This window comes from Burkholderia sp. AU33803 (assembly GCF_002223095.1).
GTDB lineage: Bacteria > Pseudomonadota > Gammaproteobacteria > Burkholderiales > Burkholderiaceae > Burkholderia.
Genome location: NZ_NKFJ01000004.1, coordinates 912,403 through 1,026,195, shown reverse-complemented (window position 1 = coordinate 1,026,195; position 113,793 = coordinate 912,403). Strand labels below are relative to the sequence as shown.

At 68.3% G+C, this 113,793-nt stretch carries 95 protein-coding genes, 1 tRNA gene and 6 pseudogenes (1 of these 102 only partly in view); 40 read left to right on the top strand and 62 right to left on the bottom strand.

The genetic code is table 11. From position 1 onward, the window contains the following. Together CFB41_RS07250 and CFB41_RS07245 are read right to left on the bottom strand one after the other, a co-directional pair. On the bottom strand, positions 1 to 472 hold the 5' portion of the coding sequence (locus CFB41_RS07250; protein ID WP_089456050.1) for an NUDIX domain-containing protein. 65 nt of this gene lie to the left of the window's left edge; the window shows 472 of its 537 coding nt (coding positions 1-472); the start codon lies at positions 470 to 472; its stop codon lies beyond the left edge, outside the window. A gap of 121 nt (positions 473 to 593) precedes the next feature. Next, on the bottom strand, positions 594 to 1,835 hold the full coding sequence (locus CFB41_RS07245; protein WP_089456049.1) for a YbfB/YjiJ family MFS transporter: 1,242 nt from the start codon (positions 1,833 to 1,835) through the stop codon (positions 594 to 596). Between the two features lie 123 nt (positions 1,836 to 1,958). On the opposite strand from CFB41_RS07245, the gene CFB41_RS07240 reads away from it, so the two are divergent. Continuing rightward, positions 1,959 to 2,873 (top strand): LysR family transcriptional regulator, encoded by a 915-nt coding sequence (locus tag CFB41_RS07240; protein WP_089456048.1) that lies wholly within the window; start codon positions 1,959 to 1,961, stop codon positions 2,871 to 2,873. Between the two features lie 128 nt (positions 2,874 to 3,001). Here CFB41_RS07240 and alaS read toward each other — a convergent pair whose 3' ends face one another. Beyond that, positions 3,002 to 5,626, bottom strand: a complete 2,625-nt coding sequence (gene alaS, locus CFB41_RS07235; protein ID WP_089456047.1) for an alanine--tRNA ligase — start codon at positions 5,624 to 5,626, stop codon at positions 3,002 to 3,004. Between the two features lie 249 nt (positions 5,627 to 5,875). Between alaS and CFB41_RS07230 the strand changes: the two genes are divergently transcribed. Further along, entirely contained in the window at positions 5,876 to 7,096 is a 1,221-nt protein-coding gene (locus CFB41_RS07230; protein ID WP_089456046.1) for a CaiB/BaiF CoA-transferase family protein, read from the top strand. A 94-nt stretch (positions 7,097 to 7,190) separates the two neighbouring features. On the opposite strand, the gene CFB41_RS07225 is transcribed toward CFB41_RS07230, so the two are convergent. Both CFB41_RS07225 and CFB41_RS07220 read right to left on the bottom strand, forming a co-directional pair. Continuing rightward, positions 7,191 to 7,745, bottom strand: a complete 555-nt coding sequence (locus tag CFB41_RS07225) for an alpha/beta hydrolase (RefSeq protein ID WP_089456045.1) — start codon at positions 7,743 to 7,745, stop codon at positions 7,191 to 7,193. A 182-nt stretch (positions 7,746 to 7,927) separates the two neighbouring features. Next, positions 7,928 to 8,137: an ornithine acetyltransferase gene (locus CFB41_RS07220; RefSeq protein WP_011351716.1), complete on the bottom strand. Its 210-nt coding sequence runs from the start codon at positions 8,135 to 8,137 to the stop codon at positions 7,928 to 7,930. Between the two features lie 248 nt (positions 8,138 to 8,385). Here CFB41_RS07220 and CFB41_RS07215 point away from each other — a divergent pair, with 248 nt between their 5' ends. Beyond that, the gene (locus CFB41_RS07215; protein ID WP_039347445.1) at positions 8,386 to 10,095 is read left to right on the top strand and encodes a glutamine--tRNA ligase/YqeY domain fusion protein; all 1,710 of its coding nucleotides are present in this window, start codon (positions 8,386 to 8,388) and stop codon (positions 10,093 to 10,095) included. Between the two features lie 138 nt (positions 10,096 to 10,233). Here CFB41_RS07215 and CFB41_RS07210 read toward each other — a convergent pair whose 3' ends face one another. From CFB41_RS07210 to CFB41_RS07200, 3 genes are all read right to left on the bottom strand, one after another. Next, positions 10,234 to 10,704 (bottom strand): NUDIX hydrolase, encoded by a 471-nt coding sequence (locus CFB41_RS07210; protein WP_089456583.1) that lies wholly within the window; start codon positions 10,702 to 10,704, stop codon positions 10,234 to 10,236. An 11-nt stretch (positions 10,705 to 10,715) separates the two neighbouring features. Continuing rightward, complete coding sequence (locus tag CFB41_RS07205; protein ID WP_089439824.1) at positions 10,716 to 11,102, bottom strand: hypothetical protein; 387 nt, start codon at positions 11,100 to 11,102, stop codon at positions 10,716 to 10,718. A gap of 126 nt (positions 11,103 to 11,228) precedes the next feature. Continuing rightward, positions 11,229 to 12,578, bottom strand: coding sequence for a cytochrome-c peroxidase (locus tag CFB41_RS07200; RefSeq protein WP_089456044.1), 1,350 nt, complete (start codon positions 12,576 to 12,578; stop codon positions 11,229 to 11,231). Between the two features lie 221 nt (positions 12,579 to 12,799). Between CFB41_RS07200 and CFB41_RS07195 the strand changes: the two genes are divergently transcribed. After that, complete coding sequence (locus tag CFB41_RS07195; RefSeq protein ID WP_089456043.1) at positions 12,800 to 14,386, top strand: acid phosphatase; 1,587 nt, start codon at positions 12,800 to 12,802, stop codon at positions 14,384 to 14,386. 165 nt (positions 14,387 to 14,551) lie between these two features. Here CFB41_RS07195 and CFB41_RS38545 read toward each other — a convergent pair. The 8 genes and pseudogenes from CFB41_RS38545 to CFB41_RS07160 form a co-directional block, all read right to left on the bottom strand. Beyond that, positions 14,552 to 14,815, bottom strand: a pseudogene (locus CFB41_RS38545) (DUF3331 domain-containing protein); the annotation flags it as partial. 39 nt (positions 14,816 to 14,854) lie between these two features. Continuing rightward, positions 14,855 to 14,974, bottom strand: a pseudogene (locus tag CFB41_RS38540) (hypothetical protein); the annotation flags it as partial. 93 nt (positions 14,975 to 15,067) lie between these two features. Continuing rightward, complete coding sequence (locus tag CFB41_RS07185; RefSeq protein WP_089456042.1) at positions 15,068 to 16,618, bottom strand: alginate export family protein; 1,551 nt, start codon at positions 16,616 to 16,618, stop codon at positions 15,068 to 15,070. Further along, positions 16,615 to 17,313, bottom strand: coding sequence for a YoaK family protein (locus CFB41_RS07180; protein ID WP_089439820.1), 699 nt, complete (start codon positions 17,311 to 17,313; stop codon positions 16,615 to 16,617). The genes CFB41_RS07185 and CFB41_RS07180 overlap by 4 nt, the downstream gene beginning before the upstream one ends. Next, positions 17,310 to 18,224 (bottom strand): VOC family protein, encoded by a 915-nt coding sequence (locus CFB41_RS07175; protein WP_089456041.1) that lies wholly within the window; start codon positions 18,222 to 18,224, stop codon positions 17,310 to 17,312. The genes CFB41_RS07180 and CFB41_RS07175 overlap by 4 nt, the downstream gene beginning before the upstream one ends. A gap of 40 nt (positions 18,225 to 18,264) precedes the next feature. Next, positions 18,265 to 18,720: a DoxX family protein gene (locus CFB41_RS07170; protein ID WP_089456040.1), complete on the bottom strand. Its 456-nt coding sequence runs from the start codon at positions 18,718 to 18,720 to the stop codon at positions 18,265 to 18,267. A 1-nt stretch (position 18,721) separates the two neighbouring features. Beyond that, on the bottom strand, positions 18,722 to 20,614 hold the full coding sequence (locus tag CFB41_RS07165; protein ID WP_089456039.1) for an amidohydrolase: 1,893 nt from the start codon (positions 20,612 to 20,614) through the stop codon (positions 18,722 to 18,724). Between the two features lie 19 nt (positions 20,615 to 20,633). Beyond that, positions 20,634 to 20,801: a DUF1427 family protein gene (locus CFB41_RS07160; RefSeq protein WP_089456038.1), complete on the bottom strand. Its 168-nt coding sequence runs from the start codon at positions 20,799 to 20,801 to the stop codon at positions 20,634 to 20,636. A gap of 98 nt (positions 20,802 to 20,899) precedes the next feature. Between CFB41_RS07160 and CFB41_RS07155 the strand changes: the two genes are divergently transcribed. Continuing rightward, positions 20,900 to 21,823 (top strand): LysR family transcriptional regulator, encoded by a 924-nt coding sequence (locus CFB41_RS07155; RefSeq protein ID WP_089456037.1) that lies wholly within the window; start codon positions 20,900 to 20,902, stop codon positions 21,821 to 21,823. 67 nt (positions 21,824 to 21,890) lie between these two features. Here the strand turns inward: CFB41_RS07155 and CFB41_RS07150 are convergent, their stop codons facing one another. Continuing rightward, positions 21,891 to 22,577 (bottom strand): hydrolase, encoded by a 687-nt coding sequence (locus CFB41_RS07150; protein WP_089439814.1) that lies wholly within the window; start codon positions 22,575 to 22,577, stop codon positions 21,891 to 21,893. 276 nt (positions 22,578 to 22,853) lie between these two features. Between CFB41_RS07150 and CFB41_RS07145 the strand changes: the two genes are divergently transcribed. From CFB41_RS07145 to CFB41_RS07130, 4 genes are read left to right on the top strand one after another with little or no spacing between them, the layout of a single operon-like run. Then, positions 22,854 to 23,114, top strand: coding sequence for a XapX domain-containing protein (locus tag CFB41_RS07145; protein ID WP_089440387.1), 261 nt, complete (start codon positions 22,854 to 22,856; stop codon positions 23,112 to 23,114). Between the two features lie 25 nt (positions 23,115 to 23,139). Further along, positions 23,140 to 24,720, top strand: a complete 1,581-nt coding sequence (locus CFB41_RS07140) for a sodium:proton antiporter (protein WP_089456036.1) — start codon at positions 23,140 to 23,142, stop codon at positions 24,718 to 24,720. Between the two features lie 46 nt (positions 24,721 to 24,766). Then, positions 24,767 to 25,159, top strand: coding sequence for an OsmC family protein (locus CFB41_RS07135; RefSeq protein ID WP_069247730.1), 393 nt, complete (start codon positions 24,767 to 24,769; stop codon positions 25,157 to 25,159). A gap of 31 nt (positions 25,160 to 25,190) precedes the next feature. Continuing rightward, on the top strand, positions 25,191 to 26,093 hold the full coding sequence (locus tag CFB41_RS07130; RefSeq protein ID WP_089456035.1) for a pirin family protein: 903 nt from the start codon (positions 25,191 to 25,193) through the stop codon (positions 26,091 to 26,093). A 59-nt stretch (positions 26,094 to 26,152) separates the two neighbouring features. On the opposite strand, the gene CFB41_RS07125 is transcribed toward CFB41_RS07130, so the two are convergent. From CFB41_RS07125 to bcsB, 9 genes are read right to left on the bottom strand one after another with little or no spacing between them, the layout of a single operon-like run. Continuing rightward, on the bottom strand, positions 26,153 to 26,350 hold the full coding sequence (locus tag CFB41_RS07125; protein WP_089456034.1) for a hypothetical protein: 198 nt from the start codon (positions 26,348 to 26,350) through the stop codon (positions 26,153 to 26,155). Continuing rightward, positions 26,332 to 27,888, bottom strand: coding sequence for a cellulose biosynthesis protein BcsG (gene bcsG / locus CFB41_RS07120; protein ID WP_089456033.1), 1,557 nt, complete (start codon positions 27,886 to 27,888; stop codon positions 26,332 to 26,334). Before bcsG ends, CFB41_RS07125 begins: the two co-directional genes overlap by 19 nt. Before the next feature lie 27 nt (positions 27,889 to 27,915). After that, positions 27,916 to 30,453 carry a UDP-forming cellulose synthase catalytic subunit gene (bcsA, locus tag CFB41_RS07115; RefSeq protein ID WP_089456582.1) on the bottom strand — a complete coding sequence of 846 codons (2,538 nt, stop codon included), beginning with the start codon at positions 30,451 to 30,453 and terminating at the stop codon, positions 27,916 to 27,918. Then, positions 30,450 to 31,229 carry a cellulose biosynthesis protein BcsQ gene (bcsQ, locus tag CFB41_RS07110; protein WP_089456032.1) on the bottom strand — a complete coding sequence of 260 codons (780 nt, stop codon included), beginning with the start codon at positions 31,227 to 31,229 and terminating at the stop codon, positions 30,450 to 30,452. The genes bcsA and bcsQ overlap by 4 nt, the downstream gene beginning before the upstream one ends. Next, positions 31,226 to 31,444 (bottom strand): hypothetical protein, encoded by a 219-nt coding sequence (locus CFB41_RS07105; RefSeq protein WP_089439809.1) that lies wholly within the window; start codon positions 31,442 to 31,444, stop codon positions 31,226 to 31,228. Before CFB41_RS07105 ends, bcsQ begins: the two co-directional genes overlap by 4 nt. Beyond that, complete coding sequence (gene bcsE, locus CFB41_RS07100; RefSeq protein WP_089456031.1) at positions 31,441 to 33,414, bottom strand: cellulose biosynthesis protein BcsE; 1,974 nt, start codon at positions 33,412 to 33,414, stop codon at positions 31,441 to 31,443. Before bcsE ends, CFB41_RS07105 begins: the two co-directional genes overlap by 4 nt. A 9-nt stretch (positions 33,415 to 33,423) precedes the next feature. Then, entirely contained in the window at positions 33,424 to 37,305 is a 3,882-nt protein-coding gene (locus CFB41_RS07095) for a cellulose synthase subunit BcsC-related outer membrane protein (RefSeq protein ID WP_089456030.1), read from the bottom strand. After that, a complete protein-coding gene (bcsZ, locus tag CFB41_RS07090; RefSeq protein ID WP_089456029.1) occupies positions 37,290 to 38,519 on the bottom strand; it encodes a cellulose synthase complex periplasmic endoglucanase BcsZ in 1,230 nt (409 codons plus the stop codon). Before bcsZ ends, CFB41_RS07095 begins: the two co-directional genes overlap by 16 nt. 3 nt (positions 38,520 to 38,522) lie before the next feature. Continuing rightward, positions 38,523 to 40,826: a cellulose biosynthesis cyclic di-GMP-binding regulatory protein BcsB gene (gene bcsB / locus CFB41_RS07085; protein WP_089456028.1), complete on the bottom strand. Its 2,304-nt coding sequence runs from the start codon at positions 40,824 to 40,826 to the stop codon at positions 38,523 to 38,525. A 485-nt stretch (positions 40,827 to 41,311) separates the two neighbouring features. Between bcsB and CFB41_RS07080 the strand changes: the two genes are divergently transcribed. Further along, on the top strand, positions 41,312 to 42,334 hold the full coding sequence (locus tag CFB41_RS07080) for a diguanylate cyclase domain-containing protein (protein WP_373453135.1): 1,023 nt from the start codon (positions 41,312 to 41,314) through the stop codon (positions 42,332 to 42,334). Positions 42,335 to 42,374: 40 nt separating this feature from the next. On the opposite strand, the gene CFB41_RS07075 is transcribed toward CFB41_RS07080, so the two are convergent. The 4 genes from CFB41_RS07075 to CFB41_RS07060 all read right to left on the bottom strand — a co-directional run bounded on the left by CFB41_RS07075 (position 42,375) and on the right by CFB41_RS07060 (position 46,728). Next, positions 42,375 to 42,827, bottom strand: a complete 453-nt coding sequence (locus CFB41_RS07075; protein WP_089456026.1) for a hypothetical protein — start codon at positions 42,825 to 42,827, stop codon at positions 42,375 to 42,377. Beyond that, a complete protein-coding gene (locus CFB41_RS07070) occupies positions 42,827 to 44,251 on the bottom strand; it encodes a phosphatase PAP2/dual specificity phosphatase family protein (protein WP_089456025.1) in 1,425 nt (474 codons plus the stop codon). The genes CFB41_RS07075 and CFB41_RS07070 overlap by 1 nt, the downstream gene beginning before the upstream one ends. Continuing rightward, positions 44,248 to 46,017: a bifunctional alpha/beta hydrolase/class I SAM-dependent methyltransferase gene (locus tag CFB41_RS07065; RefSeq protein WP_089456024.1), complete on the bottom strand. Its 1,770-nt coding sequence runs from the start codon at positions 46,015 to 46,017 to the stop codon at positions 44,248 to 44,250. Before CFB41_RS07065 ends, CFB41_RS07070 begins: the two co-directional genes overlap by 4 nt. A 105-nt stretch (positions 46,018 to 46,122) precedes the next feature. Further along, positions 46,123 to 46,728, bottom strand: coding sequence for a CDP-alcohol phosphatidyltransferase family protein (locus CFB41_RS07060; protein WP_089456023.1), 606 nt, complete (start codon positions 46,726 to 46,728; stop codon positions 46,123 to 46,125). A gap of 457 nt (positions 46,729 to 47,185) precedes the next feature. On the opposite strand from CFB41_RS07060, the gene CFB41_RS07050 reads away from it, so the two are divergent. Together CFB41_RS07050 and CFB41_RS07045 are read left to right on the top strand one after the other, a co-directional pair. Then, positions 47,186 to 47,818, top strand: a complete 633-nt coding sequence (locus CFB41_RS07050; protein WP_089456022.1) for a lysophospholipid acyltransferase family protein — start codon at positions 47,186 to 47,188, stop codon at positions 47,816 to 47,818. Positions 47,819 to 47,855: 37 nt separating this feature from the next. Continuing rightward, complete coding sequence (locus CFB41_RS07045) at positions 47,856 to 48,785, top strand: phosphatidate cytidylyltransferase (RefSeq protein ID WP_089456021.1); 930 nt, start codon at positions 47,856 to 47,858, stop codon at positions 48,783 to 48,785. 42 nt (positions 48,786 to 48,827) lie between these two features. On the opposite strand, the gene CFB41_RS07040 is transcribed toward CFB41_RS07045, so the two are convergent. Together CFB41_RS07040 and CFB41_RS07035 are read right to left on the bottom strand one after the other, a co-directional pair. Continuing rightward, the gene (locus CFB41_RS07040) at positions 48,828 to 49,643 is read right to left on the bottom strand and encodes a topoisomerase IV (protein ID WP_089456020.1); all 816 of its coding nucleotides are present in this window, start codon (positions 49,641 to 49,643) and stop codon (positions 48,828 to 48,830) included. Between the two features lie 56 nt (positions 49,644 to 49,699). After that, entirely contained in the window at positions 49,700 to 50,458 is a 759-nt protein-coding gene (locus tag CFB41_RS07035; protein WP_256940868.1) for a hypothetical protein, read from the bottom strand. Positions 50,459 to 50,564: 106 nt separating this feature from the next. Between CFB41_RS07035 and CFB41_RS07030 the strand changes: the two genes are divergently transcribed. Together CFB41_RS07030 and CFB41_RS07025 are read left to right on the top strand one after the other, a co-directional pair. Beyond that, complete coding sequence (locus CFB41_RS07030; protein WP_089456019.1) at positions 50,565 to 51,362, top strand: response regulator transcription factor; 798 nt, start codon at positions 50,565 to 50,567, stop codon at positions 51,360 to 51,362. Between the two features lie 159 nt (positions 51,363 to 51,521). Then, a complete protein-coding gene (locus tag CFB41_RS07025; RefSeq protein WP_089439796.1) occupies positions 51,522 to 52,343 on the top strand; it encodes a carbon-nitrogen hydrolase family protein in 822 nt (273 codons plus the stop codon). 30 nt (positions 52,344 to 52,373) lie between these two features. Here the strand turns inward: CFB41_RS07025 and CFB41_RS07020 are convergent, their stop codons facing one another. Genes CFB41_RS07020 through CFB41_RS07010 form a run of 3 tightly spaced genes read right to left on the bottom strand, consistent with a single transcriptional unit; the run spans position 52,374 to position 55,382 of the window. Further along, positions 52,374 to 52,685, bottom strand: a complete 312-nt coding sequence (locus tag CFB41_RS07020) for a hypothetical protein (protein ID WP_089456580.1) — start codon at positions 52,683 to 52,685, stop codon at positions 52,374 to 52,376. Next, positions 52,685 to 54,043, bottom strand: a complete 1,359-nt coding sequence (locus CFB41_RS07015) for an acyclic terpene utilization AtuA family protein (protein ID WP_089456018.1) — start codon at positions 54,041 to 54,043, stop codon at positions 52,685 to 52,687. The genes CFB41_RS07020 and CFB41_RS07015 overlap by 1 nt, the downstream gene beginning before the upstream one ends. 40 nt (positions 54,044 to 54,083) lie before the next feature. After that, on the bottom strand, positions 54,084 to 55,382 hold the full coding sequence (locus tag CFB41_RS07010; RefSeq protein WP_089456017.1) for a CitMHS family transporter: 1,299 nt from the start codon (positions 55,380 to 55,382) through the stop codon (positions 54,084 to 54,086). A gap of 97 nt (positions 55,383 to 55,479) precedes the next feature. On the opposite strand from CFB41_RS07010, the gene CFB41_RS07005 reads away from it, so the two are divergent. Beyond that, positions 55,480 to 56,376 (top strand): LysR family transcriptional regulator, encoded by an 897-nt coding sequence (locus tag CFB41_RS07005; RefSeq protein ID WP_089456016.1) that lies wholly within the window; start codon positions 55,480 to 55,482, stop codon positions 56,374 to 56,376. Positions 56,377 to 56,418: 42 nt separating this feature from the next. On the opposite strand, the gene CFB41_RS07000 is transcribed toward CFB41_RS07005, so the two are convergent. Together CFB41_RS07000 and CFB41_RS06995 are read right to left on the bottom strand one after the other, a co-directional pair. Beyond that, complete coding sequence (locus CFB41_RS07000; RefSeq protein WP_089456015.1) at positions 56,419 to 57,003, bottom strand: flavin reductase family protein; 585 nt, start codon at positions 57,001 to 57,003, stop codon at positions 56,419 to 56,421. 132 nt (positions 57,004 to 57,135) lie between these two features. Beyond that, entirely contained in the window at positions 57,136 to 57,561 is a 426-nt protein-coding gene (locus tag CFB41_RS06995) for a VOC family protein (RefSeq protein WP_011351673.1), read from the bottom strand. Positions 57,562 to 57,673: 112 nt separating this feature from the next. Here CFB41_RS06995 and CFB41_RS06990 point away from each other — a divergent pair, with 112 nt between their 5' ends. Beyond that, the gene (locus CFB41_RS06990) at positions 57,674 to 58,549 is read left to right on the top strand and encodes a LysR family transcriptional regulator (protein WP_089456014.1); all 876 of its coding nucleotides are present in this window, start codon (positions 57,674 to 57,676) and stop codon (positions 58,547 to 58,549) included. A 15-nt stretch (positions 58,550 to 58,564) separates the two neighbouring features. On the opposite strand, the gene CFB41_RS06985 is transcribed toward CFB41_RS06990, so the two are convergent. Genes CFB41_RS06985 through CFB41_RS06970 form a run of 4 tightly spaced genes read right to left on the bottom strand, consistent with a single transcriptional unit; the run spans position 58,565 to position 63,539 of the window. Then, a complete protein-coding gene (locus CFB41_RS06985; protein WP_089456013.1) occupies positions 58,565 to 59,344 on the bottom strand; it encodes a hypothetical protein in 780 nt (259 codons plus the stop codon). 55 nt (positions 59,345 to 59,399) lie between these two features. Further along, on the bottom strand, positions 59,400 to 61,985 hold the full coding sequence (locus CFB41_RS06980; RefSeq protein ID WP_089456012.1) for a TonB-dependent receptor: 2,586 nt from the start codon (positions 61,983 to 61,985) through the stop codon (positions 59,400 to 59,402). Between the two features lie 54 nt (positions 61,986 to 62,039). After that, entirely contained in the window at positions 62,040 to 63,026 is a 987-nt protein-coding gene (locus tag CFB41_RS06975; protein WP_089456011.1) for a FecR domain-containing protein, read from the bottom strand. Positions 63,027 to 63,029: 3 nt separating this feature from the next. Continuing rightward, a complete protein-coding gene (locus CFB41_RS06970) occupies positions 63,030 to 63,539 on the bottom strand; it encodes a sigma-70 family RNA polymerase sigma factor (RefSeq protein ID WP_089425105.1) in 510 nt (169 codons plus the stop codon). A gap of 562 nt (positions 63,540 to 64,101) precedes the next feature. On the opposite strand from CFB41_RS06970, the gene CFB41_RS06965 reads away from it, so the two are divergent. Both CFB41_RS06965 and CFB41_RS06960 read left to right on the top strand, forming a co-directional pair. After that, positions 64,102 to 65,262: a porin gene (locus CFB41_RS06965; protein WP_089456579.1), complete on the top strand. Its 1,161-nt coding sequence runs from the start codon at positions 64,102 to 64,104 to the stop codon at positions 65,260 to 65,262. Between the two features lie 412 nt (positions 65,263 to 65,674). Beyond that, the gene (locus tag CFB41_RS06960; protein ID WP_089456010.1) at positions 65,675 to 66,907 is read left to right on the top strand and encodes a transglycosylase SLT domain-containing protein; all 1,233 of its coding nucleotides are present in this window, start codon (positions 65,675 to 65,677) and stop codon (positions 66,905 to 66,907) included. A gap of 151 nt (positions 66,908 to 67,058) precedes the next feature. On the opposite strand, the gene CFB41_RS06955 is transcribed toward CFB41_RS06960, so the two are convergent. Then, positions 67,059 to 67,388 carry a hypothetical protein gene (locus CFB41_RS06955; protein WP_089439784.1) on the bottom strand — a complete coding sequence of 110 codons (330 nt, stop codon included), beginning with the start codon at positions 67,386 to 67,388 and terminating at the stop codon, positions 67,059 to 67,061. A 221-nt stretch (positions 67,389 to 67,609) separates the two neighbouring features. Next, positions 67,610 to 68,356 (bottom strand): MipA/OmpV family protein, encoded by a 747-nt coding sequence (locus CFB41_RS06950; protein WP_089425103.1) that lies wholly within the window; start codon positions 68,354 to 68,356, stop codon positions 67,610 to 67,612. A 246-nt stretch (positions 68,357 to 68,602) separates the two neighbouring features. Between CFB41_RS06950 and CFB41_RS06945 the strand changes: the two genes are divergently transcribed. After that, positions 68,603 to 69,322, top strand: coding sequence for a response regulator transcription factor (locus CFB41_RS06945; RefSeq protein ID WP_089456578.1), 720 nt, complete (start codon positions 68,603 to 68,605; stop codon positions 69,320 to 69,322). Beyond that, entirely contained in the window at positions 69,323 to 70,699 is a 1,377-nt protein-coding gene (locus CFB41_RS06940; RefSeq protein ID WP_089456009.1) for an ATP-binding protein, read from the top strand. Between the two features lie 50 nt (positions 70,700 to 70,749). On the opposite strand, the gene CFB41_RS06935 is transcribed toward CFB41_RS06940, so the two are convergent. The 6 genes from CFB41_RS06935 to CFB41_RS06910 form a co-directional block, all read right to left on the bottom strand. Beyond that, the gene (locus CFB41_RS06935; RefSeq protein WP_179249976.1) at positions 70,750 to 71,790 is read right to left on the bottom strand and encodes an iron ABC transporter permease; all 1,041 of its coding nucleotides are present in this window, start codon (positions 71,788 to 71,790) and stop codon (positions 70,750 to 70,752) included. Then, positions 71,787 to 72,812, bottom strand: a complete 1,026-nt coding sequence (locus tag CFB41_RS06930) for an ABC transporter substrate-binding protein (RefSeq protein WP_256940865.1) — start codon at positions 72,810 to 72,812, stop codon at positions 71,787 to 71,789. Before CFB41_RS06930 ends, CFB41_RS06935 begins: the two co-directional genes overlap by 4 nt. Continuing rightward, entirely contained in the window at positions 72,809 to 73,606 is a 798-nt protein-coding gene (locus tag CFB41_RS06925; RefSeq protein ID WP_089456007.1) for an ABC transporter ATP-binding protein, read from the bottom strand. The genes CFB41_RS06930 and CFB41_RS06925 overlap by 4 nt, the downstream gene beginning before the upstream one ends. Next, on the bottom strand, positions 73,606 to 75,696 hold the full coding sequence (locus CFB41_RS06920) for a TonB-dependent siderophore receptor (protein ID WP_089456006.1): 2,091 nt from the start codon (positions 75,694 to 75,696) through the stop codon (positions 73,606 to 73,608). Before CFB41_RS06920 ends, CFB41_RS06925 begins: the two co-directional genes overlap by 1 nt. 270 nt (positions 75,697 to 75,966) lie before the next feature. Next, positions 75,967 to 76,875 carry a transporter gene (locus CFB41_RS06915; protein WP_089456005.1) on the bottom strand — a complete coding sequence of 303 codons (909 nt, stop codon included), beginning with the start codon at positions 76,873 to 76,875 and terminating at the stop codon, positions 75,967 to 75,969. A gap of 162 nt (positions 76,876 to 77,037) precedes the next feature. Then, on the bottom strand, positions 77,038 to 77,961 hold the full coding sequence (locus CFB41_RS06910) for a LysR family transcriptional regulator (protein WP_011351653.1): 924 nt from the start codon (positions 77,959 to 77,961) through the stop codon (positions 77,038 to 77,040). 118 nt (positions 77,962 to 78,079) lie between these two features. Here CFB41_RS06910 and CFB41_RS06905 point away from each other — a divergent pair, with 118 nt between their 5' ends. Genes CFB41_RS06905 through CFB41_RS06885 form a run of 5 tightly spaced genes read left to right on the top strand, consistent with a single transcriptional unit; the run spans position 78,080 to position 83,143 of the window. Beyond that, positions 78,080 to 78,961, top strand: a complete 882-nt coding sequence (locus CFB41_RS06905) for an intradiol ring-cleavage dioxygenase (protein WP_089456004.1) — start codon at positions 78,080 to 78,082, stop codon at positions 78,959 to 78,961. Then, on the top strand, positions 78,958 to 79,260 hold the full coding sequence (locus tag CFB41_RS06900; protein WP_089456003.1) for a Dabb family protein: 303 nt from the start codon (positions 78,958 to 78,960) through the stop codon (positions 79,258 to 79,260). The genes CFB41_RS06905 and CFB41_RS06900 overlap by 4 nt, the downstream gene beginning before the upstream one ends. A gap of 7 nt (positions 79,261 to 79,267) precedes the next feature. Beyond that, on the top strand, positions 79,268 to 80,335 hold the full coding sequence (locus CFB41_RS06895) for a maleylacetate reductase (protein WP_089456002.1): 1,068 nt from the start codon (positions 79,268 to 79,270) through the stop codon (positions 80,333 to 80,335). A gap of 50 nt (positions 80,336 to 80,385) precedes the next feature. Next, complete coding sequence (locus CFB41_RS06890) at positions 80,386 to 82,053, top strand: bifunctional 3-(3-hydroxy-phenyl)propionate/3-hydroxycinnamic acid hydroxylase (RefSeq protein ID WP_089456001.1); 1,668 nt, start codon at positions 80,386 to 80,388, stop codon at positions 82,051 to 82,053. Between the two features lie 13 nt (positions 82,054 to 82,066). Next, positions 82,067 to 83,143, top strand: a complete 1,077-nt coding sequence (locus tag CFB41_RS06885; protein WP_089456000.1) for a S9 family peptidase — start codon at positions 82,067 to 82,069, stop codon at positions 83,141 to 83,143. Between the two features lie 48 nt (positions 83,144 to 83,191). Here the strand turns inward: CFB41_RS06885 and CFB41_RS06880 are convergent, their stop codons facing one another. Together CFB41_RS06880 and CFB41_RS06875 are read right to left on the bottom strand one after the other, a co-directional pair. Beyond that, on the bottom strand, positions 83,192 to 83,923 hold the full coding sequence (locus tag CFB41_RS06880) for a transporter substrate-binding domain-containing protein (RefSeq protein WP_089455999.1): 732 nt from the start codon (positions 83,921 to 83,923) through the stop codon (positions 83,192 to 83,194). Positions 83,924 to 83,979: 56 nt separating this feature from the next. Next, positions 83,980 to 85,140, bottom strand: coding sequence for a pyridoxal phosphate-dependent aminotransferase (locus tag CFB41_RS06875; protein ID WP_089455998.1), 1,161 nt, complete (start codon positions 85,138 to 85,140; stop codon positions 83,980 to 83,982). A 167-nt stretch (positions 85,141 to 85,307) separates the two neighbouring features. Here CFB41_RS06875 and CFB41_RS06870 point away from each other — a divergent pair, with 167 nt between their 5' ends. Next, entirely contained in the window at positions 85,308 to 86,741 is a 1,434-nt protein-coding gene (locus CFB41_RS06870; RefSeq protein WP_089455997.1) for a PLP-dependent aminotransferase family protein, read from the top strand. 32 nt (positions 86,742 to 86,773) lie between these two features. On the opposite strand, the gene CFB41_RS06865 is transcribed toward CFB41_RS06870, so the two are convergent. Together CFB41_RS06865 and CFB41_RS06860 are read right to left on the bottom strand one after the other, a co-directional pair. Beyond that, on the bottom strand, positions 86,774 to 87,214 hold the full coding sequence (locus CFB41_RS06865) for a nuclear transport factor 2 family protein (protein WP_089455996.1): 441 nt from the start codon (positions 87,212 to 87,214) through the stop codon (positions 86,774 to 86,776). 43 nt (positions 87,215 to 87,257) lie between these two features. Continuing rightward, positions 87,258 to 89,282, bottom strand: a complete 2,025-nt coding sequence (locus CFB41_RS06860) for an NADPH-dependent 2,4-dienoyl-CoA reductase (RefSeq protein WP_089455995.1) — start codon at positions 89,280 to 89,282, stop codon at positions 87,258 to 87,260. A 151-nt stretch (positions 89,283 to 89,433) separates the two neighbouring features. On the opposite strand from CFB41_RS06860, the gene CFB41_RS06855 reads away from it, so the two are divergent. Then, a complete protein-coding gene (locus CFB41_RS06855; protein WP_069247687.1) occupies positions 89,434 to 89,970 on the top strand; it encodes a PadR family transcriptional regulator in 537 nt (178 codons plus the stop codon). 22 nt (positions 89,971 to 89,992) lie between these two features. After that, a complete protein-coding gene (locus tag CFB41_RS06850) occupies positions 89,993 to 90,637 on the top strand; it encodes an SGNH/GDSL hydrolase family protein (RefSeq protein ID WP_089455993.1) in 645 nt (214 codons plus the stop codon). A gap of 70 nt (positions 90,638 to 90,707) precedes the next feature. Here the strand turns inward: CFB41_RS06850 and CFB41_RS06845 are convergent, their stop codons facing one another. From CFB41_RS06845 to CFB41_RS06825, 5 genes are all read right to left on the bottom strand, one after another. Next, positions 90,708 to 91,688, bottom strand: a complete 981-nt coding sequence (locus CFB41_RS06845) for an NADPH:quinone oxidoreductase family protein (RefSeq protein WP_089455992.1) — start codon at positions 91,686 to 91,688, stop codon at positions 90,708 to 90,710. Between the two features lie 148 nt (positions 91,689 to 91,836). Next, on the bottom strand, positions 91,837 to 93,666 hold the full coding sequence (locus tag CFB41_RS06840) for an acyl-CoA dehydrogenase (protein ID WP_089455991.1): 1,830 nt from the start codon (positions 93,664 to 93,666) through the stop codon (positions 91,837 to 91,839). A 107-nt stretch (positions 93,667 to 93,773) separates the two neighbouring features. After that, the gene (locus tag CFB41_RS06835; protein ID WP_089455990.1) at positions 93,774 to 94,541 is read right to left on the bottom strand and encodes a class II aldolase/adducin family protein; all 768 of its coding nucleotides are present in this window, start codon (positions 94,539 to 94,541) and stop codon (positions 93,774 to 93,776) included. Between the two features lie 72 nt (positions 94,542 to 94,613). Next, complete coding sequence (locus CFB41_RS06830; protein ID WP_089455989.1) at positions 94,614 to 96,938, bottom strand: xanthine dehydrogenase family protein molybdopterin-binding subunit; 2,325 nt, start codon at positions 96,936 to 96,938, stop codon at positions 94,614 to 94,616. Continuing rightward, on the bottom strand, positions 96,935 to 97,396 hold the full coding sequence (locus CFB41_RS06825; RefSeq protein WP_089455988.1) for a (2Fe-2S)-binding protein: 462 nt from the start codon (positions 97,394 to 97,396) through the stop codon (positions 96,935 to 96,937). Before CFB41_RS06825 ends, CFB41_RS06830 begins: the two co-directional genes overlap by 4 nt. A gap of 411 nt (positions 97,397 to 97,807) precedes the next feature. Between CFB41_RS06825 and CFB41_RS06820 the strand changes: the two are divergent. The 11 genes and pseudogenes from CFB41_RS06820 to CFB41_RS06770 form a co-directional block, all read left to right on the top strand. Then, positions 97,808 to 98,140, top strand: a pseudogene (locus tag CFB41_RS06820) (hypothetical protein); the annotation flags it as partial. 147 nt (positions 98,141 to 98,287) lie between these two features. Next, a pseudogene (gene glmS / locus CFB41_RS06815) lies at positions 98,288 to 100,004 on the top strand (glutamine--fructose-6-phosphate transaminase (isomerizing)). A 1,031-nt stretch (positions 100,005 to 101,035) separates the two neighbouring features. Continuing rightward, the gene (locus CFB41_RS06810; protein ID WP_089455987.1) at positions 101,036 to 102,391 is read left to right on the top strand and encodes a hypothetical protein; all 1,356 of its coding nucleotides are present in this window, start codon (positions 101,036 to 101,038) and stop codon (positions 102,389 to 102,391) included. Between the two features lie 13 nt (positions 102,392 to 102,404). Next, positions 102,405 to 103,655 carry a TIM barrel protein gene (locus CFB41_RS06805; protein ID WP_089455986.1) on the top strand — a complete coding sequence of 417 codons (1,251 nt, stop codon included), beginning with the start codon at positions 102,405 to 102,407 and terminating at the stop codon, positions 103,653 to 103,655. Then, on the top strand, positions 103,652 to 104,404 hold the full coding sequence (locus CFB41_RS06800) for an AzlC family ABC transporter permease (protein WP_089455985.1): 753 nt from the start codon (positions 103,652 to 103,654) through the stop codon (positions 104,402 to 104,404). Before CFB41_RS06805 ends, CFB41_RS06800 begins: the two co-directional genes overlap by 4 nt. Then, complete coding sequence (locus tag CFB41_RS06795) at positions 104,401 to 104,739, top strand: hypothetical protein (protein ID WP_089455984.1); 339 nt, start codon at positions 104,401 to 104,403, stop codon at positions 104,737 to 104,739. The genes CFB41_RS06800 and CFB41_RS06795 overlap by 4 nt, the downstream gene beginning before the upstream one ends. Positions 104,740 to 104,748: 9 nt before the next feature. Continuing rightward, a complete protein-coding gene (locus CFB41_RS06790; RefSeq protein ID WP_179249972.1) occupies positions 104,749 to 105,954 on the top strand; it encodes an ATP-grasp domain-containing protein in 1,206 nt (401 codons plus the stop codon). A gap of 91 nt (positions 105,955 to 106,045) precedes the next feature. Next, entirely contained in the window at positions 106,046 to 107,254 is a 1,209-nt protein-coding gene (locus CFB41_RS06785) for an acetyl-CoA carboxylase biotin carboxylase subunit family protein (protein ID WP_089455982.1), read from the top strand. 32 nt (positions 107,255 to 107,286) lie between these two features. Further along, positions 107,287 to 108,867 carry an FAD/NAD(P)-binding protein gene (locus CFB41_RS06780; protein ID WP_179249970.1) on the top strand — a complete coding sequence of 527 codons (1,581 nt, stop codon included), beginning with the start codon at positions 107,287 to 107,289 and terminating at the stop codon, positions 108,865 to 108,867. Between the two features lie 37 nt (positions 108,868 to 108,904). Then, positions 108,905 to 110,029: a M14-type cytosolic carboxypeptidase gene (locus CFB41_RS06775; RefSeq protein WP_089455980.1), complete on the top strand. Its 1,125-nt coding sequence runs from the start codon at positions 108,905 to 108,907 to the stop codon at positions 110,027 to 110,029. 256 nt (positions 110,030 to 110,285) lie between these two features. Next, positions 110,286 to 110,665 (top strand): annotated as a pseudogene (locus CFB41_RS06770) (transposase); the annotation flags it as partial. A gap of 128 nt (positions 110,666 to 110,793) precedes the next feature. Here CFB41_RS06770 and CFB41_RS38535 read toward each other — a convergent pair. Together CFB41_RS38535 and CFB41_RS37240 are read right to left on the bottom strand one after the other, a co-directional pair. After that, positions 110,794 to 110,988 (bottom strand): annotated as a pseudogene (locus tag CFB41_RS38535) (SOS response-associated peptidase family protein); the annotation flags it as partial. A 642-nt stretch (positions 110,989 to 111,630) separates the two neighbouring features. Continuing rightward, positions 111,631 to 112,038 carry a hypothetical protein gene (locus CFB41_RS37240; protein ID WP_144029908.1) on the bottom strand — a complete coding sequence of 136 codons (408 nt, stop codon included), beginning with the start codon at positions 112,036 to 112,038 and terminating at the stop codon, positions 111,631 to 111,633. A 118-nt stretch (positions 112,039 to 112,156) separates the two neighbouring features. On the opposite strand from CFB41_RS37240, the gene CFB41_RS37235 reads away from it, so the two are divergent. Then, the gene (locus CFB41_RS37235; RefSeq protein WP_144029907.1) at positions 112,157 to 112,441 is read left to right on the top strand and encodes a hypothetical protein; all 285 of its coding nucleotides are present in this window, start codon (positions 112,157 to 112,159) and stop codon (positions 112,439 to 112,441) included. Positions 112,442 to 112,583: 142 nt separating this feature from the next. Here the strand turns inward: CFB41_RS37235 and CFB41_RS06755 are convergent. Beyond that, positions 112,584 to 112,660, bottom strand: a tRNA-Arg gene (locus CFB41_RS06755). A gap of 168 nt (positions 112,661 to 112,828) precedes the next feature. Then, positions 112,829 to 113,659 (bottom strand): undecaprenyl-diphosphate phosphatase, encoded by an 831-nt coding sequence (locus tag CFB41_RS06750; protein ID WP_039347620.1) that lies wholly within the window; start codon positions 113,657 to 113,659, stop codon positions 112,829 to 112,831. Between the last annotated feature and the right edge of the window lie 134 nt (positions 113,660 to 113,793).

Genomic DNA, 113,793 nt, shown 5'->3' with positions numbered 1-113,793 from the left:
CGACGCCCGTGCCGGCGCGCCACGGGCGCAGCAGCGGCGGATCGACGAGCTTGTATTCGAGCAGTTCCGGCGACAACGCGACCGTGCCCGACGCCCGCACGTGGTACGCGATGATCAGCTCGTTCTTGCGGATGAATTCGTAGACGCCGACGAGCGACACGTGCTCGGCCTTCAGCGCCGTTTCCTCGAACACCTCGCGCGCGATGCCGTCCTCGGGCGTCTCGCCGTTCTCGAGGAAGCCGGTGATCAGCGCGAACATCCCTTCCGGCCAGGCCGCGTTGCGCGCGAGCAGGATCTTGCCGTCGAGCTCGACGATCGCCGCGACGACGGGCAGCGGGTTGTTCCAGTGCACATAGCCGCAGCTGTCGTCGGGGCAAGCCTGGCGAATGCGGCCGCCTTCATGATCGGGATCGGCGCGCTCGGTGAGCGGGCTCGCGCAGCGCGGGCAAAAGCGGTAATCGGCGGTGGTCATCGATGGGAATCTGGCAGGCGCCGGACGGCCGCCTGCCGGCTGCCCGCGCACCCGCTCGGCGCGGGAAAGGCTTCATTCTAGCGAGTTTGCCCGGGCCGCAGACGATCCGGCCCCGCCGACATCAGGGTTGCCGGCGCCCGCGTGCGGCGGTTGCCGCGAAGCCGGCGGCGCCCAGCAGCAGCGCGGCGACCGCAACCCACAGCGCGGGAGAAAACGACCCGAAGCGCGCGGCCAGCGGCGCCGCGACGAGCGGGCCGAGAATCTGCCCGACCCCGTACGACGCGGTCGCATAGCCCATCAGCCCGGCGGCCCGCTCGCCGTGCAAGCGCCGCGCCTCGCGCATCGCAAACAGCGTGATCGCGGTGAACGGCAGGCCGAGCAGCGCGCTGCCGACCGAGAAACCGGCCGCGTTCGGCCACACGATCCCGGCGGCAATGCCGAACGCCTGCATCGCGCAACCGGCGGCCAGCAGGAGCCGGTTGTCCCAGTGCCCGGGCAGCCGCGCGGCGGTGATCGCGCCGACGATCAACGCCGCGCCGAACATCGGCCAGAACAGGTCGGGCCACGGCGAACCGGCCGGCAGCGCGGCGCGCGCGATCACCGGCAGGAACGTCGCGGTGATGATGTAGCCGAAGCCCGGCATGCCGTACAGCACGACGAGCCAAGCGGCGTCCGCGCGATGGCGGCGCTGGTGCGCGCGGTGCGACGCAGTTGCGGCGGCCGCCTGCGGTGCGGCGCCGCCCGACGGCACGGCTTGCGCCGGGGTGGCCGCAAACGTGCGCCAGATCACGACCGACAGCACCGCGGACAGCGCGGCAAAACCGAGCCAGCCCGACGCCGCGCGCTGGCCGGCCAGCGCGCTGCCGATCAGCCCCGTCACGACGATGCCGACGCCGGGCCCCGCATAGATCACCCCGCTCCACTCGGGCGCGTGCAGGTCGGCCAGCCGGCGTAGCCCCCATTGCGACACGAACACGAACGTCCATGCGCTGACGACGCCCGCGACGAAGCGCACCGCGAGCCACACCGGCAGCAGATGGCCGACACCCATCGCGGCGGTGAGCAGCACGGTGGCTACGAGCCCGACGCGCACCATGCGCGCGGGCGTCACCCGCAGCGCAGCGCAACTGACCGCGCCGACGAAGTAGCCCGCGTAGTTCGCCGACGCGAGCCAGCCGCCGGCCTTCAGGCCGATCGAGCCGTCCGCGAGCATCAGCGGCAACAAGGGCGTGAACGCAAAGCGGCCGACGCCGAGCACGACCGCGAGGCCGACCATGCAGGCCAGCGCGGCCGTGCGGGCGCGGCGGTCGGCATCATCGACGAAAGGCGCGCCGGCGGCGGTCGGGGTATCGGAGCGGGACATGGCGGCAAGGGCCGGCGTTCAACGCGCCGGCCGGATCGGAAATCGGAATGCTTCCATCCTAGCTTGACCAAACGTTCTCGAAAAATGAATAATTGAGAATCCAATCATCGCTCGGAGAGAATCATGGACCTGGCGGCGCTGGCGATTTTCCGGGCCGTGGTGCGCGAGAACGGCGTGACGCGTGCGGCGGCCAAGCTCAATCGCGTGCAGTCGAACGTCACGACGCGCATCAAGCAGCTCGAGGAGGAACTCGGCGCGGCGCTGTTCGTGCGCGACGGCCGCCGGCTCGTGCTGACGCCGGCCGGCCATACGCTGCTGCCGTATGCGGAGCGCCTGCTCGCGCTCGCCGACGAGGCGCGCGACGCCATACGCGAGGACACGCCGCGCGGGCGGCTGCGGCTCGGCACGATGGAAAGCACGGCCGCGAGCCGCCTGCCGACCGTGCTCGCGCGCTATCACCATGCATGGCCCGACGTATCGCTCGAGCTGCTGACGGGCACGACGGGCTGGCTGATCGACCGCGTGCGCGACTTCGAGATCGACGCCGCGCTGTTCGCCCGCCCGCCCGCGCCGGAGACGCTCCCCGACACGTTCGAGACGGTGCCGGTCTTCCGCGAGGACCTGGTGCTGCTCACGCCGCGCGGCCACCCGCCGGTGCGCACGCCGCGCGACGTGATCCTGCCGACGCTGATCGCGTTCGAGCGCGGCTGCACGTATCGCAAGTACGTCGAGCAGTGGTACGCGGGGCATGGCGTCAAGCCGGCGCGCGTGCTCGAACTCGGGTCGTATCACGCGATCGTCGCGTGCGTCGCGGCCGGTGCCGGCATCGCAGTCGCGCCGCGTTCGGTGCTCGACCTGCAGCCCGAGACCGGCAACATCACCGCGCATGTGATCCCCGAACTGGAAGGCATCGATACGCTGCTCGCGTGGCGCCAGGGGTATGCGTCGGCCGCGTTGGCCGCGTTGCGCGATGCGCTCACCGAGGCCGCACGGCAGGCGGATGGTGCAGCGAAGCCGCCGGTCACCGTGCCGGCCTGAATCGTCGGGCGCGGCCGGCACGCATCGTTCCGGCGGAGCAACAAAAAGACCCGACCGGCGCATGCCGATCGGGTCTTTCTTATTTCAAGTGATGCCGTAACGAGACGGCATCACATCGGTCGCGACGATCAGAGCCGCTCTTCGACCCAGCCCTTCACGCCAGCCAGCGCGCCCGGCAGGTTCGCCGGCTCGGTGCCGCCTGCCTGCGCCATGTCCGGACGGCCGCCGCCCTTGCCGCCGACCTGCTGCGCGACGAAGTTCACGAGTTCGCCGGCCTTGACCTTCTTGCTCGCGTCGGGCGTGACACCCGCGATCAGGCTGACCTTGCCGCCTTCGACGGCCGCCAGCACGATCGCCGCGCTCTTCAGCTTGTCCTTCAGCTTGTCGACCGTTTCGCGCAGCGTCTTCGCGTCGGCGCCGTCGAGCGTCGCGGCCAGCACGAACACGCCGCCGATTTCGACCGCCTGCTGCGCGAGCTCGTCGCCCTGGCTCGACGCCAGCTTCGACTTCAGCGCGCCCAGCTCCTTCTCGAGCGACTTCACCTGGTCCTGCACCTGCGCGATCCGCTGCGTGAGTTCCGACGGCTGCGCCTTCAGCGCGGCCGCGGCTTCGTTCACGCGCGCGTCGAGTTCCTGCACGTAGCGCACCGCGTTGTCGCCGGTGATCGCCTCGACGCGGCGGATGCCGGCCGCGACGCCGCCTTCGACGACGATCTTGAACAAGCCGATGTCGCCGGTGCGGTGCACGTGCGTGCCGCCGCACAGTTCGCGCGAGAAGCCGAGGTCGAGCACGCGCACTTCATCGCCGTACTTCTCGCCGAACAGCGCCATCGCGCCGCCCTTCACCGCTTCGTCGTACGGCATCACGCGCACGATGCCCGGCGCGTTCGCGAGGATTTCGTTGTTGACGATCTGCTCGACGCGACGGATTTCGTCGTCGGTCATCGGTGCGTTGTGCGCGAAGTCGAAGCGGGTCTTTTCCGCGTCGACCAGCGAACCCTTCTGCTGCACGTGCGCGCCGAGCACCTCGCGCAGCGCCTTGTGCATCAGGTGGGTGGCCGAGTGGTTGCGCTGCGTGCGGGCGCGGCGATGCGCGTCGATTTCCGCGCGCAGCACGTCGCCGACCTTCAGCGTGCCCTGCTCCAGCGTGCCGTGGTGGCCGATCACGTCGGCCTGCACCTTCAGCGTGTCGGCCACCGCGAAGCGCGTCGCGGCGTTCGCGAGCACGCCCTGGTCGCCGACCTGGCCGCCCGATTCCGCGTAGAACGGCGTGTGGTCGAGCACGACGACCGCGTCCTGGCCCGCCTTCACTTCGTTGACCGACGAACCGTCGACGTACAGCGCGACGACCTTCGCGTCGTCGAACGCGATTTCTTCATAGCCGTGGAAGGTGGTCTTCGCGCCCGTGTATTCGAGGCCCTGCGCGGCCTTGAACTTGCCGGCCGCACGCGCCTGCTCGCGCTGGCGCGCCATCGCGTCGTCGAATGCCGGCTCGTCGACCGTCATCCCGCGCTCGCGGCACACGTCGGCCGTCAGATCCAGCGGGAAGCCGTAGGTGTCGTGCAGCTTGAATGCGAGCTCGCCGTCGAGCACCTTGCCGCCCTTCGCTTCGACGTCGGCCAGCGCGGCTTCGAGGATCGACATGCCGTGCTCGATCGTCTCGAAGAAGCGCTCTTCTTCCTGGCGCAGCACGTCGGTCACGCGCTGCTCGGCTTCCTTCAGCTCCGGATAGGCCGTGCCCATCTCGGCGACGAGGTCGGCCACCAGCTTGTGGAAGAACGAACCCTTGCGGCCGAGCTTGTAGCCGTGACGGATCGCGCGGCGCACGATCCGGCGCAGCACGTAGCCGCGGCCTTCGTTGCCGGGGATCACGCCGTCGACGATCAGGAACGAGCAGGCGCGGATGTGATCGGCGATCACCTTCAGCGAGTTGTTCGTGAGGTCGCTGATCTCGGTCACGCGCGCGGCGGCCTTGATCAGGTTCTGGAACAGATCGATCTCGTAGTTGCTGTGCACGTGCTGCAGCACCGCGGCGAGACGCTCGAGGCCCATGCCGGTGTCCACCGACTGCTTCGGCAGGCGCGTCATGTTGCCCTGCGCATCGCGGTTGAACTGCATGAACACGAGGTTCCAGATCTCGATGTAGCGGTCGCCGTCTTCTTCAGGCGATCCCGGCGGGCCGCCCCACACGTCCGGGCCGTGGTCGTAGAAGATTTCGGTACACGGGCCGCACGGGCCGGTGTCGCCCATCGTCCAGAAGTTGTCCGACGCGTAGCGCGCGCCCTTGTTGTCGCCGATGCGGATGATGCGCTCGGTCGGCACGCCGACTTCCTTCGCCCAGATGTCGTACGCCTCGTCGTCTTCCTGGTAGACCGTGACCCACAGCTTCTCCTTCGGCAGCTGGTAGACCGTGGTCAGCAGCTCCCACGCGAACTTGATCGCGTCGTGCTTGAAGTAGTCGCCGAACGAGAAGTTGCCGAGCATCTCGAAGAACGTGTGGTGGCGCGCCGTGTAGCCGACGTTCTCGAGGTCGTTGTGCTTGCCGCCCGCGCGCACGCTGCGCTGCGCCGTCGTGGCGCGCGAGTACGGACGCGGGTCCGTGCCGAGGAACACGTCCTTGAACTGGACCATGCCCGAGTTCGTGAACATCAGCGTGGGGTCGTTACCGGGCACGAGGCTCGACGAGCGGACGATCGTGTGGCCCTTCGATTCGAAGAATTTGAGGAATTTCTCGCGGATTTCGGCAGCTTTCATGGCGTGCGGGGACAGTCTGGCAAAGACGGCTTCAAACGCCGGCGCCCTTGTCGGGGCGCGCGGCGGCATGGATTCGGAAACGATCGATTATACGGGATCGGGGCCGGCTTCCGGGCAAAGCGCCGGAAAGCGGCTCGGCCCTCGCGCCGGGCCGGGTGGGCCACTCGCGCAGCCGATTCGCCTTAAGATGCTCGGCATGCCAACCGGCCCTGCCCGACCAGGCGAGCCATGAAAGGAGACGATTCGACGATGGGTGCCCTGAGCCATATCCGCGTGCTGGACCTCACCCGCGTGCTCGCGGGCCCGTGGTGCGCGCAGACGCTTGCCGATTTCGGCGCGGACGTGATCAAGGTCGAGCGCCCGGGCGCCGGCGACGACACGCGCCACTGGGGGCCGCCGTACCTGAAGGACGCGGACGGCGCGGATACCGCCGAGGCCGCGTACTACCTCGCGGCGAACCGCAACAAGCGCTCGGTGACGGTCGACATCGCGACGCCCGAGGGCCAGCAGATCGTGCGCGAGCTCGCCGCGCAGAGCGACGTCGTGCTCGAGAACTACAAGGTCGGCCAGCTGAAGAAATACGGGCTCGACTACGATTCGCTGCGCGCGGTGAAGCCCGACCTCGTCTACTGCTCGGTCACCGGGTTCGGCCAGACCGGCCCGTACGCGCACCGCGCGGGCTACGACTTCATCATCCAGGGGATCGGCGGCTTCATGAGCATCACCGGCGAGCGCGACGGCGAGCCGGGCGGCGGCCCGCAGAAGGCCGGCGTCGCGATTGCCGACCTCGCGACCGGCCTCTACTCGACGATCGCGGTGCTCGCCGCGCTCGCGCACCGCGACCGGACCGGCGAAGGCCAGTACATCGACATGGCGCTGCTCGACGTGCAGGTCGCTCTGCTCGCGAACATGAACACCAACTTCCTCGCGAGCGGCAAGCCGCCGGTGCGCTGGGGCAACGCGCATCCGAACATCGTGCCGTACCAGACGTTCCAGACGCGCGACGGGTGGATCATCGTCGCGGTCGGCAACGACGGGCAGTTCCGCAAGTTCGTCGAGGCCGGCGGCCGGCCCGAGCTGGCGGACGACGAGCGGTTCGCGACGAACCCGTCGCGCGTGCGTCACCGCGACACGCTGGTGCCGATCCTCGCGGAGATGGTGAAGGCGCGCGACAAGGCCGACTGGATCGGTGCGCTCGAAGCGGCCGGCGTGCCGTGCGGCCCGATCAACAATCTCGACGAGGTGTTCGACAACGAGCAGGTCGTCGCGCGCGGAATGCAGGTGTCGCTGCCGCACCCGTGCGGCGCGGACGCGAAGCTCGTGCGCAACCCGATCCGGATGAGCGCGACGCCGCCGGAAGCACGCACGGCCCCGCCGCTGCTCGGCGCGCAGACCGACGACGTGCTGCGCGACATGCTCGGCTACGACGACACGAAGATCGCCGCGCTGCGGGCGAAACAGGCGATCTGAACGCGGTGGGTAGTGCGGGTGCGGACGGCCGGCGTGGCAGCGGCCTCCACCGCCGCCCCGCCCCGCGCGGTCGATTGGGCGGTCAGTCGAGCGGTCAATCGCGACGGGCGAGCGCGTCGAGCCAGCCGCGCGCCTCGGGCCAGTCGCCCAGCCCGCTGTCCGCATTGATGTGGCCGCGTGGGCCGATGTCGTGGAAGGCGCTGCCCCACGCGTTCGCGCAGGTGCGGGCGAACGCGAGCGAGCCATACGGATCGTCGCTGCTGGCGACGACGCAGGTCGGAAACGGCAGCCGTTCGAGCGGCACGGGCCCGAACCCGTGCGCGTCAGCCGGAAACGCGGGACCGTCGGGATCGGGCAACGCGACGAGCAGCGCGCCGCGCACTTTGGCGAGCGCGGCCGGGCGCGCATAGCGCGTCGCCCACCACGCGGTGGTGAGCGTACCGAGGCTGTGGCCGGCAATCAGCACCGGCCCGCGTGCGGCCTCAACCGCGCGATCGAGCGCGAGACACCAGCCGTTGCGGAACGCACGGTCCCAGTCCGGCATCGCGACCCGCGAGAAGCGTGCGTCGGCACGCTCCCAGCGGCTCTGCCAGTGAAGCGGGCCCGAATTGGCGTAGCCCGGCAGGACGAGAACGGGTAAACGGCTCATGGAAAGTGCGTCGACGAGTGAAATCGTTATGGTGCGTCGGCGCAGTGTCGCACACCCGTTCCTCCCTGATGCTGCCTGTCTGATATTGGAAGGATGTGCGTGGGATCGGGACGCGCTGAGCGCAGCGTCGCGACCGGACGTCAAGCCGCCGTTTTGCAGGCGGCTCGCGTCATGTCGGTCGGTCAGCGCACGTTCGCACCGACGATGCCGCCAGCCGCGGCGCCGGCGACCGTGCCGAGCGGGCCGCCCGTGACCAGGTAGCCGAGCGCGCCGCCCGCGGCTGCGCCGATACCGGCATTGCGCTGCGTATGCGTCATGGCGCACGCGCCGAGTTGCGACAGGGCCGCGACGATCACGGCGGTACGAACGATAAACGTGGTCTTTTTCATCATGGTTTTTAGTTTCCTCCCGCCGCGCGGCATCCCGGACGGCGGCATTGATTCGGTGAAGCCATCATAGGCAACGCCAAACGGCCCGGGCAATCCGATTTACGTCGTGTTACAGCCGACACAATATCGAGATAATCGGTCGAAACCCGCCCCCATCATGCCGCACGCCGCACGGGACGGACCCCGGTCAGGTAGAATCACGGGATTAAACCGGCGCGACGCGCGCGCCGACACAACCTGACGCCATCCGCATGAGCACCGAACGCAACGACGCCCCCGCGGCTTCCAATTTCATCCGCAACATCATCGACGACGACAACCGCACCGGCAAATGGGGCGGACGTGTCGAGACGCGCTTTCCGCCCGAGCCGAACGGCTATCTGCACATCGGCCATGCCAAGAGCATCTGCCTGAACTTCAGCGTCGCGCGCGACTACGGTGGCGTGTGCCACCTGCGCTTCGACGATACGAACCCGGAAAAGGAAAGCGTCGAGTACGTCGATTCGATCGTCGACGCGGTGCGCTGGCTCGGCTTCGACTGGCGCAAGGACGCGGTCGATCACCAGTACTTCGCGAGCGACTACTACGACAAGCTGTACGAGTTCGCCGAGCTGCTGATCCAGCGCGGCAAGGCCTATGTCGACAGCCAGAGCGCCGATGAAATGCGCGCGAACCGCGGCTCGCTGACGGAAGGCGGCAAGCCGTCGCCGTTCCGCGATCGCACGCCGGAAGAAAACCTCGACCTGTTCCGCCGCATGAAGGCCGGCGAGTTCAAGGAAGGCGAGCACGTGCTGCGCGCGAAGATCGACATGGCTTCGCCGAACATGAACATGCGCGACCCGGTGATCTACCGGATCCGCTACGCGCACCACTACCGCACCGGCGACGCATGGTGCGTGTATCCGATGTACGACTACACGCACTGCATCTCGGATGCGCTCGAAGGCATCACGCATTCGCTGTGCACGCTCGAATTCGAGGATCACCGCCCGCTGTACGACTGGGTGCTGAACGAACTCGCGGAAGCCGGCAAGTTCACGCGCCCGCTGCCGCAACAGATCGAATTCTCGCGACTGAACCTCACGTACGCGATCACCAGCAAGCGCAAGCTGCTGCAGCTCGTGACCGAGGGCCACGTCGACGGCTGGGACGACCCGCGTATGCCGACGATCGTCGGCGTGCGCCGCCGCGGCTTCACGCCGGAGAGCATCCACCTGTTCTGCGAGCGGATCGGCGTGACGAAGATCGACTCGTGGATCGACATGAGCATCTTCGAAGGCGCGCTGCGCGACGACCTCGACGACAAGGCAGCCCGTACCGTCGCCGTGCTCGATCCGCTGAAGCTCGTGATCGACAACTATCCGGAAGACCTTGAGGAAGCGTGCACGGCGCCCGTGCACCCGCACCACCCGGATCGCGGCGTGCGCACGTTCCCGATCTCGCGCGAGCTGTGGATCGAGCGCGAGGATTTCGTCGAGAACCCGCCGAAGGGCTATTTCCGCCTGTTCCCGGGCAACAAGGTGCGCCTGCGCTACGGCTACGTGATCGAATGCACGGGCTTCGACAAGGACGCCGACGGCAACGTGACGGCCGTGCACTGCAACTACTTCCCGGACAGCAAGTCGGGCACCGAAGGCGCGAACACGTACAAGGTCAAGGGCAACATCCACTGGGTCAGCGCGAAGCATGCGCAGCCGGCCGAAGTGCGGATCTACGACCGCCTGTTCAAGGAGCCGCATCCGGACGCGGGCGGCGCGAACTTCCTCGAGGCGCTGAACCCCGACTCGAAGAAGATCGTGCAGGCCTACATCGAACCGGGCAATGACGACATCGCACCGGAGACGCGCCTGCAGTTCGAGCGTCACGGCTACTTCGTCGCCGACCGGGTCGATTCGAAGCCGGGCAAGCCGGTGTTCAACCGGATCGTCGGGCTGCGCGACAGCTGGGGCAAGCCGGCGTAACGGCATGCTTCGCACGCGGCTCGCGGCTTCGCAAGCCGCCGTCGCGTGAACATAAAAAAACCGGCCCCAGGGCCGGTTTTTTGTTGCGTGCTTCGAAGCGAAGCCGCGACATGCAGCCGCAGAAGCCGCCGCGCCCGCTCACTCCCCCATCAACCGCCGATGCAAATCCGCGAGCGACAGCTTCGTGCGAAACAGCCGCGCGAGGCTGCGGCTCGCATACGCGTCGATGTCGCCGGGTGGGGTCCAGCGATACGCATCCATCTCAGGAATCATCGAGCCGTCGCGACGGCTCGGAAACAGCGACGTGCACGTACAGTGCGTGAGATCGACTTCGTCGTCGGCCACGCGCACCGCGAACAGGTGCAGATCCTTGTCGTGCCGGTACGCGAAGCGGCCAAGATCGAGCAGCCGATCGGCGCCGAACACGATGCCCGTTTCCTCGAGCAGTTCGCGCAGCGCCGCTTCGGCCGGCGTCTCGCCCGGCTCGCCCTGCCCTTTCGGGATGTCCCAGTGCGTGGTATCCGTCGCGTGCGCGAGGAACACGCGGCCGGCCGCATCGAGGATCACGACGCCGCACGACACCGTGCGCGGCGCGGCGCCCCGCTTCATCATGCGCTTGCTCAGCGTTTCTGCAGCTGCCACTTGCCCGCGGCCGTCTTGCAGTAGACGGGCTTGAGCGTCATCGTCTGGCCCTTCGCGGTGATCTCGGTGGCGACTTCACGGCAGGTCTTGCCGTCCGTCTCGGTCGTGGTCGGCGTGAGCTTCGCATCGATCTGCGTGCCGCGGCCGCTGCTCTGCCACGTCGTGGTTTCGCCGTCCTTGCCTTCGTCGCGCACCTGCACGACCGCCTTCGACAGCGACGCGCGGTCGGTCTTGCTGAAATAGCTGATTGGCGTGTCGTTCAGGAAGTTCAGGTTGTTCTGTGCATGGGCGGGCAGCATCGCGGCTGCGCACGCGGCGCCGGCCAGCACGCGCGTGACGACGGAAAGGGATGCACGCATCGACATGTTTTTTCTCCTTGGATGTTCGATCGAACGGCGTGGTGCATGCCGGCGAACCGGGGGCCGGCCATCCGGCACGCACACCACGCCCGTCAGCGAGCGAGGATAGCATGCGTGCTGTAATGAATGCCTCTACGGCTTGGCCGGCGCGGCCGTTTGCTGATATCCGTCAGTCAGCGTCCCCAGGAACGCGATCACGTCCTTGATCTCGGCCGCATTCAGCGCCGGCTGGTCGCCGCGCTTGCGATCGAACGGCGCCTCGCGGTTGATGTTCGGCCAGTAGCGCTTGGGCAGGTCGTCATAGATCTGCACCTTGCCGTTCACGACCGGATAGAACTTCTCCGGATGGATGTCGCGTTCGACGTAGAAGCGCATCACGTCCTCCAGCGAGTGATACACGCCGTTGTGGAAGAACGTCTTGCGCAGCGCGACGTTGCGCAGCGACGGCGTGCGGAACAGCCCGCAGAATTCGTCGCGGCCCTTCAGGTCGGTCCGCTCGGGGCCGCACGCGCCGAGATCGTGGAAACGCGGGTCGTGATTGACAGGCAGCGCGCGGTTGCGCGGCACCGCGATCGCGATCAGCCCGAAATCGCTGAACTGCGGCGGGCCGCCCTCGAGCGTGCGCTGGCTGATGTGGCAGCTCGCGCAGTTGCCCTTCTTCTCGTCGTTGAACAGCTGCAGCCCGCGCAACTCCGCTGGCGTGAGCTGCGCATGACCGGCCAGATACGCGTCGTACTTGCTCGTGTACGGATCGAACAGCGCCGGCTGCTGCTGGAACGCGTCGAGCGCGCGCAGCACCGCGTCGAAGGTCGCCTGGTCGTCGCCGAGCACCTGGTCGCCGAACGCCTTGCGGAACGCGTCCGCATACGGTGCGGCGCGAACCGCCTTCGCGACCCTCGCCGGCGAGCTGCTCATCTCGAATGGCGACGTGAGCGGAATGCGCGCCTGCGCGTCGCGGGTGTCGACGCGACCGTCCCAGGTCAGCCCGCCGGTCGGCCCCGCGTCGATGCTTTCGTCACCTTCGTCCGGCGAATCGTGGAAGTGCTCGCTGAACGGTGGAATGCCGCGCAGGTACTTCAACGACGGCACGGCGCGAAAGCCCGTGCGGTGCATGTCGTCGCCGCCGAGCTGCACCGACAGCGCGTTCGGCGGCCCGAACGCATGCTCGGCGCTATGGCACGACGCGCAGGCGAGCTTGCCGGAGCCCGACAGCGACGGATCGAAGAACAACTGCTTGCCGAGCGCCGTCATCTGCTTGACGCCCTCGAATACCTGCGCGCGCGTCTGCGGCTGGCTGGCCGGCGCCACCGCGGGCGCGGCCGGGGCCGCTTGCGCCGCCGGCACGACGGACGCGGCCGACGTAGTCGCGCCGGGCCGCGCATCGCAACCGGCGAGCGCCGCGAGCCCGGCGGCCAGCGCCAGCGCGGCCGCGGCAGGGGTCAACGATCGCGCGAACGCGCGGGGTTTCAGAAGGCTGGGCATCGTCGTTCTTCTTGTAGCGGTGGGCAATCGGCCGGAGCTTATGTCAGTTCCATGACCGTTGCATGACGTTCCACCGACAGTCAATTGAAAGCAGCCCTACACCCGCCTGTCAAATCGGTTCCAGATAATGCGCGCAACCGGTCGGTGCCTCGCAATGCCCGCGCCGGCCGTACATCAACCCGGTTCCCACACGCGACAAACGACGAAAGAGAGAACATCGCATGAAGAAGCACGCCTGGATTCGCTATACGCCGATCGCCCTCGCGGCCGCGCTCAGCCTGACTGCCTGCGGCGGCGACGATGTCACGCAGCAAGGCCTGTCGGCCGTCAAGAACGTGGTCGTGATCTATGCGGAAAACCGCAGCTTCGACAACCTGTATGGCAACTTCCCCGGCGCGAACGGCCTGCAGAACGCCACGGCCGCGAACTCGGTGCAAAAGGATCGCGACGGCTCGACGATGGCGACGCTGCCGAAGATCTGGGGCGGCCTGACCGCGACCGGCATCACGCCGGCGGTGACCGAGGCGATGACGGCGAACCTGCCGAACACGCCGTTCGCGATCGACGATCCGAAAGGCTTCAACCAGTCGATGAGCATCGCGACGCGTGACATCGTGCACCGCTTCTACCAGGACCAGATGCAGATCAACGGCGGCAAGAACGACATGTATGCCGCGTGGACCGATGCGGGCGGCCTGACGATGGGCCACTACACCGCCGACCCGTCGAAGCTGCCGCTGTGGAAGGTCGCGCAGCAGTACGTGCTCGCCGACAACTTCTTCATGGGTGCGTTCGGCGGCTCGTTCCTGAACCACCAGTACCTGATCTGCGCGTGCGCGCCGTTCTATGCGAACGCGGACAAGAGCCCGGCGGCCGGCAAGATCGCAGTCCTGAACGCCGACGGCAAGTCGCTGAAGGTCGCCGCGAACTCGCCGGCCTCGGCGCTGAGCGGGCCGCCGAAGTTCGTCAACGACGGCGCGCTGACGCCTGACTTCTACGGCATCAACACGATGCAGCCGGCGTACCAGCCGAGCGGCAACAAGGCGGCCACGGGCGGCGATCCGCTGCTCGCCGACCCGGCCAATCCGTCGACGATGCCGCCGCAGACGGCGACCAACATCGGCGACCTGATGACCAACGCGGGCGTGTCGTGGGCATGGTACAGCGGCGCGTGGGGCCAGGCGCTGCAGGCGAGCCAGAACGGCACGTCGAACGTGATCTACGGTGCCGATCTGTCGACGCCGAACTTCCAGCCGCACCACCAGCCGTTCAACTACTTCGCGAACCAGGCGCCGGGCACCGCGAGCCGCGCGCAGCACCTGCTCGACGGCGGCGCGAACGGCGCCGAGTTCATCAAGGCGATCGATGCGGGCACGCTGCCGCAGGTCACGTTCTACAAGCCGCAGGGCAACCTGAACGAGCACCCGGGCTACACGGACGTCACCTCGGGCGACCAACACATCGCCGACGTGATCGCGCACCTGCAGGCAAGCCCGCAGTGGAAGAACATGGTCGTGATCGTCACGTACGACGAAAACGGCGGCTTCTGGGATCATGCCGCGCCGCCGACCGCCGACCGCTGGGGCCCCGGCACCCGCATTCCGGCGCTGATCGTGTCGCCGTACGCGAAGAAGGGCTTCGTCGACCACACGCAGTACGACACCGGGTCGATCCTGCGCTTCATCACGCGCCGCTTCTCGCTGCCGCGCCTCGCGGGCCTGCAACAGCGCGACGACGCGCTGAAGGCCAACGGCGCGCAGCCAATGGGCGACCTGACGAACGCGCTGCAACTGTCGCCGAACCTGTAACGGCCCGGCAGCACTGCAACGCACCGGCCGGCGCGATGCCGGCCACCCCATGACACAGGGCGGCTTCGGCCGCCCTGTGTCATGGCGCATACGCGCCCACGCGAACGTCAGCACGTGCGCGCCGCATCGCCCGCCGTGTTTCAGCCCGGCAGTGTCGAGTGCGATGGCCAGGATCATCGCGCGCGCATTCGGCGGCGTCGGGCGGCCACTCGGGCGAAACACGTCGTCCCCGCACGCGATCCGCGCGCCCGACAGCACGCAGACACCGGCGTGCCGTGCGCGCCCCGGTTTCCAGTGCTGCTCGCCGAAATGCGCACGCCCCGGCTCGACCCAGCGCACGACCAGCAGTTGCGCCGAGCGCTCGAGCACCTGCACGTGCGGGCGCACCGTCGACACGCGCGGACGGTCGAGCGCGGCCGCGAGGATCATCGTTTTCGATTCGAATGGCGCCCGCCCGCGCGGGCTGAACACGGCGTCGCCGCAGACGATCTTCTCGCCGGACAGCGCGCAGCGGCCCGAGCGAAGCGCACGCGCCGGCGCCCAGCGCTGTTCCGCACTACCCGGCGCAAGCGGGCGCACGATCAGCATCTCGTCCGAATACGCGAGCACCTGCACACGCGCGTTCATCCGGCACCACGCATCGGGCAACGCTTCGCCGGCGGACGCGCGGCGGCTCGCGCGCTACCACCCATACTTCAGCTCGACGCCGACATAGTCGGCGTTGTGCCCGCCCGCCTGGCGGATCGCATCGCCGACCTGGAAATGCACGGCCTCGATCGCACCGATCAGGTTCGCGGCGATCGTCCAGTCCGCGCGCAACTGCACGTACATCCCGGTCCACAACCCGCCCTTGCCCGCCGTGCCCGGCACCGGGATGTTCGGCTGCTGATAGACGGCGTCGCCGGTCGTCTCGCGCCACTGGAAGCCGAGCGCACCGAGCAGCGACAGGTTCGCCGACGGCTTCAGCGTCACGGACGGCTTCACGTGGATCAGGTTCGCGTAACTCGTATAGCCGGCGAGCGTGAAGTAATAGCCGTTCGGAAACAGCGGATTGAAGGTCCCGACACGGCCGTCGTGCGGATGCCGGTCGCCCGATGCCGCGTCGACCTGCAGCGCGATGCGCGGCGACCACGGCGCATCGAGCTTGTAGCCGGCGATCGAACCGACGGCCCACGCCCCGATCGTCGCGTTGCCGACCGTGCCGGTCTGCAGCATCGTTTCGAGATCCCAGTCGAAGCGCCCCAGCGTGCCCGTGTAGCGTACGTCCCACACGTCGCGATGCTCGGGACCGCTCGCGTCGAGGAACCGCGCGTTGTTGCGGTTGTAGCGCGACCAGTAGCCGGACAGGTCGCCCGGCCCGACCGACTGCCGCTCGACGCGCACGCCGCTGAACGTGAGATCGCGATTCGACACGTCGTCGAAATCGGACGCGTTGCGGTTCTGCACCGGCTGCGTCGCGTAGCCGATGAAGCGCCACTTCTGGTACTCGTACACGGCCCAGACCGCATCGAACGCCTGCCGTACGTTCGGGCCGTCGCGCGTGGCGATGAAACGCTGCAAGTCGAACGCCATCTCCTGCCGGCCCACGCGGAACTTGAACGTGCCGCCGCCGAGCGCGCCCGTGTAGGTCGCGAACGCCTGCTCGAGATCGAGCGGATTCTTGTCGACCGGCGACACCGTGTTCTTGCCGAACGCGCGGGCGTCCTGCAACTGCACGAAGAACTGCCAGTGCTGGCCGAGATGCGCGTCGGCATGCACTTCGATGCGCTGGATCAGGTACGTATCCGATTGCGCGGAGCCGATCCCGAACAGCGGCGCGTCATTGGTCTCGAGACGCTCGCGCAGGTTCACGCCGAGCGACAGATAGGAGGCCGGATCGTTGCCGAGCGGAAGGTATTTCAGGCCGTCGAGCGGTGCGCGCGGCACGCACGGATTCGCGAGCACCGACCAGTCTTCCTGCCAGCGGTTGAACAGCACCACGGGGCGCTTGGCCGTGCAGGTCGATGCGGCAGCGGCGGTTGGCGTTGCCGATGTCGTCGCCGATGTCGTTGGCGTTGCCGATGACGCGGCCGGCGCCGGCTCCTGCACCGGCGTGGAAGTCGCCGTCGAGGCCGCCACCGTTTGCGCGCATGCCGCGTCGGCACCCGCGAACAGCAGCCCCGCGACGAGCGACGCGTGCGCGGCCCGTGCGGCGTGCCGGCCTTGATGTCTCCCCCCTCTCCGCTCGATCATGCGCGCTCCTGTGTGGTCGTACCCGCCGTTTGTGCCGCGCACAGGGCCAGCGTCGCGAGCGCGCCGACCGGCGCGAGCAGCGCGAGGAACCCGACGAAGCGGAACCCGAGCGCGCCGCCTGCGGCGCCGAGCGCGAACGCCACGATCGCCGGCAGCATCTTGCCGAAGCGCGCCCGCGCCGCCGCGCGCGCGGCATCGGCGGTGCCGGCCGACAGCAGGTCGACCGCGTCGAGAATCGCCTGCGTCACGTTGCCGGTCATCACCGTGTTCGGCACGCCGCCGGCACGCGCAATCACGCGCGGATGCGCGTTCTGCACGCCCATCGCGAACGTGCCGACGATGCCGGCCACGAGCGCCGGCAGGCTGTCGGGCTGCGTGACGGGCGTCGCCCATACGCCAGCCGCGCAGAAGCCGAGCAGCAGCACGGCCTGTACCGCATGCAGCGTGCGCGCGCCCTGCCACGCCGGCCGCCCGGACATCGCCCGCGCGATCAGGCTGCTCGCGATCACACCGCACACGAACGCGGGAAACACGCTGAGCTTCAGCACGATGCCCTGGCCAAAGCCCGCGATGCCCGCGCCGATCAGCACGAAGTTGCCGGTCACGTGCGCGGTGAACAGCCCGAACAGCGCGACGAAGCTCAGCGTGTCGACGAAGCCGGCCACCGCGGCAAGGATCGTATCCTCGTGCTTCATCGCGCCGCGCTCGCGTGGATCTCGGCGACGTAGCCGCCCGGGAACTGCACGAGCGCCGCGTCACGGCCGTCCGACGTGAACGGCGGCACGAGCACGGTCACGCCGGCTGCCTTGGCCTTCTCCAGCGTCGCGGCGAGATCATGCACTTCGTAGCCGGTCATCTCGCGTCCGAACGGGTATGGCAGGTGGCCGTCGGTCACGAGCACGGTCATCTTGCCGAAGCCCGATTCGATGCGGATGCGGCGATACGTGTCGTTCGGCCGGCCGATCTCGATGCCCGGCGCCTTGAGGGTGTCGGACACCACCTTGCCGTTCGAGAACTTCACGAAATCGTGCACCAGCTTGCGCACGCTTTCCGGCGACACGTACACGCGATTCTCGGGCACCGTCTCCAGCGCGTCGTAGCTCGGCGCTTCGGTATGCCAATAAAGTTGCATGTTCAGCCCGCCGGTCCAGCGGATGATCGCGTCGCGGCCGATCGGATCGGGGAACGTGTCGACGATCACGTCCGCGCCGTGTGCGCGCGCCGTCTTCATCGCGACGTCCATGTCGGTGACGAGATAACCGGTGCGCTCCGAGCAGAACGGATACGGGATCGGGGTCTTGAAGCCGAACACCGAGATCGTGCCGGCCGGCGTGAGCACGAGCTGCGACATCGTCTGGCTCGGCGTGGGCGTGACCTGGAACACGCCCTGCTTCGACTTCTTGCCGCCGAACGTCGCGACGAAGCTGTCGGTGAAGCGGTCGAAGTCTTCCGGCGCCACGCACACGTGCGTCGTGTCGTATTGCGGACCGACGGCCAGCACCGGCACCGGCGCGGGCGGCACCGGCGGTTTCGCGAACGTCGCCGGCGCCGCGACGCAGCCGGCCGCGATCGTCAGCGCGCACAGTGCGGATCGAATGGTCATCATGATCAGGTTTCCTTGTTGTGTCATCGAATAGTGCAATCAATCACGCGCGGACATCGTCGTCCACGCGCTTCGCATCGGCGAGCACGGTCGCAAGCACGAGTGCGGCGATCAGCCCGAGATGCTCGAAAAAGCTGTTGAGCGCCATGAAATGCTCGGCGCCCGTCCGGTTCCAGAAATCGTTGGCCACCGCCATCGCGACCAGCGTCAGCATACCGAGGCTGCCCGCGCCGAGCCACGTGAAGCGGCCCAGCACGATGCACAGCGAGCCGGCGATCTCGACTGCGATCGCGAGCGCCGCCCACAGCGCGGCCGGCTGCAGCCCGAAATGCGCCTGCTCCGCGACCGCGCCTTGGAAGTCCAGCGCCTTCGCGACACCGCCGATCAGGTACGCGGACACCAGCGCCAGCCGCGCGAGCGGCAGGATCCACGGCTGCGCGAGCAGCGCGCGGACCCACGCCGGGTTGCCGGCGCCGACGTGAGGGGTCGGGGTCGCCATGTCAGACCGCCCAGCACGAACAGCCGAACGCGCCCCAGAAGCCCTTCGCGTCCGACGTCGGCAGCGCGCGGCTCCACGCGTTCGCGTGTGCATGGCCGTGCAGGCCGCACGCGCTCGCGCAACCGCACTGCGCGGCGGCCGCCGCGGCGCGCTGCAGCGGCGCGCCGTTGCGCTGCGTCGCGCCCCAGCCGCCGTAGCCGCCGTACTCGCGCACCGGCGACCAGTCGGGCATCGCGGGCGGAATCGGCGCATCGTGCGACGCGAACGGCCCCGCCCCCCACACGATCCGGCCGCCGACTACCGTCAGCAATGCAGTCGTATCGACGATATCGTCCTCCGCGCACGTGAAGAAATCGCGATCCGGGACCATCAGGTCGGCGAGCTGGCCCACCGCGATGCGCCCTTTCTTGCCTTCCTCGTTCGAGAACCACGTCACATACTCGGTCCACATGCGCAGCGCGGTCTCGCGATCGAGCAGGTTGCGCTGCGGATACATCCGCATCCCGCCGACCGTCTTGCCCGTCACCAGCCACGCGAGCGACACCCACGGGTTGTACGACGCCACGCGCGTCGCGTCGGTGCCGGCCGACACCTTGAGCCCCTTCTCGAGCATCTTCGCGACCGGCGGCGTCGCCTCGGCCGCCTGCGCGCCGTAACGCTCGACGAAGTATTCGCCCTGGTACGCCATCCGGTGCTGCACCGCGATGCCGCCGCCGAGCGCGGCAATGCGGTCCATCGAACGTTCCGAGATCGTTTCCGCGTGATCGAAGAACCAGTTCAGCCCGTCGAGCGGAATGTCCTCGTTGACCTTCTCGAACACGTCGAGCGCACGGCTGATCGTTTCGTCGTAGGTCGCATGCATGCGCCACGGCCAGCGGTTCTGCGCGAGCACGCGCACGACGCCTTCGAGATCGTCCTCCATCTGCGCCGGCAAGTCGGGGCGCGCGACGCGGAAATCCTCGAAATCGGCCGCCGAAAACACCAGCATCTCGCCCGCGCCGTTGTGGCGGAAGTAGTCGGTGCCATCGTGGTACTTGACGCTCTTCGTCCAGTTCACGAAGTCTTCCTTCTCCGCGTTCGGCTTCTGCGTGAACAGGTTGTACGCGATGCGCACCGTCATCTCGCCCGCGTCGTGCAGCTTGCGGATCACCTCGTAGTCGTCGGGATAATTCTGCGATCCGCCGCCTGCGTCGATCACGCCCGTCACGCCCAGGCGATTGAGTTCGCGCATGAAGTGGCGCGTCGAGTTGTACTGATACTCGAACGGCAGCTTCGGGCCTTTCGCGAGCGTCGCGTAGAGGATCGTCGCGTTCGGGTTCGCGAGCAGCAGGCCGGTCGGGTTGCCCGCGGCGTCGCGCAGGATCGTGCCGCCCGGCGGCTCCGGCGTGTCCTTCGTGTAGCCCACCACGCGCAGCGCGGCCGCGTTCAGCAGCGCGCGGTCGTACAGGTGCAGGATGAACACCGGCGTATCGGGTGCGACCGCATTGAGTTCGTCGATCGTCGGTAGGCGCTTCTCGACGAACTGGTGTTCGGTGAAGCCCCCGACCACGCGCACCCATTGTGGCGCCGGCGTGATCGCGACCTGGTGCTTGAGCATTTCCATCGCGACCGCGAGCGAACGCACGCCATCCCAGCGCAGCTCGAGGTTGTAGTTCAGGCCGCCGCGAATCACGTGCGTGTGGTTGTCGATCAGGCCCGGCAGCACGCTGCGGCACTCGAGATCGACGACCTTCGTCGCGCGGCCCGCGAGCGGCATCACGTCCGCGTCCGCGCCGACCGCGACGAAGCGGCCATCCTTGATCGCCACGGCGGTGGCGACGGGGTTCCCACGATCGAGCGTCGTGATGCGCCCGTTGTGCAGGATCAGATCCGGTTGATTATCAGTTGAGCTCATTAATATGTCCTCGATGCGGTCAGAAGCCGAGCCAGTGACGGATGGAGCCGATGGCCTGCGAGCCGATCAGCATGCCGGCCAGACCGATCAGCGCAATGAGTGGCGGCGCTGGCGAACGCACCTTGATCACGCTGTATACGACGCCGACCAGCACGCCGGCCGACAGCGACCATAGATAAGATTCCATAACGTTTTTTCTCCGTGACCGGATTAGAATGAGTCGCTTCGCGCCGGCCGCATGCTGCGCGCCGTATCCACTTCGCTTCCCTGCCACTCTTTCCGACCATGCAACACCTTCCTGATCTCGAAGCCTGGGCCATCTTTGCGCGCGTCGCGGAGACGGGCTCGTTCGCGAAAGCCGCCGACCTGCTCGGCGTCACGCAGCCGACGGTGTCGAAAGCCATCGCGCGCCTCGAAAAGCGCCTTGGCGCGATGCTGCTGTACCGCACGTCGCGCAAGCTGTCGCTCACGCCGACCGGCGAACTGCTGCGCGACCGTGCGATCCGGCTGCTCGCCGATGCGGAACTGATCGAGAGCGAAGCGTCCGCGCAGGCGCTCGAACCGCATGGCCTCGTGCGCGTGAATGCGCCGATGTCGTTCGGGGTGCGCCACCTGTCGCCGGTGCTGCCCGCGTTTCTCGAACGCTATCCGCGCGTCGACATCGACCTCGTGCTCTCCGATCACATCGTCGACATCGTGTCCGGCGGCTTCGACGTCGCGATCCGCATCGCCGAGCTGAGCGATTCGTCGCTGCGCTCGCGCCGCCTGTGCGCGGTGCGCCGCCCGCTCGTCGCGTCGCCGGCGTATCTGGACCGTCATGGCCGGCCGACGCATCCGCGCGACATCGAGAAGCACGTGTGCCTCACCTACACCAACCTGCCGACACCCGAGCACTGGCGCTTTCGCCATCCGGCCTCGGGCGACGACTTCGGCGTGAACGTGCACGGACGCATCCGCACCAACAACGCCGACGTGATCGTCCCCTCGCTCATCGCCGGTCATGGCCTTGCCCTTCAGCCGGAGTTCCTGGTGTGGGAAGCCATGCAGAGCGGCGAGCTCGAGGAAGTGATGGCGGACTGGAAGATCGCCGACATCAACGTCAACCTCGTCACGCCGCCCGGCATGCTGCGCGCCGCGCGCGTGACGGTGCTGCTCGACTTCCTCGCGGAACACTTCGCGCACGCGCCGTGGGCGCTGCCGGCAGCCTGAGCGGGCGGCGGCCGGCGACAGCGGATCGCCGCGGCCGGCCGTTGCCACGATCGCGGCCGGTCGCCCGTTACTTCGCCGGTACGGCCGGGATCGACTCGTGCGGCGTCGCGGTACGCTGCGCGGCCTTGTGAACCATCGTGTATGCGTAGTCGACGCCCATTCCGTACGCACCCGAGTGCTCCTTCGCGATCGCCATCACCGCGTCGTAGCTGTCGCGGCGCGCCCAGTCGCGCTGCCATTCGAGCAAAACCTGCTGCCACGTGACGGGCACGACACCGGCCTGCACCATGCGCTGCATCGCGAAGTCGTGCGCGGCCTGCGACGTGCCGCCCGATGCGTCGGCCACCATGTAGATCTCGTAGTCGCCTTCGAGCATCGCGCACAGGGCGAACGTGGTATTGCAGACTTCCGTCCAGAGGCCCGACACGACCACCTTCTTGCGGCCATTCGCGGCGAGCGCGTCGCGCACCTTCTGGTCGTCCCACGAGTTCATCGACGTGCGTTCGAGCGTCTTCTGGTTCGGGAACACGTCGAGCAGCTCCGGGAAGGTATGGCCGGAGAAGGCCTCGGTCTCGACCGTCGTGATGGTGGTCGGCACGTTGAACGCCTTGGCGGCCTTCGCGAGCCCGACGACGTTGTTCTTCAGCGTCTGGCGATCGATCGACTGCACGCCGAACGCCATTTGCGGCTGCTGGTCGATGAAGATCAGCTGGCTGTTCTGCGGCGTCAGTACTTCAAGTTTCGGATTGCTCATGGCGCAAGGTGTCCTGTGAACGAAAAAAGGGGGGCCTGCCTCGACCGTCAGAACGGGAGGAGCCGGAGGTACGTCAGCGCCGGATCGTCATCCGGGCCGAAATATTTAAGCCGCAAACGCGCGGCGCGAACACCCAAGAAACGGAATCGATCCGATTCCCGGATCGATGCCTGTTCGGGGCTGCCCGCCCTTTTATTCTTCACGCAAACCCGATACGCTTTCGAAATCTTGACGGCGCGCCCCGCGCCGCTCGTCTGCCATCACGGGACGCCCGCCATGAAACCGTATTTCCTGTCGCTGCTCGCCGGCGTCCTCGCCGGCGCCATCTACGGCACGATCGGCGTGAATTCGCCGGCGCCGCCGATCATCGCGCTCACCGGCCTGCTCGGCATGCTCGCCGGCGAACAGATCCTGCCGGTCGCGCGGCGCATGCTCGCGGGCCACCGGCTGAACACCGCATGGCGCGACGCGAAGTGCAGCCAGCACATGTTCGGCGCGCTGCCCGGCGGCACCACGAACGACCGCAAGCCGTCGTGATGCAATCGCTCATCACCTATCACGCATGACCAACGTCGAGCTGTTTCATTACCTGCTGCTGTTGATCTGCGGGGCAGGCGCGCTCACGTGGCTCGCCGAACGGATTTCGATTCCCCCGGCCGTCGTGCTGCTGCTCGGCGGCTGTGTCGTCGCGGTCTTCGGCAAGCGCGTGCCCGACATGGACCCGGCGCTGCTGCTCGCGGCCGTGCTGCCGCCGCTGCTGATGTCGAGCGGGTTCTACACCGCGTGGAAGGAATTCCGGCAGGAGCTTGTGTCGATCGCGTCGCTCGCGCTCGGCGCGGTGGTGTTCACGACCGTCGCGGTCGCGTTCGCCGTGCATGCGGTGAACCCCGCGCTGCCATGGGCCGCGTGCTTCACGCTCGGCGCGATCGTGTCGCCGCCCGATGCGGTCGCCGCGAAGGCGATCCTGCAGCGCCACCCGCTGCCCGCGCGGCTCGTTGCGGTGCTCGAAGGCGAAAGTCTCGTCAACGATGCGTCGGGCCTGCTGCTGTACCAGATGGCCGTGTCGGCCGCGCTCGCCGTGTCGATCACGGCCGCGAGCGCCACCGGCCTGTTCTTCTCGCTCACGCTGATCGGCATCGCGGTCGGCCTCGCGTGCGGCCATGCGATGAGCTGGGTGCTGCCGCGCCTGCGCGATCCGATGCTCGGCATCGTCGTGACCTTCGCGATGGCATGGGGCAGCTACGGTGTCGCCGAAGCCGTCGACGGCTCGGGCGTGCTGTCGGTCGTCACCTGCGGCCTCGTGCTCGGCGTGCGCCAGCATCGCGTGTTCGACGCCGACATGCGGATCAAGGCGAAGGCGACCTGGGAGGCGATCGTGTTCGTGCTCGACGCGCTCGTGTTCATCCTGATCGGCCTCGCGCTGCATGCGATCCTCGCGCGCGTGAACCACGAAGGCGCGGTGCTGATGGCCGGCCTGCGCGTCGCACTACCTGCCACCGCCGCCGCGATCGCCGCGCGCATCGTGTGGGTGTTCGTCGCGATGTGGCTGCCGGGCCGCCTGCGCGCGCCGCGCGCCGGCCACGCACCGTGGTCGTGGCGCGAGGCCGTCGTGCTCGGCTGGTCGGGCATGCGCGGCGTCGTGAGCCTCGCGGCCGCGATCGCGCTGCCCGCCAATTTCCCAGGCCGCGACCTGATCCTGTTCAGCACGTTCCTGCTGATCATCGCCACGCTCGTCGTGCAGGGCGGCACGCTCGCACCGCTGATCCGCGTGCTGAAGCTGCGCCCGGCCGCGCGCCACACGATGTCCGAGCACGCGGTGCGCGCGCATACGTTCGGCGCGGCGCTCGCCGAACTCGACGCGCTCGAACAGCGCGGCTCGACTCTCGAGCGGCCGTCGCTCGACCGCCTGCTCGCCGAATACCGGAACCGCGTCACCTTCAACGAACGCGCGCATCGCCAGGGCGCCGAGCCGGCCAACGTGCGCTCGCGCATGCTGCGCGTCGAACTCGACCTCGTCGGCGTGTCGCGCCGCGCGCTGCTCGACCTGCATCGCGACGGCCGGGTCGACGACGCCGTGCTGCACCGGATCGAATCGGAACTCGACTTCGAGGAACTACGGCTGCAGCGACTGCTCGAACCGTAACGCCCGGCCCGGCCGCCGGCCTCCCTTTTTTTCACATGGAACTGCAATGAGCGAACTGTCCGTCGAAGCGAGCATCGGCTCGGTCGATTACCTGGTCCACTTCAGCGACGGCGTCCACCAGTGGCGCGCCGACGAACCCGCTTCGCTCGGCGGCGGCGATGCGGCGCCGACGCCCGTCGCGCTGCTGCTGTCGAGCCTCGGCGCATGCACGGCGATCACGCTGAAGATGTATGCGCAGCGCAAGGGCTGGCCGCTCACCGAAGTGCACGTGAAGCTCGCGCACGAATCGGGCAGCGCGGGCAGCACGATCGTGCGCCGCATCACGCTCGAAGGCGACCTGTCCGGCGAACAGCGCGAACGCCTGCTGCAGATCGCGAACGCGTGCCCGGTGCACAAGATCCTCACGCATCCGATCACCATCGACACGGCGATCGCCTGACGCGCTCCGCCTCGACTACCAGATCCCCACCATGTCCGCCTCGATCAAGACCCTGCTCACGCCGCGCGAAAGCGACATCGGCAACCTCGTCGTGCGTCGCGTGCTGCCCGCGCGCGCCGCCCGCCTCGTCGGCCCGTTCATCTTCTTCGACGAGATGGGGCCGGCCGTGCTGCCGGCCGGCCGCGGCATCGACGTGCTGCCGCATCCGCACATCGGCCTCGCGACCGTCACCTACCTGTTCGACGGTTCGCTGATGCATCACGACAGCCTCGGCTTCCGGCAAAAGATCGTGCCGGGCGACGTGAACTGGATGACCGCCGGCCGCGGCATCGTGCATTCGGAGCGCTCGCCCGACGAAGACCGGCCGCGCGATCAGCCGGTCCACGGAATCCAGACCTGGGTCGCGCTGCCGGTCGAGCATGAAGACACCGCGCCCGCGTTCGTCCATCATGCGGCCGACACGCTGCCGTCGTTCTCGCGCGACGGCGCGAGCGTGCGCGTGATCGCGGGTACCGCGTTCGGGCTCACGTCGCCGGTCGCCGTGTTCTCGCCCACGCTCTATGCGTACGCGCAATTCACGGCAAACGGCACGCTGGCGCTCGATGCCGAACATGAGGAGCGCGGCGTGTACCTCGTTGACGGCGACCTCTCGATCGACGGCACGCCCCTCACCGCCGCGACGATGGCCGTGCTCGAACCGGGTGCGACCGTGACGCTCGCGAGCGCGAACGGCGCCCGCGTGATGCTGCTCGGCGGTGCCCATCTGCCGGGCGAGCGGTTCATCGAATGGAATTTCGTGTCGAGCTCGCGTGCGAAGATCGATGCGGCCCGCGCGGCGTGGGCCGACCAGACCTTCGGCAAGGTGCCGGGCGAAGAAAACGAGTGGACGCGCCAGCCGGAACGCAAGGCGCAACAAGGTAACAACGCGCAGTAAGCAGGTTCGCCCGCAGGCAAGCAACGCAACGGCCGGCACACATGCCGGCCGTCGTGCGTTTACCGCTTCAACCCCATCAGCTTCGCGAGCGTCGGCCACCGGTCGAGCGACTCGATGAACGCGCGGCGCGCCTGCTCGTCGACGTAACGCTCGGGATCGAGCGCGGGCAGATGCCGTGCGAGGCCGAGCACGTCGTTCGGTTGCGACAGGCGCGCATCGTCGCTGTCGGCGGGGAGCATTACTGTTCGTCGATCCATACGCCATCCGGAGTTTTCACCGAGTAGCCCGCGGCCGTCTGCATCGTCACCGTGCCCTCGTTCTCGCCCACCATCCGCGTGCGCGGCAGGTCGGCCGCGTACTGCGCGAGCGTCGTGCCCGGCTTGAACGGGCTGTTCGACACGAGGTTCGACAGCAGTTGCGCGAGCGCGAGGAAGCTGGTCGGCTGGTCGATCACGGTCGTCGCGCCGTGGTTGCCGGTAAAGCCGACGAGCCGCACGCCGACCGGCCCGTGCACGATGCGCGGCGTCGGAATCTCGCGCAGCCCCGCGACCTGGTTCTTGTCGCCGCGCAACGCGGCGCCGTGCTCGGGCACGAACACGATCACCGCGCGGCGGCCCGATTGCGCGATCAGGTCGGCCAGGTGATCGAAGTCGTCCATCAGCTTCGTCACGCGCTGCGGATACGAGTCGATGCTCGTGAGCGCGCTGCCGACGACGCGGTTGCCGTCGTGCAGGCTGATCGTGTTGTAGTACAGCGCGACCGGGCCCGGCACCGACGCGCGCTGCGTGTACCAGTTCGCGAGTGTCGCGTAGTCGCTCTTGATTTCCGAGCCGTCGAACGCGTGCATCGCGACGGGCGCGGCCGCGTTCGACACCGGCGGCGCGTCGGGCACGCCGATGTTGTCGTGGATCACCTGCAGGAAGTTGTCGAAGTGGCCGTCGTGGTTCAGCAGCGACTGCACCTTGTAGCCCGCGCTCGCCAGTTGCGAGAACAGGTAGCACTGCTGCGGCGCCGGCTTGTACAGGTCGGCGTGCGCTTCCTGCCCGCAGCTCGCGCGCAGCACGCGGATCGCCGCCGGCCCGCTGTAGCTCGCGGCCGTGCTGAAGTTGGTGAACAGGTAGTCGAAGTGACTCAGCATCGGATGGTTGCGCGCCTTCGCGGCGTCGAGGTCGTCCCACGACAGCGAGCAGATGTGCAGCACGATCACGTCGAACTGCGCGGCCGGATCGTTGCCGAGATGGCCGAACGCGACCTGCCGCTGCGATTCCTGCGTGCGGAATGTCGCGAGCGCGGCGTTGTGATCCTCCGGCTGGCCGGCGAGCGTCGCGCCCGTCGCGGCCGCCTGCTGCGGAAGCGGTGCGACGACGCGCGCCATCAGCCCGCTGCCGGCCTGCCACAACGGCATCACGATCAGCACGGCCAGCACGAACGTCGCGACGCGCAGCCAGCGGTTGACGATGAAGTAGACGATCAGCGCGCCGGCCACCGTCAGCAGCAGCACCGGCGGCAGCAGGCGCGGCAGCAGCTCCATCCAGTAGTCGAGGTTGAACGTGCTCACTTCACGCGCGGCCTCGACGAGCCGGGCGAGCGGCGGCGCATGCATCTCGCGCGCGAGCAGCGGCACCGCGATCGCGATCGCGACGACCTGCCGCACGATGCGCCACGCGCGCCGCCGGATCGGTGCGCTCGCCGCGAGCGCCACCGCGAACGCGAGGTTCGCGAGCCAGAACGGCTGCAGGTGCCCGGTCGCGAACAGCGCGAACTTCAGGATGAAATACAGATTCCAGAACGTCATCTAACCCACTCCATGATGAGCGCCGCGTCAGTCGCGCGCCCGATCGAGTTTCGGCGCCAGCATGGCCAGCAGGCCGCGCGCCGCACCCTTCCACATCCGTACGTTGCCGTCCAGGCCGATCCGCAACACTTCCTTCAGCCCGCCCAGCGGCGTGTCGATCCGCTGGCCTTCGTGCCAGTCGAGCCACGCGTCCGCGCGGCCGAACGTGCATTGCACGAGCTGGCGCTCCTGTTCGAGCGTGAGTTCGTCGAAGCTCACGCCGACGTGGGTCGGCGTCACGCGGCTCACGCGCACCGGGAACGGGAACGGCCGGTCTCCGCGCGTCACGCACACCGTCAGCGTGTCGCCGACGGCAAGCGGGAGCCCCGGCACCGCTTCGAGGCCGAGGCCGCCGGTCGAGTAGTCGCTCGTGAAGCACGCGGCCGTCGAGCCGTCGGCAAGCAGCAACATGGCCGGCACGCGCATCGCGATCCGGTGCGTGACGCGCACCTGCTTGGTCTCGCGCGCCACGGCCAGCGCCGCGCCGAGCATCGCGAGGTTGTACACGGTCCAGCCGAGCGTGATCAGGATCGTCGACGCCTCGTCGCCCTGGTCGGCCACGAGCCGCCACAGGCCGGCGAGGATCGCGAGCACGTTCATCCCGAACAGCACCAGATACGGCTTCGACGTCGACCAGTCGACGTAGCCTTCGTCGATCTTGCCGCCCTTGTCGGTCACGTTGAACTTGCCGTGCTTCGGGCTGAAGAACGCGACGGTGGTCGGCAGCGCGATGTACCACGCGAGCACCGATTCGTAGACCTCGGCCCAGAACGAATGGCGGTAGCGCCCCTGCATCCGCGAGTTCGCGACGTTCGCGAGCACCAGATACGGGATCACGTAGCTCGCGAGCGCGAGCGCCGACGCGTTGATGAAGTACAGGTGGAAGAACAGGTACGCGAGCGGGATCGTCAGGAACACCAGCCGCGGAATCCCGTAGAAGAAGTGCAGCATCGCGTTGCCGTAGCAGATCCGCTGGATGAGGCCGAGCCCGCGCCCGAGGAACGGGTTGTCGATGCGGAAGATCTGCGCCATCCCGCGCGCCCAGCGCGTGCGCTGCTTCACGTGGCCCGCGAGGCTTTCGGTCGCGAGGCCGGCCGCCTGCACGGTCGGCAGGTATGCCGACGTATAGCCGCGCCGGTGCAGCTTGAGCGCCGTGTGCGCATCCTCGGTCACGGTCTCGACCGCGACGCCGCCCACCTCTTCCAGCGCGCTGCGCTTGAGCACCGCGCACGAGCCGCAGAAGAACGTCGCGTTCCACAGGTCGTTGCCCGACTGCACGAGGCCGTAGAACAGGTTGCCCTCGTTCGGGATCTCGCGGAACGTGCCGAGGTTGCGCTCGAACGGATCGGGCGAGAAGAAATGGTGCGGCGTCTGCACGAGCGCGCATTTCGGGTCGCGCAGGAACACGCCCATCGTCGTCTGCAGGAACGAGCGCGTCGGCACGTGATCGCAGTCGAAGATCGCGATGTATTCGCCGTGCGTCTTCGGCAGCGCGCGGTTGATGTTGCCGGCCTTCGCGTGGCGGTTGTCGTCGCGCGTCACGTAGTCGATGCCGGCCTCGCGCGCGAACGCCTCGAATTCGGGGCGCTTGCCGTCGTCGAGCAGATACACGCGCAGCTTGGCCGTCGGCCAGTCGATGCTCTGCGCGGCAAACACGGTCGGCTTCACGACCGACAGCGGCTCGTTGTAGGTCGGGATGTAGATGTCGACGGTCGGCCAGGTGTCGGGATCGTCGGGCAGCGGCACGATCGGCCGGTCGAGCGGCCACGCGGTCTGCACGAAGCCGAGCAGCAGGATCATCCACGTATAGGCTTCCGCGCCGTACAGCAGATAGCCGGCGACGGCCTCGACCGGGCTGCGGAAATCGAGCGTCTGCGTGGTGCGCCACCACATGTAGCGCACCGTCGCGAGCAGGGCGAGCGACGCGAGCGCGAGCGTCGGCAGATGGCCCGGCAGGCGGCGCAGCGCGAGCGCCAGCACCGCGACGATCGCGAAGAACGCGAACTGTGCGCCCGGCATCAGCGGCGACATCCCGGCCGCGGCCCACAGCAGCGCGCCGGCGACCAGCAGCAGCGGCGCGAGCCAGCGGTGCCGGCCGACGCCGTTCGCACGCGCATCGAGCCAGCCGCCCCAGCGCACCCACGGCAGGCGAGCGAGCAGCGCGTCGATGCGCCGGCCGACCGCGCGCCCGGCCAGATAGACGGGCACGACATACTTGTCGAACCACGCGAGCGGATCGCGCGCGGGCCGCCCGTCCGCCGCACGCGGCGCCCGCACGATCGCGCGCCACAGCCATTCGCGCGGGCTGAGCGGCTGCAGCACGCCCCACTCCTGCGCCAGCCGCAGCGACGCGACGCGCACCCAGCGGCGCACGTGATCCGGCCGGCCCGGCGGCGGCGCGTGGAAGAACAGCCGCACGATCCAGTCGACCAGCGTGCGTTGCGCCGGCAACCCGATGCCACGTGCGAGCCAGTCGGCCGCACGACGGCCGGCCGCACGCAGGCGCAGCGCGAAGCCCGCGTTCATCGCGCCGCTCCGCGGCGACCGGCGGCGCCTGCCGCCAGCCACGTATCGACCCAGTTCGCGACGCCGTTCAGGTCGTGCGACGCCTGCGAATACGGCGCGTCGTCGAAGATCCAGCTGCCGCGCGCGAGCGCTTCGGGCACGGCCGCATCGACGTGGATGCGCTGCTCGAGCATCGACGCCGGCCCCGCGACCGCGCGCAGCATGCCGAGCGCATCGCGCTGCATGTCGCGCGCCGGATTCAGCCGGTTCACGACGATCTGCAGTTCGCCGCCGCCGGCCCGCAGCGCACCGAGCCGCGCGGCCGTCGTCGCGCACGCGGTCGGCTCGGGCGGCACGACGACGAGCGTCAGGTCCGCGCGGCGAATCGCCTGCTCGGCCTGCGTCGACGGATAGCGCGCGGTGTCGATCAGCACGACGCCGTCGGCCGGCAGCGCAATCTCGTCGAGCGCGCGCGCGAGCCACGCGGGATCGGCCGCGAGCCGCGCATCGCATGCGGCGGCGCCGGCCGCGTCGACCTGCCCGTACGGGACGAACAGCACGCCGTCGGCGTTACGCCACGTATGGGCATGCCACGGCTCGCCGCCACCGAGCAGGCTCTGCGCGAGGCCATGCTCGGCCAGCGAGTCGAGGCCGAGCGTCGCGCCCATCAGGTTCTGTGCATCGAATTCGACGGCGACGACCGGCCGGCCGCGACGCGCGAGCAGCACCGCGAGCGCGGCCGTGAGCGTCGTGCGGCCCGCGCCGCCCGTCGTCGACGCAATGGCGATCGTCTTCATCGGGCCGCCTCGCCGCTATGCTCGCCGCGCGCCGCATCGGGCAGCAGCCGTCCGCGCAGCGCGACCGGCACCAGTTCGCACGGCACCGCGTCGCGCCGGTCGATGCCGCGCGGCGCATGAAAACCGCGGCCGATGCCGAGGTGCTGCGCGACGATCCACACCGGCACCGCGATCACGATGCCGACGATGAAACCGATGACGATTTCGGCAATCATGCGACTCCCTCCTTGCGCAGCGGCATCGCGCTGCGGACGGCGCTGCGCTTGCGCGCGGCGGGAATGACGGGCTCCGGCGCCGATGCACCGACAGCCGCGGCCGTCGGTGTCGCACCGATCGCCTCGAGCGCGACGATCGTATCGATCGCGTCGATCGCGCTGCTCACGTCGCTCGCGTCGGGCAACGCCGCGCCGAGGTCGGTGCGCGCGGGCGATGTGCGCGCCGCGCCCGCCGGCTGCGTGGCCGCGAACAGGTCACTGTAGTCGGCAATCGGCGCGCGCCGGTTCTCCGCCTTCAGCGCATTGAGCTCGGTGTCGATGCTGCCGTGCCCGAGACATACGACGCGGTCGGACAGCGTGTCGACCGGCACGTCGAAGATGCGCGCGAGCGCGTCCTCCGCATCGGCCGGTTCGCACGCGAACAGGAACACGTACAGGTGCGCGGCATCGGCCGTCACGACGTCGCCCGCGCGGCGCGGCTTGCAATGACGCAGCGCGTCGACGTGCGACACGCCCGGCAGCAGCGTGATCTTCGCAAGCGTGTGCGGCAGCGCGAGCACGGCGCCGCGATCGAGCACCGCGCGAATTCGCAGGCAGAACGCGCCGACCGGCAGGTAGCCGAGCACCGAATCGCCGAGCGCGGCCGCGAGCGCCGCGCGATAGTCGGCCGCGACGGGCCGCGCATAGAGCTGGCCGCGCAATGCGTGCACGGCGGCCTGCATCCGCGATACCGGCAAATCGCGCGCGACGACGCGGCTCGCGCCGACGCTCAGCACGAGCATCTCGAACTGCTGGCGCAGCACTTCGCCGCGCTCGACGACCGCGATCTTCAGCGCACCGCCGCACTGCCGGCGCAATGCGTGCACGTCCGCGCAGAGCGCTTCGAGCTGCGCATGCGAGCGGAACACGAGCACCGCGGTGGCGGCCTGCGCATGTGCGCAGGCGGCGACGACGGCCGCGTTGTCCTCGACGATCTCCCAGCCGTCCGGCACGCGGTTCGTGCCTTCGAGCACCGCGCGGCTGACGACGACACGATCCTCGTCGCTCGCGAGCTTCATCCGGCGTGCGGGCTCGGTCGTGCCGCCGTCGATGCTCGCCGACAGCCGGCCGCCCGGCGTAAAGCGCAGCGGCCGCACTTCGCCGGCCGCGAGCGTGTCGCCCGCCCGCCAGAAATCGACGACCCACAGCAGCTCGCCGTGCGTGCGCTGCAACTGCGCGACGCCCGAGCAGATACCGTGGAAACCGCTGCGCGGCGTGCGATCCGCATCGCGCACGAGCGGCGCATCGTCGGTGCGCGCGGCGCCGCCCGCGCGGGTCGCTTCGGGATCGAGCAGCAGCACCAGCGCGATCCGGCGCGTGCGGCACCAGTCGGCGAGTGCATGCGCCTCGTCGGCGAGCGCGATCGGGTCGTCCCAGCTGAACCAGCGCTGCGCGCCTTCGACGAAATACAGCGAGCGCGCGCAAAAGCCGTAGCGCTTCAGCGCGCGCAGGCCGCCGGTCAGCCGTGCGAACGGGCCCGGTGCCGCGCGGCGCGGGGCGTCCGCGGTTGCGCCGGCGCCGGTGCCGGTGTGGTCACCGTTGGCCGGCTCAGTCGCGGGCGGCATCGCCAGCACGTTCAGGTTGCGCGGCCAGCCGGCCGGCTGCGCGCCGCCTGCAAAGCCGCGCGCCTGCATCTGTTCGGCGACGTGCGTCGCGTCGCGTGCGAGCACGACCGTCACGTCGCGCGTGCGCGCCTGTCGCGCGCTCTCCCACACGAGCGCGTCGCAGGCCGGCGTGCCGCCGGCCGCGTAGATCGCGTACAGGCCGCCGGCTTCCAGTTGCGTCCACGTATCGGGCAAGCCGTCGATCGCGAGCCGGCTCACCGTGCCGGCGCGACCGCCGGCCGGCCCCACGCGCAGCAGCGCGCGCAGGCGATCGACCAGGCCGGTGGCGCCGAGCGCGGAGCGGGTGGCATCGAGTTCCGTATTCACGGCGTTCCCCTAGTAATCCGAATAAAGCCGCACCGGCGTCGGCGTGACGAGCCAGCTGCGTTGTGCGCGCGCGTCGAACGCATAGCGCAGGTACACGAGCGCCGAACTCGGCGCGTAGTCGTGCGACCGGTCGACCTTCAACTGCGCGCCCACGCTCAGGTGCGGGTTCACGCGGTACTCGACGATCCCGTTGATCCCGTACGAGAACGACACGCCGCGCGTCGAGCTGCCCGTGTACACGAACCCCGCCGCCACCTGCGCGGCCCGCTGGTCCGACGACATCGGGTAATACAGCGAATCCTTCTCGTAGCTGTTCGAAATCCCGCCGGTGACGGTCAGGTCCCACGACAGCGCATCGTGCCGCCCCGCCCATTCGATCGGCACGCCGAGCGACAGGTAGCGTTGCGGGCTGTAGTAGCCGCCCTGCCCGTACGTGTAGTAGCGCAGGTTCTCCGCGTAGTGCCATGCATTGCCGACGAGCCCGGTGCTGACCTTCATCGTCGCGCGCTCGTACACGGGCACCGTGAAGCCGGTGCGCAGCGTGACCTCCGCGTTGCGTTCGACGTTGCGGCCGGACAGCACGCCCGCGCCGAGTTCCGCGAACAGGTTCGTGCGGCCGACGTCGACCGACGCGCGCAGGGTCACGCCATCCCGGCGCACGCCGCCCCAGACCGCGCCCGTCCAGGGGTCGCGCATCCCCGAATACGACAGCACGCTGCTCGTTTCCGGGCGCCGCGACGCATTCACCGAGAAACTGGCCGGGCCGGCATCGAAGCGATAGCGCACGCCGCCGACCAGGTAATGCACGGGGAAACCGAGCGGCGACGTACCGAGATCGAAGCGCCATGCGTCCGTCAGGTAGCCGGCGCCGAGCGCGACGCCGGTGGCCGTCTGGTGCACGGAGCCCGGCGGATTCGCGATCGATGCGGGCGTCAGCTCGTTCTTTGCCTTGAGTTCCGCGTAGCTGCCGAACGTGGTGAGCGAATACGCGTTCGGGTTGCTCGTGTCGAGCGTGCCCGGGTCGAGATGCACGGTGTCGATCTGCGCGAACACGTGCCCGTCGTAGCGGATCGGCATCTGCATGTAGATCGGCACCTGCTGCGCGCGATACGACGAGACGCCTTCGTCGCCCGACTTGTAGGCGGGCGTCCAGCCGGTTTCGATCTCGGGATTGCGCCGCTGCTGGAGATCCGCGAACGCGGCCTGCGCGGGCGTCAGTCCGTCACGGCCCGGGCTCACGCCCGTCGTGCGCTCCTGCGACTGCGACATCTGGTACAGCGACGCCGCATCGTCATAGCGCCCCTGCGCCTCGGCCACGCGGCCGGCCGCGACCGTCACGTCGGCGCGCGCCGGGTACGCGGCATGCAGCCGGTCGGTCACCTGCCCGGCTTCGTCCGGACGGCGCAACGCATTCAGGCGACGCACGGCCGACAGTTGCGTGTCGACGTCGTCGTCCGGCGTGCGGGCCAGCACCGCCTGCACGCGGGCAAGCGCCGCGGCCCGATTGCCGCTGTCCTCGTCGATGCGGGCCAGCGCGAGCTGCGTCTCCGCATCGTCCGGCGTGCGCGCGACGACCGGCGCAAGCGCGGCGCGCGCCGCATCGTAATGGCCTTGCGCCCGTTCGAGATCGGCCAGTTCGAGCGCATAACGCTTGTCCGCGCGGCCGGCCGGGCTCGCACGATCGAGCAGCGTGCGCGCCTGCGCGTAATCCTGCTGCGCGATCGCGTCGTCCGTCTGCCGCAGCACGAGCCGGAGCGACTGGTCTTCGATCCGCGCCGTCTGTGCGGGCGTCAGCGACGGTTCGCGGCGCAGCGTGTCGAGCCATGCGGCGAGCGCGTCGTCGCGCCCCGCACTGCCGAGCAGGTCGCCGTAGCGCAGCCGCACGTCCGCGTCGGCTTCGCGCGGGTGCGCGGCGATCCAGTCGTGCAACGGGGCGAGCCCGCGGTCGGGTTCGCCCGCGTCGATCCATTGCGCGCCGATCGCGGCGAGCATGTCGGGGTCGTCCGGCGCACTCGCCTGCGCCTGCGCGAGCGACGCGGCAAACGCCGTGCGGTCGCCGCGCGCGAGCGCACCGCGTGCATCGGCCAGCGCGCGTTGCGCATCGAGCTTGCGCGCCAGCGCGCGCATCCCGTCCGAACGATGCGCCTCGTCGACCGGCGCGAGCGCGGCCTGCGCGCCCGCGACGTCGTCGAGCGAATTGCGGTACAGCGCGCTCGCGTAGCGCATCTCGGGCGTCGCGCTCTGCGCCAGCCCGTCGTCCATCACCGTGCGGCCGAGCTGCGGCAGCCCCATGTCGCGATAGAGGCGTGCGAGCGCGAAGCGCGTCCACGGCGCGTCGGGCGCCGCGCGCACGGCCGCCTCGTAACGCTGCGCGGCGGGCCCGCGTTCGCCCTTGTCGGCGAGCGCACGCGCCTGGTTCGCGAGCAGGTCGGCACGCAGGCCGTCGAGCGCGCGCCGATCGTCGCGGCCCGTCACGCGGCCTTGCAGCGCATCGAGCAGCGGGCCGATCTGGTCCGCGCGGCCGGTGTTCTCGTACAGCGTGGCCGTGCCGCGCACGGCCGCGAGGTCCGGCGAACGTGCGGCCAGCAACTCGCGCAGCAACGGCTCCGCGCGTGCCCAGTCGCGCTGCGCGAGCAACGCGTCGGCAAGCTGCAGCTTCGCATCCGGGCTGTCCGGCTGCATCGCGAGTGCCGCGCGTGCGGTGCGCTCCTCGTCCTGCGGACGGCCTGCCGCGGCCGCCGCGCGGCCCTGCGCGAGCAGCCCCCAGAACTGGGCGGTGCGCGCGAGGCCCTGCCATTTGCCGCGCTGGTCGGTCGACAGCGTCGCGGCGCGCGCGAACAACGTGCGCGCTTCGTCGTGCCGCCCTTCGCGCAGGCGCAGCAGGCCGAGCCCGCCGATCGCGTCGGCGTCGTCCGCCCGCGTCCGCGCGGCGCGCGCGAGCAGCGGATCGGCGCCGGCCAGGTCGCCGCGCGCGAGCGCCTGCAGCCCGCGCTGCTGCGCGATGTAGTCGGGATTGCGTTCGAGCTGGCGCTGCGCGTCGCGCTGGCGATCCAGTTCCGCGACGCGGTCGACGAATTCGGTATCGTCCGGCACGAGCGCGAGGTACGCATGCAGCGCGTCGAGATACGCGGGATCGCTGCCGGCCGACTGCAGCACGCGTCGCCACAGCGCCATCGCCTCCGTATGGTCGGCGTCGGCGCGCTTCGCGAGCGCCCAGGCGATCCGGTTCGCCTCCGGCCGCGTCTCGGCGCGCTGGTTCAGGAGCCGCGCGAGCGCCATCGTCGCGCTCGTGTCCTGCGGATCGGCCGCGACCGCGCGGCGCAGCGCGGCGATCGCCGGCTCGCGTCCGCCCGGCGCATTCGACACGATCTGGTAATACTCGGCGCCGAGCGCACCCGACGGCGCGCCGTTCGGAAACAGCGCGACGATCCGCCGGGCCGCTTCGTCCGCGCGGCCGCTGCGCGCGAGCAGGCGAATCTGCGCCATCTCGCCGCGCCCGCTCGTCGCGACGCGGTATTCGTCAGCCACCCGCCGCGTGGCGGGCGCATTCGGCGACTGCGCCTGCAGGCGCGCGAGCGACGCCTGCGCGCCTTTCGCATCGCCGAGCCGCAGCAGCACGCGCACTTGTTCGGCCAGCAGCTCGGGATCGCCCGGTGCGATCAGCAGCCCCTTGCGCAGCGCGTCGCGCGCGAGGTCGTCGCGATGCTTGACGCCCCACATCCGCGCGGTGTCGAGCAGACGCTGCGCATCGGCGGACGCGGCAGTCGCCGGCGTCGCGGGGTTCGCCGGCGGCGCGTGCGCGGCGGTGCCCGGCGCCGCCGCACACACCGACGACGCGAGCCACGCGAATCCCGCGACGTGCGGCGCGGCGCGCTTCAGCGGGCGGCGCACGCGCGGCCTCCCCAGCGGGCGTCGAGCGTGCCGTCCGCACCGAACCGGTAGCGCCCGTCGCGCCAGCCGAGCCCGAACAGCGTCAGCACGCTCGTGTAGTAACCGGGCGGCGACTGGCGCGCGAGCGTATCGACACGCGCCGCCTGGGCATCGGCCAGCGCGCGCTGGCCGCGTGCGTCGAGGAACGGCACGGCCGCCGCCGAGAAGCCGCCGTTGCCGTCGTTCGGCCCGGCGACGCCGGTCGTCGTGTCGACCTTCTCCGGCGGCGCGCCGTGCGCGGCGATATGGTCGGCGAACGGCGCAAAACGCGCGAGCATCGGCGCGGCGAGCGGATCGGCGCGGTCGAGCATGCCGGCCCACAGATACACGCGGATCGCGTTGTACGCGCTCTCCGCCTGCGTGTCGCGATCGGGCCCGAAACCCGTACCCGCGCGATACAGCGCCCAGTCGGGCGAGAAGCCTTTCGGGGCGGTGTCGAGCAGCACGCGGCCGGTGCTGGCGGCGAGCGCGGCCCAGCGCTTGTCGTCGGGCAGGCGCGCGCCGAGCGCACGGATCACCTGCGGCGGCGAGTAGCTCGGGTTCACGCGCCACTGGCCGTCGGCGAGCTTGAACCCCGTCGGCCCGGGCAGCAGCGTGAGGCCGAGGCCCGGCACGGTCGCCGTCTCGACGTCGAGCACGCGCTTCGCGAGCAGCGCGCCGCGCGCCGTGTAGCTGCGTTCGTGCCACATCCGTCCGGCCTCGACGAGCGCATACGCGATCCACAGGTCGGCGTCCGACGCCGCGTTCGCGTCGAGCACGCGCCACGCGCCGTCGGGCGCGCGGCCCCACAGCCACGCGGGCAGGTGCGCGCTCAGGTCGCCCTGCGCGAGATTGTTCTCGGTCCATGCGAGGATCGTGTCGAACATGCGCCGGTCGTTCGCGACCAGCGCGAAGAAAAGTCCATACGCCTGCCCCTCCGATACCGTGCGTGAATCGGCCGAGCCGACGTCGATCACGCGGCCGTCGGCCGAGATGAAATCGCGCTTGAACGCGTCCCAGCGCGGCCACGCCGCGCCGCAGCCCGCGTCGGCCGCGTCAGCCGCAGCGGCTCCCGCGGCCTGCGCGCGCGTGGCCATTCCGGCCGCCGCGCACGTCATCGCCACCGCCAGCGCGAGTGCCGCGCCGACGCGCCGCGCCGGCCGCGTTGCCCGTCGCTTCGCCATTGCCCGCGCCATCCGTTACATCCCCCGTCGACGCGCGGCGATTCTCTGCAGCACGCTGAACACGCCGAGCGCGAGCAGCAGCCCCGCCACGACGCCGACCGCGCCCAGCACGACGGGATGCCGCGCCGCCTGCGTCCACACCCGCGCATACCACGGCACGAACCCGACTACGTAAGGCTCGCCGACGCGCAGGCTGTCGACCTGCCCCGGCCGCACCAGCGCCAGGTCGCCCTGCAGCTGCGACACGAGCCCGCCGTTCTCGAACACGTCGAGCAGATCGCCGAGGCGCGGCTGGTCGGTCGCCGTCAGCGCGACGACACTGCGCCCGCGGCTGCCCGGCAGCTCGAACCCGGCGAGCGCCGCGAGCGAGCCCGTCTGCTCGATATGCGCGCCGCCTTCCGTCAGGCCGACGCCGTTGCGCCAGCGCTCCTTCACCGAGAAGGCGACGCGCGCGGCGCCTGCGCCGCCCGCGCTGCCCTGCTCGCCGATCACGAGCGGCAGCGCCGAGCGCCAGTGCGCGAGCAGCGGCGACGTGGGCGAGCCGTCGATCACGAGCAGATCCTTGCTGCCCGACAGCGCGGCGACGTCGCCGGGCCGCGCGACCTGCACGCGCAGTGCCGGGAAGCCGGTCCATTCGCCCATGTGGCCGAGCATCGTCAGGTAGGCCTCGAGCTCCTGCGGCGACGGCCGGTCGGGCATCACGACGGCCGTCTGCGCCAGGTCGGCGAAGCGCGTGAACGGGAAGCCGCTGTTCGCGAAGAACGCGAGGTTCGGCAACTGCGCGTAATGGACGAAGTGCGAGAAGTCGATCGTCGAATCGGGATCGATCGCCGCACGCTGCGGCTCGGTCGCCGTGCTCGAGCACAGGCCCGTCTTCTGCGAATCGAGCGTGAAGCGGAACTGCAACTGGTTGCCGCTGCCGACCCGGAAAGCCGGGATGTCGACGTCGCTCGTCACGCGCCCTTCCGGCACCGACAGCAACGGCAGCTGCATGCGGCCGTGCGCGTCCTCGGCATGGGCCGGCCCGAGCCGGTACGACTTCACGAGCTGGTCGTTGATCTCGACGGCGAGCGTCGAGTTGTCCTGCACCGTCGGCGCCGTGTAGCGGTAGCGCAGCGTGATCGGCACGCCCGCGCCGTTCCACGAATGCAGGTCGGACGGCACGCGCAGGTTCAGGCGAATGGCGTCGGGCGTGGTGCCGCGCACTTCCAGCTCGCGCGTATCGGCGACGAGTTCGCGGAACGGGATCGGCCGGTTCACCGGCAGCCAGCGCGGCGCGTCGTACGGTTTGCGCGGCGCGCCGAGATCGACGTGCGCGACCGTCGCCGACGGCCCCGACAGCGCCACGCGGCCCAGCACGAGCGTCGCGACCGCATCGTCGACCTCGGCCGCCGTGCGGCCCGTGACGACGAGCAACTTGCGCCCCGGCGCGGCCGGGTTGTCGGCCACCGCGAGCAGCGGGCCGTTGATCGACGGCAGCGCGAGGCCGGCCGGCAGCGTCGCGGCCGTGCCGATCACGACCGCCTGGTCGTCGGCCGGCAGCCCGGTCGATACCGGGAAGCGCGCATGCCGGTAGTCGGCCAGCGCGCCGAACCACGACGCGAGCACGCCCGCGCTGCGCAGCGTCGCCGAATCGGGCGACGCCGGCAGCACGAACGGCAGCCGCACGCGGCCGTTGTCGCGCCGGTCGAAGAACGGCGCGGGAAGCAGCGCGAGATCGTTCGGCAGGCGGACCGGCGATTCGTCGAGGATCAGCTCGCTCTTCGGGCTCACGTCGGCCCACAGCGCCGAGTTGGCCGGATCCTCGCAATGGTCGAGCGTGTAGTGCGCGATCAGGCGCAGGCCGATCTGGTTGAAGTCCGAGAAGTAGCGCGGATCGATCGGGATCTCTTGTGTGACCGTGCGACCCGCCTGTGCGGCGTCGAACGGAACGGTCGCGATCACCTCGCCGTTCACCGACACCTTCAGGTGCGACATCGGGAACACCAGCGACGGCGAATACGCGTAGGTCAGGCGCAGCCGCGCGCCGGTGACCACGCGGTCGAGCCGCACGCCCGCATTGATCGTGCGGGCGTCGTCGGCGCCGCGCAGGCGCAGCGGATCGAACGCGCCGAGCGACGCGAACGGCAGGCGCACCGTCGTCACCGGCAGCCCGGCTGGACTCGCGCCGGCCGCCGCGGGCGCGGCCGCGAGCACCGGCGCAGCGCCGGACGCGGCGGCGACCGGCACGGCCGGCAGCGGCGCGGCCGACAGCGCGGCGGCATGAAACGCGCCGGCCATCGCGGCCGAGAGGACGAGCAGCGACACGGCCGGCTTCATGCGGCACTCCGTTTCGTCAGGATCATCCGGTCGTCCGTCGCATCGCAATCGAAATCGATGCACGCAAAGCAGCTATGCCCGTGAGTGAACATCCCCACTGCTTCCCCTCATATATCTAACTGGCCTGATTCATTTATCGAAACGATGCGGCGCTTTCTTTAATCGCGCGGCATCGTGCGACGCGCGCCTGGCACCGGCACACGCCCATTCGTCACACTATCTCAAAAATAGGACAAAACTTACCCCGATTCGCGAAGTTGAAGCGAAAAAACCTCAATCCGGTCGGAAATGCTGCGCGAGAGGGATGAATGGTAAGAATTGCGCCGTTGTCGCCCGGCAGGTCAAACGGCATACTGCCGGCGCGGATCGGCTGGCCGGCGGCGATCCGTTGCAGACCGCCCGGCCTGAACGCGCGGCCGCGAGGCGGCGCGTATGCTACCGCATTCCGACGCCGCCGGACGTGCTTTCTTTCACGGAAAACTGACTTGAATCAAATCGTCGACACTGCCACTCCGTCCCCCGATACGCTGCTGCGCATCATTGCCGTGCAGACCGAGATCGCGAAGCTCGGCCTCGATCTCGGCAGCGTGATGGCCTATGTGGCCGAACAGGTGCCACGGCTCACCGGCGCGAGCGCCGCCGCGGTCGAATTCGCCGAGGGCGACGACATGGTGTACCGCGCGGCGTCCGGCACGGCAGCCGGGATGCTCGGCCTGCGGCTGCGGCGCTCGGGCAGCCTGTCGGGCCTGTGCGTGCAGCAAGGCGCGTTGCTGCACTGCATCGATTCGGAAACCGACCCGCGCGTGGATCGTGACGCCTGCCGGCGGGTCGGCCTGCGCTCGATGCTCGTGATGCCGCTCACCCATGCCGACACGACCGTCGGCGTGCTGAAAGTGATGTCGCCGGAAGTCGACGGCTTTTCGCCAGCCGACGCGGGCACGCTGCGGCTGACGGCCGACCTGATCGCCGCCGCGATGTTCCACGCGGCGCGTAACGAGGCGAACGAACTGTACCTGCGCGCGACGCACGACGCGCTCACCGGCCTGCCCAACCGCGCGCTGTTCTACGACCGGCTGCGGCAGTCGATGCACACGACGCTGCGCGCGAACGGCCGGCTCGGCATCCTCAACATCGACATGGACGGGCTGAAACCGATCAACGACGGGTTCGGCCATCGCGCGGGCGACGCGGCGCTGCGCGAGATCGCCACGCGGATGCAGGGGGCGGTGCGGCGCTCGGACACGGTCGCGCGCATCGGCGGCGACGAATTCGCGGTGATCCTGCCGAACATCGGCAACCGCGACGATGCGCATGCGCAAAGCACGCGGCTCGCGCGTCAGGTGAGCGAACCGTTCGAATTCGAGGGGCGCCCGATGCGGCTCGGCGTCAGCGTCGGGATCGCGCTGCTGCCCGACGACGGCACCGACATGAACGCGCTGATCGAGCATGCGGACCAGGCGATGTATGAAGTGAAACGCACGCGGTCGCAGCGGGTCGCTCACGCGTAACGCGGCGCGACGAGCCGGCGGCGGCGGCCTTGTACGGGCGCTAGCCGATCTGCGGCACGGCGATCGCGAGCCCGACCACGACCCACTGGACGATCGCGACGAGCACACCGGCCCGGCACAGCCCGACCGCGCCGCGCACGCGGGCGTCGAGTGCGCGTCCGGCCTTCGACGCATCGATCCAGCCGAGATCGGCGAGCGCGCGGTCGAGCGCCGCGAGGCCGTCGTCGACCGATCCGTCGCCCGCCGCCGCACGCGCGAGCGCGGCGAACAACCGGCGGTCGATCTCGATCCGCACCGCGTACCACAGCGCCGCGATCCCCGACCCGGTGCTGACCACCGCCAGCAGCACGCGGGCGATCGTCGTCGGCGCCCAGCCCGCCGCGATCCACCAGCCGGCGCCGGCCGCGGCCAGCGCGGCCGCGATCGCCCACGCACCCGCATCGAGCGCGCCGCGCGCGGCGGCAATCCTGAAGGGCGCGGACGGGTCGCGCATCACGCGCCTCCCGCGCCGCGACGGCAATCGATCCACTGCTGCAGCACGGCCACGCCGTCGTCCGACCACACCGCATGCGGCCGCATCGCACGCACGGCGGCCAGCGCGTCGCGCGCATCGCCGAGCCCGCGTCGCGCCGCCAGCCACGCGGCCGCGCACAGTACGCTGCGCCCGTAGCCGAGCGCACAGCAGACCAGCACGTCGCGCCCTTCCCCATGCAGGCGTTCGAGCGCCGCGACGGCCTGCGCGAGTTGCGCAGCCGTCGGCGCGACGAGGTCGAGTTGCGGCACGGTCGCATACGCGAGCGACGCATCGACCGACGTCCAGCGCGGCATTTCGGCGGTCAGGTCGACCAGCGCGGTGAAACCGTGGCGGCGCACGTCGCGCGTGGTCGGCGTGCGGCCGATCGACACGCGTTCGTCGATCCTCACCGGCGCCGGCTGCCGGAACGTCCATAGCCGCGAATTGACGAACGCGCCGGCAATCGTCGGCGCGAGCAGCCAGCGCATGACGACCGGGAACCGGCCGAGCGCGTCCTTCTGGAAAGCGCCGGGCGCGCCGCGCCGGTAGATCCACGCGACACAGGCGAGCGCCAGCGCGACCCACCCTGCCGCCAGCGCCCAGCCGGGTGCGCGCGGCACGCACCCGAGCGCCACGAGCGCGAGCGCCGCCGCGCCAAGCGCATAGCGGCGCGCGAGCGCACGGCCGGCCGCGCCCGGCGACGCATCGGCGCCCGGCAGGCGGCCCGCGGCATCGCGCAACGGAAACAGGAACAGCGCGAGACAGCCGACGGCCGCGCCGGTCGGCACGTCGATCGCATGATGCTGGTAGGTGGTCAGCACCGATACGCCGATCGCCGCGAACCACAGGTGCAGCACGCCGCGCGCGAGCGCGCCATGCAGGTGCTTCGCATACACGGCCCACAGCACGACGAGCAACCCGATGTGCAGCGACGGCGCCTGGTTGAACGGCTTGTCGAAGCCCATCAGCAGCGTGAACAGCGCACCGGCCACGCCGCCGGCGTCGGGCCGCTCGAACCCGAAGCGCAGCGGCCACGCGATGAAGCACGCGACCGAGATCAGCTGCACGGTCAACAGCCGCTTCACGTGATCGAGCAGGTCGGCGCGGCGCGTCCAGAAAAAGAACGACAGCGCATACAGCAGGTCGATCGACCAGTACGGCACGATCGTCCACGGCACGAACGGGATTGCGTGTTCCCAGCCGAACGCGAAGGTCGGCACCGCCGCGCGGCGCGCGGCGAGCCAGTTCGCAAAGCCGTAGGTCGAGAAGAACACGGCCCCCATCACCGCGAGCCAGCCGAAACGCAGCGCGAGCGACGCGTCGCGCGCGCCGGCGCCGGCGCCGGCATCGGCCGCCGAGGCCGGTTCGGCGAGGTCGCTCGCGCCGCCGCCGAGCGCGCTCATGACGCGTCGACCCGCTGCGCGAGGCTGACCGTGAAGATGCCCATGTCGTCGATCCGCTGGTCGAGCTTGCGGAAGCCCGCGCGCGCGACGAGCTCGTCCATCTCGGCCTGCGAGCGGCGGCGCATCACCCAGGTCGCTTCGCCTCGGTGATTGTTCAGCGCCCGTGCGATGAATTCGAGCTGCGGATGCCACGGCTGCCCCGTGTAGACGAGATAGCCGCCCGGCGGCACGGCCTGCGCGAGCCCGCGCAGCGAGCGCTCGATCAGCGCGTTCTCGCCGAACAGCTCGTAGAGGCCCGACACGATCGCGAGCGTCGGACGCGGCTCGAGCGTCGCGAGCGACGCCTCGTCGAACGCGTCGCCGCGCTCGAAGCGTGCGATCGACTCGAGGCCGCGCTGCGCGATCAGCACGCGCCCGGCCTGGACGTTCGGCGGGCTGTAGTCGCGCAGCGTGATGTCGTCGGGCGCCGCGCCGTCACGCTCGGCGGCCGACGCGATCGCGTCGAGCACGTAGCGCCCGTGCCCGGCCGCGATGTCGACGATCCGCACCGGTGCGCCGTGGCCGCGCAGGCGGCCGATCGCCGCGCCGATCAGCTCCTGCAGATGCACCTTGCGCTGGCGGATGCCGACCCAGCCCGGCGAATCGAGATAGGTGCGGTCGATCAGCGCACCGACGCCGAGCCGCCCTTGCGCGCGGTTGCGGTACACGTAGTCGAGCGTCGAGCCCGAATCGAAGCCGAGCCGCAACCCGAGCGCGATGCCGTCCGACAGCGCGCCGCCGGCCTTCAGGCCGGCGCGCGTGAGCGCCCAGTACGCCCGCGCGAACGCATTCGCGGGCGGCCGGCCGAGCGCCGCGTATTCGTCGTGGAACGCGCCGCGCCGGTCGGCGTCGGCGAGCGACACGCGCGGGCTCGGCGCATCGAATTCGCGCAGCACGAAGGCACGCAGCGGGGCGAGCGCCTGCGCGCGGTCGCGTTCGCCGAGCGTGTCGTGATAGAAGCCCGGCAGCACGATGCGCTCCTTGCGCGCGGCGCCGAGGCGTTCGAAGAAGCGGTCCTGCGGGCCGCGATGCACGACCCAGTCGGCGCCCGAGATCAGCAGCTGCGTCGGCACGGTGATCGCGGCCGCGTCGGCGACGATCCGCTGCGCGGTGTCGTGCAGGTCGAGCAGCATGTTGACCGCGATCGGCCGCGTGATCAGCGGATCGGACGCATAGCTCGCGATCCGCTCGGGATCGTGCGTGAGGAATTTCGGCTTCACGTAGCTGTTCACATAGAACAGCCCGCGCAGCTTGTGCATCAGCCGCAGGCCCGGCCGCGCGAACGGCACGTAGAGCTTGATGTGGAACGCCGGCGACGCGACGACGAGCGCGCGGATCGGCGGCGCATAATCGTGCGCCCAGGTGGCCGCGAGCACCGCGCCGACGCTCTGGCCGACCACCGCCATGTCCTCGATCGCGATGCCGTGCGTGTCGCGGATATGTTCGACGAAGGTCTGCAGGTCGCGCACCGACGCGGCCGCGCTCGGGCTGAAACCGCGCGCGCCGGGCGAGCGGCCGTGGCCGCGCGCATCCCACGCAAAAAATGCGAAATCGGGCAGATCGAGTTCGTCGACCAGGTGCGCGACGCGCGCCGAGTGTTCGTGGCCGCGGTGCAGCAACACGATGGCGCCGCGGCAGCGCGGGCCCGTGGCGGGCCAGTGACGATAGAACAGCGCTTCGCCGTCGTGCGTGATGAAGTCGGCCTCGCGGGCCATGCGTGCGCTCATGCGTTTTTCTCTCGTTTCGTTATTCGAATCTTGGTGCGCCGCCCTCCGGCGCCCGGTACCGCAACTGCGTTGACAACTGTTTCAACCGCCGCTTCAACCGCCCTTTCAACCGCCCTTTTCCGCGATGCCGGCCTGCACGCGCCGCACCACGGTCACGATCGACAGCACGATCAGCAGGCGCCACAGCCAGGCGGCGACGCCACCGACCGGGAAGCCGAGCCCGATCCACAACGCGAACGCGCCGAGCGCGAGCGCACGGTCGCTCTTGCCGAACGGGCCGTCGTAGCGGCGGCTCACGCCGACCAGCGGACCGATCAGCCCCGCGCATTCGACGATCACCGCCGTCAGCGCGAACAGCCAGACGTCTGCCGGAGCGAACGCCGGAATCGCGAGAAACGGCAGCACCAGCGCGACATCGGACACGACGTCGCCGAGCTCGTTCAGGTAGGCGCCGAGCGTGCTCTTCTGGCCGTGCTCGCGCGCGAGCATCCCGTCGATCGCATTGAGCGCCATCCGTGCGAACAGCCACAGCGGGATCAGCAGGAACAGCGCTCGGGCAAACACACCGAGGCCGGCGAGCGCGCCGACGACGATCGAGCCGCCGGCCGCGAACAGCGTGACCTGGTTGGCCGTCACGCCGCGCTCGGCGAGCGCGTTCGCGAACGGGCGCAGCGTGTTCTGGAATTTGGGTTTGAGTGCGTATAGGCTCATCGTTTTAATTTGCGCGGCACAGTCGGATACATTTCCCGCCGCCATGCCCCGGGCGGCGAAACGGCCTTGGACGGCCTTCCATGGACGGCCCTAATCGTCGCCGAGCGGCCCCGATGCGTCAAGCGCGCGCCCGGCCCGCACGCGCGGCGCCAATCTGGCGTTTTTGACGGAAACTCGCGATAATCCGCTGGCCCGATCGCAGCGAGATCCATTCGAACTGCAAACGGGCGCTCGTGCAACAGCCGATTATCACGCCGCCGACCGGCGCATTCGCCGCGACGCAACCGCGTGTGACGGCGACTCGTCCGATTATCGCGGACCTGCGACAGGCAGCCACGAATTTGAAAAAATTTAAACAAGGGCCGTCCGGCGCGCATCCTGCCGCGCCGGCATTCCGGGGTCCCGCCCGCCGCTCACGCGCAGCGGGCCATGCAGGCACGCAGGAGGCGCAGCGCCGATGAACATCCTCAACGTCTGGCAGCGCGATTTCCTGCTGTCCATCGTGCGGCTCGTCGCCGGCGCGTATCCGGTCTGGCATCAGGCGCCGCCGTCCCCGACGCAGAAGATCTACTTCTCGAACCACACGAGCCACATCGACACGCTCGCGATCCTCGCCGCGCTGCCGCGCAACGTGCGCGCGGTCGTGCGGCCGGTCGCCGCGCGCGACTACTGGGACAGCAGCGACATGAAGCGCCACATCGCGCAGAAGCTGCTGAACGTCGTGCTGATCGACCGCCACCGCGAATCCGGCGGCGACCCGCTGGACCCGGTGCGCGACGCGCTCAGGCAGGGCCATTCGATCATCATCTTCCCGGAAGGCACGCGCGGCGCCGAGATCCTGCCGCAGCCGTTCAAGAGCGGGCTGTTCCACCTCGCGACCGAGTTTCCGGACGTCGCGCTCGCGCCCGTCTATCTCGAGAACCTGCAGCGGATCATGCCGAAGGGTGCGATCTGGCCAGTGCCGCTGATCTGCAAGGTGCACTTCGGTGCGAACGAACAGCGCGGCGCCGACGAGGACAAGCCGACGTTCCTCGCCCGCATGCGCGACGCGGTCGTCGCGCTCGCGCCACCGCAGCGGCCGGCCGGCTGAACGCGGCGCCCTCTTCTCCCCTTTCCGGATATCAACCATGCGAACCATTTTCTGGGAACTGGTCGCGGGCGTCACGGGCGTGCTCGTCGTCGCGACCGTGATCGGCGCGATCCTCGGCGCGCGCAGCGGCGGCACGAACGCGACCATCGTCAACCTGAACCAGCGCATCCGTGCGTGGTGGGCGATGATCGCGATCATGGCCATCGCGATCGGCCTCGGCAACAACATCACCTATCTCGTGTTCGCGGTGCTGTCCTACCTGACGCTGCGCGAATTCATCACGCTCACGCCCACCACGCCGAGCGACCATACGACGCTGTTCATCGCGTTCTTCGTCGCGATCCCCGTGCAATACCTGCTGCTCGGGATCAACTGGTACGGGATGTATTCGATCTTCGTGCCCGTGCACCTGTTCTTCGCGATGTCGCTCGTGTCGGCGCTCACGCAGGACACGCGCGACTTCCTGAGCCGCAACGCGAAGATCAACTGGGCGCTGATGGTGTGCGTGTACGGGTTGAGCCATGCGCCGGCCGTGCTGATCCTCGACATTCCGCACTACGCGGGGCAGAACGCGTTGCTGCTGTTCTTCTTCCTGTTCGTCGTGCAGATCAGCGACGTGCTGCAGTACGTGGTCGGCAAGCTGTTCGGCAAGCGCAAGATCGCGCCGCAGCTGTCGCCGTCGAAGACGATCGAGGGGTTCATCGGCGGCGGTCTGCTGGCCACGCTGTGCGGTGCATCGCTGTATCGCGTGACGCCGTTCAGCTTCGGGTCGGCATTCGGCATCTCGCTCGCGATCGTGATCGCGGGCTTCGTCGGCGGGCTCGTGCTGTCGGCCGTCAAGCGCTCGCTCGGCACCAAGGACTGGGGCTCGATGATCGCGGGCCACGGCGGGATGCTCGATCGGGTCGACTCGATCTGCTTCGCCGCGCCGGTGTTCTTCCACCTCGTGCGCTATCTGTACGTGTGATGCGCGGGCGGCGCCACGCCGCCCGTTCCTGCGCGCGAAGGATCAGTACCCTTCGCGCAAGGCCTTCGGCACGACATAGCGGCCACGCGCCGCGTCGAACTTCACCGTGTAGCGCGCGTGGATGGCCTGGTTGCCGCGCGTGCCGGTTTCCGTGACCGTCAGCGGATAGACGTCGCCGGTGCCGGTCAGGTCCGGCGCGATTTCGAAGCGGCGTTCCTCGCAGCGCGCCCGCGCGTTCGCACATTCGGTCGAATCCGCGTTGTCGAGCGCCTCGTCGAGGCGTGCCGCCGCCAGCACCAGTGCATGGCCGACCGGCAGCCAGATCGCGCGGAAGCGTTGCGTATAGCCTTGCCGCGTGTCGCTTTCGCCGATGACGAACCCGAACAGGTGCGGCCCGAGCCGCTCGATGCGCACCGTGCCCGGCTCGCCGCGGCCGCCCGACGCGATCTCCGTTTTCTTCATGACCGGCTCGAGCGTCTTGCCGTCCGCCGCCGGTTTCAGCACATACAGGTCGATCGTGCCGGTCGTCGCGTCCGAATCCATCCCCGGCATCCCGTTCTGCACGGCCGCCTCGGTCTCGCCGCACATCGCGAGCAGCGTGCGCGGGCCGTCGGCCGTTGCCACGCGCAGCGAACCGCACGGCGCATAGACAAGATCGTCCCCGTCCGCCTGCCAGCCCTTGCGGTCGGCGCGCCACTTGCCGTATGTGTCGTGGATGAAGGCCTTCAACAGACGATCGGGCTGGACCGGCTCGGCCGCATGAACGGGCGACAGCGCGGAAAGTGCAGTGAGCACCGCAAGCGCGGCGAGCGAAGCCGCGAGCGGCTTCAGACGTGTGTTCCGGTGCGGGACTGTCATGACGTGGTTCGTTCTGGTCGAAAAGAAGTGTCGCGAATGGTGGCGGGCCCACCCGATCACGGTTGCCGTGGTGCGATGCCGGTGCCGTCCGGCTTCAGCCGCGCGGTTGGCACCCACCCTTCGGCGATGCCGCGCGTGCGCGGATTCAGGTAGACGACCGACGTGAACCGGCCATAGTCGGCACGCGCATCGACGTGATCGTGCTCGACGATGAACCGCCCGTCGATCCGGCACGCGTCGTCCGGCGCGGAATAGAACGGCAGGCGCCCGTGGCCGGTGACGACCCGCCCGGCGTCGCTGCCCATCACGTAATTGCCCTGCGCCTGCGCGCGGCGGTTCAGCGCATCGCAATCGACGGCGTCGCGCACGGGCGCGGCCGGCGCAACGCACGCCGACACGAAACGCGACAACGCGCGCCGGTCGATCTTCAGCACGTCCGGCCGGTCGGGATCGCGCGTGACGTCGAGCGCCCGCATCGCCTGCGTATCGAGCGTGACCCAGCCGATCGTCGCGTCGCGATTCGGCGTGCCCGGATGATCCGGCATCGTGAACAGCCTGACGCGGTAGACGTTGCCGTCACGCTCGTCCACGTCGGCATGGATGTCGCGCCGGTTCATCCCGGTCTGCCGCAGTGCCGGTACGATCAACCGGGTCAGTTGCTCATTGCACGACGCCGGCGGCATGGCGGCGGCCGTTTGCACGGCCATCGCGCCCAGGCATGCCATCGCAGCAGGCACGGCGACAGCCGCCGCGAACCGGCGGCGGCATCCGGCCTCGCCATTCGCGCCGGCCGGCGTTACGATCTCGTTCTTCACCCAGGCTCCGTTCGATGCGCGCGGGAACCGGCCCGCGAGCCCGTAGCGTACACGTACGGCGCGGCACCGCAAGCGCACATCGCACCTGCCCGACATGGACCCACGCATGAACCTCACGTTGCAGGACGTCGCATGGCACCGCTCGGTCGGACGGCTCATCGAGTCGCTCGACCAGCCGGGCTTCTGGCTGGCGCTGATCCGGCTGATCGAGGAATACGTCGCGGTCGACAGCTGGGTCGCGCTGACGTTCGGCGACGGCCGCCCGCAGGTGCTCGCCGAATGCCCGTACGAAGGCGGCGGCCCCGACCCGCTGTTCCGCGACTACGTGCAGGGCCTGTACCAGCTCGACCCGTTCTACATCGCGAACCGCGACGCGCCGAAGAGCGGCCTGTTCCGGCTGTCCGACGTCGCGCCCGAATGCTTCCGCGATACCGAGTACTACACGCTCTATTTCACGCACAACGTCGTCGAGGACGAGGTGCAGTTCAACGTCGTGCTCGGCGATGCGCGCACGCTGTGCCTGTCGCTCGGCAGCAAGCGGCGCTTCAGCCCCGAGCAGGTGGCGCTGCTCGACCTGATCCGGCCGTGGGTGGCCGGGCTGATGCGGCAGCGGCTCGCGTTCGAGCCGGCCGCCGTCGAAGCCGCGGTGCCGCCGCGGGCCGGCAGCCATGCGCAGGACGGCTTCGAGCGCGCGATGGCGCGGCTCGGCACGCCGCTCACCGCGCGCGAACTCGACGTGATCCGGCTGATCCTGAGCGGCCGCTCGAACAAGGAAGTCGCGAACAAGCTGGCGATCTCCGCCGAGACGGTCAAGGTCCATCGCCGCAACATCTACGGGAAGCTCGCGATCAACTCGCAATCGGAGCTGTTCTCGCTGTTCCTGAACGCGCAAACCGGCTCCTGACGCGCATCGCGGGCCGGCACCGGCGGCGTCGCAGATCAATACCCCCGAAGGGTTAACGCGCCGGCGGGATGGGAAATCCGCCGCTTCGGCGCATACTGGGGCCTCCTTACCCACCCTTCCGGCGCCATCAGCGACGGGCCCCTGCATACCGACATCGCCATGAAACTGAAGCTCGATATCGTCCAGCTCGCCGGTCGCGACGGCGACACGCCCTACAACCTGCAACGCACGCTCGACGCGATCGCCACCTGCGCTCCAGGCACCGACATCGTGATGTTTCCGGAAGCGCAGCTCACCGGCTTCCTCGATTCGTCGAATCTCGCGGAATGCGCGGAGCCGCTCGACGGCCCGAGCGTCGGCGCCGTCATCGCAGCCGCACGCGCACGCGATGTGGCAGTCGTGGTCGGGCTGATCGAGAACGACGGCGGCCGCTTCTACAACACGACCGTCTTCGTCACGCCGGACGGCATCGCGCTGCGCTATCGCAAGACGCATCTGTGGGTGAGCGAGCGCGGCGTCGTGCTGCCCGGCGACCGTTTCGCGACGATCGAATGGCGCGGCGTGCGGATCGGCCTGCTGATCTGCTACGACAACGAATTCCCCGAAACCGGCCGCGCGCTCGCCGCGCTCGGCGCCGAGCTGATCCTCATCACCGACGGCAACATGGAGCCGTACCGCCCCGTCCACCGCACGTCGGCCACGGCGCGGGCGATGGAGAACCAGGTGTTCGCGGTGGTCGCCAACCGCGTCGGCGGCAGCGCGCACGACGTCGTGTTCGCGGGCGGCAGCCTTGCGGCCGATCCGTTCGGCAACCTGATCTTCGAAGCCGGCAATACCGAATCGCGTCACGCGGTCGAACTCGATTTCGACCAGCTCGCCGCGTCGCGCGCGGTCTACGACTATCGCCGCGATCAGCGCCTGCACATCGGCGGCGAACGCATCGAGCACGCCAACGGCCTGCGCGAACTGCTGATTCCGTAAGCGCTGGCCCGCCCCCGGCGGCGACCTCCGTCACGCCGGGGCGGGCACCTCGATCGCCAGCAGCGCGGAACTGACCGACTTGCCGTGCGCGTCGAGCGCGAGCGAGCGCGTGACGCCGCCGCCGAGCGCATCGCGCAGCACGAAATTGAATGCGCCGAGCGCCGGCAGTTCGTAACGCACGACGTCGCCGTGCACGATGCCTGCGAGCCACGCCTTCACGGCGTCGGCATCCAGATGCGTGCGCAGGTGAGCGTAATGACGCGGATCGTGGCAGATCACCGACACGTTCAGCGTATTGCCCTTGTCGCCGGTGCGCGCATGCGCGAGTTCACGCAGTTGCATCATGCCTCCACGAATGAAAACGACGGCGTCACGGCCGCGCGCGGCAGCAGCACCGACTGCACCGCGATCACCTCGCGCGTCGACTTGAACGCGCCGCCGCCGCCGGCCGGCCCGTTCGTATAGAGCGTCTCGACTTCGTTGCCGATGCGCGCGGCTTCGGCGGCGCTCGCCGCACGGCCGGCCACCCGCACGCGCACCTCGGCCGGCTCGCCGCGCACGGCCGGCGTCGCGTCGCCATACAGCGAATCGACACCGATCAGGTCGAAGCGCAGCTCGGTCGCGGCGACACCGGTCATGGCCAACCGCTCGCGGACGATCTCGAGCGCGAGACGTGCGCGTTCGAGCGCACCGGGGCCGCCGTACGAGATCTGCCCTTCACCGATCCAGCCGTCGACGTAAGCCACCGATACCTTCAGCGTATCGGGCCGCGCGGTGCCGCGCCCGCCCGTCACGCGCACGCGATCGGTCGCCTCCTCGGCCACGGTGACCTGCGTGAAATCCGCGACGACATCGGGCTGCAGATAGCGCGCCGGGTCGTGAATCTCGTAGAGCAGCTGTTCCTTGCAGGTCGCCGCGCTCACGCGGCCGCCCGCGTGCGGCACCTTGGTGATCACGACCGAGCCGTCCGCCGCCACTTCGCCGATCGGAAAACCGAGGCGTGCGAGGTTCGGCACGTCCTTGTAGCCGGGATCGGCGAAATAGCCGCCGGTCACCTGCCCCGCGCATTCGAGCAGGTGGCCGACGACCGTCGCGGCGCCAAGCGTGTCCCAGTCGTCCATCCGCCAGCCGAATGAGTGGATCAGCGGTGCGGCGAACAGCGACGGATCGGCGACGCGCCCGGTCAGCACGACGTCCGCGCCGGCCGCGAGCGCATCGACGATCGGCGCGGCGCCGAGGTACGCGTTCGCGGACACGATGCGGTCGTGATACGCGGCGACGTCGTCACCCGATTCCTCGAAGCGGAATGCGCCGCGCCGCACGACGTCGAGCACGTCGTCGCCCTCGACCGCCGCGACCTTCAGCTTCGTGAAACCCAGCGATTGCGCGATCTGCGCGGTACGCCGCGCGGCCGCACGCGGATTCGCCGCGCCCATGTTCGATACGATGCGCACGCCCTTCGGCACGGCGACCGGCAGCACCGCCTGCATCCGCGCGTCGAGCAGCGGGTCGTAGCCGAGTGCCGTGTCCTGGCGCCGCGCCTGCTGCGCGATCGCGATCGTGCGCTCGGCCAGGCATTCGAAGACGAGATAGTCGAGCTGCCCGTGTTCGGCCAGTTCGACCGCGGGCTCGATCCGGTCGCCCGAGTAGCCGGCGCCCGCGCCGATGCGCACGAGCCGTTCAGGTTGCTTTGCTGTCATGTCCGTACCGTCGTCCGGCGGCAGTCGCCGCCGGGAAAGATCAAAAGATGCCCAGCGCGACGCACGCGATCGTCATCACGATCGAGGCGCCGAACAGCAGCGGAAACGTGAATTTCTGGTGCTCGGCCAGCTCGATGCCGCACAGGCCGACGACGAGGAAGGTCGCGGGCGTCAGCGGGCTGACCGGGAACCCGGTCGTCATCTGGCCGAGCAACGCAGCCTGCCCGACCTGCACGGCCGGCACGCCAAGCTGGCCGGCCACCTCCGCGATCACGGGCAGCACGCCGAAGTAGAACGAATCGGGATCGAACAGCATACTGAGCGGCATCGACGCGAGGCCGAGCACCACTGGAATGTGGCCCGCCATCGACGGCGGCACGAAGCCGACCGCCGCCTGCGCCATCGCCTTCAGCATCCCGCTGCCCTGCATGATCCCCGTGAACACACCGGCCGCGAGCAGGATGCCGGCCATCATCAGCGCGGCGCGCGCATGCGCGTCGATGCGCTTCCTCTGCATGTCGACGTCCGGGTAGTTCACCATCAACGCGATGCACAGCCCGACCATAAACATGATCGCGGGCGGAATCTTCTCGCCCATCACGACCATCGTGCCGAGCACGACGAGCGTCAGCACGAGGTTGAACCAGAACAGGTGCGGCCGGCGCAGCGCCTGCTCGTCGGGCGTCAGCTCGCGCTTCGGCAGCGGAATCGACGCATCGTCGCGCGACAGGCCGAGCCGCTTCTCCTCGCGCCGCCCGAGCCAGTACGCGACGCCGAACACGAACACGAGCCCGATCGCCTGCACCGGGATCAGCGGATTGAACAGCGCCGACACCGGCAGGTGCAGCGACGCCGACGCGCGGATCATCGGCCCCGTCCACGGCAGGAAGTTGATGCCCGCGGCCATCGACACCGCGGCGGCCAGCACGCGCCGGTCCATCTTCAGCCGGTCGTACAGCGGCAGCACGGCCGGAATCGTCACGAGAAAGCAGACGGCGCCCGAGCCGTCGAGGTGGATCAGCAGCGCGAGCAGCGTCGTCCCCATCACGATGCGCGTCGGCCGCGTGCCGACCGCGCGCAGGATGCGGTCGATGATCGGGTCGAGCGTGCCGGCGTCGGTGATCGTCCCGAAATAGAGGATCGCGAACACGAACATCCCGACGACGGGCGCGAGCCCCTTCAGCCCGTCGATGACGAACTTGCTGGTGTGCAGCCCGAAGCCGCCGATCAGCGACGCGACGATCGGCACGATGATCAGCGCGACCAGCGGCGACATCCGCTTCGACAGAATCGCGGCCAGCAGCACGACGATCGTGCCCAGCCCGAGTAACGGCAGCATCCGTGTCTCCTACCTTGTCTTTTGTTGGAGACGAGCGTAAGGTCGGCGCAGCGATAGCACAATTGAAATGATTTGATCGCAGCAATCACGAACTGTTATGGATCTGAATCTTCGCGACATTCGCGCGTTCGTCACCGTCGCGCAGGCCGGCAACTTCACGCGTGCGGCCGCGCGCCTGCACCTGTCGCAGCCGGCGCTGACCGTGCAGATCCGTCGGCTCGAGGAGATCGTCGGCGCGCGCCTGTTTGACCGCAACAGCCGCAACGTCGCGCTCACGCAGACCGGGCGCGAGCTGCTGCCGCTGCTGCAACGCTCGCTCGACGACATGGAGCGCGTGCTGCGCGACGCGCGTGCGCTCGGCGAAGGCACGAGCGGCACGGTGCGGCTCGCGTGCCTGCCGACCTTCGCGTCCAGCGTGCTGCCCGAGCTGATCCAGTCGTTCCGGCGCGAGGTGCCGCTTGCGGGCTTCGAGATCCGCGACGGCGTCGCGAGCCTCGTCACCGCGCTCGTGCGCAACGAGGAAGCCGATCTCGGCTTGACGGGCGGCGATACCTTCGATGCGTCGCTGGAGGTGCTGTATGCGGGCGCCGACCGGCTCGTCGCCGTGTGCCCGAAGGATCATCCGCTCGCGCGCAAACGCCGCTTGACCACGGCGGACGTCGCCGCCGTGCCGCTCGTGCTCACCGCACGAGGCACGAGCGTGCGCAGCGTCGTCGATGCCGCGCTGGACGCGGCCGGCTGCACGCCCGCCATCGCGTGCGAGCCGACCTACATGATGACGGCCGTCGCGATGGTGCGCGGCGGGCTCGGCGTGACGATCCTGCCGGCAACCGCGCGCGAGGTGCGCGCCGAGCCCGAGCTGGTCGCGAAGCCGATCGACGACCCCGCGTTCGTGCGGCCGATCGCGCTCGTCACGAAGCGCGGCCGCACGCTGCCGCGTGTCGCGCAGGCGTTCGCCGAAACCCTGCTGACGGAATTGAACAAGCGCGCGTGAACCGCGCGCCCGGAACGGCGGAACCGGTCGCCCGCCCGACGCTTACTTCGCGTCCGGATCGACGTGCAGCGATTCGCCGATCGCATAGAAATTGCCGCCCGCGATGTAGTGCAGGCTGCGCAGCGCCGGATCGGCCGATTCGAAATACCAGTGGCCGTCGCGAAACACGCGCGTGTCGGACCACGCCGCGACCACCTCGCCGATGAACAGGTCGTAGGTCTGCTGGTTGTGCGGCTCCGGAATCAGCCTGCACGCGAGCCAGCCCGAACAGCCGGCGACGAGCGGCAGGTCGTGCCCTTCGACATCGAACAGCGTGACGCCCGCTTCGCGCAGCTTGTCGGGACGCTCCGCGAGACTGTGGCTGCCGACCGCATGCGTGAGCCGCAGCTGCACGGCCGTCGGCACCTGGATCACGAACGTGCCGCTGCGCTCGACGAGCTCACGCGTCTTCGCGGTCTTGTCCAGCACGACCGTCAGCTTCGGCGGCAGGAAATCCAGCGCGCACGCCCACGCGGCGGCCATCACGTTGTCGACGCCATCGTGGCGGGCCGACACGAGCACGGTCGGGCCATGGTTGAGGAGACGGTAGGCCTTCTTCAGCTCCACCGGAGCGATGTGACTGTCCATACGGGTTCCTTGGAGAACGGCTCGCACGGACGGACCCCGCGCGGCACGGCGCCGGCTGGTGCGCAAGCGCGCAACCGGGCCGGAGGCCGCATTCTCGCACCCAATGTCGATCGGCGCTGACCGCGCCGCCGGTCACTTCGCGAACAGCTGGCCGATATCGCGGAACGCCTTGAATTCGAGCGCATTGCCGCACGGGTCGAACAGGAACATCGTCGCCTGTTCGCCGACCTGCCCCTGGAATCGCACATACGGCTCGATCACGAAGGTCACGCCGAACGACTTCAGCCGCTCGGCCAGCGCCTCCCAGCTTGGCCAGTCGAGCACGATCCCGAAATGCGGCACCGGCACGTCGTGACCGTCTACCGCGTTCGTATGCGCGCCTTCCTGCGACGCGGTCTTCGGATGCTCATGGATCACGAGCTGATGCCCGTAGAAGTCGAAGTCGACCCACTGCGCGCTCGAGCGCCCTTCTGCCAGCCCGAACACACGGCCGTAGAAATCGCGCGCGGCCGGCAGGTCGTAGACGGGAATCGCCAGGTGAAACGGGGAAAGACTCATGGTGGCCTCGTGATGGAACGCTCGCGTGGCGCGAGGACGGCACCATGGTAGTCAAGGTCAAGCAGAAATTAAATCAATATATAGTTGCGTCATTCACAAACAGAATTGATCAATGATCCGCGAACTGAAAACCCTCGTCGCCGTCGCCCGGGAAGGCACGTTCGCCGCGGCCGGCAATCGTATCGGGCTCACGCAGGCGGCAGTCAGCGCGCAGATGCAGCGGCTCGAAGCCGAACTCGGCTTCGCGCTGTTCGACCGGCAAGGCCGCTCGGCGCGGCTCAACGAGATGGGTCATCACGTGCTCGACCAGGCGCAAGCGCTGATCGGCCTGTACGAGAACCTGAGCTCGACGTCGCCCGGGTCGCCCGCCGCCGTGCGCGTGACGATCGGCGCGATCGCATCGGTACAGAGCGCGCTGCTGCCGGCCGCGCTCGCCGATTTCCATCGCCGGCATCCCGCGTGCCGGACGCGCGTGATACCGGGCCTGTCGATCGAGCTGGTCAACCGCGTCGATGCGGGCGAGCTCGACATGGCCGCGATCATCCGGCCGCCGTTTTCGCTGCAGAGCGACCTGCACTGGACGACCCTCGTGCAGGAGCCGTTCCGGCTGATCGTGCCGCGCGGCGTGAAGGGCAAGGACTCGGCCGAGCTGCTCGCGCGCGAGCCGTTCGTGCGCTACGACCGCGCGTCGTTCGGCGGCCGCCAGGTCGACCGTTTCCTGCGGAAAATGCATGTCGCGGTGCGCGACACCTGCGAGCTCGACGAGCTCGACGCGATCGTCAAGCTGGTCGAGAACGGCGTCGGCGTCGCGCTCGTCCCGCAGACCGCCGTGTATCGCCGCTGGCCGGCCGGCGTGCGCGCGCTCGACCTCGGGCATCACACGTTCCATCGCGACATCGGGCTCGTGCATCGCGCGCGGCGCGCGATGTCGGAGCCGGCGCAAATGCTCGCGCAACTGATCGAGGCGGCGGCGCGGCAGCCGGCGTAGCGCCGACGTTGACGATCAGCGCCGCCCGGCCGCCCAGTCGACGGCCGCGTCGAACAGCGCGACACCGGCCGGCGACAGGTTCACGAACGTGTCGTTGTCGAGGAAGAACATCACGCGGCGCGCGGGCGCGAGCGCTTCGTAGTCCATCGTCGCGCCCTTCTCGTACGCGAAGATCGCGGCCTTGTCGGGCTGGCCATACACGGTCGCGATCGTGATCGCGCCGAGCCCCGGCTTGCCCCAGCTCATCGGCGCCTGCTTGCCGTACACGTTCGTCGTGCCGGCCGGCAGCCCGGCCGAGATCGGGTGCGGTGCATTGACGAGCCACAGGTAGCGCTCCTTGCCCGTTTCGCCGAAGTCGACGTCGTGACGCTTGCCCGTCATCGCGAGATCGTCGAGCAGGTCGTTTTCCCAGGTCACGAGCGGCTTGTCGAGCGTGCGCCAGCCCGGCCGCACGTTCTTCGACGACACCGTCGACGAAATCACGACCAGGTCGGCATCGCGCGCCGCATCGGGCGTCGACGACTCGTCGATCAGCCGCACCGCGTAGCCGCGTTCGCCGAGATGCTGGCTGATGCGTTCGTCAACCTTCAGGTTCGGCCCGCGCAACTGCACGAGCATCGCGACGCGCGTGACGGCCTGCGGCGCATCGGCCGCCCACGCGGGGGCGGCCACCCCCGCGCCGAGGCCCAGGCCCGCGCCGATCGCGAGCACCGAGCCCGCGATCGTGCGCAATGCGCGGCGCCGCGCACTCGCGGCCACGGCGCGCACGGCGCCGGTCTTCATGTTCCGGTTCATCTGGATCTTCTCCGAAGCCGCGCGCCGCCATGACGGCCGCGCGGCGATTGCGTGGTCAGAACTGCAGCGTGGTGAGCAGCGACACCTGTCGCGCATCGCCGATCGCGACGAAGTAACGGTTTGCGCTCGACGGGTAGTACGTGCGATTGAAGAGGTTCTTCACGTTGAGCTGGAACGACAGCTTCTGCTTGCCGATCCGCGTGTCGTACGTGGCGAACGCATCGGCGAGCACGTACGACGGCAGCGTGAAGCTGTTCGCCGAATCGCCGGGCCGCGCGCCGACGTAGCGCAGGTCCGCGCCGATGCGCAGGTCGTCGCCGCCGGCCACCGTGCCGAAGTCGTAGACGGCCGCGAGCGACGCGGTGTGGCGCGCGACGTTCCACAGCTGGTTGCCCGCGTACAGCGGATCCTCGGTCGTCTTCGCGTCGATGTACGCGTAGCTCGCGATCACGTTCACGCGCTCGCCGAGCTTGCCCGACACGTCGAGCTCGATCCCGCGCGAGCGCGCCTTGCCCGACGTGCGCCAGTCGGTCAGCTTGGTCGCGTCGTTGTACTGCGACACGAGCACGTTCTTCTTGTCGATGTTGAAGAGCGCGAGCGTGCCCGTCATCCCGCCCGGCAGGTCGAGCTTGCCGCCCACTTCCCACGCGGTCGCTTCCTCGGGCGGCGTCGCGCCGTCGATGATGTAGCCCGCCATCGGCGCGATCGACGACGACGGCTTCAGCGATTGCGAGTAGCTGCCGTACAGCGAGAACGTGTCGGTCCACTTGTAGACGACGCCCGCGCGCGGCAACCACTTCGAGCCGCTGAGATCGGTGTTCGCGACGAACGGCCGGCCGCGTCCGGCGACCTGGTTGTACGTGATGTAGCGCAACCCGCCCGACACGATCCACTTGTCGGTCAGGTGGATCGTGTCCTGCACGAACGCGGACGCATCGTGCAGCGTGTCGGTCTGGTCGCTGTCGCTCGCCGACACCGTGCTCGACGGCGGCAGCAGCCCGTAGACGGGGTTGAGATAGTTGAACGGCGTCTTCACGGCCTGCCGCAGCATGTCCTTGCGGTAGATGCGGCGGTATTCGGTATCGAAGCCGACCTGCACGTCGTGCTGCATCCCGCCCAGCATCAGCTTGCCGTTCACGTAGCCGATCCCGTAGCTGTCGGTGCTGAGCGAGCCGTGCGTCGCGTCGTTGCTGCGCGTCATCGTGCCCTTCACCGGATCGACACCCGTCGTGCGCAACTGGTTCGCGTCGTAGGTCTCGCGGTTGTAGCTGTAGCCGAAATGCGCGCTCCAGTCGGCGTTGAACTGGTGATCGACGCTCACCTGCGCGAGGTGCGATTCGCCGTCCATGTTGTTGAACGGCTCGTCGATGCGCCGCCGCGCGGGAATGTCGAGCGGCGCGTTGGTGCGCGGGTCGAGCGCGGTGCCGCGATCGAACGGCGTATGGAATTTTCGGTACTGGTAGGACACCGCGACCTGCGTATCGCGGCCATACCATGCGAGCGACGGCGCGACGAAGGTCTGCCGGTATTCGCCGAAGTTGCGCCAGTACTGCTCGTTCGACTGGTCGACGATCAGCCGGTACGCGAGCCGTGAATCGCCGACCGGCCCGGTCGAGTCGAAGGTCGCGCTGCCGCCGTTCTTGCCGTGCCCGAACGTCGACGCGCCGAGCGAGATCGCGTTGTAGCGCTTGAGCTGCGGCTGTTTGGTGACGACGTTGACCACGCCGCCCGGGTCCATCAGCCCGTACAGCAGCGACGTCGGCCCCTTCAGCACCTCGACGCTGTCGACCGCCGCGTTGAACGCACGCCCCTGCACGAGCGGCATCCCGTTCTGCATGATCGAGCCGTCGCGGTTGCCGCCGAAGCCGCGCTTCATGATCGTGTCCTGCGTGCCCGCGAGCGTGTTGCCCTGCGTGATGCCGCTGACGTTGCCGAGCGCGTCGTCCAGGTTGCGCGGGCGCTGGTCGCGCAGCACCTGCGCGGGCACGATGTTGACGGCCTGCGCGGTGTCGAGCAGCGGGATCTCGGAACGGAGCACGCCCGCTTCCTTCGGCGCGCGATAGCTTTCGGCGCGCAGCGCACTGGTGCGCACGTTGATCGCGGGCAACTCGGCGCCCGCCGCGACGCCGGCCGCCGCGGGCCGTGCGACCGAGCCGTCCGTGCGCTTGAGCGTGTAGCCGCCGCCCGCTTGCCGCAACGCGACGAGCCCCGTGCCCGCGAGCAGGCGGTCGAGCGCGCCGTCGACGTCGAAGCGCCCCTGCACGCCGCCGCTCGTCAGGCCGGCGGTCAGCTCCGCCGGAAACGCGAGCAGGATGCCCGCGTCGCGGCCGAACCGGTTCAGCGCCGCTTCGAGCGGGCCGGCCGGAATGTCGAACGCACGGCGTGCCGCGCGCTGCGCGGACGGCGCCGCATCGGTGTCGGTGTCGGCCAGCGCGGGCAGCGGCAGCAGCGCCGACACCAGGACGGCGCCGGCCAGCCGGCGCGCGAGGCGACCCGGCGCGGCAGGTGCGGCGGATGCGGCCGGGCGGGACGCGCGCGGCAGAGGTCGGGCAGGCGCCGGACGGCGCCGATACGTGAGACGGATGGAAACCATGATCGGGAGGTCGGTGGACGATGGGCCAGTGCTGCTTTCATTACCCATGTCACGCGAACATCGAGAAACAGCTCAGGTCAGCGGAAAATTTTTTCGACGGGCTCACGAACGGGCCGGTACGACCGTCGCCCAGTAGCGCGTCAGGTAGTGAACGTCGATCGGCAGCGTCGCCTTCAGCGTGTCGAGCACGCGCGCGGGATCGTCGAGCGGATAGGTGCCCGACACGCGCAGGTCGGCCACGGCCGCCTCGCAGCGCAGGCTGCCGCGGCGATAGCGGTCGAGCTCGGCGACGAGGTCGGCCAGCCGCATGCGCGACGCGACGAGCATGCCGCCCGTCCACGCGGACGCATACGCATCGAGCGGCGCCGGCGCGTCGATCGTGTCGCGCGTGAAATCCGCGCCCTCTCCGGCCGCGATCACGCGTGCGTCGGCCGTCGCATCGTCGGGCTGCACGCGCACCGCACCGGCGAACACCTCGACGCGGGTCGCGCCGTCGCGCTGCCGCACCGCGAAGCGCGTGCCGAGCGGCCGCAGCTCACCCTGTGCCGTCGCAACGACCAGCGGCCGCGCGGGCACGCGACCGTCGTGGCCGCTCGTCACCATGATCGTGCCGCGCAACAGGCGCAGGCGGCGCGCCGTATCGTCGAAGCGCACGTCGAGCGCCGTGTCGGTATCGAGGACGACGACCGTGCGATCCGCGAGCGTCACCGTGCGCCGCTCGCCGACCGCCGTGCGCAGGTCCGCCGGCCAGATCGCCGCGCGCCGCGCGGGTTCGGCCATCCATGCGGCACCGCCCGCGAACAGCAGCACGGCCAGCGCCTTCACGGCCGCGCGGCGGCGGCCCGCACGCGGCGGCAGCAGCGCCGCCTGCGCGGCCTGCGGGTCGAGCCCGGCCGCCAGGCCGCCGAACCGGCGCTGCATCGTTTCGATATGTCGCCATGCCGCGTCGTGCGCCGGATCCTCGGCGCGCCAGCGCGCGAGCGCGGCATCGAACGCTTCGTCGGTGGGGCCGGCCTGCCGGTCGACCCACCATTCCACCGCGCGCCGCGCCACTTGCGGCGGCACCGCCTTCGCTCCCGGGGCGGCCATCGGTCAGGCCGCCATCGCGAAGAAGCACTGTGTGCCGGCCTTCACGAGATAGCGTTTCACCGTCGCCAGCGACACGCCGAGTTCGCGCGCGATCTCGGCCTGCGTGAGCCCGTCGAGCTGCGCGAGCAGGAACGCCCGCTTCGCGGCGAGCGGCAGCCCGTCGAGCAGCCGGTCGATTTCGAGCAGCGTCTCGAGCACGACGGCCCGCTCCTCCGGCGATGGCGCATGCGCTTCGGGGCGCAACGCGAGCGCATCGAGATACGCGCGCTCGATCTGCTCGCGCCGCCAGTGGTTGCTCAGCACACGCTGCGCGACCGTCGTCAGGAACGCGCGCGGCTCGTCGGCGCCGATCGGCTCGTCGCGCGCAAGCAGACGCATGAACGTGTCGTGCGCGAGATCGGCCGCGCGGTGCGCGCAACCGAGCTTCCGGCTCAACCAGCCGCGCAGCCATGCGTGGTGGCCGGTGTAGAGGGCGTCGATTTCTCGATGGAGAGACAGCTTGTCAGCAGACATGGCCGGGTTCCGGGAGGCGCAGGCGTCAACGATTTTGTAAATGAGAATGATTATTATATACAAAACCAGACCGGCGACCGGCGTTTCGGTGCGCGGGGGTGGCTGCGCTGCGGCGGGCAGCGCGACGCAGTCGGTCACGCCGGCGTGACACGCGCACGACGTTCCACACGCGCAGCGCCCATGATGACGAATCGGTCACCCAATCGTGAGGCCGTCGCCGGCCGCGCGCGCCGCGTAATTAACACATTCACTACCCCTCGGCCAAATCGATTCATTCAATAATTATTTGACGGATCGATAACAATATCCCGGCCCTCCCGATTCCTCGCTGAATTGGCCGAAATTATCGCGAGATATGCAAGCCGCAATGGCCAGATCGCGAAATGCCAATCGATTGATACGTAATTTTCAACAATTCAAATCCCTCGATCTCGGGAATCGGAGGACATCCCTGTCTGCGTCAGGCCACAAAAGAGAATTTCATTTTTGCCGTTTTAATCGGGCTCGGTAGTCTCCTGCCATTCCGGATCACGCACACAAGCCAATGCGCAAGGAGATGACAATGAAACGCACGACCCTCTCGCTGATTTCCATCGCGTCGTTCGCGGCGATACCCGTCGCGCATGCGCAGTCGAGCGTCACGCTGTATGGCGTGATCGACACGTCGATCACCTACGTGAACCATGCTCAGGGCAAGGACAACGCGTGGATGCTCGGCAACAGCAGCGCGGGCAACCTGGCCGGCAGCCGCTGGGGCGTGAAAGGCACCGAGGATCTCGGCGGCGGGCTGAAGGCGCTGTTCCAGCTCGAAAACGGCTTCGACCCGAGCAACGGCCGGATGGGCCAGGGCGGCCGCATGTTCGGCCGGCAGGCGTTCGTCGGCCTGACGAGCGACCGTTACGGCACGCTCACGTTCGGCCGCCAGTACGATCCGCTCGTCGATCTCGTGCAAGGCATCACCGCCGACAACTATCTGGGCAGCGTGTTCGCGACGCCGGGCGACGTCGACAACTACGACAACAGCTTCCGCGTCGACAACGCGGTGAAGTACACGTCGGCCGTCTATTCGGGCCTGCAGTTCTCGGCGATGTATTCGTTCGGCGGCATCGCCGGCAGCACCGGCGCCGCGAATTCGTATTCGGCCGCCGTTTCGTACAACAACGGGCCGTTCAGCGTCGCGGGCGGCTACTTCCACACGACCAACAGCCCCGCGTCGAACGCGCAGCGCACCGGCTGGACCAGCTCGTCGGACGGCACGTTCGACGGCCCGATCAACAGCGGCTACGCGAGCGCGCATTCGATCGGCATCGCGCGCATCGCGGGCCAGTACGTCGCCGGCCCGTTCACGGTCGGCCTCGGCTACAGCAACGCGCAGTACCGCCGCGATGGCAGCTCGGTGTTCGGCTCGAACGAGCACTACAACACGGGGCAAGGCTTCGTGAACTACCAGGCGACCAACGCGCTGCTGGTCGGCGTCGGCTACAGCTATACGCGCTCGGGCGGCGACACGTCGGCCACCTATCACCAGGTATCGGCCGGCGCGGACTACAACCTGTCGAAGCGCACCGACGTCTACCTGACCGCCGCGTACCAGCACGCGAGCGGCCGGACCGGCGACGGCAACGGCGGCTCGATGGCCGCGCAGGCGTCGATCGGTTCGTACGGCTATGCGGGCACGAGCTCGCAGACGATGGTCAACCTCGGCCTGCGTCACCGCTTCTGATGCGAGACGGCCGGCTGCGCGCCGCGCGGCCGGTCGAATCCGCATTCACCGATACACCGATATGGCGGCTGCGGCCGCCGTTGTTTTTGAGTCGCCGTCTCTTTTCATCTCGGATAGCGACCTCAGCGCAATTTCCATCCGGTTCGATTCAGCACCGATTTCCGCAAGTAAATGACGCGACGCGTCAGTATTCCGGCAGCGCCACGACGCGCGTATTCGCGCGAAAATCCGGCCATTTTTACCGATAATACTTCGCCGAATCGCGTGATCGGACACGATAAAAATGCGTGGTGAATGCTTGGGGCAAATGCAAAGGAAAGTTTGACGTGAGCCATTTGCGTGCGCGCTATGGCACACTTCGCGTCTGCGTAATTTCCTTGCACCGGGCGGCCGGATTCCGCCCCATCCTGCCATGCCGCGTCAGACAACCCGTTCGATCAGCCGAGCAACGCCGAAAATCGCCGCGACGATTGCGCTGTCGTGCGCGCTCGCCGGCGTCGCGCGGGCCGATTGCCTCGACGACGCGGCCGCGTTCCAGCACGTGAGCGTCAGCCTGATGCGCGGCATCGCGCAGGTCGAGTCGGGCATGAATCCGAACGCCGTCAACACCAACACGAACGGCACGGTCGACATCGGCCTGATGCAGATCAACAGCACCTGGCTGCCGACGCTCGCGCGCGAAGGCATCACGCGGGAGAGCCTGTTCGATGCCTGCACGAACGCGTATGTCGGCGCGTGGATCCTGTCGCAGAACATTCGCCAGCTCGGCGCCAACTGGAACGCGATCGGCGCGTACAACTCCGCCTCGCCCGACAAGCGCCTCGCGTATGCGCGCAAGGTCTATGATGCAATCCGGACCATGCCGGATTCGCCGGATACTCCCATGCCCATCCTTCCCCCATCCTTTACGCCGCCGCAACAGGCCCAGGCGTACAACCCGTTCGCGAGCCTGAGCGTGTCCGCCCCGCCGCAGGTCACGCGTCCGCGCACGATTTCGTCGGCTCCGCCGCCCCCGCCGCCGCAAGGCGGCCCCGCCGGCCCGGCCGGCTCGTACAACTTCGGATGGACGGTCACGGGGGCGGACCAGGCGAAGCCGACCCAGGTCTTCGACGACGGCGCGCGGATCTACGTGCAGTTCAGCGACATGAAGCACGTGCCGGCGATCTTCACCGAGACGTCGTCCGGGCGCGTGCTGATGTCGTGGGAGCTGCAGTTTCCGTATGCCGTCCTGACGCGTCCCGCGCAAACGTTAATCTTCCAGCTCGGGCCGTTCGAGGCGCGCGCGCAGCGTAGCGCGGGCAATGGCGCCGGGATGACGGCGCAGGCCGGAACGGGGGGTGCAGCTGCGGCCGCCGGGTCGAAAAAGTCGGCGAATACGGCGACGAGTACGGCAGCCAATCCGGCGGCAGCGACCGCGACCGCGGCAAAACGCACGGTGTCGGCCGATGCGCTGTGGTACGTGAATACGCCTTCGACGTCGGGAACCGCGGCGGCCTCCCCGTCGACCGCGAACATTCCGGCCACGCTGCCGACCGCGATCACGTCGAACACGCCGCCGCCCGCGCCGGCCCAGGTGCCGGCTGCAGCCGCTCAGCCTCAGCCGTCGCGCGCCAGCGCGGATGCGCTGTGGTACATCTCGAAGTAGCGCACCGCCGGTCGCACGCGTCGCGCGGCGATCATTGCGCCACGGTCGGCGGCAGCTCGGGCGCGGTCATGTCGTCCACCCGGTTCGGATAGCGCGACGTCGACGGCACGCGCTCGCGTACCCGCACGCACGCCGCCACCGGCCACACCGCTCACCCGCGCCGCACCCAGATCACCTTGCCGTCGCGAATACCGAGATTGCGGCGTTCCTGCCGGTAATCCATCGTGCCCGGCAACGACGTGCCGTCGCGCTCGAGCACGCGCCACAGGCAGCCGTCCAGCTGCGCCGCCGCATCGGCCTCGGTCTTGCCGACCAGCGCGTCGTCCGGCCCCGCGTCCGCCTTGCAGGCCTGCGAAGTACGTGCCGGCTCGCCATTCATCACCATGCCGCCCGCGGTCGCATTCTTCGTTTTCATGTCCGTGCATCCCGCAAACGTTGCGCCCGCAACCAGCGCCATCACCATCGCGATCGTCTTCTTCATCGGATTCTCCCTGTTGCGCCCGGCGGAACCTGTACGGCGTTCCCGGCCGACCGGGCGTGGCATGCATGTTCGGTCCGCGCGCCCGGGCCACGCCGATTCCGCGTGCCCGCAGCCGCGGGTTCGGCCTGCCGCCGAAGCCGCCTGCATGTTACCGCACGCCGCGCGGCGTGACGGCACGAGCAGGCCGGCTGCGCCACACGATGCGTGCCGCGACGATTCGCTCAGAACTTGTAGGTCGCGCCCGCGATGGCGTAGTAGTTGCTGCGCGACTGGACGATCGGGCTGTCGCCGTAGCGGCCGAGCAGCCGCGTCACGCCGCCGGTCGCGAGCACCGACCAGTGCTGCGACAGCGTCCAGTTCCACGCGAGCGCCATCGACGCGCTGTCGATCCCGCCGCGCGTCGAATACGGCCGGAACCGGCTCGTCATCGACTGCGCATCGGTCACGCCGTAGAACGTCTGCGTGTAGCGCCCCGAGCCCGCATGCACGGTGCCCGTCACGATGATCTCGTGCTGCGCGGTCTTGAACACCGGCACCGCGAGATCCATGTGCCCCGACACGCCGCGCGACGTGTGGGTCACGGGCGAGTCGATCGTGACGCTCAGTTCCGCCGCGTTGAACAGCGTCACGCCCGCGCGCACGCCGACCAGCACCGAGCCCGGAACGCGGCCCATGCCCTTCAGGTAGTCGGAGCCAGGCAAGTCGAGGCGGTTCTCGTCGGCTCGCCCCGGGTCATAGCTCACCGCCGCCGACACGAACGCGCCGTGCGGCAGGTCCAGCCGGTAACCGGCGCCCTGCGTGCTGTCGATGAAGAAGCCATTGCCGAACTTCGCAGAGAAACCCGGCGCGACGACGCCGCGAGACTGGTTGCTGCCCGGGTAGCGCGGCGCGATACCGCCACCCAGCGACAGCGAATACTGGTTTTCCGCGTGGGCGGCGGCGGCGAGGGTCAGGCCGGCGAGCGGCATGCAATAGCGGTAGCGGCGAAGTATTGGGCGCACAATATTGAGATAAGAGTGACGGAGCCCGCAGTCTAGGTGCCGCCCTGCGCCGCGACTGTCCTGAATATTCGGGGAATCTGTGCTCAATTGTGTTCGATTGTTCGAGATTGTCGCCCCGCTCCCCCGGCCTTCGGCGCGCCGGATAGAATTCGCGTGCCGCGCCACGCACCGGCGTGCCCGGGCGTGCGTTGGCGCGTGCGCCTCGAGGAGACTATGAACGAAGACCCACTCAAATACCGTGTACTGCTGATCGAAGACGACGACCGCCTGGCGCAGCTCGTCCGCGAATACCTCGACGGTTATGAATTCGCGGTAACGGTCGTGCGACGCGGCGACCTCGCCGTCGCCGCGGTGCGCGAGCACCAGCCGGCCCTCGTGATACTCGACCTGATGCTGCCGAACCTCGACGGGATGGAAGTCTGCCGGCGCATCCGCGCGTTCACCAACGTCCCCGTACTGATCCTGACCGCGCGCCTGGACGTCTACGACCAGGTCGCGGGCCTCGAGACGGGCGCCGACGACTACGTGACGAAGCCGATCGAACCGCGCGTGCTGGTCGCCCGCGCGCTGCTGCGCCGCGCGCAGCCGGCCGTCGCGGAAGCGCCGGTGGCCGCGCCCGAAGCGCTCGTGTTCGGCGAACTGGCAATCTCGCCGCCGAACCGCACCGTCACGTGGCGCGGCGAGCCGGTCGACCTGAAGACCGCCGAGTTCAACCTGCTGCTGATTCTCGCGCGCGCGGCCGGCACCGTGCTGAGCCGCGACGACATCCTGAAGCAGCTGCGCGGCATCGAGTTCGACGGACTCGACCGCTCGGTCGATTCCGGCATCTCGAAGCTGCGCCGCCGCTTCGAGGATGCGTCGTCGGAGCCGCACAAGATCAAGACGATCTGGGGCCGCGGCTACCTGTTCAGCCCTTCCGCGTGGGACGAATAAATGCTCCGCCCATTGATTCGGCTGTACCTCGTCGTGATCGTGTTCGTCGCGGCGTCGATCGTCTTCGTCCAGATGTCGTTCGACCGGATCTTCTACGATCGCAGCGCGCAGGCGGAACGCGACTCGTTGACGACCTACGCGTTCGTGCTCAACGACTATCTCGAACGCCATCCGGGCGAGCAGCGCAAGTTCGCACTGCGCGAGCTCGCGAAATACGGCAACGAACGGTTCGACTTCATGCCGATGGCCACCGCCCGCGCGCAATTGAGCGGCGAGCCGCTGCGCGATCTCGACGCCGGCCGGATTTCGATCAGCTACGACCGCAAGGATTACTACATGCCGCTCGCGGATGGTTCGGTGCTGCATGCGCGGCCGATCGAAGCATTCAGCCTCGACATCAAGATCTATGCGTACATGCTGCTCGCGCTCAGCGCGCTGTTCGCGGTGGTGCTGTGGATTCACTATCACTGGCGCGACCTGCGCAGGCTGCAGGAAGCCGCCCGCGCATTCGGCGCCGGTACGCTGTCGACGCGCGTGAAGCTGTCCGGCAAGTCGAACATCTACGAGCTGTCGCAGCAGTTCAACGACATGGCCGAGCGCATCGAGGCGTCGATCAAGCAGCAGCGCGAAATGATGCACGGCATCTCGCACGAACTGAAGACGCCGCTCGCGCGGCTCGAATTCGGGCTCGCTCTGCTCGCCGAGCCTGACGAAACGGCCCGGATGCGCGAACGCCGCGACGCGCTGCGGCGCGACGTGCGCGAACTCGACGAGCTCGTCACGGAGCTGCTGACGATCGGCCGGCTCGAACAGGGGGCAAGCCAGCTCGCGCCGATGGAAGTCGTCGTCGACGCGCTGCTCGACAGCGTCGCCGGCAACGTCGCGAACGACATCGTCGATCGCGGCATCACGCTCGATGTGTCGGCCCTCGACGCGCCCGCGACCCACGTATGCGACCCGAAGCTGGTTGCGCGCGCGTTGCTGAACCTGATCCGCAACGGCGCGCGTTACGCGTCGCGCACGGTGCTGCTCGCCGCCGAGCGCAACGCGTCCGGCGCGCTCGTGTTGAGCGTCGACGACGATGGCCCCGGCATTCCGGCCGCCGAACGCGCCCGCGTGTTCGAACCGTTCCAGCGGCTCGACTCCAGCCGCGACCGGCAGACCGGCGGCTTCGGGCTCGGGCTCGCGATCGTGCGGCGCGTCGCGCAGGTGCACGGCGGTGACGTGCGGCTCGAGGACTCGCCGCTCGGCGGCGCACGCTTCGTGATCACGCTGCCCGCGCTGACGCTGCCGGACAACCTCTTCGACTTGCCGGAGCCCCTCACGCATGCCGACGCGTTCGGCGGCAGCACCGGCATGGCCCTCCCGCGGCAATGACGCGCGCGGCGGGCGGCGCCCCGGCCCCCCTCGCCTGACCTGCGCGCCGCTCAGCGGCGGCGCAGCAGCGCGACGAAGAACAGGCTGCCGAACATCGCGGTCACGATCCCGATCGGCAGATCCTCCGGCGCCGCGAGCGTGCGGGCGGCCACATCGGCCCAGACGAGCAGGATCGCGCCCGTCAGCGCGGCCACCGGCAGCAGCCTGCCGTGCTCGGCGCCGACGACGCGACGGCACAGATGCGGCGTCACGAGCCCGACGAAGCCGATCGCCCCGCTCACCGCCACCATCGCGCCCGTCGCGAACGATGCGACGACGAACACCTCGCGCCGCATTCGCGCGCTCGGCACGCCGAGCGCAGCCGCGGCAACATCGCCCGACATCAGCGCATTCAGTTCGCGCCGGCGCGCGTACAACGCGCCACCGGCGAGCGCCGCGCACACGGCCGGCACCGGCAGCAGATCCCAGCGCGCCAGCCCGACCCCGCCGAGCATCCAGAGCAGCACCGACGACGCGGCACGCTGGTCGCCGAGATACAGCAGCAGGTTGCCGAACGCGGCCATCATGAACGACACCGAAACGCCCGCGAGCAGCAGCCGGTCCGATTCGAGCCGGCCGCGCCGGTAAGCGAGCGCGACGACGCAGGCGGTCGCCGCGAGCGCGCCCGCGAACGCGGCGGCCGACAGCGTGAACGGGCCGAATGCCGCGCCGGCCATCACCGTGACCGCGACGGCGCCGAGCATCGCGCCTGCACTCACGCCGAGCAGGTGCGGATCGGCCAGGCGGTTCGCGGTCGCGGCCTGCAACGCGACGCCGACCGCCGCCAGCGTCGCGCCGACGATCGCGGCCAGCAACGCGCGCGGCATCCGGATCAGCCAGACGATGCTGTCGTCGCCCGCCCCCGCCGCCACTGCGCCGGCCTCGCCGAACGCCGACACGATATGCGTGGCGACGATCCGCACCGCCGCCGGCATCGCGATCGGCGCCGGCCCGAACGCGGCCGACGCGACGATCGACACGATCAACAGCAGCGCCAGCGCCGGCAGCACCACGCGCATGGCGGGCCGCGCTGCACGCACGTGCACGCTCATCGCGCCGGCCCGGCGAACGCGGCCGGATACAGCGCGCGCGCCAGCGTCTCGACGGCCGCGACGTTCTCGGGGCCCGGCGTCGCCGCATCGTACGGAATCACGATGAAGCGCCGGTCGCGGATCGCGGCCACGCGTGCGAGCGACGGCTGGCTCAGCAGGAATTGCTGCTTCTGCGCAGCCGTCACGGCCGAATAGTCGACGATCACGATCACCTGCGGATCGCGCGCGACCACGCTTTCCCAGCTCACCTGCGTCCAGCTGCGCGGCAGGTCGGCCATCACGTTGCGCGCGCCGGCCGCCGCCAGCAGCGCGGTCGGCATCGCGAGCCCGCCGGCCGTCATCGGCTTGTCGGTGCCGCTGTCGTAGACGAACACGCGCAGCGGCTCCGGATGCCCGATCGCACGCGACACCGCCGCGAGACGCGTGCGCATCGACGCGACGACCTGTGCGGCGCGCGCGTCGACGCCGAAGATCCGGCCGAGATTGCTCAGGTCGCGGAACACGTCGTCGAACGACGCGGCCGCCTGCTTCATCACGTGCGAACACGATTCCGTCAGCTCGTACGCACGGATGCCGAACGGCGCGAGCGTCGCGGGCGTCACCGGGCCGCCGACATGCATCCCGTAGTTCCAGCCCGCGAGATAGAAGTCGGCGCGCGCGGCCGCCAGCACCTCGAGCGACGGATACTGGCTCGCCAGTTCGGGCACGCCGCGCAGCGCATCGCGCACGCGCGCGGTGCCCGTCTTCCAGCCGCCGATCCCGGTGTAGCCGACGAGCCGGTCCTTCAGGCCGAGCACGAGCATCATCTCGGTCAGGTTGACGTCGTTGCTCACCGCACGCGTCGGCGCGCGCTCGAACGTCACGTCGCGATCGCAGCTGCGCACGGTGACGGGATAGGCGCCCGCCTGCGCGGCCGCGCAGCCGAGCACGGTCGCGGCAAGCAGCCGGCGGAATACAGGCGACGCAGCGGACAAGGCGGACGACAACGCGGAGGACAAGACAGGAAACGGCATGGCGGTCATTCCGGATGAAGCGGCGTGATGCGCGGCCGGCCCGTGACGGGATGGCGATCGACGAGCGCGGCGACGCCGAACACGTCGCGCAGCAACGCTTCGGTCAGCACGTCGGCCGGCACGCCCGATGCGACGACCCTGCCGTGCGCCAGCACGTGGAGTCGGTCGCAATACGCGGCCGCGAGATTGAGGTCGTGAATCGTGGCGAGCGTCGCGATGCCGAGGCGCCGCACGCGCGCGAGCAGTTCGAGCTGATGGCGCAGGTCGAGATGGTTGGTCGGTTCGTCGAGCAGCAACAGTTCGGGCTGCTGAGCGAGTGCGCGGGCCAGCAGCGCGCGCTGCTTCTCGCCGCCCGACAGCGACGCGAAGCGTTGCGCACGGCGCTCGACGAGACCGACGTCGTGCAGCGCGGATTCGACGATCCGGCGATCGTCCGCCGTCTCCGCATCGAGCGGCCGCTGGTGCGGCGTGCGCCCCATGCCGACCAGTTCGTCGACCGTCAGCCCGAAATCGTCCGGCGCCTCCTGCTGCAGCACCGCGATGCGCTGCGCGACCGCGCGCGGCCGCATGCGCCACACGTCCTGCGCATCGAGCGCGACACGGCCGGCATCGGGCCGCGCGTAACGGAACACGCAGCGCAGCAGGCTCGTCTTGCCGCTGCCGTTCGGGCCGACCAGCCCGACGAACTCGCCTTCGGCCACGCTCAGCGTCACCGAATCGAGCACGGTGATCGCGCCGCCGGGAGACCAGCTCACGCGCTCGATGTCGAGCATGTGCGTCACGGGAGTCGAGCCGTGCCGCATCAGAAGCGCATCGTCGCGACGAGCTCCGCCGAGCGCGACGGGCCGAGCAGCCATTGCTCGCCGCCGTTCGACGTCGTCACCGCATACGTGCGGTTCGCGAGGTTGCGCACGATCAGCGCCAGCTCGGTGCGCGACGTCGGCTGCCAGCGCAGCGACGCGTCGAACACCGTGTACGACGGCACCTGCACGCGGTTCGCGTCGTCGCCGTAGGTCGCGCCGACGTAGCGCACACCCGCGTTCGCCTGCCAGCGCTCGGCAAACGCCCAGCCGAGCCACAGGTTCGCCGTCTGCTGCGGCACGTTGGCCGGCGTATTGCCGGCGCGCGACACCGTCGCACTGCCGACCTTCTGGTTGAACGCGTCATAGCGCGCGCGCAGCAGCGCGACGTTCGCATCGACCGCCCAGCCGTGCGGCAACCGCGCGCCGCCCGTCAGCTCGATGCCGCGCGACGATTGCCGGCCGACCTGCTGACGCAGCGCGGGATTGAACGGATCGGTGGTGAGCAGGTTGCGCTTCGTGATGTCGTACACGGCGAACGTCCAGTATGCGCGGCCGTCGAGCAGCGTCTGCTTGACGCCGGCTTCCCACTGTTCGCCGGTCGCGAGCCGGTAGCCCGCCTGCGACGCGGACAGCGTCACGAGCGAGCCGAGGCCCTCTGCACCCGTCGTGTACTGCGCATACGCGCTGAGCGTCGGCGCGACTTCGAACACGAAGCCGGTGCGCCAGCCGACGTTCGCGAAACGCTTGTCGAAGCCCGCGCCGGTTGCCGCCTGCTCGCGGCTGAACGCGATGTGGTCGTAGCGCAGGCCGCTCACCCAGGCGAGCCGCGGCAGCACTTCGAGCCGGTTCTCGGCGAACACCGCCGCCTGCCGCGCCCGCGTGCTGAACTGCGGCACCGTCGGGTCGGGGCTCGTGAATGCGCCGGGATCGAAGCCGTGCGCGGGCACCGTCGATTCGCCGCCGTACGGCGAATTGTTGGTGCCGCTGAACGTGATCTGGCTGAATTCCGTGCCGACGACGAAGCGGTTCGCGCGGCCGAACAGCGTGCCGTCGAAGCGCGCGCTCAGCCGATCGCCGATCTGCCGCTGGTGGTGGCCGATCTCGATATAGTCGCTGCGCGTGACGCGCCTCGTCGCGGCATCGAGCGCATACGATTCGGCATTGCGCCACTGGCGGTTCGACGTCAGGTAGTAGAGCTGGTTGTCGATCGTCACGCCGGCCGTCGGCCGGTAGGTCGCCGACAGGCGCGTCCACTGGTCGTAATAGGCAATCGACGCGTCGCCGACGTTGTAGTTGACCTTGCGCAGCGACGGATCGAGTATGCCGTTCGGCGCCGGCACGCCATAGTAAGTCGCCGGCATCTGGCGGCCGTAGTCGAAGTCGAGCGTCAGCGTGAGCGTCGGGCTCACGTCGAACTTCAGCGCGCCGCCGACGGCCGTCGTATGCGTATCGGCCCGCCCGGCGAGACCGTTCGCGCGCGCATCGCTTGCATGGAAACGATACGACAGCCGCGGGCCGAGCGCGCCCGTCGTATCGAACGCGGCGCGCTTCGCGCCGTCGGGGCCGACACCGATCTGCAGCGTCGTCTCGCGCGTGCGCTGGGGCCGCTTCGGCACCACGTTCACGACACCGCCGATCGCCCCTTCGCCGTACAGTACCGACGCCGGGCCGCGCAGCACCTCGATGCGCTCGACCGACCACGTATCGAACGGGAACGTGATCGTGCCGGCGGCCGGCATCAGCCGCACGCCGTCGAGCAGCGTCATCACCGATTCCTGCCCGCTGAAGCCGCGCACGCTCAATGCAGTGCCGCCGGTACCGGGCGCCATCGCGCTCGAGAACCCCGCGGTGCGCGTCACCGCATCGAGCACCGTGCGATCGCCGCGCGCGTCGATCGTGTCGGCCGTGACCGTCTCGACGCTCGCGGGCGTGTCGAGGCTCGCGAGCCCGAGCCGCGAGCCCGTTTCGAGCGGTTGCGTCAGCGGGTCGACCGGTGCGGCGTGCGCGCTGACGTTGATCGCCGGCAGCGCATGCCGCTCGTCCGGTGCGGATGCGGCAGCTTCGACGGCCATCGCGCCGGAGGTCGCCATCGCGCAACCCAGCACGGTCGTGCAGCCGCGTGCGCGCCACGCGCGGGTGGGCCGGCGCGACGCGGCAGCGTGCCGCTCCCCGCACGCCGGCGGGTTCCTGGTTTTCGTCACGTCGTATCGATCTTCGTCTGGAGTCGCCGCGCGCGGCCACACCGGTAGCCCGGGCGGCCGGCGACGCAAAACGTCAGATGATACAAAATATCAACCCGATTCGTCAGGAATTTGTCAGGTTGTGCCAACCGCCCTGCCGACGGGCGTCGCGCGCCGTGCTTACAACGGGAAACTGAACTGCACCCACAGCTTGTCGCCCTGCGGCCGGTTGCGCACCGCGAACTCGTGCTGGTATTTCACGACCACGCCCGACGCCGGCCCCCACATGTAGCGCAGCTGCGGGCCGATCGCGACCGATTGCCCGCGAAAGCCGTCCGATGCGACCTTGACGCCGTCCTGCGTATCGTCGGTGAACTGCTTCAGGAACGTGCCCTGCACGCCGAGCTGCACGCGCCGGTCGATCGAATAGCCGATCAGGTAGTCGAGCACGGCGACCGCCCCCGAGTGGTACCGCGTCGCATGGTTCGGCGAATTCAGCTCCACCAGCGTGGTCGTCGAAATCTCCCAGTCGCGGCCCGGAAACCAGGTGGTGCTGACGTACGGCAGGAACGCATAGGTGTTCAGCCCCGTGTTCGCGATCCGGTTCGCCGCATACGCGCCGGTCGGCACCGCGAACGACGGCGAGAAGAACGCGAAGAACGTCTTCGATGCGTTCGCATAGTTGATCATGAACGGCTCGAGGATCACGTCGCCGAGCGACGTGCGGTTGCCCGTGCCGCCGGGCGTCGACAGATGCAGGTGGACGATCGGGACGATCGCACTGCTCGACAACGAAAACGGCCCGAACGTCGCGCCCCACGTGTGGACCACGCGCGGCGTCTCCGCGACCACGCTCAGGTGGAACCCCGGCACCGCGCTGCCGCCGTCCGGCCCGGCAAACCGGTTCGATGCGGAGTACAGCGCGTAGTTGAAGTACTGCGTGTTGCCGGGCGGCGGAAGCAGCCCGTTCAGCACCGTGTTGACGCCGAACGGATAGCTGATCTGCCCGTTCTCCGTGGCCGACGCCGGAACCTGAATGGCCCCGGCGATCAGGAGTGCCAACGGCACCCGTCGCAATGCGAATTTCATGTCGTCTCCAGACCGGATTGTTATCGTGTAATCGCGAGCCGGGCATCGCAGGCCCGGGGAGACGCAATGTAAAGCGCACGACAGCGGCGAAAAAGACGACGTTCGGGAGAACAGTTCTCCGTCACGCGGAGAAATGCGCGACGGCCCAGCGCCGGCCTGCGCTCAGCGGCCGACTTCCTTCCATTTGCGTGCGAGCCCGAGGCGTTCGAAACGCTCGATCAGGAACTCGGTGAACACGCGGATCTTCGCCGGCTGGTGACGGCGGCTCTGGTACGCGATGTTGACGGTGAGCGCCGGCAGTTGCCAGTCGGTGAGCACCGGCACCAGCTTCCCCGCGACGATATCGTCGTGAATGATGTAGAGCGGCTGGATCAGGATGCCGAGCCCGGCCAGTGCCGCGGCGCGGATCACCTGCCCTTCGTTCGCATCGAGCACGCTCTTGATCGTGACCGACTGCTTCTTCGCGCCGTGGCGGAAATGCAGCACGTACGGATCGTTCGCGAGGTTGTAGACCAGCAGCCGGTGGTCGCACAGCGCATCGGGCGTCGCGGGCGCCCCGTGCTTCGCCAGATACCCGGGCGACGCGGCCAGCACGCGCCGCGTCTCGGCGAGCTTGCGCACGGTGATGCCCGAATCCGCTTCATGCTCGCGCGTGCGGATCGCCACGTCGATGCCGGCCTCGATGAAATCCGGATAGCGGTTCGCCGCGACGATCTGTACGTTCAGGTTCGGGTAGCGCCGGTGGAACTCGGGCAACGCCGGTGCGATATAGATCGACGCGAACGAGACCGACGCGGTCACGCGCAGCGTGCCGGCCGGATTGACGCTCGTTTCGTTGACCGCCGCATCGGCTTCCGACAGTTCCATCAGGATCGCGACGCAGCGCCGGTGATATTCATGCCCGGCGTCGGTCAGCCACAGGCGCCGCGTGGTGCGCTCGACGAGCCGCGCACCCAGCCGCTCCTCCAGCGCGTTCAGGCAGCGGCTCGCCGCCGCGCTCGACATCCCGAGCCGCTCGGCGGCCTTCGACAGGCTGCCCAGTTCGGCGACCTGCACGAAAAATTCGATCTGAGTCCACTTGTCCATGCGTTCGATTCTTCCACTTGGCGGAGAACAAAACTCCTCCAAACCATCTTTTTTACGATTCAAGGAGGAATTAATGTTACGTCAACGCGCCACCCAACGACATCAGGAGACACCCCCTATGCGCAATCTCAACGAAGACACCATCACACAGGCCGTGATCGCGTCGCTGGGCGGCTGTCGCGACGAGCGGTTGCGCACGGTGATGACCAGCCTCGTCCAGCACCTGCATTCGTTTGCACGGGAGACGAAGCTCACCGAGGCCGAATGGCAAAGCGCGATCGGCTTCCTGACGGCGGTGGGCCACATCACCGACGACAAACGCCAGGAGTTCATCCTGCTCTCCGACGTGCTCGGGCTGTCGACCCTCGTCACCGCGCAGAATCATGCGAAGCCGGCCGGCTGCACGGAGGCGACCGTATTCGGTCCGTTCTACGTCGAAGGCAGCCGCGATTTCGGCATGTTCGACGACATCGCGAACGGCGCCTGCGGCGAGCCCTGCTTCGTGTCGGGCCATGTGCGCGGCATCGACGGCATGCCGATCGCGCACGCGTCGCTGGAAGTCTGGCAAGCCGACGAGGACGGGCACTACGACGTGCAGCTGCCGGCCGACGACGGCTCGGTCACGCATCGTGCGCGCGGCCGGCTGCGCACCGGTGCCGACGGCCGCTACGCATTCCGCTCGATCCTCGCCGAACCGTATCCGATTCCGCACGACGGCCCCGTCGGCGCGATGCTCGACGCGCTCGGCCGTCATCCGTGGCGCCCCGCGCACCTGCACTTCATGATCGAGGCCCGCGGCTACGAAACGCTGATCACGCACGTGTTCCGCGACGGCGACCGCTATCTCGACTCCGATGCGGTGTTCGGCGTCCGGTCGACGCTCGTTGCCGACTGGGTCCGGCACGCGCCCGGCATCGCGCCGGACGGATCGCGCATGGACACGCCGTTCTACACGCTCGATTACGACTTCGTGCTCAATCCCGCGGAGCGCGCCGCATGATCCGCCACGTCGTGATGTGGAACGTCGCCGGCGCGACCGAGCCCCAGCGCGCAGTGGCACGCACCACCGTCAAGACCGCCTTCGAAAGCCTGCGCGGCCGGATTCCGGGCATGACGCACCTCGAAGTCGGTGCGGATTTCAGCGCGGCCGATTACGCGTGCGACCTGATTCTCGTCGCCGACTTCGAGTCGCGCGAAGCACTCGACGCTTACGCGACGCATCCGGAACACACACGTGTACGCGATGCACTGACGGGCCTGCGCATCGCGCGCCATCAGGTCGACTACGCAACGGAGTAACGACAACATGAATTTCATTTACCAGGCCCGCCCCGCCCGCGTGATCTTCGGCGCAGGCAGCCTCGAGCATCTCGAACGCGAAGTGCTGGAACTGGGCGCGCAACGCGCGATCGTGCTCTGCACGCCGGAGCAGCGCGACCTCGCGCAACGCATCGTCGAGCGGCTCGGTGCGCGCGCGGCCGGACTCTACGATCGTGCGACGATGCACGTCCCGATCGAAATCGCCCGCGATGCGCAGACGTTCGCCAGGTCGTGCAATGCCGACTGCGCGATCGCGATCGGCGGCGGTTCGACGATCGGCCTCGGCAAGGCGATCGCGCTCGAAAGCAGCCTGCCGATCCTCGCGATACCGACGACGTACGCCGGCAGCGAGATGACGCCGATCTACGGCCTGACCGAGGGCGGCCTCAAGCGCACGGGCTCCGACGCACGCGTGTTGCCGAAGACGGTGATCTACGATCCCGCCCTCACCGTCACGCTGCCCGTCGAGCTGTCCGTGACGAGCGGCCTCAATGCGATCGCGCACGCAGCGGAAGGCCTCTACGCGAACAACGCGAATCCGGTGATGAGCCTCGTGGCCGAAGAAGGCATTCGCGCGCTCGCCCGCGGCCTGCCCGGCGTGCGGCGCGACCCCGCCGATCTCGACGCGCGCAGCGACGCGCTCTACGGCGCGTGGCTGTGCGGCATGGTGCTCGGCAACGTCGGCATGGCGCTGCACCACAAGCTCTGTCACACGCTCGGCGGCAGCTTCAACCTGCCGCACGCGCCGACCCACACCGTCGTCCTGCCGCATGCACTCGCGTACAACGCCGCACATGCGCCGGACGCGATGCAGCGGATCGCCCGTGCGATCGGCACGAACGACGCGACCCGCGGCCTCTACGCACTGGCGCTCGACAACGGCGCACCGCTCTCGTTGAAGGCGATCGGCATGCAGGAAGCCGACCTCGATCGCGCCGCCGATCTCGCGGCCGCCAATCCGTACTGGAACCCGCGCCCGATCGAACGCGACGGCCTGCGCGCGTTGCTGCAGGACGCCTTCGAAGGCAACCTGCCCGGCTCGACCGCGCGCTGAACCGGCCACACGACAGACCAACAAACGAAACCGTCATGGAGACACACCACATGAATACCGAATCGAGCGCCCACGGCGACATCTCCGTCGAACACTGTGACGTCGCCATCGTCGGCTACGGCCCGACCGGCCTCGTCGCCGCATCGATGCTGGGCCGCGCCGGCCATCGCGTGATCGTCCTCGAACGCTGGCCGACGCCGTACGGCCTGCCGCGCCTCACGCACATCGACGGCGAAACCGCACGCATCGTGCAGGCGAGTGCCGACGTCGATCACGCGCTGCGCAATGCGAAAGCCGTCGACACCTACCATTACTGCGATGCGAACGGCGACCTGCTGCTCGAACTGAACTGGACCGGCCGCGCGTGCGGCTATCCCGCGCACATCTCGATCTACCAGCCGGACATCGAGGACGCGATCGATGCGCGCGCCAGCACCTTCAGGAATGTGACGATCCTGCGCGGCTGGGAAGTCGACACGCTGCTGCAGGACGACGACGGCGTGACGCTGACCGCGCATCCGGCGCGCGGCAGCCAGGACGCGCAATGGACCGGCAAGCCGCGCGCCATTCGCGCCCGCTACGTGATCGGTGCCGACGGCGCGAACAGCTTCGTGCGCCGCACGCTCGGCATCGAACGATCCGATTTCGGCTACAACGAGCGCTGGCTCAACCTCGATTCGGAGAACAAGCGCGATCTCGGCGAAGGCTGCGCGCGCACGACGATCTACTGCGATCCGGATCGCGCGTACATGCACATGCCGATCGGCACGAAGCGCACGCGCTTCGAGCTGCGCGTGCTGCCGAACGAATCGACCGCCGAATGGGAAACGGAAGAAGCCGGCTGGAAGTGGCTCAACGACCACTACGGCTTCGGCCCGGACGACCTGAAGCTGCTGCGCCACGTCGTCTACACGTTCGAGACACGCATGGCCGAACGCTGGCGCACCGGCCGCGTGCTGCTCGCGGGCGACGCGGCGCACACGATGATGCCGTACATGGGACAAGGCGCGTGCTCCGGCATGCGCGACGGCATCAACCTCGCGTGGAAGCTCGACCTGGTGCTGACCGGGCGCGCCTGCCCCGACCTGCTCGACACGTTCGAAGCCGAGCGCCGCCCGCACGTGACCGCGATCACGCAGATGTCGCTGTTTCTCGGGCAAGTCGTCAACGAGGACGATCCGCGCAAGGTCGCCGAGCGCGACGCGGCGTTCCGCTCCGGCAACATGCCGCCGATGCCGCCGTTCCCGAAGCTCGACCACGGCATCCTGCACGACGAAGCCGACGGCACGCGCCAGCCGACGACCGGCGCGCCCGCGCCGCAGGGGCGCGTGCGCCGCGGCGCAGCCGAGGGCCGTTTCGACGATGTGGTCGGCCGGGGATTCCAGCTCGTCACGCGCGAACACCCTTCCCGCTACCTCGACGACGCGCAGCGTGCGTTCCTCGCGCGGCTCGGCTGTCACGTGGCCGTGCTGTCCGACGACGTGAGCGCACCGGATGCCGTGGTCGATCTCGACGGCGAGCAGCAAGCGTTCATGCAGGCGCACCGGATCGGCGCATATATCGCGCGGCCCGATTTCATCGTGTTCGGTTCGGTGGCCGAGCTGCGCGACCTCGGCGCGCTCGTCGATGCACTCCGCGACAAGCTGCACTGGTCCGCCACGTCGACCGAGCCGTCCGCGGCCTCGGCAGCCTCGTCGGCCGTCACTCACGCATCGTAAAGGAAACCTACGCATGACGACCGAACTGTCACCGTTCGCGCTGTCCCTGCAACGCGCGATGCCCGTCACGCGCTTGCTCGACTGCGGAATGGACTATGCGGACGCAATGGCACTGCACGCGCGCACATCCACCGGCGAACCGTGGGACGTCGCGGCCGAAGCGCTGGCCGACGCGCAGCTCGCGCGCGCCGCGCAGGCGGCGGAAGCCGGCCACCTAGTCACGGCCGCCGACGCGCAGGCGCTGGCCATCGCGAACCTGCTGTTTGCGCAGATGGCATTCAACCACGACGTGCCGCGCAAGCGCGCGCTCTATGCGCGGCTCGTCGACGCGTCGCACGGCCTCGCGCGCTGGTCCGACAAGCGCATCGAACGCGTCGAAGTGCCGTTCGGCGATGCGCACCTGATCGGCTGGCTGGTCCGGCCGCCGACCGAACGCGTACGCGGCACCGTCATACTCTTCGGCGGCCAGAGCGGCTGGGGCTTCGCGTACTGGCCGATCGCACGCGCGCTTGCGGCGCGCGGCATCGCCACGCTGCTCGCCGAGGGGCCGGGCCAGGGCGAGACGCGGCTCGAACAGCGGATCTTCGTCGACGTCGACATGAGCGCCGCATACCGGCGCTTCGTCGATGCGGTCGCCGACCGCGTGCCCGGGTCGATCGGCATCTGGGGGAACAGCATCGGCGGGTTGTGGGCCGCATCGACCGCTGCGAGCGACCGACGGATCGCCGCCTGCTGCGTGAACGGCGCACTCGCGGCGCCGACGCTGCTGCCGTTCCGCACGTTCGTCGAACAGGCTGCGGCCATGCTCGGCAACGACGATCCCGATGCGGTCGCGGCGAATTTCGCGCGGATGAGCTTCTCGTCCGAACGCGACCGCATCGCATGCCCGCTGCTGGTGCTGCACGGCGGCGAAGATCCGCTGATCCGGCTCGACGATCAGCAGCCGTTCCTCGATGCGGCGACGCCCGGCGACGCGATGCTCAAGGTCTGGCCGGACGGCGAGCACACGATCTACAACCACGCATCCGAGCGAACTGCGTTCGTCTGCGACTGGTTCGTCGAGCGGTTCGCGCAGGCTGCGGCTGCGTGATCACGCATGCGGTGTCGACCGTGCGAACGGCCGGCACCGCGCGCGGCATTACGACGTCGCGCCGCCGTTCTCCACCACGCCGTCGATTTCCGCATGCGTGAAGCCGTACTTCGCCATCCGCTCGCGATGATCGGCCGAGCCGAGATACTCGCGCAGCTTTGCGTTCACGGCCTGCACGAGCGCATCGCTGTTCTGGCTGAACGAAAATCCGCCAACGGGCGCGGCCTCACCGGCACCCCGCTCGTGCGAGACGGCCTCCAGTCGCGTGTCCGTGTCGGCGACCGCGCGGGCCCCGATCGCGGTGCTCGCGAACGCGTCGACCTGCCCTGCAAGCAACGCAGCCACTGCGTCGGGTTGATCCTTGAAGATGACGATCTGCCCGTCGCGCACGCCGGCCGCCCTGGCCGAATCGATCTGCATCTGGTCGGTCACGCACGCCAGCCGCGCATCGCTGCGCGCCGCGATGGCCGCGTAGCTCGTCAACTGCTTCGGATTGCCGGCCTGCAGCACGAAACCGTCGCCGATCGTCCACACCGGGACGCTGAACGTCACGTGCCGCGCGCGTTCGGCCGTCACGAAGATCGGCACGTTCATGTCCCAGCGACCGGCCTGCACGCCCGGCAGCAGTTCCTCGAACGACGTCGGGTGATATTCGATTTCCGTCACGCCGATCGCACGCAGCACCACCTCGGACACCTCGACATCCGCACCGGTCACGGTACCGTCTTCTGCCGTCCAGTAGAACGGCGGTTCCTCGATGTACGCAATCCTTACCTTCATGGCGTCACTCCTGACGTTCAATGATGTTCGTCGCGCCCGGCCCCCGGGCACCCGATTCATGCAACCGCTGCATCCATCGCCCGAGACAGCGCCGTCAACGCAGGCGGCAGCCGCTCCAGCGGAAGATAGCCGAACCCGAGCCTGAACACGCGGCTGCTTTCGCCGAACCACGTGCCTGATGCGAGCTGCACGTCGTGATCCGGCAACCGCTGCCAGAAGCGCGACACGGCCGGCTCGTCGAAAGCATCCTGACGCAACCGCACGCAGCACAGTGCGCCCGCATCGGGCCGCACCCACTCCACCCGCGCGCGTTCACGCTCGCACCAGTCCGACACGATATCCAGCGCGCCCGCAAGCAGCCGGCGCCGGGGCGCGAGCACGTGTTCGCGGTGGCGCAGCACGGTCGCAGCCAGCGTCTCGTCGAGCACCGAACCCGAGATCACCGTATTCAGCTTCGCGACGAGCAGACGTGCCCTAAGCCCTGCATCGGCCACCGTGAGCCATCCGGTCCGCAGACCGGGTGCGCCCAGCGCTTTCGACACCGACGAACCCGTGACGATGCGTGGATCGACACCCGCGAAACTGGCTGCCGCGGCCGCATCGCCATAGCTTGCTTCGCGATAGGTTTCGTCGATGAACAGTATCGCGTCCGGACACCGTTGCGCCATCAACGCCAGTAATGCGTCGATCTCGGCTCGCGACGCCTGCACGCCGCCCGGATTCTGCGGGGACGCGATGCTGACCAGCCGCGTCTTCGACGACAGGCTCGCGTCGAACTGCGCGAGGTCCAGCCGATAGCCGTTCTCGAACGACAGCCGCACGTCTCGCACCGTTGCGCCGGCACCGACCAGGCAGTCTCGACTCGGAGGAAAGCAGGGTGTCGCCAGCACGGCCTCGTCGCCGGGCCGGCACACTTCATAGGCCAGCAGGAACAGCCCGAGCGCGGTGCCTTGCGTCGTCACGATCTGCTCGGCAGGCACATTGCAGGTGTCGGCAATCGCTTCGCGCAGCACCGCAGCCCCCGCCGACTGGCTATAGCCAAGCTTCAGGTTGCGGACCGCTTCGACGCCGGCCAGATCCAGCAATTCGCCGACCGTCAGGTCTTGCGACGTGCTCTCCGCCAGGTTGAACGTCCGGTTCACGTCGAGCAGCGAAATGATTTCGTTGTATGGAAATCGTCCGCGCCACGCGCCGGGATGTGCTTGTGTCGTCTGCATGGGCAAGCCTCGCAATGGCCGATCGATGGATCGGAACACCGCCATCGTAGCGTTCGCCCAAAAACCATAACAGCCACAATTTTCCGCCGATTGGACCGACACAATTATGCGTGGCGAGATCGTGTCGAACGGTCGATAATCGGGCACTCCCCTGCCGCTGGTGTCTCATGGAAACGCAAACGTCATTCCGCTACAGGCAGCTGGCCGACCTCATCGTCGGCATGATCGGGAACGGCACGCTGGCGCCGGGCACCCGGCTGCCGTCCGTGCGTACCGTCAGCGAACAGCAGCGCATCAGCGTGTCCACCGCGCTGCAGGCATACCGTCTGCTCGAAGATCGCGGCGTGCTCGTATCGCGGCCGCAGTCGGGCTTCTACGTCGCGGCCGCGCGTGGCGGCACGCTTGCGTTGCCGAGCGCCTCGCGCTCGCGTGCGAAAGCATCGACGGTGTCGATCAGCGGCGCAGTCGCCGCGATGCTCGAACATGCGGCCAACTCGGCGCTCGTGCCGCTCGGATGCGCGGTGCCCGATCCGGCGCTGCTGCAATCGAAGCGGCTCGACCTGGCCCTCGCCCGCGCGGCACGCCAGCACGGCACGCGTTACAACGTCTATTGCGCGCCCTACGGCGAACCGGCGCTGCGCCGCGAAATCGCGCGGCGGGCCATGCGCTTCGGGCACCCGTTGTCCGCCGACGACATCCTCGTCACGAACGGCTGCACCGAAGCGTTGACGCTCGCGCTGAATGCCGTGGCAACACGCGGCGATACGATTGCGGTGGAATCGCCGACCTACTTCGGCCTGCTTCATACGCTGGAGGCACTGGGACTGAAGGCGCTGGAGTTGCCGACCGACCCGTTGCGAGGCGTCGACGTCGGCATGCTCGCGCAGCGGCTCGAAGCGGAATCGATCGCCGCCTGCGTGCTGTCGTCGAGCTTCGGCAATCCGCTCGGCTCCGCGATGAGCGAAGACGACAAACAGGCGCTGCTTGCCCTGCTCGCACGCCATCGCGTGCCGCTGATCGAAGACGACGTCTACGGCGACATCCACTTCGGGCGAGACCGGCCGAGGCCGTTCAGCGCGCTCGACAGCGGGGCCGATACGATCTACTGCAGTTCGTTCTCGAAGAGCCTCGCCCCGGGATACCGGATCGGCTGGATCGCGGCGGGTGCGCGCACTCAGCAGGTGATGGAACGCAAGCTTGCGCTCAGCCTGTGCGGCCCCGTGTTGCTGCAGGTCGCGGTGGCCGACTTCCTCGCGAGCGGTGCATACGATGCGCACTTGCGCCGCATCCGGCGTGTGTTCGAGGACAACCTGGCACGGATGACGCGCACGATCGAGGCCAGCTTTCCGGCCGACACTAAAGTGAGCCGGCCAGCCGGCGGTTTCGTGCTCTGGCTCGAACTGCCGAAGCGGTTCGATTCACGCGCGCTGTTCGATGCCGCGCTCGAACAGGGCATCTGCTTCGCGCCGGGCGACATCTTCTCCGCCAGCCGGCGCTTTCGCCATTGCCTGCGTCTGAGCGCCGGGCACGTATGGAACGAACGTATCGAGGACGGCGTCCGGTGCCTGGGCCGGCTCGCGCGGGCACAACTCGCACGCTGAACGCGGCGGCGGCCGACCCGCAATCGCCCCGCTCAGTTGCCGATCTTGAACGCCGGCAACTGCTGCGCGAGCCGCGCGCCCATTTCCGCGCCGAGTGCCTGCAGCGCATTGAACGGCCGGATCATGACCTCGAACTCGACGATCCGCCCGTCGTCGTCGAAGCGGATCATGTCGATCCCCTTCAGTGCCTTCTCGCCGATGGCCGCGCTGAACTCCAGCACCACGCTCTTGCCGTCGTCGGTGACGAACTGGCGGTGATAGGTGAAATCCTCGAGGATCGTGATCACCGTGCGCAGCGCCAGCAATAGCGCGGGCGCCGGCCCGTACGGCTTGAACGCCATCGGCGAACGGAACACGGCGTCCGGATGGACAATCGACTCCAGTGCGCCAAAATCCTTGCGTTCGACCATCGCGTGCCACGTGTCGAGCGATTGCGCGACAGCGGGTTGAAGATGCAGCGTTGCGTTCGTCATCGAAGACTCCAGTATCGTCGGGCGGAAAGGAAACGAATCAGTCTCAAAGGGTGGCGGCAAGCGTCGTGCCCTGGTGAATCGCGCGCTTCGCATCGAGCTCGGCCGCTTCGTACGCGCCGCCGATCACATGGACCTTGCGCCCGGCGGCCTCCAGTTGCTCCGCCAGTTCGCGCAACGGCTCCTGCCCCGCGCAGATCACGACGTTGTCCACCGGCAGCGTCTGCTCGACACCGTCGATCGTCACGTGGAATCCTTCGTCGTCGATACGCCGGTAGGTCACCGCCGACGACATCCCGACACCGCGCGCCTTCAGCGCCGTGCGGTGGATCCATCCGGTGGTCTTGCCGAGCCCGTCGCCGACCTTCGACGCCTTGCGCTGCAGCATGTGGATTTGCCGCGCCGCCGGCTCGGGGTTCGCATGACGCAAGCCGCCTGCGTTCGCATACGATCGGTCGACACCCCACTCGGCGAAGAAGCGGTCGGCGTCGACGTGCTCGGCACCGTCGCGATGCACCAGATACTCCGCGACGTCGAAGCCGATCCCGCCGGCGCCGACGATCGCGACATTGCGACCCACCGCCTTGCCGTCGCGCAGCACGTCGAGGTAACCGAGCGTCTTCGCATGCCCGACACCGTCGATCGGCGGCGTGCGCGGCACGATGCCCGTCGCGATCACCACTTCGTCGAATTCGCGTTGCAGCAGCAGCTCGGCAGTCGCACGCGTATTGAGGTGGAGCGTCACGCCGCGCAGTTCGATCTGCCGGCGGTAATAGCGCAGCGTCTCGTTGAACTCTTCCTTCCCGGGCACCTTCTTCGCGATGTTGAACTGGCCGCCGATCTCCGCGCCGGCTTCGTACAGCGTCACCGCATGGCCGCGCTCGGCCGCGGTGATCGCGAAGCCGAGGCCTGCCGGCCCGGCGCCGACCACGGCAATCCGCTTGTGCTGCTGGGCGGGGCGAATCACGAGCTCGGTTTCATGGCACGCGCGCGGATTCACGAGGCACGACGTGATCCTGCCGCTGAACGTATGGTCGAGGCAGGCCTGGTTGCAGCCGATGCACGTGTTGATTTCGTCCGCGCGCCCTTCCCGCGCCTTGCGCACGAACTCGGCATCGGCGAGGAACGGCCGCGCCATCGACACCATGTCGCAATAGCCGTCGGCCAGCAGTTGCTCGGCGACGTCCGGCGTGTTGATCCGGTTGGTCGCGACGAGCGGGATGCCGACCTTGCCCATCAACTGCCGCGTGACCCAGGCGTACGCGGCGCGCGGCACCTTCGTCGCGATGGTCGGAATGCGCGCCTCGTGCCAGCCGATACCCGTGTTGATGATCGTCGCACCGGCCGCTTCGATCGCCTGCGCGAGCCGGATCACTTCGTCGAGCGTCGAGCCGCCTTCGACGAGATCGAGCATCGACAGCCGGTAGATGACGATGAAGTTCGTGCCGACCCGCTCGCGCACGCGCCGCACGATCTCGACCGGGAAACGGATGCGGTTCTCGTACGCACCGCCCCATGCGTCGTCGCGATGGTTCGTCCGCGCGGCGATGAATTCGTTGATCAGATAGCCTTCGGACCCCATGATCTCGACGCCGTCGTAACCCGCATGCTGCGCGAGCGCCGCACATCGGACGAAATCGGCGATCGTCTCGTCGACTTCATCGCTCGTCAGCGCATGCGGCGTGAACGGGTTGATCGGCGCCTTCAGCGCGCTCGGTGCAGCGAGCGCCGGGTGATACGCGTAGCGCCCGAAATGCAGGATCTGCAGCGCGATCTTGCCGCCCTCCGCGTGCACCGCGCGCGTCACGACGCGATGACGCTCGGCTTCCGCTTCGGTCGTCAGCATCGCGCCGCCGGGCGCCGGACGGCCCCGCTCGTTCGGCGCGAATCCGCCCGTGACGATCAGGCCGGCCTCGCCGCGCGCCCGCTCCGCATAGAACGCCGCCATCCGCTCGAAGCCGTTCGGCGCTTCCTCGAGGCCCACGTGCATCGACCCCATCAGCACGCGGTTCCTGAGTGACGTGAAGCCGAGCTCGAGCGGGGTCGTCAGATGCGGGTAACGCGACGTCATGGGGTGTCTCCATTTTTTATGCAACAAGTTGCACAGATAGTAGTCGACCGCTTTCGTTTATGCAACCCGTTGCATAAACGCATCCGTCATCTTGTACCGTGGCCCCGATATGGCAAGATGCGGTTCATTCCGCGGCCTCCTCCGATCCGACATGTCCCTGCCCCACGCACTCCTCACCGCGCTCGCCGAACGCCCCGGTTCAGGCTCCGAACTCGCCGACCGTTTCGATCGCTCGATCGGTTATTTCTGGCAGGCGACGCACCAGCAGATCTATCGCGAGCTGGGGCGTCTCGAGGAAACGGGCTGGATCGAATCGCTGCCGGCCGAATCGGGGCGCGGCCGCAAGCGCGCGTACCGGATCCTGCCGGCCGGCAAGAAGGAGTTGCGCCGCTGGATCGCCGAACAGGAAGACCCGACGCCGCTGCGCGAAGCGTTGATGGTGCGCCTGCGCGCGGAAGCGGTGCTCGGCCCAGCCGGCCTCGAGGACGAAATCAGGCGGCGCATCGCGCTGCACCAGGAAAAGCTCGACCTGTATCTGCAGATCGAGGCACGCGATTTTTCTGAAAGCGCCGATTCGCGCACGAAGCGCCTTCAGCACCTGGTCCTGCAGGCCGGTATCGCGAACGAGCGGTTCTGGGTCGAATTCTCGCAGCACGCGCTGGACGTGCTGCGCTTGCCGAAAGACTGAACGACTGACGGAGGAAGGGACGATGACGCAGAAAACCGTGCTCTGCTACGGCGATTCGAACACGCATGGCACGCGCCCGATGACGCGTGCCGGCGTACTGGAGCGGTTCGCACGCGAAGAACGCTGGACCGGCGTGCTGGCGCACACGCTCGGCGCGAGCTGGCGGGTCATCGAAGAAGGGTTGCCCGCGCGGACGACCGTGCATGACGATCCGATCGAAGGCCGGCACAAGAACGGTTTGTCGTATCTGCGTGCATGCCTCGAAAGTCACTTGCCCATCGATGTCGTCGTGCTGATGCTCGGGACCAACGACCTGAAGACACGCTTCTCGGTCACGCCCGCCGACATCGCGACGTCGGTCGGCGTGCTGCTTGCGGAGATCGCCGCGTGCGGTGCCGGCCCGTCCGGTGCATCACCGACGCTCGTGCTGATGGCGCCTGCGGCGATCGTCGAGGTCGGCTTCCTCGGCGAGATCTTCGCGGGCGGCGCAGCGAAGTCCCGGCAGCTCGCGAAGCGGTACGAACAGGTGGCAAGCGACGCCGGTGCGCACTTTCTCGATGCCGGCGCGATCATCGAGGTGAGCCCGGTGGACGGCGTTCACTTCGAGGCCGATCAGCATCGTGCGCTCGGGCAGCGGGTCGCGGCCCTTCTGCAGCAGATCGCGTAACGCGCACGAGCGCCGAACCGCAGCCGCGCGGCGTGTGCCGGAACGCGGCACGCCGCGCGCGGAAAGCCGGTCACGCGTCCGGCAGGATCACCACCTTGCCCTTCACCTGGCGGTTCGCCATCCGCGCGATCGCATCGGCCGCATCGGCCAGCGACACGCGCTCGGTGATCGCGGGTCGTACCTTGCCGGCCGCGAACCATTCGGCCAGCAGGCGCATGTTCGCGACATGCTGCTTCGGATCGCGGCGCACCGCATCGCCCCAGAACACACCCAGAATGTCGCGCTCCTTGAGCAGCGCCAGGTTCAGCGCGAGCTTCGGGATCTCGCCGGCCGCGAAGCCGACCACGAGGAACCGGCCGCGCCACGCGGTCGCGCGCAGCGCCGCTTCGCTGTAGGCACCGCCCACCGGATCGTAGACGACGTCGGCGCCGCGGCCGCCGGTCAATTCGTCGACGCGGCGGCGCAGGTCTTCGGTCGCATAGTCGATCGTCTCGTCCGCGCCCGCTTCACGGCACAGCGCCAGCTTGTCCGCACTCGACGCCGCCGCGATCACGCGCGCGCCGAGCGCCTTCGCGATCTCGATCGCGGCGAGGCCAACGCCGCCCGCCGCGCCCAGCACGAGCAACGTCTCGCCTGCTTGCAGCCGCGCGCGCTGCTGCAACGCGTGCAGCGACGTACCGTACGCCAGCACGAGCGCCGCGCCCTGCTCGAATGTCATGCCCGGCGGCAGCGCGGCAATCTGGTGCACGTCGGCCACGCACTGCTGCGCGAAACCGCCGTGCCCGGTGAACGCGACCACCGCATCCCCCGGCTGCCACGCGGTCACGCCCTCGCCCACCGCGTCGATCACGCCGGCAAATTCCGCACCCGGCGAAAACGGCAGCGCCGGCTTCACCTGGTACAGCCCCTGGACGATCAGCGCGTCGGGGAAATTGAGCGACGCGGCCTTCACCTGAACCCGAACCTGGCCCGCGGCCGGCTCGGGAATCGCCACGTCCTCGATGCGCAAGCTGTCGATCGGGCCGAATGCGGTACACAACAGGGCTTTCATGTTCGTCTCTCTCCTTGAGCGGCTTCGCCGCGCATCATGTCATGCTGCGGGGCGGACCCGCATGGCCGGTTCACGGCGAATACGCAACAGCCGACGGAATCGGCATCCACGAGATCGTCTGCATTCCGGAATGTGGGTGAAACAACGATCAGAACCACGCGTCGCGCATGTCGAGCGTCGTCGTGTCGACGCGCGCGAGCAGATCGAGCTGCGCATCCACTTTCGGCAGGTCCCAGTTGAAGAAATAGCGGGCCGCCGCACGCTTGCCGTCGTGGTAATCGTCGGCGTGCCCGTGCGCGGCAAGCGTCACGTCGAGCCACAGCCACGCCACGACGAGATGGCCGAACGCTTCCAGATAGACGCTCGCGTTCGCGAGCCGCGCCTGCGGATCGCCGACCGCGCCGAGTTGCCGCGTGACGTCGACCAGCCGCGCCCAGCGCCGCGCCAGCGCATCGGCCTGCTCGCGCAGCTCGGCACCAAGCGCTCGCGCGCGTTCGACGGTCGCGCCGATCCGCGCATCGAGTGCGTGCAGCAACGCGCCATCGTCCTGCGCGACCTTGCGGCCCAGCAGGTCGAGCGCCTGGATCCCGTGCGTGCCTTCGTGGATCGGGTTGAGACGATTGTCGCGATAGAGCCGCTCGACCGCGTAATCGCGCGTGTAGCCATAGCCGCCGTGGACCTGGATCGCGAGGTCGTTCGCCGCGAGACACCACTGCGACGGCCAGCTTTTCGCGATCGGCGTCAGGATGTCGAGCAGGCGCGTGGCATCGGCGCGCACGTCCGCATCGTCGTGCGCGCGTGCTTCGTCGACCAGTTTCGCGCAATACAGGATCAGCGCGAGACCGCCTTCGACATAGGCCTTCTGCGCGAGCAGCATGCGCCGCACGTCCGGATGGTCGACGATCGGCGCCTGCGGCGCGGCGGCATTCTTGCCGGCCGGCCCGAGCGGGCGCCCCTGCGGCCGGTTGCGCGCATAGTCGAGCGCGTGCAGATAACCCGTGTAGCCGAGCGCCACCGCGCCCGCACCGACACCGATGCGCGCTTCGTTCATCATGTGGAACATGTAGGCGAGGCCATGGTTCGGCTGGCCGACGAGATAGCCGATCGCGCCTGCGCGCCCTTCCGGGCGGTAGCGCGTGCCTTCGCCGAAGTTCAGCAGGCAGTTGGTGGTGCCGCGGTAACCCATCTTGTGGTTCAGCCCGGCGAGCACCACGTCGTTGTGCTCGCCCTGCGCCGCGCCATCGGCGCCCGGCAGGTACTTGGGCACGATGAACAGCGAGATGCCGCGCGTGCCGTGCAGCAGCCGGCCGTGTTCGTCAGGAATCTTCGCGAGCACGAGGTGGACGATGTTCTCCGTCAGCTCGTGTTCGCCGCCCGAGATCCACATCTTGTTGCCGGTCAGCCGGTAGCGCGGGCCGAGCGGCGAATCGCCTTCGAAATCCGCGCGCGTCGCGATGTCGGACAGCGACGAACCGGCCTGCGGCTCGGACAGGCACATGGTGCCGAGATAGCGCCCTTCCAGCTCCGGGCGCGCAAATGCGTCGATCTGCGCGGGGCTGCCGTGCGCGACGAGCAGGTTCGCGTTGGCGGCGGTCAGGAACGGATAGGCGGACGTGGCGATGTTCGCGGCCTGGAAGAACAGGAACGATGCGGCTTCGACGAGCTTCGGCAAGCGCATGCCGCCGAGTGCTTCGTCGTGGCCCGCGGCGATCAGCCCGGCGTCGGCAAAGGCGCGCACGGCCGGTGCGACGTCGGGGATCAGCGTCACGCGCTCGCCGTCGAACTGCGGCTCCTCGCGATCGCCGCGCGCCGCATGCGGCGCGAACAGGTCTTCGGCGATCCGCTCGCTGGTGTCGAGCACCGCGTCGAACGTCTCGCGACTGTGCTCGGCGTAACGCGGCAACGCAACGAGCGCTTCCGCGTCGAGCCAGTCGTACAGCAGGAACGCGAGATCGCGTCGCGACATCAACAAGCTCATCGTGCTGCCTCCCGGGGCCGGCTTCGTCAGCCGAATGAAGGATTCCGTGACGGAAAGTGCTGGCAGGAATTTAGCACGGTCGTTCTAAAACGACAACGACGGATCCGCTAGTCCGCGTAACCGGAATTGCGCCGATCGAGCCGGCGCAGCAAGCCGGGCCAGACGAGCGCCCCGGCGCCCATCCCGCGCGTCACCGCGGCGATCTGCTGCTTGATACCGTCGAGAATCGGCTGGCCGATCGGCAACAACGCAGCGCCGCCGGCCTGCGCGCGGACCTGGATCATGCAGGCTGCTTCGAAGAAGTACATCGCGACGAACGCATCTGCCGGCGTCGCGCCGACGGTCAGCAGGCCGTGGTTGCGCAGCATCAGGTTCGTCTTGGCGCCGAGGTCCTGCACGAGGCGCGCCTTCTCGCCCTCGTTGAGCGCAATGCCCTCGTAGTCGTGATAGCCGAGCGACGCCAGCACGCCGAGCGACTGCTGCGACAGCGGCAGCAAGCCCCCTTCCTGCGCCGATACGGCGACGCCGTTGATCGAATGCGTATGCATCACGCACAGCGCGTCGTCGCGGGCCGCATGCACCGCGCTGTGGATGGTGAAGCCGGCCGGGTTGATCTCGTAAGGTGATTCGGACACCTTGCGTCCGTCGAGATCGACCTTCACCAGCGACGATGCCGTGATCTCGTCGAACATCATCCCATACGGGTTGATGAGGAAATGGTGCTCCGGGCCGGGCACGCGTGCGGAAATATGGGTGAATACGAGATCGTCCCAGCCGAATAGCGCGGTGAGACGATAGGCTGCCGCGAGGTTGACTCGCGCATCCCATTCGGCGGGGGAAACCGACTGCTTCACGCTGACTTCGGAAGAGGCCACGTCACGCTCCTTGCGCAGGGGTCGATGTGCACCGGGCCGCACGATGCGGCCCGGCGTGGGGAATAGTGTGCGTCAGCCCGCGTGCGGCTTCGCGAGCTGATCGGCAATCGGCAGGCTGCGGATACGCGTGCCGGTCGCCGCGAAGATCGCATTGGTCAGCGCCGGCGCAACGGGCGGCAGGCCCGGCTCGCCCACGCCGCCGAGCGGTGTCGCAAAATCGTCCGGCGCGACGAGATGCACGCGGATTTCGCGCGGCGCCTCGTTCATGCGCAGCACCTGGAAGCCGTTGAAGTTGCTCTGCTCCGGATGGCCGTCCTTGAACGTGATCTCGCCGTGCAGCGCGATGCCGAGCCCCATCACCACCGCGCCCTCGAGTTGCGAGCGTACCCGCTCCGGATTGACCTGCGGCCCGCAGTCGATCGCGATGTCGACGCGCGGCACCGTGATCTTGCCGTCGGCGTCGACCTGCACCTCGCACACCACCGCCGTGTACGACACGAAGCTGCGATGCGCGGCGATCCCGAGCCCGTGCCCCTTCGGCAGCTTGCGCCCCCAGCCGGCGCCGCGCGCGACCGTCTCGACCACGCGCCGCAGCCGGCCGGTATCGATCGGATACAGCGCCGGATCCTCGCCGTAGTTCGCGTTCTTCACCGTGATGTGCGGCTCGAAACGCCGCGCGGGCCCGATCAGGTCGAGCAGGAAATCCTTCGCGTCGCGACCGGCCGCGTGCGCCAGCTCCGACACGAAGCTCTGGATGCCGAACGCATGCGGGATGTTGTAGACCGAGCGGAACCAGCCGATCCGCGTGTGCGCTTGCGCGGCCGGATTCTCGATCCGCACGTTCGGAATCGCGAACGGCAAGTCGGCAATCCCCTGCGCGAGCTCGCCCGGCTGCTCATGCACGACACCGGCCCTGAACGTCGACTGGATCGACGGCGCGACCGTGCGATGCTGCCACGCGACCACCTTCCCCGACGCATCGATCCCGCCGTCGAACGCCTCGAGCGACACCGCATGGAAATAGTCGTGCGCGATGTCGTCCTCGCGCGTGAACGTCAGCTTGACCGGTGCGCCGACCGCCTTCGACAGCAGCGCCGCCTCCACCACGTAGTCGGGCTTCGACTTGCGGCCGAAACCGCCGCCGAGCAGCGTCACGTTGACCGTCACGCGCTCCGTCGGTAACCCGAGCGCCTTCGCGACCTCGTCACGCGTGGTCTGCGGCGCCTGCGTGCAGGTCCACACTTCGCAACGGCCGTCGGCCACGCGCGCGACGGCCGCGGGCGGCTCCATCGTCGCGTGCGCGAGATGCGGGATGTAGTACGTCGCCCGCACGCGCTTCGCGGCGCCGGCCAGCGCTGCCGCTGCATCGCCGTCGTTGCGGATCACGTCGCCCGGTTGCGCGGCAGCCGCTTCGAGCGTCTCGCGATACGCGGCGGAATCGTAGTTCGCGTTGGGCCCGCGCTTCCAGTCGATCTTCAGTTGCGCGCGCGCCTGGATCGCGGTCCACGTATCGCGCGCGACGACGGCCACGCCGCCGAGCGGCTGGAAGCCGGACGGCAGCGGTGTTGGCGCAAGCTGCACGACCTTGACGACACCCGGCAGCTTCTCCGCCGCCGATGCATCGACCGATGCGACCGTGTCACCGTAGGTCGGCGGCCTCGCGACGACCGCATACAGCATCCCGTCGAGCCGCGTGTCGATCCCGTAGTGCGCGCGGCCGCCGACGATGTCGCGCCCGTCGATCAGCGCCGTTTCGCCCTTACCGATATAGCGGAATTCGGCCGGCGCCTTCAACGCCACCGTGGCCGGATCCGGCACCGGCAGCGCCGCTGCCTTCGCCGCCAGTTCACCGAAGCCGAGCTTGCGCCCGCTCTTCGTGTCGACGACCTCATGCACCGTCGCCTTGACCTGACGCGCATCGACGCCCCACGCCGCGGCTGCCGCCTGTTCGAGCATCGTGCGCGCGGCCGCGCCCGCGCGGCGCAGCGCCGCGAAGCTCTGGCGCAGGCTGCGCGATCCGTCGGTGTTCTGGTTGCCGTAGCGCGGCTCGTCGCCCACGGCCTGCGCGACTTTCACGCGCGCCCAGTCGGCGCCCAGCTCGTCCGCCACGACCAGCGCGACGCTCGTGCGCACGCCCTGCCCCATCTCGGAGCGGATGCAGGTCACGGTGACCGTGCCGTCCGGCGCGATCGCGACGAACAGGTGCGGATCGTCGCGCAACCCGTGCGGCATCCCGGCGCCGCCATACTGCGGATTCGCACTGACGGGCGGCTGCACCGGTGTCGCCGCGTGGACGAGCGACGGCACGCCGAACGCGAGCAGTAGCCCGCCGGATGCGAAGCCGAGCAGCAGCGCGCGACGGCTTTCGTTATGGACGGAGAGTTCGGGCGCGCTCATGCGGCACCTCCGCGGCGCACAGCCAGGCGGATCGCCGCACGAATGCGCGTGTAGGTGCCGCAGCGGCAGATGTTGCCGGACATCGCATCGTCGATGTCGGCGTCGGTCGGATGGGGATTCGTCTTCAGCAGCGACGCGGCCTGCATGATCTGCCCGGACTGACAGTAGCCGCACTGCGCGACGTTCAGTTCCTGCCAGGCCTGCTGGAGCGGATGATCGACGTCCGTCGACAGTCCCTCGATCGTCGTCACGCGCTTGCCGGAAGCGGCTGCGACCGGGGTGATGCACGAGCGGATCGCAACGCCGTCGAGGTGTATGGTGCAGGCGCCGCACAGCGCCATGCCGCAGCCGAACTTGGTGCCGGTGTGGCCGAGGACATCGCGCAGATACCAGAGCAACGGCATGTCGGGATTGCCGTCGAAGTGCTGCTCGCTACCGTTGACGGTCAGCGTGATCATCGTTCACCTCCTGGTCGAGGCGCCCGCATCGCACCACGGGTGCCGGGTGGGGATTCGAACGGCGGCGGGTGCGCTCTGCTGCGCTGGTCCCGCGCCGTCTTGTGGACTGCTCCGCCGGCAGGGCCGGCGGTCAATGCGTGGTGATTGGCGCGGCTGGCTGGGGATGGCCATCGGGCCCGCGATCCGGATGGATAGCGGGCACGCACCAGCCCGGATTCTGCCCCATGCAAACCGTCACTCAGGCAACGCGATCATGTCGGAACTGCCAGAAATGGCGACTCGGATCGCAGCACTTGCGTGCCACGTTCGGCCTCGGCGGGTTCGACATTGCTCAGGGGGCGCCAGAATCGTATGCGGAATCGCCCCGGGCTCCAACTCTAACTGATGTGCGGCAGTTTTGCGTCGTCGGTGCAGATCCTCCCGCTCCTTTCCGGTATTCAGGTTCCCGAACAATCCGGCGAGACGTTCTACGCGCAGGGGATGCGGAAGTACGGCAAGAGCTGGCCGCAACTCGCCAACACCGATTATCCGTGGAGCTTGATCGCGCTGGTAGCGCTCAAGATGAACGATTGGGGCACCGTCGCCTGCTGGCAAGCGCGATCGGGCCCGTACCGGCACGGCGCGCACTGGAACGTACTAGAGGAGTCGCTTTATCTGGCATTCGAAAGCCGGATGGCCGCGCCCGTCATCGCCGCTCGATGCGGATTCACGACGGCAGCGGCAACGGCAACCGCATCGCGCTGACGCAACGACGCGCGCGGTCCATGATGACTAACAGGGAGGAGACGTGTCATGTGTGGCATCGTCGGCGCGGTCGCGCAACGGGACATCGTCCCGATTCTGATTGAAGGTTTGCGTCGCCTCGAGTATCGCGGCGACGATTCATGAGGCGTGGCGACGGTCGTGAACGGCCAGGCGCGTCGCGAACGCAGTGTGTCGCGTGTCGCCGATCTCGACGCGCACGTGCGCACCACCGGCCTCGCCGGCGGCACCGGCATCGCGCACACGCGTTGAGCGACGCACGGCGCACCGGCAACCTGCAACGCGCATCCGATCTTCTCGCGCGACGAAATCGCACTCGTGCACAACGGCATCATCGAAAACCACGAAACGTTGCGCAAGCAACTTTCCGATGTGCATTACGAATTCGATGGCCAGACCGACACCGAGGTCGTCGCGCACCTGATCCACAGCCAGTACCGCGGCGATCTGCTCGCCGCCGTCCGTGCAGCGACTTCTCAGCTTCACGGCGCGTACGCGATCGCCGTGTTCAGCAAGCACGAGCCGCAGCGGCTGATCGGCGCGAAAGTCGGCTCACCGCTCGTCGTCGGCGTGAAGGACGGCGAATGCTTTCTCGCCTCCGATGCGCTCGCGCCCGCCGGCATCACCGACCGCTTCATCTTTCTCGAGGAAGGCGACATCGTCGAATTGAGGCCGGGCGGCGTGCGCGTACTCGATCGTTGCGGCGCACCAGTCGAGCGCGCGGTGCAAACCATTTCCTCCGCGCAGGCCGCGGTCAAACTCGGGCCGTACCGGCACTTCATGCAGAAGGAGATTTTCGAGCAACCGCAGGCCGTGGCCGCGACCCTCCCGGATGCGGGGCTGTTCGATCCGGCCGTGTTCGGCCCCGACGCCGCGCGGGCGTTCGAGCAGATCGACAACGTACTGATTCTCGCGTGCGGCACGAGTCACTATTCCGGCCTGACCGTGCGCCGCTGGCTCGAAACGATCGCACGCCTGCCCGCGCAGGTCGAGATCGCGAGCGAATACCGTTACAGCGATGCGCTCGCGATGCCGAACACGCTGGTAGTCAGCGTGTCCCAATCCGGCGAGACCGCCGACACGCTCGCCGCGCTCAAGTACGCGCAGGCGCTCGGCCATGTCGACACGCTGGCAATCTGCAACGTGCCGACCAGCGCGATGATGCGCCAGACCGCCCTGCGCTTCCTGACGCGGGCCGGCCCGGAGATCGGCGTCGCGTCGACCAAGGCGTTCACGACGCAGTTGGTCGCGCTGTTCATTCTCGCGGTCACGCTCGGCCGGCTGCGCGGCTATGTCGACGATGCGCAGCTCGCGCGCTACACGAAGCAATTGCGGCGGGTGCCCGGTGCGCTCGAGGATGTGCTCGGGCTCGAGCCGCAGATCGAGCGCTGGGCGGAGGAATTCTCACGACACGAGAATGCGCTGTTTCTCGGGCGCGGGCTGCACTACCCGATCGCGCTCGAAGGTGCGCTGAAGCTGAAGGAGATTTCGTACATCCACGCGGAGGCGTATCCCGCGGGCGAGTTGAAGCATGGGCCACTCGCGCTCGTGACGCATACGATGCCTGTTGCCACGATCGCGCCGAACGACGCGCTGCTCGAGAAGCTGAAGTCGAACATGCAGGAAGTGCGCGCGCGGCGGCCAGCTTTACGTGTTCGCCGATGCCGATACGCTGATCGACAACAGCGAAGGCGTGTCGGTACTGCGGATGCCGGATTACTACGGGCTGTTGTCGCCGATCCTGCATGTGGTGCCGTTGCAGCTGCTTGCGTATCACGCGACGTGTTTGCGTGGCGCGGATATCGACAAGCCGAGGAATCTGGCGAAATCGGTGACGGTTGAGTGACGGGGCTGGGTAACCTGGGGCGGACCTGTGTGGGTCTTCGAGGAATCCATCCGACCCGCCCTACGCGATTCGAACGTGTGACCTACGGCTTAGGCGACCGCGGTCCGGGATCCGGGATCCGGGATCCGGGATCCGGGATCCGGGATCCGGGATCCGGATCGAGATTGATCCACATCCCGACAATCCATCATCGAGACACACGCTCGACACAACCCAGCAAGTTGTGCAGCCGGGAATCAACGCCAATGACCTGGCAAGCGTGCCCAAGAGCCATCTCAATTTCTCGGCAGTTCGGAATGTTCCATTCCCTGAAGCCATCCAATCATCATGAATTAATAAATTAACTCATTTGTTTCACCCAGCGCATCTATCGAAGCTAATAAACAGCAAAAAGAGATTTCCAAATACTGGGAAACCAATCCAGAATCACGGTCGCGATTTAACATGCCAAGATTTTCAGGTCAACGAAATCTTCTAGTCGAATGTTTTAATAAAAACCCTAGATCCCCGGTTGTATCGCTTAAAAATTTACATATACTTTGCTCACAATTTCGTCAGGAGATATCGGCGTCACTTCTCCTGGAAATTGAAAACAATTTGAAAGAAAAGAAGTATTGAAGGCGGCACGGGCGTGAAATGCTTTTGCCATTCGATTCCCGAACATCAGCATCAAGCAATTGATAAGTCGGTTACTTTCAAATAACCGTCGAGGTAGTTATTGCCGGACCCGGTCAAATTGCCCTCAGCACTATTCCGAAGGGTCGATATCCGTCGTTTCGAGTTCCGCCGATGTCAGGGCGGGTAAGGAGATGCCGATGAACAAGCCAGCGGGTGCTTTCCGAGTCGTGGAGTTGGTATATCCACGTGGTGTTGATTTATCCATTGGACATACGTGACGTTCGAACACAACTCACGGTGCACATTTTGAAATCCGGCGTTGCATCGCCGATCTCACCACAAATCCCCACAGCTTCCCGAGCGAATGCCGATCTTGCCGATATTGATCCGGCCGCCTGGAATTCGACTACGCCATGCTGACACTAAGACTCGCACCCGCGGCCCCGCCTGCATTGCGCGGCTTGCTAGAGAATCTCTCACACGAGGAGCGTCGCGTCGACGACTGCATTCCCCTCACCGCCAACGAGAACCGCATGTCGGATCTCGCCTGTGCGGTACAGGCCAGCCTGCTCTCACACCGATATCTCCTCGGCCAGGCCGACGAGCGCGGCGAGCAGGGCCGCGATTTCGTCAAGGGCGGCCTCATGCTGGATGGCCTTCCCGCCGTGACGGCGCTCGAGCAGCGGGCGGTCGCGGCAGCGCGTGCGATGTACGGAGTCGAGGCTGTCGAATTGCGCCCCCTCTCCGGGCTGCATGCGACGCTGGCGACGCTGCTGTCGCTGTCGCGGCCCGGCGCCGTGGTGCTGTCGATCGACCCCGCACACAACGGACATTTCGCAACGCGCGGCCTCGTTACCGCGCTCGGCCGCCGCTCGGCGTACCTCGCGTGGGACAAAGCGCACGACATAATCGACGCCGAGACGGCGGCGCGCCAGGTCGAGGCCCTGCCCGATGGCTCGCTCGTGCTGATCGACCACAGCGCACCTCGTTTCCCTCAGCCGGTCGCCGCTTTGCGCGCGGCCGTGCGCAGCGACGTGCGTATCAGCTACGACGCGTCGCATACGCTCGGCCTCATCGCGGGCGGTCAGTTCCAGGATCCGATCGGCGAAGGTGCCGACGTCCTCCAGGGCAACACGCACAAGACATTCCCCGGCCCGCAGAAAGGCATGATCCTCACGGCACGCGAGGCCGTGGGCCGGCGAATCGGCGAGACGATGTGCGACTACATCATCTCCAGCCAGCACACGCATCACGCGCTCGCGCTGTACGTGACGCTGCTCGAGATGGAAGTGCACGCCAGGGCGTATGCGCGCCAGGTCGTGACTAACGCGCTCGCGCTGGCGGATGCCCTCAGCGCGACAGGCTTCGCGGTGCGTCGGCGCGCCGACGGCGCGGCCACGGCGTCGCACATGCTGTTGATCGGCGGCTTCGAGGGCGGGCGTGCCTACGAGTTCTGTGCGCGCTTGCGTGCGTGCGGCCTGTCGGTCAACGCGCGGACCGATCGCGCCGGCGAATTGATCCGCATCGGCATCCAGGAACTCACGCGTCGCAACGTGCGGGTCCGCGACATCAAGCCTCTCGCGGACCTGATCCGACGCGCGGGCAGGACGGACGAATCGCCCGACCGCATCCGTGCCGACGTGCGCGAATACCTCGGCCAGTTCGCGGCCGTGGGCTATTCGTTCTGCGAGCCGGACCTTACCTCCGCGACCCGCGCTGCGCCGCGCCCATCCGGCGACCACCCCATCGAGTTTGTATCCGATTGTTGAGAGGGACTCCCCCATGCAACCCGCAACCACGCCCCGCCTGCCGACGATTGGCTTTTCCACCAACGTCCTGAATCATCCGACCAACACGGCGCTCGCGCCGGCCGATGTTGCCACTGCGGTCGCCTTCCTGTCCGAACGTTTCGGCGCCGTGGAGATCGAGATATCGGAAGACGCCCAGCCCGCCGTCCTCGAATGCGGCCACGAGCGTTACGACGCACTCGTCGCCTCCCTGCGCGAAACCGCGCAACGCACCGGCGTGCGCCTGAGCGTGCACGCGCCCTGGTTCGGGGAGGCCACGAACCTTGCGTCGCCGAGCGCCGACGAGCGCGCGCGTTCGATCACCCTGCTCTCGCGCGCCGTTGACTTCGGCGCCGACATCGGTGCGCGCATCGTGACCTGCCACCCCGGCTACCACGAGGGCCAGGAACGCGAGATCTTCAACCGCCACTTGCACGAATCGTTGGTGGAGGCGGTGTGCTACGCCGAGTCGCGCGGCGTGCAGATCAGTCTCGAGAACATGGGCGACGAACGCCCTTCCTACATCGTCCACTCAGTCGAGGAACAGATCGCCATGTGTCAAGCCACGGGCGCTCGCGTGACCCTGGACGTGATCCACCTGCGCTCACGCTACGACAGCGAGGCCGACTTCCTCGACGCGTTGACGCAGATCGCGCCCTACGTCGCCAACGTCCACATCGCCGATATGAAGGGGCGCAACCATGCCCACGTACCGATCGGCGACGGCGACTTCCCGCTCGACGAAGTCCTGCACCGTCTCGGCGCCGCGGGCTATGAGGGCGGAGCGATCGTCGAGGAGTTCGTGCGCAACTGCGACTTCCAGCGTTTTCTGGACAAGGCCATCGACTACCGCGCCCGCTTCGAGGGTCACGACCGGGCACGCGACGTCACCGGCCCTTCCACCACGCCCGGGGGGACCTCCCTGCGTGAGGGCGACGTTCGGACCGTCGCGATCGGCGCGGCGCCGGGTGGCAGCACCATCGTCGTCATCGGCCGTGCCGGCACGACGACCTTTGTCAACTCCTGCCCGCACACGGGTGCCCGTCTGGACTCGATGTCGCCGCTCTGCACCGAAAACGGCTACGTTGTCTGCAGCGTCCACGGCGCCCTCTTCGACGCATCGGGCCACTGCGTCAAGGGCCCGTGCGCCGGCCGCTCCCTGACATCGGCGCACGACGAGGTGAGCGGCGAATCGTGGACCGACACCGCGGCATCCAACAGCGTCCAGGAACTTCCCGCCCGATGACGCGCGCGCGCCTCGATCTCGCCGCCTTGCGTGCGGCGGCCGCGCCTACGCTGCCGCTGGTCGGCTCCATCGTCGTATCGTTCATGACGGTGGGGGCGGCTGCGCGCAGCGCGGGCTTCAACCTGCCCGACGCCGTTGCCATGACGGCATTCGTATTCGCGGCGCCCGCACAGCTCGTGATGATCGACATGCTCAAGTCGGGCGTCGGCATCGGCGCGGTGAGCGCGGCCGTCGTGATCATCAACCTGCGCCTGCTGTTCATGGCCTTCACCGTGGTCAGCAGCCTGCGCACGGTGCCGGCGCGGCGCATGGCGATCTGGTGCGCGATGCTAAGCGGCCTGTCGTTCACGCGCTTCAAGCTGCACCAGCGCGATAGCGACGCGGAGGAGGACGCGTGGCGCGAGGAGCTTGAGCTCGCAGTGTCCTGCGTGCTGCTGTATGTCGCTGCGGTGCTGTCGACGGCCGTGGGCAACGCACTCGGCGGCCTGGCGACGCCGGTGTGGGTCGATGGCCTCGACGTGATGGTCGCGATGCTGCTCGTGGGCCGCATCTTCAACGCCGGGGGCGGCCCCGGCTTCGTGACCGTGGCGATCGCCTGCGCGGTGCTGACCCCGTTGTCCAAGACGCTGAACCCGGCCTTCGGCACGCTGCTGATGGTGTTCGTGCTGTCCTGGCTGTTCGCGGTCTCGCCGCGCATCGTCGACGTCGTGGGCCGTCCTCGGCGTCAGGCACATTCGCAAAAGCCATGACACACCTTGCCATCTGGTCCGTGATCGCGGTTACCGGCGGCCTCACGCTGGCGCTGCGCCTGCTCCCGCTGCTTGCGAGGCGTCGCATGACCGGAGAGATCTCGCCGACCATGGATCGCTTCAACCGCGCCTTCCTGGCTTGCTGCATTGCCTCGATGGTGGTCGGCCTGCTGCTCCCGGCCGGCATCTCGCCGCTCTCGGGCGGCTGGCACCGCGAGGCAACCCTCGTCGGCGTCATCGCCCTGTACCTCGCGATCTCCCGCTTCTACGACGGGCTGCTGCTTGCGCCGGCGCTCGCGCTCGCCTTCGTAGCCGTCCGAACCTATTTTCCCTGAATGCTCCTCATGACTGCAGACGACAAGATCCTCATCCTCGGCGGCCGCGACTCAAGCGTCGAGTGGCTGACCGAACTCGGTTGCCGCGCCGACCTGATACAAAGCGAGAAAGGCCTGACCGAGCGCCAGCGCGCTGCTACAAGCAAAGTCTTTCTCGCCGAGCACGACGACGTCGCGCGCATCGCCGACTTCGCCCGCCGCGAGCATGCGCGCAGGCCTTATGCTAGCGTCATTACCTTCCAGGAACCCTGGCTCCTCGCGGCGGCGGTCGTCGGCGAAGCGCTCGGCGTGTGCTGGAATCCGCCCGCAGCCATCCGCACCGCGTGCGACAAGGCCGCGACGCGCGACGCCCTTGCCGCCGCTGGCTGCAACGGCGTGCGCTACCGCCGCTGCGCTGACCTGGACGACGCACGGGCCTTCCTCGCGAAAATTGGCGAGCCGATCATCGTCAAGCCGGTGGGCGCGAGCGGGAGCCGCGGTGTCGGTCTCGTGCGCGACGCTTCCGAGCTCGAGGCCGCCTGGCGGCACGCCACCGGCGCGAAGGGCGGCGCCATCATCGTCGAGGAATACGTCGACGGCCCGGAGTTCAGCGTCGAAACCATCAGCGCGGACGGCGTGCATGAGGTGCTGGCGGTGACGGAGAAGCTGACCACGGGCGCGCCGAACTTCGTCGAACTCGGGCACGTGATCCCGGCCTCGCGCGGCGTGCACGATCTCGAAGCCCTCGGTGCTGCGGCGATCGATGTGCTGACCGCAATCGCCCATCGCAACGGGCCCTGCCATTCCGAGTTCCGGCTCACGCCGCAAGGGCCGAAGGCCATCGAGACGCAGACGCGTCCAGGCGGCGACCAGATCTGGGAGCTCGTGCACATCGTGACGGGCCGCAACGTCTATCGCGAAACCCTGGCGCGCCTGTGCGGGCGCACCATCGAGCCCCTGCCGCGACAGGCACCGGCCGCGGCGATCCGCTTCCTCTTGAGCCCCGGCGCCGGCACGGTCAAGGGTGTCGACAACATCGAGCACGCCTCGGCGGTGCCGGGCGTGCGCGCCGTGCATCTCGACGCCAAGACGGGCAGCCGCGTCGCGCCGGCCGTGAGTTCCAGTCAGCGACTCGGTTATTGCCTGGCCGTTGGCACGACGCCTGGCGAAGCGGCCACCGCTGCAGAGAATAGTCGCGATCGGCTGCGAGTCGTCCTCGACACCACCGCAGCCTGACTTGCCGGCCTCGACAACCCCCTTTGCGCCGGGCCTTGCCGCTGCGGCTTCCGCTATGAGAAACCTTCTTTTCGTTACGCCCAAGGTACTGATGTCTACCCCCGCTGCGGAGTGGCGGCGATCGGTCGGCCCCGATGCCATCCTCTTCACCGGCGCGGACACCGACGACGCACGTCAGCGCATCGAGGCCCACGTGGACGGCGCGTTTTCCCGCGTCCACACCTTCTGCAATTACGAGCACAACGATCTGCCGGAGAAGCGAGCGCACGAGATCCACGCGGCCACGCCGCTGCGCAACGTGGTCTCGCTGTCGGAGGTCGACGTGCTACGCACCGCGCGCATTCGTGAACGCTGCGGCATCCCGGGGCACTCCGAAGCGAATGCGTGGATCTTCCGCGACAAGCTGCTGATGAAGGAACGCGCACGTGCGGCGGGCCTCGGCACGCCGCGGTTCGCCCGCGTGGAAAGCGCCTTCGACCTGCTGCACTTCGTGCGGGCCAACGGACTGCCCGTCATCGTGCGCCCGATTTCAGGCCGTGGTTCGGCGCAGGTTGGCGTCCTGCGCACCGATGAGGAGCTCGAGGCCTACCTCGCGTCCGGTGCGATCGCCGCGACGGATTTCCGCCCGCAACTGTTCGTGGAGACCTTCTGCGACGGCCCGATGTTCCGTATCGACGGTCTCGTGCTGCGCGGCGAGCCCGCGTTCATGCAGGTCGCCAAGTACATCAACACCACGCTGGACTTCATGAAAGGACAAGCCGTCGGCACGTATTCGCTGCCCGCGGACGATGCCGAACGGCTCGCGGTGGAAAAGTTCGTCACGCATCTGGTCGGACGCGCCCTGCCGTCGGCGCCGACCATGATGTTCCATGCGCAGTTGCTGCAGGACAGGCACGAGGGATTGATGCTGTGCGAGGTTGCCGCGCGCATCGGCGGCGGCGCGATCAATGACGAGATCATGGCAGCCACCGGCGTCGACCTGAAGATGGAATACGTGCGCTGCTGCTGCCTGCCCGGATACGCCGAAGCGTGGCGGCCCGCACTGCGCGAGCGGCTGGCCGCTCGCATCCTCTTGCCGCCGCAGCCCGCCGTGCTGGAAGCCATTCCTAAGGACTGCGACATTCCGTGGGTCGTCAAATACACGGCCTACGGTCAACCCGGACGCGCGTACAACGGCCCGGCGATGACTAACGCCGAGGTTGCGAGCTTCGTCTACCACGCGGACACCGTCGGTGAAGTCACGTCGCGCTGGGACAAGCTTGTCGACTGGCACGCGCAACGCACGATCTGGCGCTCGTGATGCGCACGACGGACAGCAGGTCGGAGGACGGGATGCGTGAACCCTGCGACATTGCGCTCGTCGGCTGCGGCGCGGTCGGGGCGTCCTTCCTCGCGAGACTGGAAGTCGACGCCGGCGGCTTCGTCGGCAGCGTCGTCATCGTCGATCCGGCGGAGGAGCCGGGGCGCGGCATCGCCTACGGCCGCGACGCGAACAGCAACCTTCTCAATCGCGCGAACGCCGCCATCTCGGTGCGCGCCGACGATCTCGGCGAGTTCTTCCGCTGGTTCGCCGAGGAGCGCGCTGCGGGACGGCTCGAGCCCCAGCACGCCAACGTGCCGCTTGAGGCGGACGGCTATGCCCCGCGTCCCCTGTTCGGGGACTACCTGGTCAGCCGCGTGCGCCGGACGTTGGCGGCACTGGCGGCGCTGGGCTGGCGCGTGCGCAAGGAGCGTGGCATGGTCATCGATATCAATGAGGAATCCGGATCATACCGGGTCACCGTATCGAACGGCGCCAGCTTCGTCGCGCGCAGCGTGGTGCTTGCCACCGGCAACGGGCCGTCATCGGCGTTCCGGCGCTTCGAGGGGCAGGAAGGCTACGTCGCCCTACCTTATCCGAATGAAGGGCTCTCGCGGCGCATCGGTGCCGACGCGCCGGTCGCGTTGCTGGGCAGTCGCCTGAGCGCGGTGGACACGGCCATCGCGCTGACGGATCAGGGGCATCGCGGGCCCGTCTTCCTGGCCTCGCGCACCGGTCAGTTGCCCATGGTGGGCGGCGGTAACGGCAATCATGTGTTGGCGCCGGCGACGCTGGAGGTCGCTCGATACGCACGCCACGCCGGTCCCGGATCGGTCTCGCTGGTGCGCCTCATGCGCCTGATGTTGCGCGAGATGGCGCGTGCCGAGGGCAGACGCCTGCCGGTGCGCAGCATCACGCGGCCCGAACTCTCGCCCACGCAGGCCTTTCTAGCCTGCGTCGAGGAGCGCGAAGCCAACGTACGCAAGCCCTGGCAAGACGCCCTGATCCCCTTCAACGACTTCGTCGCGGATTTCTGGAACGCCCTGCCCGATGACGACCGCCGCCGCCTCATGCGCGGCGCCTACGGCGCGTACATGGGCTACCGTGTCTCCATCCCGCTCGAGAACGGCCGCAAGGTGGCAGGACTGCTGCGGGCCGGCCGCGTCACCAATCTCTGGCCCCTGAAGGAGGTGACTCACGACGGCGAGGCCTTCGTGCTGCGCTTCGGAACGGGGGGACCGACGCTGGCCCCGGATCTGCGCGTGCCGGTGCTCGTGAACTGCACCGGTCTGGTGGGCGGCCCGGACGCGTCGGCCGGGCCGCTCTATCCGAGCCTGATCGCCGGGGGGCTCGCGCGTCGTCACCCTTTCGGCGGCATCGACGTCGATCCGCATACCAACCGCGTGATCGGCGCTCACGGAAGCGCGCACGGATTATTCGCGATCGGGAACAGTACGCAAGGCGTGTTCTTGCTCACCAGTAACCTCGTGCTGAACGCAGCTCATGCTGCCCGCGTCGCCGATCTGCTGCTGGCGGATCTCGCGTCCGCTGCGGCACCTTCGTCCCGTGCCACAAACGCCTGCAGCAACGGCGCGCAAAATGTCGCGTTGTGAGCCTGCAGGCCCCTGACACTGTCCTAACACCACTCCTATGCACATCGACACCGATTTCGAAGCCGCCGCCATCGATCACGTTGCCTCTCCCACCAGCGGCTCTCCCCTGCGTTTGCGTCTGCGCCGTGACAACGCCGCCGAATTCGCCCAATGGTTCGCGTTCGAGCTGGTCGATCTGCCGCCCGAGGGCATCGACGTGCGCATCGAGGGTTTGGCCGGCTCGTCCTACCCTAAAGGCTGGGTCGATTATCGCGTCTGCATGCGCGCCGATGGCGGCGAGGCGGCGGCCTGGCGCCGCCTGCCAACGGACTTCGATGGCGATGTGCTCGCCTTCCACGCGCCCGGCCCGGCCCGGCGCCTGCGCTTCGCCTATTTCCCGACCTTCGACCGCGTCGCCGAGGATAACCTCGTCGCTCAGGCGACGCAGGCAGGCGCAACGCTGGAGATACTCGGGACCTCCGCGCTCGGCGAGCCGATCCGCATGCTCTCGTTCGAGGGCAATGCGCCACGCACTCGCCTCTGGTTCATGGCTCGCCAGCATCCGGGCGAATCGCAGGGCGGTTATTGCCTCGAGGGCCTCGTGCAGGGGCTTTGCGGCGAGCTGCGTCCTGCTTGGGAGAACGGTGGCTCAGCCGTGCATGTCGTCGTCAATGCCAATCCGGACGGTGTGCGCCTGGGCAACCTGCGCACGAACGCGCACGGCGCCAACCTCAACCGCTGCTGGGACCGCGAGTATCCGGATGCGCCCGAGACGGCCGCCGTGCGCCGTCGCATGCGAGCGCTCGGGCTCGACCTGCTCGTCGACTTCCACGGCGACGAGGTCCTGCCCCACGTCTTCTCGGTGGGCGCCGACGGCAGCCCCGCCTGGACGCCACGCTTGCAGGCCCTGCGCCGCACGTTCGACGAGGACCTGCTGCGGCGCTCCCCCGTATTCCAGACGGCGCGCGGCTATTCCGTAGACCGACCTGATCACGCGAGCCCAAGGAAGTGCATCCCGTGGGTGGCGGAGCAATTCGATGCGCTGGCGATGACCATCGAATTGCCGTTCAAGGAGAGCGCCGACCGACCGCGCGACGACGCCGATGCGACCGCATACGCCCGCACATTCGGACGGGCCGTGCTCGAAACCGCGTTGGCGCTTGCGCCGTCCGTGCGGCCTTGAGGTCCTGCCCGCCCTCCGTCGAGCACGCCTGGACGCCTCCAGGGTGCCAAACCTTCGTTTGCGCGACGGTTTGAAGGTCAGGATTGCGGCCCTCGTCCGGACTTCGATTCCGGCACAAGCCAGCTATCTGCGACGGAATACGCTGGTCAGCGGTATAAAAAAGCCAAGACTTGGAGCGTCTTGGCATTGACCTGCCCTGGAATTTTCGGACCGGCTGAAACTTGAGAGAATGGCTTCCAACGGAGAGAAGGAAGTCATGAAGAAGAGCCGGTTCACGGAAGAGCAGATGGTCACGATCCTGCGCGAGGCGGACAAGATTCCGGTCGCGGAGGTGGCGAAGAAGCACGGAATCAGCGAACAGACGATCTACAACTGGCGGCAGCATTTCGGTGGACTGGAAGCGTCCGACGTAAAACGGCTGAAGCAACTCGAGCAGGAGAATGCACGGCTCAAGAAGATGCTGGCCGAGCGTGATCTCGAACTGGACGTCATGAAGGAGATCAACGCAAAAAAATGGTGAGCGCGCCCGCGCGGCGCAAGCAGGTTGCCTACGCGCAAGCGCGGGGCCTGTCGGTGCGACGTGCGTGCGCGCTGATGTCGGTGGCGAGATCGGCGCTGCACTATGAATCGAAGCTTCCTATCTCTTAGTTACTAAGGACTCCATCAAATGAGCAACATGCATCAATCAGCACACACGCAACTTGTCCGCGCACGCATCGCTTTCTCACACGGTGGCCTTTGTGGGGAACACGGGTGGATTGCCCGTCCGCGTTGACCGTCAGCATGGACATACCAATCAGGGACCGCCCGTCCTGATCCTCGTATCTCTTCCAGATGCCCGCAACGCAGTACGGTTGCCAGCCAGATAGGCCGATCCGCTGCCACACGTTCTTGCCGGTCTCGTAACTCGGCTCGTATATCCACTGAGCCGGGATCAAGCATCGCTGCCCCTCCCGCCAATTCACACGGACAAGCCGAGATTAGACCTAGACGCCCGATCCTTCGCCGCCGCTGCACGACGCGCCGCGCGGTTCAGTCCGGGAGAGCGTGGGTTGATGCATGCTGCTGCTTGATGTTTTGGGATGGCCGACGACATAACACGCGTCGGCTTGCATTTCATCACTTGCTTCTGCTGCATTCGCACCTCATGACTTGAAGAAGTTGGCTAAGGCGGCTATCGGAAAACGCCTTAACAAACCTCTCGATTTGCTCCCAAGGTATTACCACGGGATGTTTCTGGTCTACGCGCCGCTATTCGGCTAACGCTTACGCCCAGGAGAGACGCCCTACCGTCGCCTCTCTGCATCTTCAATCCCCTTACCGGGGCTGCTCTCGGATGCCGCCGACGCCTTATACGAGTTACGCTCGTCTGGCCCGTCGTTAGCCTTGTCGGTACTGTCAGGAGACCCCGGCCCCGTACTTCACCCTCCGTCCCGCGTCGGGAGGCGCAACTATGTACACACAAAAACCACTACGCAGATTCCAAAAATAAGCCGGAAGAACACCGCTCGCATTCCGGCTCCAGCGCAATCATATACAACACAAAACCACTACGCAATACTTTTCTTCTGTAGACAGCACAACCTGCCCGGGACCACGTACTATTTCCGAACGAATGTCCGTGCCGCCTTGTCCTCATCGTCCGTCGGAAGCTCAGCCAGCACCCGATTCCCTTGTGGGTCTGTATCGACTCTGACTGTCTTGACGACCCGCGCCTCGACAATAGCCTGCGCATCTCCAGAGTCGACAAGATGGCCCGCCGCCTCCTTCTGCTCGTCATCCCTCAGCTCAGTATCGGTACCAGCCGCAGCTTTCGCCGCCCGCTGGATAAGATCACGCCTACTTTCAACGTAGGCGCACACCAAATCGCGCAGTTCCTCCGATACCTTTACTCCCGCAAAGACACGAAGAATTTGCAAGTCGCGAATTACTTCTTTGGGCAAGCGAAGCTGGAAAGCTTGCATATTTTCACGCTGGCTGCGGATGGGTGAGTTCGGATCGAATTTCATGCGTATGCTCCCAAGTTGATTGAAGTATAACGCACTACGCATCCGCGGAGACCGCCACCCATAAAAAGGGTATGATCGTAAATCAACCTCCTAGCAACTACACACTTGGGACCAAATCATGCGACGTATGACCATACTCCGCCTTGGCGCACCAACACAGACACAGACTCTAACCTTCAACGTCATAGAGATTCCGGATAGCAATGGGAAAGGCTACGAAGTCGTCGACAATACGGGAAAGCCGATCACACAATCCCTTACCAGCCAAGGCGCACACAAAAATACGAATATTGCGTTCTTTGACTGGCTTGAGGTTGACGGCCGAAAAGTGTTCGCCGTGTCATCCCTGTCTGGCCGTCAACGAGTTGCAGAACTTGGGATACTGATGCATATCAGTGAATAACGCTGAATGCCCACGGGGTGTCTCTGAGGTCGGCCGCCTCAAGGTAGAATTCAGTCACACCCCAGTCACACTGAACTGTGATTGGGCCTTGAATCCGCCGGATTCAGCCTGGCTGTAACTCGTTGATCTTTCAGGAAATTGATGGCCCGCCCTACACGATTCGAACGTGTGACCTACGGCTTAGAAGGCCGTTGCTCTATCCAACTGAGCTAAGGGCGGTCGGGAAGAAAAGACACGGCTTGCGCGGACCGCATTTGACACAAAGCTTCAAGCGGCAGCAAAACCGCCAACCTCGAAGCCCCGAAACAAAACGGGCCCGGCATGAAGCCGAGCCCGAAATTATACCCGATCATCGCGCCGCATCACGCGAGATCGACCTTCGCAGCGTCAAACCGGCTGCGGATGCAGCATGAACCAGCCGAGGCAGAACACACCGGCGATCACGCAATACACGCCGAACGAAGCCAGCCGGCCACGCCCTTCGAAGTAGCGCATCAGGAACCGCACGCTCAGATACGCGGCGATCGCCGTCAGCACGCCGCCGAGCAGCGCATCGGCGAGCTGGTCGCGCGCATGGAACAGCTTCGGCAGCTCAAGCACCCCCGCCGCGAAAATGATCGGCGTACCGAGCAGGAACGAGAATTCCGCGGCCTTCTCCGCCGTCAGCCCCGCGGCATTGCCGGCGATCATCGTCAGCCCGCTGCGCGAGAAGCCCGGAATCAGCGCGCCGATCTGCGCGAGACCCACGAAGAACGCCTGCTTGAACGTCATCTTCTCCGGTGCCTGATGCGCGCGGCTGCGCTGGATGCGATCGCCGAGCCACAGCAGCACGCCGTTCACGATCAGCGCGACCGCGACGATCCGCAGGTCGTGGAACACGCGTTCGATGCGCTTCTCGAGGAGCAGCCCCACGATGCCGGTCGGGATCGTGCCGATGATGAGCGCCCACATCAGGTGCCCATCGTCGTTCTTGCGGCCGCCGAGCTGCGCGAAGAAGCCGCTGATCAGCGCGATCCAGCGCGCGCGGAAATACCACAGCAGCGCCAGCGCGGTGCCGAGGTGCAGCGCGACGAGGAACGGCAGCAGTTGCGGTGCGTGCTTGTCGATGTGCATGCCGAACAGCGCCGGCACGAGCAGCGTGTGGCCAAGGCTGCTGACGGGGAACAGTTCGGTGACGCCCTGCAGGACGCTCAGGAATACCAGAAACCAGAGACTCACGCGTCGGTCCTTTTAGTGAAAATTAAGCGGAAAGAGAAGCGGACGACGCGATGCGCGTCCGTAAAAACGCGCCCCGATTATGCCGAGCCCGGATTACTGCGCCAAGGCATTTGGCTGGATATTGCGGCAATGCA

Excerpts from the sequence above, each read along its gene's own strand:
- CFB41_RS07245 (WP_089456049.1), bottom strand. The coding sequence starts at position 1,835 with ATGTCCCGCTCCGATACCCCGACCGCCGCCGGCGCGCCTTTCGTCGAT.
- CFB41_RS07240 (WP_089456048.1), top strand. The coding sequence starts at position 1,959 with ATGGACCTGGCGGCGCTGGCGATTTTCCGGGCCGTGGTGCGCGAGAAC.
- alaS (WP_089456047.1), bottom strand. The coding sequence starts at position 5,626 with ATGAAAGCTGCCGAAATCCGCGAGAAATTCCTCAAATTCTTCGAATCG.
- CFB41_RS07230 (WP_089456046.1), top strand. The coding sequence starts at position 5,876 with ATGGGTGCCCTGAGCCATATCCGCGTGCTGGACCTCACCCGCGTGCTC.
- CFB41_RS07225 (WP_089456045.1), bottom strand. The coding sequence starts at position 7,745 with ATGAGCCGTTTACCCGTTCTCGTCCTGCCGGGCTACGCCAATTCGGGC.
- CFB41_RS07220 (WP_011351716.1), bottom strand. The coding sequence starts at position 8,137 with ATGATGAAAAAGACCACGTTTATCGTTCGTACCGCCGTGATCGTCGCG.
- CFB41_RS07215 (WP_039347445.1), top strand. The coding sequence starts at position 8,386 with ATGAGCACCGAACGCAACGACGCCCCCGCGGCTTCCAATTTCATCCGC.
- CFB41_RS07210 (WP_089456583.1), bottom strand. The coding sequence starts at position 10,704 with ATGAAGCGGGGCGCCGCGCCGCGCACGGTGTCGTGCGGCGTCGTGATC.
- CFB41_RS07205 (WP_089439824.1), bottom strand. The coding sequence starts at position 11,102 with ATGTCGATGCGTGCATCCCTTTCCGTCGTCACGCGCGTGCTGGCCGGC.
- CFB41_RS07200 (WP_089456044.1), bottom strand. The coding sequence starts at position 12,578 with ATGCCCAGCCTTCTGAAACCCCGCGCGTTCGCGCGATCGTTGACCCCT.
- CFB41_RS07195 (WP_089456043.1), top strand. The coding sequence starts at position 12,800 with ATGAAGAAGCACGCCTGGATTCGCTATACGCCGATCGCCCTCGCGGCC.
- CFB41_RS07185 (WP_089456042.1), bottom strand. The coding sequence starts at position 16,618 with ATGATCGAGCGGAGAGGGGGGAGACATCAAGGCCGGCACGCCGCACGG.
- CFB41_RS07180 (WP_089439820.1), bottom strand. The coding sequence starts at position 17,313 with ATGAAGCACGAGGATACGATCCTTGCCGCGGTGGCCGGCTTCGTCGAC.
- CFB41_RS07175 (WP_089456041.1), bottom strand. The coding sequence starts at position 18,224 with ATGATGACCATTCGATCCGCACTGTGCGCGCTGACGATCGCGGCCGGC.
- CFB41_RS07170 (WP_089456040.1), bottom strand. The coding sequence starts at position 18,720 with ATGGCGACCCCGACCCCTCACGTCGGCGCCGGCAACCCGGCGTGGGTC.
- CFB41_RS07165 (WP_089456039.1), bottom strand. The coding sequence starts at position 20,614 with ATGAGCTCAACTGATAATCAACCGGATCTGATCCTGCACAACGGGCGC.
- CFB41_RS07160 (WP_089456038.1), bottom strand. The coding sequence starts at position 20,801 with ATGGAATCTTATCTATGGTCGCTGTCGGCCGGCGTGCTGGTCGGCGTC.
- CFB41_RS07155 (WP_089456037.1), top strand. The coding sequence starts at position 20,900 with ATGCAACACCTTCCTGATCTCGAAGCCTGGGCCATCTTTGCGCGCGTC.
- CFB41_RS07150 (WP_089439814.1), bottom strand. The coding sequence starts at position 22,577 with ATGAGCAATCCGAAACTTGAAGTACTGACGCCGCAGAACAGCCAGCTG.
- CFB41_RS07145 (WP_089440387.1), top strand. The coding sequence starts at position 22,854 with ATGAAACCGTATTTCCTGTCGCTGCTCGCCGGCGTCCTCGCCGGCGCC.
- CFB41_RS07140 (WP_089456036.1), top strand. The coding sequence starts at position 23,140 with ATGACCAACGTCGAGCTGTTTCATTACCTGCTGCTGTTGATCTGCGGG.
- CFB41_RS07135 (WP_069247730.1), top strand. The coding sequence starts at position 24,767 with ATGAGCGAACTGTCCGTCGAAGCGAGCATCGGCTCGGTCGATTACCTG.
- CFB41_RS07130 (WP_089456035.1), top strand. The coding sequence starts at position 25,191 with ATGTCCGCCTCGATCAAGACCCTGCTCACGCCGCGCGAAAGCGACATC.
- CFB41_RS07125 (WP_089456034.1), bottom strand. The coding sequence starts at position 26,350 with ATGGATCGACGAACAGTAATGCTCCCCGCCGACAGCGACGATGCGCGC.
- bcsG (WP_089456033.1), bottom strand. The coding sequence starts at position 27,888 with ATGACGTTCTGGAATCTGTATTTCATCCTGAAGTTCGCGCTGTTCGCG.
- bcsA (WP_089456582.1), bottom strand. The coding sequence starts at position 30,453 with ATGAACGCGGGCTTCGCGCTGCGCCTGCGTGCGGCCGGCCGTCGTGCG.
- bcsQ (WP_089456032.1), bottom strand. The coding sequence starts at position 31,229 with ATGAAGACGATCGCCATTGCGTCGACGACGGGCGGCGCGGGCCGCACG.
- CFB41_RS07105 (WP_089439809.1), bottom strand. The coding sequence starts at position 31,444 with ATGATTGCCGAAATCGTCATCGGTTTCATCGTCGGCATCGTGATCGCG.
- bcsZ (WP_089456029.1), bottom strand. The coding sequence starts at position 38,519 with ATGGCGCGGGCAATGGCGAAGCGACGGGCAACGCGGCCGGCGCGGCGC.
- bcsB (WP_089456028.1), bottom strand. The coding sequence starts at position 40,826 with ATGAAGCCGGCCGTGTCGCTGCTCGTCCTCTCGGCCGCGATGGCCGGC.
- CFB41_RS07075 (WP_089456026.1), bottom strand. The coding sequence starts at position 42,827 with ATGCGCGACCCGTCCGCGCCCTTCAGGATTGCCGCCGCGCGCGGCGCG.
- CFB41_RS07070 (WP_089456025.1), bottom strand. The coding sequence starts at position 44,251 with ATGAGCGCGCTCGGCGGCGGCGCGAGCGACCTCGCCGAACCGGCCTCG.
- CFB41_RS07065 (WP_089456024.1), bottom strand. The coding sequence starts at position 46,017 with ATGAGCGCACGCATGGCCCGCGAGGCCGACTTCATCACGCACGACGGC.
- CFB41_RS07060 (WP_089456023.1), bottom strand. The coding sequence starts at position 46,728 with ATGAGCCTATACGCACTCAAACCCAAATTCCAGAACACGCTGCGCCCG.
- CFB41_RS07050 (WP_089456022.1), top strand. The coding sequence starts at position 47,186 with ATGAACATCCTCAACGTCTGGCAGCGCGATTTCCTGCTGTCCATCGTG.
- CFB41_RS07045 (WP_089456021.1), top strand. The coding sequence starts at position 47,856 with ATGCGAACCATTTTCTGGGAACTGGTCGCGGGCGTCACGGGCGTGCTC.
- CFB41_RS07040 (WP_089456020.1), bottom strand. The coding sequence starts at position 49,643 with ATGACAGTCCCGCACCGGAACACACGTCTGAAGCCGCTCGCGGCTTCG.
- CFB41_RS07030 (WP_089456019.1), top strand. The coding sequence starts at position 50,565 with ATGAACCTCACGTTGCAGGACGTCGCATGGCACCGCTCGGTCGGACGG.
- CFB41_RS07025 (WP_089439796.1), top strand. The coding sequence starts at position 51,522 with ATGAAACTGAAGCTCGATATCGTCCAGCTCGCCGGTCGCGACGGCGAC.
- CFB41_RS07020 (WP_089456580.1), bottom strand. The coding sequence starts at position 52,685 with ATGCAACTGCGTGAACTCGCGCATGCGCGCACCGGCGACAAGGGCAAT.
- CFB41_RS07015 (WP_089456018.1), bottom strand. The coding sequence starts at position 54,043 with ATGACAGCAAAGCAACCTGAACGGCTCGTGCGCATCGGCGCGGGCGCC.
- CFB41_RS07010 (WP_089456017.1), bottom strand. The coding sequence starts at position 55,382 with ATGCTGCCGTTACTCGGGCTGGGCACGATCGTCGTGCTGCTGGCCGCG.
- CFB41_RS07005 (WP_089456016.1), top strand. The coding sequence starts at position 55,480 with ATGGATCTGAATCTTCGCGACATTCGCGCGTTCGTCACCGTCGCGCAG.
- CFB41_RS07000 (WP_089456015.1), bottom strand. The coding sequence starts at position 57,003 with ATGGACAGTCACATCGCTCCGGTGGAGCTGAAGAAGGCCTACCGTCTC.
- CFB41_RS06995 (WP_011351673.1), bottom strand. The coding sequence starts at position 57,561 with ATGAGTCTTTCCCCGTTTCACCTGGCGATTCCCGTCTACGACCTGCCG.
- CFB41_RS06990 (WP_089456014.1), top strand. The coding sequence starts at position 57,674 with ATGATCCGCGAACTGAAAACCCTCGTCGCCGTCGCCCGGGAAGGCACG.
- CFB41_RS06985 (WP_089456013.1), bottom strand. The coding sequence starts at position 59,344 with ATGAACCGGAACATGAAGACCGGCGCCGTGCGCGCCGTGGCCGCGAGT.
- CFB41_RS06980 (WP_089456012.1), bottom strand. The coding sequence starts at position 61,985 with ATGGGTAATGAAAGCAGCACTGGCCCATCGTCCACCGACCTCCCGATC.
- CFB41_RS06975 (WP_089456011.1), bottom strand. The coding sequence starts at position 63,026 with ATGGCCGCCCCGGGAGCGAAGGCGGTGCCGCCGCAAGTGGCGCGGCGC.
- CFB41_RS06970 (WP_089425105.1), bottom strand. The coding sequence starts at position 63,539 with ATGTCTGCTGACAAGCTGTCTCTCCATCGAGAAATCGACGCCCTCTAC.
- CFB41_RS06965 (WP_089456579.1), top strand. The coding sequence starts at position 64,102 with ATGAAACGCACGACCCTCTCGCTGATTTCCATCGCGTCGTTCGCGGCG.
- CFB41_RS06960 (WP_089456010.1), top strand. The coding sequence starts at position 65,675 with ATGCCGCGTCAGACAACCCGTTCGATCAGCCGAGCAACGCCGAAAATC.
- CFB41_RS06955 (WP_089439784.1), bottom strand. The coding sequence starts at position 67,388 with ATGAAGAAGACGATCGCGATGGTGATGGCGCTGGTTGCGGGCGCAACG.
- CFB41_RS06950 (WP_089425103.1), bottom strand. The coding sequence starts at position 68,356 with ATGCCGCTCGCCGGCCTGACCCTCGCCGCCGCCGCCCACGCGGAAAAC.
- CFB41_RS06945 (WP_089456578.1), top strand. The coding sequence starts at position 68,603 with ATGAACGAAGACCCACTCAAATACCGTGTACTGCTGATCGAAGACGAC.
- CFB41_RS06940 (WP_089456009.1), top strand. The coding sequence starts at position 69,323 with ATGCTCCGCCCATTGATTCGGCTGTACCTCGTCGTGATCGTGTTCGTC.
- CFB41_RS06935 (WP_179249976.1), bottom strand. The coding sequence starts at position 71,790 with ATGAGCGTGCACGTGCGTGCAGCGCGGCCCGCCATGCGCGTGGTGCTG.
- CFB41_RS06930 (WP_256940865.1), bottom strand. The coding sequence starts at position 72,812 with ATGACCGCCATGCCGTTTCCTGTCTTGTCCTCCGCGTTGTCGTCCGCC.
- CFB41_RS06925 (WP_089456007.1), bottom strand. The coding sequence starts at position 73,606 with ATGCGGCACGGCTCGACTCCCGTGACGCACATGCTCGACATCGAGCGC.
- CFB41_RS06920 (WP_089456006.1), bottom strand. The coding sequence starts at position 75,696 with ATGGCGACCTCCGGCGCGATGGCCGTCGAAGCTGCCGCATCCGCACCG.
- CFB41_RS06915 (WP_089456005.1), bottom strand. The coding sequence starts at position 76,875 with ATGAAATTCGCATTGCGACGGGTGCCGTTGGCACTCCTGATCGCCGGG.
- CFB41_RS06910 (WP_011351653.1), bottom strand. The coding sequence starts at position 77,961 with ATGGACAAGTGGACTCAGATCGAATTTTTCGTGCAGGTCGCCGAACTG.
- CFB41_RS06905 (WP_089456004.1), top strand. The coding sequence starts at position 78,080 with ATGCGCAATCTCAACGAAGACACCATCACACAGGCCGTGATCGCGTCG.
- CFB41_RS06900 (WP_089456003.1), top strand. The coding sequence starts at position 78,958 with ATGATCCGCCACGTCGTGATGTGGAACGTCGCCGGCGCGACCGAGCCC.
- CFB41_RS06895 (WP_089456002.1), top strand. The coding sequence starts at position 79,268 with ATGAATTTCATTTACCAGGCCCGCCCCGCCCGCGTGATCTTCGGCGCA.
- CFB41_RS06890 (WP_089456001.1), top strand. The coding sequence starts at position 80,386 with ATGAATACCGAATCGAGCGCCCACGGCGACATCTCCGTCGAACACTGT.
- CFB41_RS06885 (WP_089456000.1), top strand. The coding sequence starts at position 82,067 with ATGACGACCGAACTGTCACCGTTCGCGCTGTCCCTGCAACGCGCGATG.
- CFB41_RS06880 (WP_089455999.1), bottom strand. The coding sequence starts at position 83,923 with ATGAAGGTAAGGATTGCGTACATCGAGGAACCGCCGTTCTACTGGACG.
- CFB41_RS06875 (WP_089455998.1), bottom strand. The coding sequence starts at position 85,140 with ATGCAGACGACACAAGCACATCCCGGCGCGTGGCGCGGACGATTTCCA.
- CFB41_RS06870 (WP_089455997.1), top strand. The coding sequence starts at position 85,308 with ATGGAAACGCAAACGTCATTCCGCTACAGGCAGCTGGCCGACCTCATC.
- CFB41_RS06865 (WP_089455996.1), bottom strand. The coding sequence starts at position 87,214 with ATGACGAACGCAACGCTGCATCTTCAACCCGCTGTCGCGCAATCGCTC.
- CFB41_RS06860 (WP_089455995.1), bottom strand. The coding sequence starts at position 89,282 with ATGACGTCGCGTTACCCGCATCTGACGACCCCGCTCGAGCTCGGCTTC.
- CFB41_RS06855 (WP_069247687.1), top strand. The coding sequence starts at position 89,434 with ATGTCCCTGCCCCACGCACTCCTCACCGCGCTCGCCGAACGCCCCGGT.
- CFB41_RS06850 (WP_089455993.1), top strand. The coding sequence starts at position 89,993 with ATGACGCAGAAAACCGTGCTCTGCTACGGCGATTCGAACACGCATGGC.
- CFB41_RS06845 (WP_089455992.1), bottom strand. The coding sequence starts at position 91,688 with ATGAAAGCCCTGTTGTGTACCGCATTCGGCCCGATCGACAGCTTGCGC.
- CFB41_RS06840 (WP_089455991.1), bottom strand. The coding sequence starts at position 93,666 with ATGAGCTTGTTGATGTCGCGACGCGATCTCGCGTTCCTGCTGTACGAC.
- CFB41_RS06830 (WP_089455989.1), bottom strand. The coding sequence starts at position 96,938 with ATGAGCGCGCCCGAACTCTCCGTCCATAACGAAAGCCGTCGCGCGCTG.
- CFB41_RS06825 (WP_089455988.1), bottom strand. The coding sequence starts at position 97,396 with ATGATCACGCTGACCGTCAACGGTAGCGAGCAGCACTTCGACGGCAAT.
- CFB41_RS06810 (WP_089455987.1), top strand. The coding sequence starts at position 101,036 with ATGCTGACACTAAGACTCGCACCCGCGGCCCCGCCTGCATTGCGCGGC.
- CFB41_RS06805 (WP_089455986.1), top strand. The coding sequence starts at position 102,405 with ATGCAACCCGCAACCACGCCCCGCCTGCCGACGATTGGCTTTTCCACC.
- CFB41_RS06800 (WP_089455985.1), top strand. The coding sequence starts at position 103,652 with ATGACGCGCGCGCGCCTCGATCTCGCCGCCTTGCGTGCGGCGGCCGCG.
- CFB41_RS06795 (WP_089455984.1), top strand. The coding sequence starts at position 104,401 with ATGACACACCTTGCCATCTGGTCCGTGATCGCGGTTACCGGCGGCCTC.
- CFB41_RS06790 (WP_179249972.1), top strand. The coding sequence starts at position 104,749 with ATGACTGCAGACGACAAGATCCTCATCCTCGGCGGCCGCGACTCAAGC.
- CFB41_RS06785 (WP_089455982.1), top strand. The coding sequence starts at position 106,046 with ATGTCTACCCCCGCTGCGGAGTGGCGGCGATCGGTCGGCCCCGATGCC.
- CFB41_RS06780 (WP_179249970.1), top strand. The coding sequence starts at position 107,287 with ATGCGTGAACCCTGCGACATTGCGCTCGTCGGCTGCGGCGCGGTCGGG.
- CFB41_RS06775 (WP_089455980.1), top strand. The coding sequence starts at position 108,905 with ATGCACATCGACACCGATTTCGAAGCCGCCGCCATCGATCACGTTGCC.
- CFB41_RS37240 (WP_144029908.1), bottom strand. The coding sequence starts at position 112,038 with ATGAAATTCGATCCGAACTCACCCATCCGCAGCCAGCGTGAAAATATG.
- CFB41_RS37235 (WP_144029907.1), top strand. The coding sequence starts at position 112,157 with ATGCGACGTATGACCATACTCCGCCTTGGCGCACCAACACAGACACAG.